The sequence below is a fragment of the Parvibaculum sp. genome, from assembly GCF_046297875.1.
Lineage (GTDB): Bacteria > Pseudomonadota > Alphaproteobacteria > Parvibaculales > Parvibaculaceae > Parvibaculum.
On the sequence record NZ_JBKBHD010000001.1, the window covers coordinates 617,178 to 730,087 of the forward strand.

General features: G+C 63.2%; 110 protein-coding genes and 2 tRNA genes (1 of these 112 only partly in view). 60 read left to right on the forward strand and 52 right to left on the reverse strand.

Annotated elements, in window-relative coordinates; translation table 11 throughout:
• A protein-coding gene (locus tag ACK4FH_RS03045) for a hypothetical protein (RefSeq protein WP_409811112.1) crosses the window boundary here: on the forward strand, nt 1-34 show its 3' portion. The gene continues 263 nt to the left of window position 1, outside the view; only the last 34 of its 297 coding nucleotides appear in the window; its start codon lies beyond the left edge, outside the window; it ends in the stop codon at nt 32-34.
• Between the two features lie 76 nt (nt 35-110).
• On the opposite strand, the gene lepA is transcribed toward ACK4FH_RS03045, so the two are convergent.
• The 7 genes from lepA to rpmI all read right to left on the reverse strand — a co-directional run bounded on the left by lepA (nt 111) and on the right by rpmI (nt 7,526).
• The gene (gene lepA, locus ACK4FH_RS03050; protein WP_409811115.1) at nt 111-1,913 is read right to left on the reverse strand and encodes a translation elongation factor 4; all 1,803 of its coding nucleotides are present in this window, start codon (nt 1,911-1,913) and stop codon (nt 111-113) included.
• An 84-nt stretch (nt 1,914-1,997) separates the two neighbouring features.
• Entirely contained in the window at nt 1,998-2,822 is an 825-nt protein-coding gene (locus ACK4FH_RS03055) for an enoyl-CoA hydratase-related protein (protein ID WP_409811117.1), read from the reverse strand.
• A gap of 20 nt (nt 2,823-2,842) precedes the next feature.
• Nucleotides 2,843-3,187 (reverse strand): MmcQ/YjbR family DNA-binding protein, encoded by a 345-nt coding sequence (locus ACK4FH_RS03060; protein WP_409811119.1) that lies wholly within the window; start codon nt 3,185-3,187, stop codon nt 2,843-2,845.
• A gap of 10 nt (nt 3,188-3,197) precedes the next feature.
• A complete protein-coding gene (gene pheT, locus ACK4FH_RS03065) occupies nt 3,198-5,633 on the reverse strand; it encodes a phenylalanine--tRNA ligase subunit beta (protein ID WP_409811121.1) in 2,436 nt (811 codons plus the stop codon).
• Nucleotides 5,630-6,721 carry a phenylalanine--tRNA ligase subunit alpha gene (gene pheS / locus ACK4FH_RS03070; protein WP_409811123.1) on the reverse strand — a complete coding sequence of 364 codons (1,092 nt, stop codon included), beginning with the start codon at nt 6,719-6,721 and terminating at the stop codon, nt 5,630-5,632. Before pheS ends, pheT begins: the two co-directional genes overlap by 4 nt.
• A gap of 214 nt (nt 6,722-6,935) precedes the next feature.
• A complete protein-coding gene (rplT, locus tag ACK4FH_RS03075; RefSeq protein ID WP_409811125.1) occupies nt 6,936-7,292 on the reverse strand; it encodes a 50S ribosomal protein L20 in 357 nt (118 codons plus the stop codon).
• Between the two features lie 27 nt (nt 7,293-7,319).
• Nucleotides 7,320-7,526: a 50S ribosomal protein L35 gene (gene rpmI, locus ACK4FH_RS03080; RefSeq protein WP_293212873.1), complete on the reverse strand. Its 207-nt coding sequence runs from the start codon at nt 7,524-7,526 to the stop codon at nt 7,320-7,322.
• A gap of 230 nt (nt 7,527-7,756) precedes the next feature.
• On the opposite strand from rpmI, the gene ACK4FH_RS03085 reads away from it, so the two are divergent.
• The 4 genes from ACK4FH_RS03085 (at nt 7,757) to ACK4FH_RS03100 (ending at nt 10,277) form a co-directional block, all read left to right on the forward strand.
• A complete protein-coding gene (locus ACK4FH_RS03085; protein ID WP_409811127.1) occupies nt 7,757-7,978 on the forward strand; it encodes a type II toxin-antitoxin system CcdA family antitoxin in 222 nt (73 codons plus the stop codon).
• Nucleotides 7,978-8,295, forward strand: coding sequence for a CcdB family protein (locus tag ACK4FH_RS03090; protein ID WP_409811129.1), 318 nt, complete (start codon nt 7,978-7,980; stop codon nt 8,293-8,295). Before ACK4FH_RS03085 ends, ACK4FH_RS03090 begins: the two co-directional genes overlap by 1 nt.
• A gap of 10 nt (nt 8,296-8,305) precedes the next feature.
• Entirely contained in the window at nt 8,306-8,833 is a 528-nt protein-coding gene (locus ACK4FH_RS03095) for a VOC family protein (protein ID WP_409811131.1), read from the forward strand.
• Nucleotides 8,834-8,915: 82 nt separating this feature from the next.
• The gene (locus tag ACK4FH_RS03100; RefSeq protein ID WP_409811133.1) at nt 8,916-10,277 is read left to right on the forward strand and encodes an epoxyqueuosine reductase; all 1,362 of its coding nucleotides are present in this window, start codon (nt 8,916-8,918) and stop codon (nt 10,275-10,277) included.
• A 6-nt stretch (nt 10,278-10,283) separates the two neighbouring features.
• Here the strand turns inward: ACK4FH_RS03100 and ACK4FH_RS03105 are convergent, their stop codons facing one another.
• From ACK4FH_RS03105 to ACK4FH_RS03120, 4 genes are all read right to left on the reverse strand, one after another.
• Nucleotides 10,284-10,733 carry a MarR family winged helix-turn-helix transcriptional regulator gene (locus tag ACK4FH_RS03105; RefSeq protein ID WP_409811135.1) on the reverse strand — a complete coding sequence of 150 codons (450 nt, stop codon included), beginning with the start codon at nt 10,731-10,733 and terminating at the stop codon, nt 10,284-10,286.
• Nucleotides 10,734-10,789: 56 nt separating this feature from the next.
• Complete coding sequence (locus ACK4FH_RS03110; protein WP_409811136.1) at nt 10,790-11,173, reverse strand: I78 family peptidase inhibitor; 384 nt, start codon at nt 11,171-11,173, stop codon at nt 10,790-10,792.
• A 10-nt stretch (nt 11,174-11,183) separates the two neighbouring features.
• Nucleotides 11,184-12,434, reverse strand: a complete 1,251-nt coding sequence (locus tag ACK4FH_RS03115; RefSeq protein ID WP_409811138.1) for an LLM class flavin-dependent oxidoreductase — start codon at nt 12,432-12,434, stop codon at nt 11,184-11,186.
• A gap of 147 nt (nt 12,435-12,581) precedes the next feature.
• Complete coding sequence (locus ACK4FH_RS03120; RefSeq protein WP_409811140.1) at nt 12,582-12,839, reverse strand: hypothetical protein; 258 nt, start codon at nt 12,837-12,839, stop codon at nt 12,582-12,584.
• A 314-nt stretch (nt 12,840-13,153) separates the two neighbouring features.
• Between ACK4FH_RS03120 and ACK4FH_RS03125 the strand changes: the two genes are divergently transcribed.
• Complete coding sequence (locus tag ACK4FH_RS03125) at nt 13,154-14,110, forward strand: glycerophosphodiester phosphodiesterase family protein (RefSeq protein ID WP_409811142.1); 957 nt, start codon at nt 13,154-13,156, stop codon at nt 14,108-14,110.
• 53 nt (nt 14,111-14,163) lie between these two features.
• On the opposite strand, the gene infC is transcribed toward ACK4FH_RS03125, so the two are convergent.
• From infC to ACK4FH_RS03140, 3 genes are all read right to left on the reverse strand, one after another.
• Nucleotides 14,164-14,685, reverse strand: coding sequence for a translation initiation factor IF-3 (infC, locus tag ACK4FH_RS03130; RefSeq protein ID WP_409811144.1), 522 nt, complete (start codon nt 14,683-14,685; stop codon nt 14,164-14,166).
• Between the two features lie 190 nt (nt 14,686-14,875).
• The gene (locus tag ACK4FH_RS03135; protein ID WP_409811146.1) at nt 14,876-15,235 is read right to left on the reverse strand and encodes a hypothetical protein; all 360 of its coding nucleotides are present in this window, start codon (nt 15,233-15,235) and stop codon (nt 14,876-14,878) included.
• Nucleotides 15,232-16,419, reverse strand: coding sequence for a glycosyltransferase family 4 protein (locus ACK4FH_RS03140; RefSeq protein WP_409811148.1), 1,188 nt, complete (start codon nt 16,417-16,419; stop codon nt 15,232-15,234). The genes ACK4FH_RS03135 and ACK4FH_RS03140 overlap by 4 nt, the downstream gene beginning before the upstream one ends.
• A gap of 49 nt (nt 16,420-16,468) precedes the next feature.
• Between ACK4FH_RS03140 and ACK4FH_RS03145 the strand changes: the two genes are divergently transcribed.
• Nucleotides 16,469-17,263, forward strand: a complete 795-nt coding sequence (locus ACK4FH_RS03145) for an alpha/beta hydrolase (protein ID WP_409811149.1) — start codon at nt 16,469-16,471, stop codon at nt 17,261-17,263.
• 3 nt (nt 17,264-17,266) lie between these two features.
• On the opposite strand, the gene ACK4FH_RS03150 is transcribed toward ACK4FH_RS03145, so the two are convergent.
• Together ACK4FH_RS03150 and ACK4FH_RS03155 are read right to left on the reverse strand one after the other, a co-directional pair.
• Entirely contained in the window at nt 17,267-17,665 is a 399-nt protein-coding gene (locus tag ACK4FH_RS03150; RefSeq protein WP_409811150.1) for a hypothetical protein, read from the reverse strand.
• A gap of 71 nt (nt 17,666-17,736) precedes the next feature.
• Nucleotides 17,737-18,615, reverse strand: a complete 879-nt coding sequence (locus ACK4FH_RS03155) for an SDR family oxidoreductase (protein ID WP_409811151.1) — start codon at nt 18,613-18,615, stop codon at nt 17,737-17,739.
• 56 nt (nt 18,616-18,671) lie between these two features.
• Here ACK4FH_RS03155 and ACK4FH_RS03160 point away from each other — a divergent pair, with 56 nt between their 5' ends.
• Nucleotides 18,672-19,430 (forward strand): hypothetical protein, encoded by a 759-nt coding sequence (locus ACK4FH_RS03160; RefSeq protein WP_409811152.1) that lies wholly within the window; start codon nt 18,672-18,674, stop codon nt 19,428-19,430.
• Here ACK4FH_RS03160 and queG read toward each other — a convergent pair.
• The 4 genes from queG to ACK4FH_RS03180 are packed head-to-tail and all read right to left on the reverse strand — an operon-like array spanning nt 19,415 to nt 22,669.
• Nucleotides 19,415-20,566, reverse strand: coding sequence for a tRNA epoxyqueuosine(34) reductase QueG (queG, locus tag ACK4FH_RS03165; RefSeq protein WP_409811153.1), 1,152 nt, complete (start codon nt 20,564-20,566; stop codon nt 19,415-19,417). The genes ACK4FH_RS03160 and queG overlap by 16 nt on opposite strands.
• Complete coding sequence (locus tag ACK4FH_RS03170) at nt 20,547-21,227, reverse strand: glutathione S-transferase family protein (RefSeq protein ID WP_409811154.1); 681 nt, start codon at nt 21,225-21,227, stop codon at nt 20,547-20,549. The genes queG and ACK4FH_RS03170 overlap by 20 nt, the downstream gene beginning before the upstream one ends.
• Nucleotides 21,228-21,239: 12 nt before the next feature.
• The gene (cueR, locus tag ACK4FH_RS03175; protein WP_409811155.1) at nt 21,240-21,653 is read right to left on the reverse strand and encodes a Cu(I)-responsive transcriptional regulator; all 414 of its coding nucleotides are present in this window, start codon (nt 21,651-21,653) and stop codon (nt 21,240-21,242) included.
• A gap of 11 nt (nt 21,654-21,664) precedes the next feature.
• The gene (locus ACK4FH_RS03180; RefSeq protein WP_409811156.1) at nt 21,665-22,669 is read right to left on the reverse strand and encodes a complex I NDUFA9 subunit family protein; all 1,005 of its coding nucleotides are present in this window, start codon (nt 22,667-22,669) and stop codon (nt 21,665-21,667) included.
• A 194-nt stretch (nt 22,670-22,863) separates the two neighbouring features.
• Here ACK4FH_RS03180 and ACK4FH_RS03185 point away from each other — a divergent pair.
• From ACK4FH_RS03185 to ptsN, 8 genes are all read left to right on the forward strand, one after another.
• A tRNA-Leu gene (locus ACK4FH_RS03185) sits at nt 22,864-22,950 on the forward strand.
• A 41-nt stretch (nt 22,951-22,991) separates the two neighbouring features.
• Nucleotides 22,992-23,603 carry a ribonuclease D gene (locus ACK4FH_RS03190; protein WP_409811157.1) on the forward strand — a complete coding sequence of 204 codons (612 nt, stop codon included), beginning with the start codon at nt 22,992-22,994 and terminating at the stop codon, nt 23,601-23,603.
• Between the two features lie 121 nt (nt 23,604-23,724).
• The gene (lptC, locus tag ACK4FH_RS03195; protein ID WP_409811158.1) at nt 23,725-24,429 is read left to right on the forward strand and encodes an LPS export ABC transporter periplasmic protein LptC; all 705 of its coding nucleotides are present in this window, start codon (nt 23,725-23,727) and stop codon (nt 24,427-24,429) included.
• Nucleotide 24,430: 1 nt separating this feature from the next.
• A complete protein-coding gene (gene lptA / locus ACK4FH_RS03200) occupies nt 24,431-24,967 on the forward strand; it encodes a lipopolysaccharide transport periplasmic protein LptA (RefSeq protein WP_409811159.1) in 537 nt (178 codons plus the stop codon).
• A 95-nt stretch (nt 24,968-25,062) separates the two neighbouring features.
• Nucleotides 25,063-25,866 (forward strand): LPS export ABC transporter ATP-binding protein, encoded by an 804-nt coding sequence (lptB, locus tag ACK4FH_RS03205; RefSeq protein ID WP_409811160.1) that lies wholly within the window; start codon nt 25,063-25,065, stop codon nt 25,864-25,866.
• Between the two features lie 25 nt (nt 25,867-25,891).
• Complete coding sequence (gene rpoN / locus ACK4FH_RS03210; RefSeq protein ID WP_409811161.1) at nt 25,892-27,421, forward strand: RNA polymerase factor sigma-54; 1,530 nt, start codon at nt 25,892-25,894, stop codon at nt 27,419-27,421.
• 321 nt (nt 27,422-27,742) lie between these two features.
• A complete protein-coding gene (gene hpf / locus ACK4FH_RS03215) occupies nt 27,743-28,324 on the forward strand; it encodes a ribosome hibernation-promoting factor, HPF/YfiA family (RefSeq protein WP_409811162.1) in 582 nt (193 codons plus the stop codon).
• A 118-nt stretch (nt 28,325-28,442) separates the two neighbouring features.
• Complete coding sequence (ptsN, locus tag ACK4FH_RS03220) at nt 28,443-28,907, forward strand: PTS IIA-like nitrogen regulatory protein PtsN (protein ID WP_409811163.1); 465 nt, start codon at nt 28,443-28,445, stop codon at nt 28,905-28,907.
• A gap of 77 nt (nt 28,908-28,984) precedes the next feature.
• On the opposite strand, the gene ACK4FH_RS03225 is transcribed toward ptsN, so the two are convergent.
• Both ACK4FH_RS03225 and ACK4FH_RS03230 read right to left on the reverse strand, forming a co-directional pair.
• Nucleotides 28,985-29,278: a DUF1150 family protein gene (locus tag ACK4FH_RS03225; RefSeq protein ID WP_409811164.1), complete on the reverse strand. Its 294-nt coding sequence runs from the start codon at nt 29,276-29,278 to the stop codon at nt 28,985-28,987.
• 63 nt (nt 29,279-29,341) lie between these two features.
• The gene (locus ACK4FH_RS03230; protein WP_409811165.1) at nt 29,342-29,812 is read right to left on the reverse strand and encodes an Hsp20 family protein; all 471 of its coding nucleotides are present in this window, start codon (nt 29,810-29,812) and stop codon (nt 29,342-29,344) included.
• Between the two features lie 216 nt (nt 29,813-30,028).
• On the opposite strand from ACK4FH_RS03230, the gene ACK4FH_RS03235 reads away from it, so the two are divergent.
• The 8 genes from ACK4FH_RS03235 to ACK4FH_RS03270 all read left to right on the forward strand — a co-directional run bounded on the left by ACK4FH_RS03235 (nt 30,029) and on the right by ACK4FH_RS03270 (nt 37,939).
• Nucleotides 30,029-30,646, forward strand: coding sequence for a superoxide dismutase (locus ACK4FH_RS03235; protein ID WP_409811166.1), 618 nt, complete (start codon nt 30,029-30,031; stop codon nt 30,644-30,646).
• Nucleotides 30,647-30,804: 158 nt separating this feature from the next.
• Nucleotides 30,805-30,975, forward strand: coding sequence for a hemin uptake protein HemP (gene hemP / locus ACK4FH_RS03240; RefSeq protein ID WP_409811167.1), 171 nt, complete (start codon nt 30,805-30,807; stop codon nt 30,973-30,975).
• 119 nt (nt 30,976-31,094) lie between these two features.
• Entirely contained in the window at nt 31,095-33,329 is a 2,235-nt protein-coding gene (locus tag ACK4FH_RS03245; protein WP_409811168.1) for a TonB-dependent hemoglobin/transferrin/lactoferrin family receptor, read from the forward strand.
• A gap of 9 nt (nt 33,330-33,338) precedes the next feature.
• Nucleotides 33,339-34,130, forward strand: a complete 792-nt coding sequence (locus ACK4FH_RS03250; protein ID WP_409811169.1) for a TonB family protein — start codon at nt 33,339-33,341, stop codon at nt 34,128-34,130.
• A 26-nt stretch (nt 34,131-34,156) separates the two neighbouring features.
• Nucleotides 34,157-35,212, forward strand: coding sequence for a hemin-degrading factor (locus ACK4FH_RS03255; protein WP_409811170.1), 1,056 nt, complete (start codon nt 34,157-34,159; stop codon nt 35,210-35,212).
• 2 nt (nt 35,213-35,214) lie between these two features.
• Nucleotides 35,215-36,108 carry a hemin ABC transporter substrate-binding protein gene (locus ACK4FH_RS03260; RefSeq protein WP_409811171.1) on the forward strand — a complete coding sequence of 298 codons (894 nt, stop codon included), beginning with the start codon at nt 35,215-35,217 and terminating at the stop codon, nt 36,106-36,108.
• Nucleotides 36,105-37,160, forward strand: coding sequence for a FecCD family ABC transporter permease (locus tag ACK4FH_RS03265; protein WP_409811172.1), 1,056 nt, complete (start codon nt 36,105-36,107; stop codon nt 37,158-37,160). The genes ACK4FH_RS03260 and ACK4FH_RS03265 overlap by 4 nt, the downstream gene beginning before the upstream one ends.
• Nucleotides 37,157-37,939, forward strand: coding sequence for a heme ABC transporter ATP-binding protein (locus ACK4FH_RS03270; protein WP_409811173.1), 783 nt, complete (start codon nt 37,157-37,159; stop codon nt 37,937-37,939). Before ACK4FH_RS03265 ends, ACK4FH_RS03270 begins: the two co-directional genes overlap by 4 nt.
• Before the next feature lie 87 nt (nt 37,940-38,026).
• Here ACK4FH_RS03270 and ACK4FH_RS03275 read toward each other — a convergent pair whose 3' ends face one another.
• Entirely contained in the window at nt 38,027-39,052 is a 1,026-nt protein-coding gene (locus ACK4FH_RS03275) for a Fe(3+) ABC transporter substrate-binding protein (RefSeq protein WP_409811174.1), read from the reverse strand.
• A 94-nt stretch (nt 39,053-39,146) separates the two neighbouring features.
• Complete coding sequence (locus tag ACK4FH_RS03280; RefSeq protein WP_409811175.1) at nt 39,147-40,187, reverse strand: ABC transporter ATP-binding protein; 1,041 nt, start codon at nt 40,185-40,187, stop codon at nt 39,147-39,149.
• Between the two features lie 95 nt (nt 40,188-40,282).
• Here ACK4FH_RS03280 and ACK4FH_RS03285 point away from each other — a divergent pair, with 95 nt between their 5' ends.
• The 7 genes from ACK4FH_RS03285 to ACK4FH_RS03315 all read left to right on the forward strand — a co-directional run bounded on the left by ACK4FH_RS03285 (nt 40,283) and on the right by ACK4FH_RS03315 (nt 53,343).
• The gene (locus ACK4FH_RS03285) at nt 40,283-41,998 is read left to right on the forward strand and encodes an ABC transporter permease (protein WP_409811176.1); all 1,716 of its coding nucleotides are present in this window, start codon (nt 40,283-40,285) and stop codon (nt 41,996-41,998) included.
• Between the two features lie 151 nt (nt 41,999-42,149).
• Entirely contained in the window at nt 42,150-43,205 is a 1,056-nt protein-coding gene (locus tag ACK4FH_RS03290; RefSeq protein WP_409811177.1) for an efflux RND transporter periplasmic adaptor subunit, read from the forward strand.
• Between the two features lie 9 nt (nt 43,206-43,214).
• Nucleotides 43,215-46,355, forward strand: coding sequence for an efflux RND transporter permease subunit (locus ACK4FH_RS03295; RefSeq protein WP_409811178.1), 3,141 nt, complete (start codon nt 43,215-43,217; stop codon nt 46,353-46,355).
• Between the two features lie 57 nt (nt 46,356-46,412).
• Nucleotides 46,413-48,293 (forward strand): acetyl-CoA hydrolase/transferase C-terminal domain-containing protein, encoded by a 1,881-nt coding sequence (locus ACK4FH_RS03300; protein WP_409811179.1) that lies wholly within the window; start codon nt 46,413-46,415, stop codon nt 48,291-48,293.
• Nucleotides 48,294-48,483: 190 nt separating this feature from the next.
• Entirely contained in the window at nt 48,484-49,017 is a 534-nt protein-coding gene (locus ACK4FH_RS03305) for a PadR family transcriptional regulator (protein ID WP_409811180.1), read from the forward strand.
• On the forward strand, nt 49,010-50,143 hold the full coding sequence (locus ACK4FH_RS03310) for an efflux RND transporter periplasmic adaptor subunit (RefSeq protein ID WP_409811181.1): 1,134 nt from the start codon (nt 49,010-49,012) through the stop codon (nt 50,141-50,143). Before ACK4FH_RS03305 ends, ACK4FH_RS03310 begins: the two co-directional genes overlap by 8 nt.
• Nucleotides 50,140-53,343: an efflux RND transporter permease subunit gene (locus tag ACK4FH_RS03315; protein WP_409811182.1), complete on the forward strand. Its 3,204-nt coding sequence runs from the start codon at nt 50,140-50,142 to the stop codon at nt 53,341-53,343. The genes ACK4FH_RS03310 and ACK4FH_RS03315 overlap by 4 nt, the downstream gene beginning before the upstream one ends.
• A gap of 6 nt (nt 53,344-53,349) precedes the next feature.
• On the opposite strand, the gene ACK4FH_RS03320 is transcribed toward ACK4FH_RS03315, so the two are convergent.
• The gene (locus ACK4FH_RS03320; RefSeq protein WP_409811183.1) at nt 53,350-54,207 is read right to left on the reverse strand and encodes a fumarylacetoacetate hydrolase family protein; all 858 of its coding nucleotides are present in this window, start codon (nt 54,205-54,207) and stop codon (nt 53,350-53,352) included.
• Nucleotides 54,208-54,329: 122 nt separating this feature from the next.
• Here ACK4FH_RS03320 and ACK4FH_RS03325 point away from each other — a divergent pair, with 122 nt between their 5' ends.
• The 6 genes from ACK4FH_RS03325 to ACK4FH_RS03350 all read left to right on the forward strand — a co-directional run bounded on the left by ACK4FH_RS03325 (nt 54,330) and on the right by ACK4FH_RS03350 (nt 61,120).
• Nucleotides 54,330-55,949: a flavin-containing monooxygenase gene (locus ACK4FH_RS03325; protein ID WP_409811184.1), complete on the forward strand. Its 1,620-nt coding sequence runs from the start codon at nt 54,330-54,332 to the stop codon at nt 55,947-55,949.
• Nucleotides 55,950-56,031: 82 nt separating this feature from the next.
• Nucleotides 56,032-59,301, forward strand: a complete 3,270-nt coding sequence (locus tag ACK4FH_RS03330; protein ID WP_409811185.1) for a carboxyl transferase domain-containing protein — start codon at nt 56,032-56,034, stop codon at nt 59,299-59,301.
• Between the two features lie 73 nt (nt 59,302-59,374).
• Entirely contained in the window at nt 59,375-60,103 is a 729-nt protein-coding gene (locus ACK4FH_RS03335) for an SDR family oxidoreductase (RefSeq protein WP_409811186.1), read from the forward strand.
• Complete coding sequence (locus ACK4FH_RS03340) at nt 60,097-60,480, forward strand: thiol-disulfide oxidoreductase DCC family protein (protein ID WP_409811187.1); 384 nt, start codon at nt 60,097-60,099, stop codon at nt 60,478-60,480. Before ACK4FH_RS03335 ends, ACK4FH_RS03340 begins: the two co-directional genes overlap by 7 nt.
• 4 nt (nt 60,481-60,484) lie before the next feature.
• Complete coding sequence (locus ACK4FH_RS03345; protein WP_409811188.1) at nt 60,485-60,646, forward strand: DUF2256 domain-containing protein; 162 nt, start codon at nt 60,485-60,487, stop codon at nt 60,644-60,646.
• A 3-nt stretch (nt 60,647-60,649) separates the two neighbouring features.
• Nucleotides 60,650-61,120, forward strand: a complete 471-nt coding sequence (locus tag ACK4FH_RS03350; protein WP_409811189.1) for a cryptochrome/photolyase family protein — start codon at nt 60,650-60,652, stop codon at nt 61,118-61,120.
• Here the strand turns inward: ACK4FH_RS03350 and ACK4FH_RS03355 are convergent.
• Genes ACK4FH_RS03355 through ACK4FH_RS03385 form a run of 7 tightly spaced genes read right to left on the reverse strand, consistent with a single transcriptional unit; the run spans nt 61,101 to nt 69,090 of the window.
• Nucleotides 61,101-62,228, reverse strand: coding sequence for an NADH:flavin oxidoreductase (locus ACK4FH_RS03355; protein WP_409811190.1), 1,128 nt, complete (start codon nt 62,226-62,228; stop codon nt 61,101-61,103). The genes ACK4FH_RS03350 and ACK4FH_RS03355 overlap by 20 nt on opposite strands.
• A gap of 16 nt (nt 62,229-62,244) precedes the next feature.
• On the reverse strand, nt 62,245-63,441 hold the full coding sequence (locus ACK4FH_RS03360; protein ID WP_409811191.1) for an ABC transporter substrate-binding protein: 1,197 nt from the start codon (nt 63,439-63,441) through the stop codon (nt 62,245-62,247).
• Complete coding sequence (locus ACK4FH_RS03365; protein ID WP_409811192.1) at nt 63,438-65,279, reverse strand: AMP-dependent synthetase/ligase; 1,842 nt, start codon at nt 65,277-65,279, stop codon at nt 63,438-63,440. Before ACK4FH_RS03365 ends, ACK4FH_RS03360 begins: the two co-directional genes overlap by 4 nt.
• 11 nt (nt 65,280-65,290) lie before the next feature.
• Nucleotides 65,291-66,076: an ABC transporter ATP-binding protein gene (locus tag ACK4FH_RS03370; RefSeq protein ID WP_409811193.1), complete on the reverse strand. Its 786-nt coding sequence runs from the start codon at nt 66,074-66,076 to the stop codon at nt 65,291-65,293.
• Nucleotides 66,073-66,849, reverse strand: a complete 777-nt coding sequence (locus ACK4FH_RS03375; protein WP_409811194.1) for an ABC transporter ATP-binding protein — start codon at nt 66,847-66,849, stop codon at nt 66,073-66,075. Before ACK4FH_RS03375 ends, ACK4FH_RS03370 begins: the two co-directional genes overlap by 4 nt.
• Nucleotides 66,846-68,093 (reverse strand): branched-chain amino acid ABC transporter permease, encoded by a 1,248-nt coding sequence (locus ACK4FH_RS03380; protein WP_409811195.1) that lies wholly within the window; start codon nt 68,091-68,093, stop codon nt 66,846-66,848. Before ACK4FH_RS03380 ends, ACK4FH_RS03375 begins: the two co-directional genes overlap by 4 nt.
• A 7-nt stretch (nt 68,094-68,100) precedes the next feature.
• Nucleotides 68,101-69,090: a branched-chain amino acid ABC transporter permease gene (locus ACK4FH_RS03385; protein WP_409811196.1), complete on the reverse strand. Its 990-nt coding sequence runs from the start codon at nt 69,088-69,090 to the stop codon at nt 68,101-68,103.
• 288 nt (nt 69,091-69,378) lie between these two features.
• Between ACK4FH_RS03385 and ACK4FH_RS03390 the strand changes: the two genes are divergently transcribed.
• Together ACK4FH_RS03390 and pyrC are read left to right on the forward strand one after the other, a co-directional pair.
• Nucleotides 69,379-70,194, forward strand: coding sequence for a crotonase/enoyl-CoA hydratase family protein (locus tag ACK4FH_RS03390; protein WP_409811197.1), 816 nt, complete (start codon nt 69,379-69,381; stop codon nt 70,192-70,194).
• A gap of 68 nt (nt 70,195-70,262) precedes the next feature.
• Nucleotides 70,263-71,354 (forward strand): dihydroorotase, encoded by a 1,092-nt coding sequence (gene pyrC, locus ACK4FH_RS03395; RefSeq protein ID WP_409811198.1) that lies wholly within the window; start codon nt 70,263-70,265, stop codon nt 71,352-71,354.
• Nucleotides 71,355-71,411: 57 nt separating this feature from the next.
• On the opposite strand, the gene ACK4FH_RS03400 is transcribed toward pyrC, so the two are convergent.
• Both ACK4FH_RS03400 and ACK4FH_RS03405 read right to left on the reverse strand, forming a co-directional pair.
• A tRNA-Ala gene (locus ACK4FH_RS03400) sits at nt 71,412-71,487 on the reverse strand.
• Nucleotides 71,488-71,605: 118 nt separating this feature from the next.
• Nucleotides 71,606-71,995: a TIGR02300 family protein gene (locus ACK4FH_RS03405; protein WP_409811199.1), complete on the reverse strand. Its 390-nt coding sequence runs from the start codon at nt 71,993-71,995 to the stop codon at nt 71,606-71,608.
• A gap of 208 nt (nt 71,996-72,203) precedes the next feature.
• On the opposite strand from ACK4FH_RS03405, the gene aroA reads away from it, so the two are divergent.
• The 12 genes from aroA to ACK4FH_RS03465 all read left to right on the forward strand — a co-directional run bounded on the left by aroA (nt 72,204) and on the right by ACK4FH_RS03465 (nt 83,726).
• The gene (aroA, locus tag ACK4FH_RS03410; protein ID WP_409811200.1) at nt 72,204-73,556 is read left to right on the forward strand and encodes a 3-phosphoshikimate 1-carboxyvinyltransferase; all 1,353 of its coding nucleotides are present in this window, start codon (nt 72,204-72,206) and stop codon (nt 73,554-73,556) included.
• Nucleotides 73,557-73,564: 8 nt separating this feature from the next.
• Nucleotides 73,565-74,200 (forward strand): (d)CMP kinase, encoded by a 636-nt coding sequence (gene cmk, locus ACK4FH_RS03415; RefSeq protein ID WP_409815130.1) that lies wholly within the window; start codon nt 73,565-73,567, stop codon nt 74,198-74,200.
• 192 nt (nt 74,201-74,392) lie between these two features.
• A complete protein-coding gene (rpsA, locus tag ACK4FH_RS03420; protein ID WP_409811201.1) occupies nt 74,393-76,102 on the forward strand; it encodes a 30S ribosomal protein S1 in 1,710 nt (569 codons plus the stop codon).
• A gap of 151 nt (nt 76,103-76,253) precedes the next feature.
• Nucleotides 76,254-77,198: a signal peptide peptidase SppA gene (gene sppA, locus ACK4FH_RS03425; RefSeq protein WP_409811202.1), complete on the forward strand. Its 945-nt coding sequence runs from the start codon at nt 76,254-76,256 to the stop codon at nt 77,196-77,198.
• 73 nt (nt 77,199-77,271) lie between these two features.
• On the forward strand, nt 77,272-77,607 hold the full coding sequence (locus tag ACK4FH_RS03430) for an integration host factor subunit beta (RefSeq protein ID WP_409669357.1): 336 nt from the start codon (nt 77,272-77,274) through the stop codon (nt 77,605-77,607).
• A gap of 50 nt (nt 77,608-77,657) precedes the next feature.
• A complete protein-coding gene (locus ACK4FH_RS03435) occupies nt 77,658-77,945 on the forward strand; it encodes a lipopolysaccharide assembly protein LapA domain-containing protein (protein WP_409811203.1) in 288 nt (95 codons plus the stop codon).
• Nucleotides 77,946-78,031: 86 nt separating this feature from the next.
• Nucleotides 78,032-78,733 carry an orotidine-5'-phosphate decarboxylase gene (pyrF, locus tag ACK4FH_RS03440; RefSeq protein ID WP_409811204.1) on the forward strand — a complete coding sequence of 234 codons (702 nt, stop codon included), beginning with the start codon at nt 78,032-78,034 and terminating at the stop codon, nt 78,731-78,733.
• 6 nt (nt 78,734-78,739) lie between these two features.
• Nucleotides 78,740-79,387: a phosphoribosylanthranilate isomerase gene (locus tag ACK4FH_RS03445; protein ID WP_409811205.1), complete on the forward strand. Its 648-nt coding sequence runs from the start codon at nt 78,740-78,742 to the stop codon at nt 79,385-79,387.
• A gap of 27 nt (nt 79,388-79,414) precedes the next feature.
• Entirely contained in the window at nt 79,415-80,632 is a 1,218-nt protein-coding gene (trpB, locus tag ACK4FH_RS03450) for a tryptophan synthase subunit beta (RefSeq protein WP_409811206.1), read from the forward strand.
• A complete protein-coding gene (gene trpA, locus ACK4FH_RS03455) occupies nt 80,629-81,468 on the forward strand; it encodes a tryptophan synthase subunit alpha (protein ID WP_409811207.1) in 840 nt (279 codons plus the stop codon). Before trpB ends, trpA begins: the two co-directional genes overlap by 4 nt.
• A gap of 12 nt (nt 81,469-81,480) precedes the next feature.
• Complete coding sequence (gene accD / locus ACK4FH_RS03460) at nt 81,481-82,395, forward strand: acetyl-CoA carboxylase, carboxyltransferase subunit beta (protein WP_409811208.1); 915 nt, start codon at nt 81,481-81,483, stop codon at nt 82,393-82,395.
• The gene (locus ACK4FH_RS03465; RefSeq protein WP_409811209.1) at nt 82,392-83,726 is read left to right on the forward strand and encodes a bifunctional folylpolyglutamate synthase/dihydrofolate synthase; all 1,335 of its coding nucleotides are present in this window, start codon (nt 82,392-82,394) and stop codon (nt 83,724-83,726) included. The genes accD and ACK4FH_RS03465 overlap by 4 nt, the downstream gene beginning before the upstream one ends.
• 53 nt (nt 83,727-83,779) lie before the next feature.
• Here the strand turns inward: ACK4FH_RS03465 and trxA are convergent, their stop codons facing one another.
• From trxA to tsaE, 6 genes are all read right to left on the reverse strand, one after another.
• Nucleotides 83,780-84,100, reverse strand: coding sequence for a thioredoxin TrxA (gene trxA / locus ACK4FH_RS03470; protein ID WP_409811210.1), 321 nt, complete (start codon nt 84,098-84,100; stop codon nt 83,780-83,782).
• Nucleotides 84,101-84,239: 139 nt separating this feature from the next.
• Entirely contained in the window at nt 84,240-87,677 is a 3,438-nt protein-coding gene (gene addA / locus ACK4FH_RS03475) for a double-strand break repair helicase AddA (protein ID WP_409811211.1), read from the reverse strand.
• Nucleotides 87,674-90,706, reverse strand: coding sequence for a double-strand break repair protein AddB (gene addB, locus ACK4FH_RS03480; RefSeq protein ID WP_409811212.1), 3,033 nt, complete (start codon nt 90,704-90,706; stop codon nt 87,674-87,676). The genes addA and addB overlap by 4 nt, the downstream gene beginning before the upstream one ends.
• 25 nt (nt 90,707-90,731) lie before the next feature.
• The gene (locus ACK4FH_RS03485; RefSeq protein WP_409811213.1) at nt 90,732-91,445 is read right to left on the reverse strand and encodes a nucleotidyltransferase family protein; all 714 of its coding nucleotides are present in this window, start codon (nt 91,443-91,445) and stop codon (nt 90,732-90,734) included.
• A 1-nt stretch (nt 91,446) separates the two neighbouring features.
• The gene (locus tag ACK4FH_RS03490; RefSeq protein WP_409811214.1) at nt 91,447-92,529 is read right to left on the reverse strand and encodes an aminoglycoside phosphotransferase family protein; all 1,083 of its coding nucleotides are present in this window, start codon (nt 92,527-92,529) and stop codon (nt 91,447-91,449) included.
• Nucleotides 92,526-93,020, reverse strand: coding sequence for a tRNA (adenosine(37)-N6)-threonylcarbamoyltransferase complex ATPase subunit type 1 TsaE (gene tsaE / locus ACK4FH_RS03495; RefSeq protein ID WP_409811215.1), 495 nt, complete (start codon nt 93,018-93,020; stop codon nt 92,526-92,528). The genes ACK4FH_RS03490 and tsaE overlap by 4 nt, the downstream gene beginning before the upstream one ends.
• A gap of 240 nt (nt 93,021-93,260) precedes the next feature.
• On the opposite strand from tsaE, the gene ACK4FH_RS03500 reads away from it, so the two are divergent.
• Both ACK4FH_RS03500 and ACK4FH_RS03505 read left to right on the forward strand, forming a co-directional pair.
• Nucleotides 93,261-94,481 carry an NAD(P)/FAD-dependent oxidoreductase gene (locus tag ACK4FH_RS03500; protein ID WP_409811216.1) on the forward strand — a complete coding sequence of 407 codons (1,221 nt, stop codon included), beginning with the start codon at nt 93,261-93,263 and terminating at the stop codon, nt 94,479-94,481.
• A gap of 61 nt (nt 94,482-94,542) precedes the next feature.
• Nucleotides 94,543-94,863 carry a 2Fe-2S iron-sulfur cluster-binding protein gene (locus ACK4FH_RS03505; protein ID WP_409811217.1) on the forward strand — a complete coding sequence of 107 codons (321 nt, stop codon included), beginning with the start codon at nt 94,543-94,545 and terminating at the stop codon, nt 94,861-94,863.
• Between the two features lie 21 nt (nt 94,864-94,884).
• Here ACK4FH_RS03505 and ACK4FH_RS03510 read toward each other — a convergent pair whose 3' ends face one another.
• Nucleotides 94,885-95,754, reverse strand: coding sequence for a universal stress protein (locus ACK4FH_RS03510; protein ID WP_409811218.1), 870 nt, complete (start codon nt 95,752-95,754; stop codon nt 94,885-94,887).
• Nucleotides 95,755-95,876: 122 nt separating this feature from the next.
• Here ACK4FH_RS03510 and ACK4FH_RS03515 point away from each other — a divergent pair, with 122 nt between their 5' ends.
• The 3 genes from ACK4FH_RS03515 to ACK4FH_RS03525 are packed head-to-tail and all read left to right on the forward strand — an operon-like array spanning nt 95,877 to nt 97,718.
• Nucleotides 95,877-96,611, forward strand: coding sequence for a DUF1538 family protein (locus tag ACK4FH_RS03515; protein WP_409811219.1), 735 nt, complete (start codon nt 95,877-95,879; stop codon nt 96,609-96,611).
• Nucleotides 96,608-97,381 (forward strand): DUF1538 family protein, encoded by a 774-nt coding sequence (locus tag ACK4FH_RS03520; protein WP_409811220.1) that lies wholly within the window; start codon nt 96,608-96,610, stop codon nt 97,379-97,381. The genes ACK4FH_RS03515 and ACK4FH_RS03520 overlap by 4 nt, the downstream gene beginning before the upstream one ends.
• A complete protein-coding gene (locus tag ACK4FH_RS03525) occupies nt 97,368-97,718 on the forward strand; it encodes a P-II family nitrogen regulator (RefSeq protein ID WP_409811221.1) in 351 nt (116 codons plus the stop codon). The genes ACK4FH_RS03520 and ACK4FH_RS03525 overlap by 14 nt, the downstream gene beginning before the upstream one ends.
• A gap of 27 nt (nt 97,719-97,745) precedes the next feature.
• Here the strand turns inward: ACK4FH_RS03525 and ACK4FH_RS03530 are convergent, their stop codons facing one another.
• The 5 genes from ACK4FH_RS03530 to ACK4FH_RS03550 form a co-directional block, all read right to left on the reverse strand.
• Nucleotides 97,746-98,183, reverse strand: coding sequence for a YqaA family protein (locus ACK4FH_RS03530; protein WP_409815132.1), 438 nt, complete (start codon nt 98,181-98,183; stop codon nt 97,746-97,748).
• Nucleotides 98,184-98,849: an NADPH-dependent FMN reductase gene (locus tag ACK4FH_RS03535; RefSeq protein WP_409811222.1), complete on the reverse strand. Its 666-nt coding sequence runs from the start codon at nt 98,847-98,849 to the stop codon at nt 98,184-98,186. It abuts the gene before it with no gap.
• Nucleotides 98,850-98,920: 71 nt separating this feature from the next.
• Nucleotides 98,921-99,940: an SDR family oxidoreductase gene (locus ACK4FH_RS03540; protein ID WP_409811223.1), complete on the reverse strand. Its 1,020-nt coding sequence runs from the start codon at nt 99,938-99,940 to the stop codon at nt 98,921-98,923.
• Between the two features lie 105 nt (nt 99,941-100,045).
• Entirely contained in the window at nt 100,046-102,310 is a 2,265-nt protein-coding gene (locus tag ACK4FH_RS03545; protein ID WP_409811224.1) for a molybdopterin cofactor-binding domain-containing protein, read from the reverse strand.
• Between the two features lie 14 nt (nt 102,311-102,324).
• Nucleotides 102,325-102,792, reverse strand: a complete 468-nt coding sequence (locus tag ACK4FH_RS03550) for a (2Fe-2S)-binding protein (RefSeq protein ID WP_409811225.1) — start codon at nt 102,790-102,792, stop codon at nt 102,325-102,327.
• Between the two features lie 190 nt (nt 102,793-102,982).
• Between ACK4FH_RS03550 and ACK4FH_RS03555 the strand changes: the two genes are divergently transcribed.
• From ACK4FH_RS03555 to ACK4FH_RS03565, 3 genes are all read left to right on the forward strand, one after another.
• A complete protein-coding gene (locus ACK4FH_RS03555) occupies nt 102,983-103,543 on the forward strand; it encodes a superoxide dismutase family protein (protein WP_409811226.1) in 561 nt (186 codons plus the stop codon).
• Between the two features lie 164 nt (nt 103,544-103,707).
• Nucleotides 103,708-104,103, forward strand: coding sequence for a hypothetical protein (locus tag ACK4FH_RS03560; RefSeq protein ID WP_409811227.1), 396 nt, complete (start codon nt 103,708-103,710; stop codon nt 104,101-104,103).
• Nucleotides 104,100-104,411: a ribbon-helix-helix protein, CopG family gene (locus ACK4FH_RS03565; protein ID WP_409811228.1), complete on the forward strand. Its 312-nt coding sequence runs from the start codon at nt 104,100-104,102 to the stop codon at nt 104,409-104,411. The genes ACK4FH_RS03560 and ACK4FH_RS03565 overlap by 4 nt, the downstream gene beginning before the upstream one ends.
• A gap of 1 nt (nt 104,412) precedes the next feature.
• On the opposite strand, the gene ACK4FH_RS03570 is transcribed toward ACK4FH_RS03565, so the two are convergent.
• Both ACK4FH_RS03570 and ahcY read right to left on the reverse strand, forming a co-directional pair.
• Nucleotides 104,413-106,959 (reverse strand): ATP-binding protein, encoded by a 2,547-nt coding sequence (locus tag ACK4FH_RS03570; protein ID WP_409811229.1) that lies wholly within the window; start codon nt 106,957-106,959, stop codon nt 104,413-104,415.
• Nucleotides 106,960-107,163: 204 nt separating this feature from the next.
• Complete coding sequence (ahcY, locus tag ACK4FH_RS03575) at nt 107,164-108,582, reverse strand: adenosylhomocysteinase (RefSeq protein ID WP_409811230.1); 1,419 nt, start codon at nt 108,580-108,582, stop codon at nt 107,164-107,166.
• Between the two features lie 305 nt (nt 108,583-108,887).
• On the opposite strand from ahcY, the gene ACK4FH_RS03580 reads away from it, so the two are divergent.
• Nucleotides 108,888-109,700: an acyl-CoA thioesterase gene (locus ACK4FH_RS03580; protein WP_409811231.1), complete on the forward strand. Its 813-nt coding sequence runs from the start codon at nt 108,888-108,890 to the stop codon at nt 109,698-109,700.
• A gap of 2 nt (nt 109,701-109,702) precedes the next feature.
• Here the strand turns inward: ACK4FH_RS03580 and ACK4FH_RS03585 are convergent, their stop codons facing one another.
• From ACK4FH_RS03585 to ACK4FH_RS03600, 4 genes are all read right to left on the reverse strand, one after another.
• Nucleotides 109,703-110,005, reverse strand: coding sequence for an HPr family phosphocarrier protein (locus ACK4FH_RS03585; protein ID WP_409811232.1), 303 nt, complete (start codon nt 110,003-110,005; stop codon nt 109,703-109,705).
• Between the two features lie 4 nt (nt 110,006-110,009).
• Complete coding sequence (locus ACK4FH_RS03590; RefSeq protein ID WP_409811233.1) at nt 110,010-110,417, reverse strand: PTS sugar transporter subunit IIA; 408 nt, start codon at nt 110,415-110,417, stop codon at nt 110,010-110,012.
• 182 nt (nt 110,418-110,599) lie between these two features.
• Nucleotides 110,600-111,082, reverse strand: coding sequence for an HPr kinase/phosphorylase (locus tag ACK4FH_RS03595; protein ID WP_409811234.1), 483 nt, complete (start codon nt 111,080-111,082; stop codon nt 110,600-110,602).
• A complete protein-coding gene (locus ACK4FH_RS03600; RefSeq protein WP_409811235.1) occupies nt 111,079-112,896 on the reverse strand; it encodes a sensor histidine kinase in 1,818 nt (605 codons plus the stop codon). Before ACK4FH_RS03600 ends, ACK4FH_RS03595 begins: the two co-directional genes overlap by 4 nt.
• Between the last annotated feature and the right edge of the window lie 14 nt (nt 112,897-112,910).

Here is a 112,910-nt window from a genome sequence, read left to right on the forward strand (position 1 = left end):
CGGGCTTGCCGCGCTGCTGCGCCGCGCCGACTGAGCAGGGACTGACGCAATGAAAAGGCCGCCCGGGGAGGGGCGGCCTTTTTATTCGTCTCGCGGGCCAAACCGCGCGCTCAGTTCTCGTCCATCTTGAGGGCGGAGATGAAGGCGTCCTGCGGAATCTCGACGCGGCCGAACTGCCGCATCTTCTTCTTGCCTTCCTTCTGCTTCTCCAGAAGCTTGCGCTTGCGGGTGATGTCGCCGCCATAGCACTTCGCCGTCACGTCCTTGCGCATCGCGGAAATCGTTTCGCGCGCGATGACGCGGCCGCCGATCGCGGCCTGGATCGGGATCTTGAAGAGGTGCTTCGGGATCAGTTCCTTCAGCTTCTCGCACATGACGCGGCCGCGCTGCTCGGCGCGCGAGCGATGCACTATGGTCGCGAGCGCATCCACCGGCTCCTCATTGACGAGGATCGACATTTTCACGAGATCGCCGTGTTCGTAGCCTTCGATCTGATAGTCGAAGCTCGCATAGCCGCGGCTCACCGATTTCAGACGATCGTAGAAATCGAGCACGACCTCGTTCAAGGGCAGGCGATAGACGAGCATGGCGCGCGAGCCGGCATAGGTGAGGTCGAGCTGAGAACCGCGCCTGTCTTCGCAGAGCTTCAGCACGGCGCCGAGATATTCGTCCGGCACGAGGATCGTCGCGCGGATCCACGGCTCCTCGATGTGGTCGATGCGGGTCGGGTCCGGCATGTCGGCCGGGTTGTGCATTTCCTTCACCGAACCGTCGACCATGTGAAGCTGGTAGATGACCGAAGGCGCGGTGGTGATGAGATCGATATTGAATTCGCGCTCAAGCCGCTCGCGGATGATTTCGAGATGAAGGAGACCCAGAAATCCGCAGCGGAAGCCGAAGCCAAGCGCAGCAGAGGTTTCCATCTCGTATTCGAAGCTCGCATCGTTGAGACGGAGCTTGCCCATCGCATCGCGCAGATCCTCGAACTCGGCCGCATCGACGGGGAAAAGGCCGCAGAAGACGACGGGCTGCGCCGGCTTGAAGCCCGGCAGCGCCTCTGCGCAGGGTCGCTTTTCTTCCGTCACCGTGTCGCCGACGCGCGTGTCGGCCACTTCCTTGATGGAGGCGGTGAAGAAACCGATTTCGCCGGGCGTAAGGCTTGCGACCGTTTCCTTTTTCGGACGGAAGATGCCGACCTGATCGAGCGTATAGGTGCCGCCGGTCCCCATCATCTTCACGCGCTGGCCCTTTTTCAGCTCGCCATCGATGACGCGCACCAGCACCACGACGCCGAGATAGGCGTCATACCAGCTGTCGACCAGCATCGCCTTCAAGGGCGCCTTGGCATCGCCCTTGGGCGCCGGCAGGCGCTTAACGATCGCTTCCAGTACATCGGGGATGCCGATGCCGCTCTTGGCTGAAATCTCGACCGCCTCCGAAGCATCGAGGCCGATCACATCCTCGATCTGCTGGCGCGTCCGGTCGGGATCGGCGGCCGGCAGGTCGATCTTGTTCAAGACCGGCACGATCTCGTGGTTCACATCGAGCGCGTGATAGACGTTGGCGAGCGTCTGCGCTTCGACACCCTGGCTCGCATCGACGACAAGGAGCGAGCCCTCGCAGGCGGCGAGCGAGCGGTTCACCTCATAGGCGAAGTCGACATGGCCGGGCGTGTCGATGAGGTTCAGCTCATACATCTCGCCATTGGCGGCCTTGTAGTCGAGGCGCACGGTCTGCGCCTTGATGGTGATGCCGCGCTCGCGCTCGATATCCATGCTGTCGAGCACCTGCTCCTTCATCTCGCGCTGGGACAGGCCCCCGCAAAGCTGAATGAGACGGTCGGCAAGGGTCGACTTGCCGTGGTCGATATGGGCGATGATCGAGAAATTGCGGATATGGGAGAGGTCGGTCATGGGGCCTGCACTTTCGGTCGGCGCCCATATAGCATTGGCGGGAGGCCAAGCCAAATCGGGGGGCTTGAGGGCTTTCCGGCCGTCTCAGCCCCGCCAGTCGGCCTTGCGCTTTTCCATCCAGGCTTTCACCCCTTCCTTGTAGTCGGGGTGTCTGATCATCTCCTCAAGCAGCCGCTCGGCCGCCGTGACGGCGGTGGCGGCGTCGCGGTGGAGGTCGGTGTAAATCTGCCGTTTCGCCTCGCGGAGCGAGCCGGGAGAGACGCCATCGGCGAGCTTCCTCGCATAGTCCATGACATGGGGCATGAGCTCGTCCGGCGGCAGCAGCCTGTTCAGAAAGCCCATGCTCATGGCCTCGTCGGATGTGAAGACGCGGCTTGAGAGCAGTATGTCGTTGGCATGGGTCAGGCCCACGATCCGGGGCAGCACCCAGGAGAGGCCAAACTCCGCCGGGAAATTGAAGCGGCCATGGGCGGCAGTGAATTTCGCGCCGGGCACGGCGAAGCGGAGATCGGCAAAGGCCGCGAGAACGAGACCCACGCCCGCCGCCGCGCCATTGATTGCCGCGATGACGGGTTTTGTGAGGCCGAAATGATAGGCGAAGGTCGCATCGAATTCCGGCGCGACGCCGAAGCCGGGCCGCGCGATGTCCTCCGTGGTGCCGCTGTCATAGCGGCCCTTTTCGGAATGGCCTTCAAGGGCCGCCATGTCGGCGCCGGCGCAGAAGGCTCCGCCCTCCGGGTCGCCCGTCACCACGATGACGCGAACGGCGGGGTCCTTATCCGCCTCAGCCAGCATATGGCGGTATTCCATATGCATGCGGCCCGTCCAGGCATTGCGGCGCTTCGGGCGCGAGAGCATGACCGTGGCAATGCCATCTGCAATCTCGTAGCGGATGGTCTTCAGTTCCATCGATGCCCTTCCCCTGAGCGTTAGCCCGCGTCGAAAGCCTTTACCAGCGTTTTCGGTGCGACATTGCGCCAGCCGCGCGTCATCGCTTCCCGGAGGATAGCAGCATTTGCCGCTGCGAGATTCACATGGGTCCAGCCCTTCTGGCCCCAGCCGCCGGGCACGGGCGCAAAGACCTTCGGATCGCTTTCGACAAGCATGGCCTGTTCTTCCGGGCCGAGCTTCACCACCACGCGTTTCTCCGCCGCATGCAGCGAGGCGAATATCTTCTTGCGGACGCGAAAGTCAGGCTGGTCGAAATGGCTCATCTCCACCGCTTCGGGGAGCGAGAGCGCGATCTTCCTTGCCTGATCCGCCGTCACGGGCATGGGCCGGTCCCTAGCTTCTGAGCGTGCCGCCTGTCGCCTTCTCGACCGCCGCGACGATCGTCTTCGACACCACTTCGATTTCCTCATCCGTCAGCGTCTTCTCGACGGGCTGGAGCGTGACTTCGATGGCAAGCGACTTCCGGCCCTCGCCAAGCGCCCCGCCCTCGAAAAGATCGAAGAGCGAGACATCGGCGATGAGCTTCTTGTCGGCGCCTCGCGCGGCACGGATAAGCTGATCGGCACTCACCTTTTCATCGACCACGAAAGCGAAGTCGCGGCGGAGCGGCTGCAGATCGGAAAGCGCAAGCGGCGGTTTCGCGCGCGTCGCCTTGCGCTTCGGTTCGGGGACTGCATCGGAGAAAATCTCGAAACCGACGACGGGGCCCGCCACATCCATCGCATCGAGGACGCGCGGATGCAGCTCGCCGAAATAGCCGATGACATTTTTCGGGCCGAGGCGGATCACGCCGGAGCGGCCAGGGTGATACCAGGACGGTGCGTCCGCCGAAATCTGGAAGCTCTGGATGGGCGCACCGAGGGCGGAAAGAAGCGCAATCGCATCTTCCTTCGCATCCATCGCCTCGACGGAGCCAGCTTTTCCCTGCCAGTGGCGGCCCGCGCCCAGCGGCCGAGCCGTGCCGCGGCGGATGCCGCTTGCGGCAAGCACCTGGCCCGAGGGCTCGTCGCTTTCGAACTGCTGACCGACCTCGAACATCGCAATGTCGGCAATTCCGCGCGCCATGTTGCGGCCCGCCGCTGCGATGAGGCCGGCGAGAAGGCTCGGCCGCATATGGCTCATTTCGGCGGAGATCGGATTTGCGAGTTTGAGCGCAGGGATCACATTGCCACCGCCGAAAAGCACGGCTTCCGCTTCCGAGATGAAGGACCAGTTGACGGCCTCCACCATGCCGCGTCCGGCAAGCACGCGGCGCGCAAGCCTGTCGCGGCGCTGGCGCGGCGAGAGAACGGGCTTTGCCACCGCATGAATGCGCGGGAGCGCCACCGACTTCACTTCATTGAGGCCATGAACGCGGACGACTTCTTCCACGAGATCGGCGGGGCCTTCGACATCCGGCCGCCAGGACGGCACGGTGACGGAGAGATTGCCGCCCGCATCGGTCACGCCGAAGCCGAGCGCCGAAAGGATGTTCGCCGCTTCCGCCTTGCCGAGCTTGAGGCCCGTCAGCCTTTCGATGCGCGCCGCATCGAAGGAAATGTCCTTCCTCGTGTCCGGCACCTTGCCCGCAACGACGACACTCGACGGTTCGCCGCCGCAAAGGTCGAGGATCATCTGCGTTGCAAGTTCGAGCCCCGGCACGACGAAAGCCGGATCGACGCCGCGCTCGAAGCGGTAGCGCGCATCCGACACGATGCCGGTGTCACGGCCCGTGCGCGCGGTGCGGTAGGGATCGAACCAGGCGCTCTCGACGAAGACATCGACGGTTTCCTCCGTCGAACCGGACGCCTCGCCGCCCATCACGCCGCCAAAGCCAAGCACCGCCGCATCGTCTGCGATGACGCAATAATGCGGTTCCACATCATAGGTCTTGCCGTCGAGCGCGATGAGCTTTTCGCCCTTGCGGCCGAGGCGGGCGCGGATATTGCCCTTTAGCTTCGCCGCGTCATAGACATGGAGCGGGCGGGCGCGGTCGAGCGAGATGAAGTTCGTGATGTCGACCAGCGCATTGATCGGGCGGAGCCCCACCGACTTCAGGAGCTTCTGCAGCCATTCGGGCGAAGGCCCGTTCTTCACGCCGCGAATGAGACGGCCCGCGAAGACCGGGCAAACATGTTCCTCACCCGCCGGGAAGTCGAGTTCGATACCAATGGGGCTTTCGAATTTGCCCGCGACCGGCGCCACCGCGCCATCGCGCAAGCGGCCAAGGCCTGCGGCAGCAAGATCGCGCGCGACACCGTGAACGCCGAGGCAGTCCGGCCGGTTCGGCGTGATCGCGATTTCGATGACGGGATCGTTTGCGCCCAGCACTTCGGCAGCCGGCGTGCCGACCTTCCAATCGCCCTGCAGGTCGATGATGCCGACATGATCGTCCGAGAGTTCCAGTTCGCGCTCCGAACACATCATGCCGTTCGATTCGACGCCGCGGATTTTCGTCGGCTTCAGCACCATGCCGTTGACGGGGATGGTGGCGCCGGGCGGGGCGAAGATGCCGGTGAGGCCCGCACGCGCATTGGGCGCGCCGCAAACGACCTGCAACTGCTTCACTTCGCCTTCGACAAGCGCCTCGACCTTCAGAACCTGCAACTTGTCCGCATCGGGATGGGGACCGGCTTCCAGTACTTTCGTAACGGAGAAGATGGCGAGCTTCTTCGCCGGGTCTTCCACGCCCTCGACCTCGAGGCCGAGCATGGTGAGGCGCTCGGCGATGGCGTCGAGCGATGCGTCCGTGTCGAGCTGCCGTTTCAGCCAGGAGAGTGTGAACTTCACGACGAGAGCCCTCCCGCGAGCGTCGGCACATCGAGCGCGGCAAAGCCGTAATGCCGGAGCCAGCGCAGATCCGATTCGAAGAAGGCACGCAGATCCGGGATGCCGTATTTCAGCATGGTGATGCGGTCGAGCCCCATGCCGAAAGCGAAGCCCTGATATTTCTCCGGATCGATGCCGGCAGCGCGCAGAACATTCGGATGGACCATGCCGCAGCCGAGAATTTCCAGCCAGTCGTCGCCTTCACCGATGCGGATTTCATTGCCGAGACGCGCGCAGCGCACATCGACTTCCATCGAAGGCTCGGTGAAAGGGAAGAAGGAGGGGCGCATGCGCAGCTCGACGCCGTCCACCTCGAAGAAGGCGCGCAGGAATTCCTCCAGCGTCCATTTCAGATGGCCGAGATGCGTCACTTCGTCGATGACGAGGCCTTCGATCTGGTGGAACTGCGGCGTGTGGGTCTGGTCGCTGTCGCAGCGATAGGTGCGGCCGGGACAGATGAAGCGGAAAGGCGGCTTGCCCGCTTCCATGGTGCGGACCTGCACTGGGCTCGTATGGGTGCGCAGCAGCTTCCGCGCGCCGGAGGCATCGGGCTCGAAATAGAAGGTGTCGTGCATTTCCCGCGCGGGATGGCCTTCAGGGAAATTGAGCGCACCGAAATTGTAGTGATCGGTTTCGATGTCGGGGCCCTGCTCCACGGCAAAGCCCATATCGGCGAAGATCGCGGTCACTTCGTCCCATACCTGCGACAGCGGATGGATGCGGCCCGTCTCAAGCGCTGTGGCGCGGACGGGCAGCGTCACGTCGATGCGCTCGCTCGCAAGCCGGCCTTCCAGCGCCGCCTCATGCAGCATGTCCTTGCGGGCGGCGAGCGCCTCCGTCAGCCGGTCCTTGAGGCCGTTCAGCTTCGGCCCCATCTCCTTGCGTTCCTCCGGCGACATGGCGCCGAGGCCCTTCATCAATTCGGAGACGCGGCCCTTCTTGCCGAGCGCGGCGACGCGCACGGCTTCGAGCGTGTCGATATCCATCGCATCGGCAATAGCCGTGGCGAATTCCGCTTCGAGTTTTTCGAGATCGGGACTGTCGGTCATTGTCTTCACCGGCTTCTGATCGTTTCGCGCATGAGAATTCGCTCAAACCGCCCGGACCTGCCTTTCGGCGGGCTCTCGGGCGATATGAGGGAAACGGCGTGCGAACGAAGTCATCGACCGGCGATCCGCCTCACCCCCGAGAATGGCCCGCATGTATCCCCATGCGGGTCCCGGACGGGTGACCGGCTCTGGCTGCGATGGACGCGCCTTCAGTTTACTGAAGAGCGGCCTGCGCCTGGTTCACCAGAGCCTTGAAGGCCTCGGGCTCATGGATGGCGAGATCGGAGAGAACCTTGCGGTCCACTTCGATGCCAGCCTTGGCGAGGCCGTCGATAAATCGCGAATAGGTCAGGCCGTGCTCGCGGACGCCGGCGTTGATGCGCTGGATCCAGAGCGCGCGGAAGTTGCGCTTCCTGTTGCGGCGATCGCGATAGGCATATTGGCCAGCCTTCTCCACCGCCTGATTGGCGACGCGGAAGACATTCTTGCGGCGGCCATAATAACCCTTCGCCTTCTTGATAACCTTGCGGTGCCGGGCATGGGCGGTAACGCCCCTTTTGACGCGCGACATGAAACTTCTCCTTGAGAAATGGGGACCTTATTTCAGGCCGTAAGGCGCGAAAATCTTCACAATCCGCTTGGTGTCCGGCTCGGCAACGAGAGTCGTGCCGCGCAGGTTGCGGATCTGCTTGTTGGTCCGTTTGATCATGCCGTGACGCTTGCCGGTCTGGCCGCGCTTCACCTTGCCGGTGGCGGTGAAGCTGAAACGCTTCTTCACACCACTCTTGGTCTTCAGCTTGGGCATTTTGCTCTCCGTGTTTTGGGACCGCATTGAAGACCTTGAATTCATTGAAGAATTCGGCAGGTTGCGGGTCCGGGTCTTGGCATTACGGGCGGTCACGGCATGCCCTACAGGCCGGGCCGCCCCGAAGCCGCGGATTTATAAGGGAAAAGCCCCGCGCGTCAAGCGCCGGGCGGCTGATTCAGCCTATACGCATTCTTGATGCGCATGATTTATGCGCATAGATTATGCGCATGGCAAAGAAAGCGGTCAATCTCTCCATCGATGCGGAACTCCTCGCCAAGGCAAAGGCGGCGCGTCTGAACCTGTCCGCGCTTCTTGAAAATGCGCTCTCCGAGCGGGTGCGGGCCGAGCAGGAAAGGCGCTGGCGGCAGGAGAACAAGGCCGTCATCGACGCGGCCAACGGCTTCGCGGAAGAGCATGGCGTCTTCGGCGAGGATTTCCGGTCTTTCTGATGGCGGCGCTCGACATCCACGCCAATCCCGAGCCGCGAACGCGCGGCGCGATGCCCTTTGTCATCGAGATTCAGGCAAATCTCCTGACCGATCTCAACACGCGGCTTGTGGCCCCGCTCGCGCCGGCGCGGCTTTACCGGGGCGCGATACCGCGCCTCAACCCCGTGATCGAAATTGCGGGCGAGCCGCATGTACTCATCACGCATCAGATGGCGGCGCTCCCCGCCCGGCTTCTGGCGGCGCCGCCCGTTGCCAATGCGGAGGCGCATAGCTACGACATCATCGCCGCTGTCGATTTCCTCGTCACCGGCATTTGAAAGGAAAGCCATGAGCCGTTTTTTCGGGAAGGTCTGCCAGAACGGTTATGTGGTGCGCGACATTGAAGCCGCACTGAAGCACTGGACGGAAGTTCTGGGCGTCGGACCGTTCTTCTATATCGACCGCGTGAAATGCGACTGGTTCACCTACAAGGGCAGGCCCTCGCCCGTCGAAATGAGCATCGCGCTCGGCAATACGGGCGATCTCCAGATCGAACTCATCCAGCAGCGCAACGACGCGCCTTCCATGTATCTCGATTTCCTGAATGCAGGAAATGAAGGGCTGCAGCATATGTCCTACTGGACCACGAACTATCAGGCGGATTACGACCGCGCCCTTGCGGCAGGCTACAAGGTCGGCCATGAGGGACAGATCGGCGGGGAGCAGGGCCGCTTCGTCTATTTCGATACGCAGACGCATCCCGGCACGGTAGTCGAGATGTCGGACATCTCGGGCGGCAAGGGCAAGTTCTTCGAACATATCCGCAAGGCCGCGATCGGCTGGGACGGCAGCGAGCCGGTGAGAGCCGTCCGCTAGCACGGCACGGCTTGCCTGCGCTTGCGACTTGAACTGCGCCGATTATAGTGTATATACACTTTTTACCAATGAGGAGGCGCAAATGGCCCATGATCTCGAAACGTCTCATGGCGGCGAACACCCCGACATTGCCCGCTGGCGCGAAGCTGCACAGCAAGACGATTTCGCAAGACTCGACCGGGAGGGGCTCCGCGCGCTCATGCTCGATTGCGGCGCCGATGATTGCGGCTTTGTCGATGTGTCGGACCCTGCCATTGCCGATCAGCGAGCCTGGATCGCGGCGCTACTGCCGGGCGCAAGAACGCTGGTCAGTTTCGTCTGCCGGATGAACCGCGACACGGTGCGCACTTCGGTCCGCTCCGTCGCCAACGAGGAATTCCACCAGACCTATGACGATGTGAACCACGTCGCGCGGCGTGCGGTGCGGCGGCTTGAGGACATGGGCATCGGCGCGGTGAACCCCGCAGCCGCTTTCCCGATGGAAGCGCAGGCCTATCCCGCCGGTATGCGCGTCATCTCGCACAAGCCGATCGCCGAAGCCGCCGGCCTCGGCAAGATGGGGCTCCACCGCAATGTGATCCACCCCCGGTTCGGCAGCTTCATCCTGCTTGGCACTATCGTCATCGACTGCGGGATCGAGAGCTATTCGAGCCCGCTCGACTATTCGCCCTGTCTCGACTGCAAGCTCTGCGTCGCGGCCTGCCCAGTGGAAGCGATCGGCGCGGACGGGACGTTCAATTTTTCCGCCTGCTACACACATAACTACCGCGAATTCATGGGCGGCTTCGTGGACTGGGTGCATGAGGTGGTGGAAGCGGAGGATGCGGACGACTACGACGCCCGCGTGAGCCCCGGCGAAAGCGTTTCGATGTGGCAGAGCCTTTCCTTCAAGCCGGGCTACAAGGCGGCCTATTGCCTGAGCGTCTGCCCGGCGGGTTCCGATGTGCTCGGTCCTTATGTCGAGGACAAGATCGACTACCGCAAGCGGTTTCTCGATCCGCTTCTTGCAAAGCCTGAAACGGTCTATGTGCTGAAGAATTCGGATGCAGAAGAGAGCATTCCGCAGCGCCTCAAAAGCAAGACGGTCAAGGTCGTCGACTACAATATACCCTCCGGCGACCCCTTCTCCTTCCTGTTCGGCCTGACGCTCACCTTCCAGCGGCGCAAGGCGCGTGGGCTCGATGCGGTACTCGCTCTCACCATCCCCGATCACGGGCCGATGCAGGCAACGATCCGCGTCAGAAAATCGCGCATCGAAATCGGCCTTGCCGTACCGGAATGCCCGGATGCGAGCCTGACCGCCGAATGGCCGCTGCTCCATCGCATCTTCCGCGACGCGCTCTCGATGGAAGACGCCGTGAAGGCAGGCGCGGAATTGTCGGGCGACGTCGAAAAGGCGCAGGCGATCCGCAACTGCTTCCCAGTCTACAGGCCGCGCGGCTGAGCGCGATCAGACTTTTGCAATCAGCTGATGCAGAGATTTCTTCACGCCGGGCCAGTTCGGCCCGAGCGAGGTTTCCACTTCACTCTGCGCTTCGCGCCAGAGGGGGAGCGCCTGTGTGAGTTTCTTCCGGCCTGCCTTTGTGAGCCGAAGGCCGAGCGAACGCCCCTCGCCGCTCGGCGCGCTTTCGATGAGGCCATCGTCTTCCAGCAGTTTCACATTTCGCACGAGGCTCGACCGTTCGAGCGCGAGGAGATCGGCAAGGGCGGTCAGCGACCTCACCTTGCCTTCGGCAACGGCGATCAGCAGCGTGAACTGCGTGATCTTGAGGCCCGCCGGGCGAAGAGCCTTGTCATAATGACGGGTGAGCTTACGCGCTGCCATGCGGGCGCGCAGCGCGGCACAATTTTCCCGGACTTCAGCTTCGAGCAGTTCGATTGAATGGGCAGTGCCGGGCATGAGCGCGATCCTTGTTGCAGATACACGCTAATGCCCGCTACCGCCGCAGGCAAGTATCAGCCGCAGAAGATGCGGACAATGTTGCGGCCTTCGCCAAGCTCGACATTGAGCCTGTCAGCACGGAAATCCATGGTCACGGCATCGCCCGGCCCAAAGACGCGGATCGTCGCCACCCCTTCGCCCGCGCGCACCGTTTCCTCGGCATCCGCCCAGGACTTGCCCACCCAGACGGCGAGCGCATCGGCCGCCGCCTTGCAGCTTGCCTCGGCCGCTTCCATCGCGGCGCCCATATCGGCGGCATCGCCTTCCAGGGCCGCGTCCTCGCCGGCTATATTTTCTTCGACATCAGGCGTATCCGCCGCCTGCTCATCAGCGGACTGATCGCAAGCCATCAGCGTCACCGCCGCAACGGCGAGAAGCCCCATCGTCACTTTCTTCATCTCGTTCTTCCTATTCCGCTGCCGTTGAACCCTGATTGACCTGTGCCTTCTTGACGGACGCCTGCACCACCGGGATTTCGTGATCCTCGAGCGGCTTCATCCAGTTCTTCCGCTTCAGCGCCGCCTCGATATATGGCGCAAGCGCGGCCTGTTTCTTCGCTTCGCGCGTGGCGGCTTCCGCCTTGAACTCGGGCATGACTTCCTTCGCAAAAAGCTCGAGCGACTCGCAGATATGCTCATGCTTGTTGCGGCCCGCCTGCTGCATGAAGATCACCTGATCGACGCCTGCATTCTGGAAGGCTCGGAGATGCGCGCGCATGTCGTCCGGCGTGCCGATGCCGGTGGCGATCGCTTCGGCGCGCTTCGCAGCGTCGATCACTTCCTGCGTGCGGTTGCCGCGCGCGCGGATGTAATCGCCCCACATGTCGGTGCGGCCCGGCACCGTGTCATGCGCGACAAGCGCATTGAGCGCATAGCCGAAGAATTCGAAGCCCTCATGGCCGCGGCGGATCGCTTCCTCTCGGTCGTGATGCAGCGAGAAGTTCGACACCATGGCAATGTTCGCATTCACGCCATGGCCGATGGGGCGGCATTCCTCGGACTTGATGATGCCGTAATAGATTTCCGACCAGTGATGCGCTTCTTCTGGATCGAGGAAGGAGAAGGCGAGCGCGCCGACACCGAGCGAGGCGGCCACCTTGATCGTGTCGCGATTGGTGCAGGCCATCCACATGGGCGGATGCGGGCGCTGCACCGGCTTCGGCAGCACATTGCGGCAGGGCATGGAAAAATATTTTCCCTCGAAGCCCGGATAGGGATCGAGGACCATCATATTCGCGATCTGCTCGCCCGCCTCGATCGCCATGGCGCGCTTTTCCTTGGCCGGAATGTTGAAGCCGCCAAGCTCGAGCCGCGTGGCACCCTCGCCGATGCCGAATTCGACGCGGCCATTCGACATGATGTCGAGGGTGGCGAGGCCTTCGGCCGTGCGGGCGGGATGATTGTAGTTCGGGATCACCTGACGGATGCCGTGGCCGAGGCGAATGTTCTTCGTGACCGACGCCGCTGCCGCGAGAAAGACCTCCGGCGCCGAGGAATGGGAATATTCGTCGAGGAAGTGATGCTCGACTTCCCAGGCATGATCAAAGCCGAGCCTGTCGGCCAGCACGATCTGCTCCAGCGCTTCATGGAAAAGCCGTGCCTCGTCGCCCTCGTTCCAGGGCTTCGGCAATTGCAGTTCGTAGAACACTCCGAATTTCATGGATCGTATCTCCCGATCGCCGCACGCCTCGGGAGAGCCCGGGCATGTCTGTTTTCGTTATCCCGGGAGAAAGTCTAGACGGCAAAACCGGGAACCGCGAGCGCGGAAGCGCCAGCCCGCTTTCCCTAGCGTCCGGCTCGGTCTCTGCTAATGGAGATCGCTGGGCCGCTCGGCCGGCAAAGCCTGCCGGTGGGCCGCGCGGAGCGCAAGCTCCCTTTCGGCAGCCTCACGGCGCAACCTGCTGCCGCTCCTGGCGATGGCCTGCAGTTCAGCGTCCGGGAAGAGCCGCATGTCGACCGGCCCTGCGGACTGGACCGCATGCCGCATCACATCCTGCGATTCATAGAAGGTCTTCTTGCGTGGCGGCTTGCGTGTCAGGCGCCGCAAGATCGTCGATATGGACATGTCATCACCGGCCTTTGTCTCGAATCCAAACGTCTTCGAATGGCGGCGCTTCGCCCCGGAGCGGGAATGCACGGAAAACCGGCCTTTGCCGGGTATGTTCCGCGAATTTTCTTGATCGAGTGAAATCTACACCTGTATTCCGAACAATGCCAGATCATGCTGACAGGAATATTACAGCGCCTCGTCTGCGCAGCCTTCGATAGACGCATGTGAGCGCGCCTGTGTAGCATTCCGTCCAGCATTCCGGGGCGGTTCAACCCGGATGGCTTCCTGCCAAACGTCAGACATTCCGCCGGATTCTGGAGAGATCATACATGGGCAATCCCCTTCAAATCGCTCATCGCGGCGGCGCCGGCCTTTGGCCGGAAAACACGATGGCGGCATTTCGCCGCGCCATTGCGGCGGGTACGGACGGTATCGAGCTCGACGTGCATCTGACGAAGGACGGTCAGCTTGTCGTGCATCACGACGAAAGCCTGAAACCCGCCATTGCGCGCGGCGCAAATGGCGAATGGCTGACGCGCCCCACGCCGCTTCTGAAGGCGCTCACCTATGATGAACTGCGCGCCTATGATGTGGGGCGGCTCAGGCCGGGTGCGGGCTACAGCACGCGCTATCCCGAACAGACCGGCTTCGATGGCGAGCGCGTGCCGCTGCTTGCCGATGTCTATAGATTGGTCAAGGAGCAGACGAAGCCCGGCTTCCGGCTCTATGTCGAACTGAAAACTGCGCTGCTCGATCTGACGCAGTCCGCCGATCCTGTAACACTCGCCGATGCCGCCGTTGCGCTCACCCGCGAACACGGGCTTGAGGAGACCGTCACCTTCGTTTCCTTCGACTGGCGCGCACTCAAGCGGGCAAAGGAGCAGGCGCCCGACATTCTCAACGCCTTCACAACGCTGCCCTTCTTCCAGATCGACCCGGAAGATGCGTCTGCGGCACGCGACAAGCCGGGGTCGGAAGACGAAACAATTCGCAAGGCGTCCGCCGCCGGTGCGCTCTGGGCGGCGGGCTATGACTGGCGCGAGCAGAAGGGCGCGACATTTGCCGAGCGGATGCTGCTCGCCATTGCGTCAGGCCCCGCGGATGGCTGGTTTTCCTGGCATGGCGATGTGACGGCGGAGACGGCGCCGCTTGCGGAGGAACTCGGCCTTGCCGTTTCCTGCTGGACGGTCGACGAGGAGACCGAGATGAAACGGCTTGCCGCGCTCGGCGTCGAAGCGATCCTCACCGACAGGCCGGACCGGCTCGCCCGCGTGCTCGCGGCATGAAAAAGGCCCGGTCGCGCGACCGGGCCTTTCATTTCAAGTGCGGTGCGGCTGCATTACTTCGGCGCCAGCACCATGATCATCTGCCTGCCTTCGAGGCGGGGGTAGAGTTCGACCTTTGCGATCTCCTCCACCTGCTCCTTCACGCGGTTCAGGAGCTGCATGCCGAGCTCCTGATGCGCCATTTCGCGGCCGCGGAAGCGCAGCGTGACCTTCACCTTGTCGCCTTCCTCGAAGAAGCGGAGCATGGAGCGCATCTTCACGTCGTAGTCATGCGTGTCGATGTTCGGGCGCATCTTGATTTCCTTGACCTCGACGGTCTTCTGCTTCTTGCGCGCCTCGTTGGCCTTTTTCTGGGCCTGATATTTGAATTTCCCGTAGTCGAGAAGCTTGCACACGGGAGGCTTCGCGTTGGGCGATACCTCAACCAGATCCAGTCCGGCCTCTTCGGCCATGCGGATCGCTTCGTCGGTGGGAATGACGCCGCGCTTTTCGCCTTCGGCGTCAATGAGCAACACGGTCGGCTCATCGATCATGTCGTTTATGCGCGGGCCATCTTTCGTGGGCGGCGCCTGCATCGGTCTGCGAGCTATGAACGCTTCTCCTTCTGTCTATTGGTCCGGCCGCCTGATTGCGCTCGGGAACAGGGCTTCGACACATAAAGACGCCCGAATGGCGATTTTGGTTCCGGCCTTTCCCGATAGCGTCCAACACGGACGCCCCGGACATTGCTGCACAGCTATAGATTTGAAGGACGCCGCCTGCAAGTCAAGAAAGGGGCGGCGATCTGCGCGATTCCGGGTAGCGTGCCTCCCTGACGCGCCATTGTGGCCGCGGCCACACACAGAAACGGAGAAAGCGCGTCATCGGGCTCCCTTCGAGATCATGGATATGGGAGGGCGAGGCCCAGGAAAGCCGCCGCGCCCGCGCAAGAAAGCCCGAAGCACCCCGTGCGGCAGCGTCTTCCCAGCATATATCTGCGATTTCGCCTGCTTCCCTGCGGCCCTGCGGCGTCGTCAGCAGAATGAGGCGGCTGCCGGGATGTTCGGCCCGGATTGCCGCCAGCGCCGCCCTGGCATGGGCGGAACCGCCCGCGCCAAGCCAGATCGCAATGACCGTTCCGCTCACGGCTTGCCGGCCGGGGCCCGGTTTTGCCCGATCAGCCGGGCATAGATCGAAAGTGTCGCGCCGCACATTGCGCCGACCGAATAATGCGTAGCGGCGTTGTCGTGGCCCGCCGCACCCATCGCCGCGCGGGTGGCCGCGTCCATGCCCGCGACCCGGGCCATCGCATCGGCAAGCGCCGCCGGATCGCCGGGCGGCACGCGGAAGCCTGTCTTGCCCTCGATCACTGTTTCCTGCTGGCCGCCCGAATCCGACACCACAACCGGGCGGGACGCCGCCTGCGCCTCGACCGCCGTGCGGCCGAAGGGCTCCGCCTCGATCGAAGGCGAGAGCACGCAATGGCTGAGCGCATAGGCGGCGGCCATGTCGTCGCAATGCCCAACGAGCCTCACACGGGCCCCCAGCTCCGCTGCCGTTATCGCCTGCCGCAATTCGCCTTCATAGGCGTCGCGGCCCTGCGCATCGCCCGCGAGAAGGAGTGTGAAATCGCCGATCCCCCTTTGCTTCAGAAGCTGCGCCGCCGCGATGGAGATGACCTGCCCCTTCCATCGGGTGAGGCGTGCCGGATGGAGAAAGATCGTGCCTGCATCATCGCCGATGCCCCAGCGCGATTTGAGCGCTGCGACGCGCTCCGGCGCGGGCGAGGCAAAGGCCGCAATGTCGATGCCACGCGGCACGGTGAAGATGCGTGCCTCTTCCGGCTTGTGGACGGCGCGGATATTGGCCGCCGTCCATTGTGAATTCGCGATCACTGCATCGCCGCGCACCATTACCGAATTGTAGAAAACCTTGAGGCGCGGCTTTTCATGGACGCGCGAATGATAGGTGGTGACGAAGGGAACCTTGGCGCGGCGCGCGGCGGCAAGTGCGCTCCAGCCCGGCGCGCGCGAACGGGCATGAACGAGATCGACGCCTTCGCGCTCGATCAGCCGCGCCAGACGCTCGACATTGAGGCCCATCACCACCGGGTTCTTGGAATGGACCGCCATTTCGGCATGGGTAGCACCCGCCGCAATCAACTCCTCCACCATGCGGCCGCCGCGGCTCGCCACGATGGCGCGGCCGCCCGCCGCGACGATCGCGCGCGCCATGTCGACGGTTGTGCGCTCGGCACCGCCTGTTTCAAGCGCGGGTACGACCTGCAGGATCGCGGGGCGTGGATCGAATGCCGCGAAAGGGTTGGACAAGAGACGGAATCCCTGTTGGATGGCGCAAAACAAATGGATGCGAATGACAATGACCGACACGGCCACGCCCCGCAAGCTTGCCCGCCCGCCGCATGACGGAAGTGCGGGCGAGGAGCTTGCCTGCCTGATCGACGCGCCGGGAATGCCCGCCGGTCCAACCGGCCTCACCTGGCTTGGCGGCTTCAAGTCCGACATGACGGGGACGAAGGCCGAGGCCCTTGCCGCCTGGGCGCGCGGCGCGGGGCGGCATCTTCTTCGCTTCGACTACTACGCGCATGGCCACTCGAGCGGCGACTTCCGCAAGGCCACCATCGGCCGCTGGCGGGAAGATGCGCTGGCGGCAATCGACGCACTCGCCGAAGGCCCGCAAATTCTCGTCGGCTCCAGCATGGGCGGCTGGATGGCACTGCTGGCCGCACTTGCCCGGCCCGAGCGCGTGAAAGGTCTCGTCCTCATCGCGCCTGCACCGGACTTCACCGAAGAGCTGATGTGGAAGGGTTTTTCCGAGGAAATAAGGCAGACGCTCACGCGCGACGGCATCTACCGCGAACCGTCCGGCTATTCGGACGAGCCCTACGAGATCACCATGAAGCTGATCGAGGAAGGCCGGAACCATCTGATCCTGGGCAAGCCCATTCCGCTCATCTGCCCTGTGCGCGTCCTGCAGGGCATGACAGACCCGGATGTTCCGTGGGGCCACGCGATGCGCCTTGCCGATGCGCTGGCGAGCGAGGACGTCACGATCAACCTGTCGAAATCGGGCGACCACCGGCTTTCGACGCCGGAAGACATTGCCCGGCTTGTGCACACAGTTGAGACGCTGCTCGGTGAGATCGAAGCCTGAGGCTCAATCCACCAGCGGCAACATGCGGTCGGCCTTCCTGAAATAGGCGCGGGCGAAATTCAGCAACTCGCCGTTCGAGGGGTGATCGACCGTCTCGATGCCGATGACGTGTTCGGCAATCGCGGCATGCTTCGCCTGAAGACGCTTCAGGAATCCGAGCTTGGCATTGGCGGGGCCGACGATCAGGATTTCCCCGATACCATCGAGTTTACCGGCCACTTCATCGAAGAAGGCTGCATCTTCGGACTCGCGCCAGCTTGCCTTGCCGGTTCTCGCCGACTGCTTGCGGGTTGCGGCGTGCTTCTGCGTCACCTTGTCGGCATTTGCTCCATCTGCGTTGAAGTCGAGAATGCGGGCTTCGTGATGATCGATCCAGACAACGCCATGATAGTGATGCGACATGGGGGCCTCCCTTGGTTGCCTGATATCCTATCTTAAATGTGCGGTCCGGCGCTGCGGCAGAATGGCCTGCGTCAGAGCGTCCCGAGCAGGGATTTCAGCCCCTCACGATAGGTCGGAAAGGAGAGCGTCACACCAAGCTCTTCGTGGATGCGGCGGTTCGAGACGCGCCGGGACGACATGTAGAAGCTGCGGCCCATGGGCGACAGCTCCGCTTCCTCGAAGGGAATTTCGGGCGGCGGTGTGCGGCCGAGAAGTTCCGCCGCATAGGCGACGACATCGGAGGCGGGTGCCGGCTCGTCGTCGCAGACATTATAGATCGCGCCCGGATTTGGCCGTGCCATGGAGGCATCAAGCACATTCGCAATATCCTCCACATGGATACGCGAGAAGATCTGCCCTTCCTTGACGATTCGGCGTGCGGTGCCGTCAAGCACACCGATAAGCTGGTTGCGGCCCGGCCCATAGATGCCCGCGAGACGGAAGATGTGCAGCGGCAATCCGTTCGATTTCGCAAATTCCGTCCATGCCGCTTCCGCCTTCACGCGCCGGTCACTGCGTGTCACCGCCGGTTCGAGCGGCGTGGCCTCATCCACCCAGCCGCCCTGCCTGTCGCCATAAACGCCGGTGGTGGATAGATAGCCCGCCCATTCGATGCCGGGCGCGATCCGCCGCAGATCCTCTGCATGGGCGGCAAGCACGGGGTCTCCCCTTTCGCCGGGCGGCGTGGAAACCAGCAGATGCGTCGTGCTGGAAAGTGCTGCCGCCGGGTCGGCGAGGGGCAATCCGTCGCTGAAGAGAAACGGCACGATGCCGGAACCTGCAAGCCCCGCCGCCTTGTCCGCCGTGCGGCAGGTGCCGGCAACGCTGCCGCCGCTTGCCCGGAAGCGGGCCGCAAAGACGCGCGCGCTATAGCCGCAACCGAAACAGAAGAGCCGCTTTCCTGCCGCCATGAGGGTTTCCATTCTTTCACTTGCAAGAGGGCGAAGGCTGGACAAGTCTCATCGCCATGAAACAGCTTGTCCTTGCCTTCTCCTTTCTTCTCTTCGCATCCGGCGGCGCCCCGGCGCAAGTGGGCGCCCTTGGCGGGGAGCCGGACTATGATGCCTGCCTTGCGTTTGTGGAGCGCGATGCGGGTGCCGCGCTCGACATGGCGCAATCACTGAAGCTCAATCGCGGCGAGGATGCGGCGGGCGGCCTTCACTGCGAGGCGCTGGCGCTGATGAAGCTCAACCGGCCCGCCGATGCCGGACGCACCTTTTTCGAACTGGCCGAACGCCTCACCCGTGCCGACGATGCAATGCGCGCCGAAATCTACGGTCAGGCAGGCGATGCCTTCGCCATTGCAGGCGAGGCGCAAAGCGCTATCCGCGCCTATGACAATGCCATTGCCCGCATGCCGGACGAAGCCGGTTATTTCGCGGGGCGTGCACGCGTCAAAGCCATTGCGGGCAACTGGGAAGGCACGCGCGACGATGCGGCCGAAGCCCTCGCTATCGACCCCTTTTCCATCGACGCGCTGTTGCTGCGTGCGGCGGCCAATCGCACGCTCGGCTATCCGCGCGCCGCGCTTGTCGATGCAAACCGCGCCGTCGAGATGCGGCCCCGCGATCTCGATGCGCTTCTTGAGCGCGGCCTCGTTCACCGGGCTCTGGGCGACAAGGCGAGCGCCTATGCAGATTGGTCGAACGTGTTGAAATACGCGAAGGAAACCGGCCGCGGGGACAGTGCCGCCGCCACTGCCGCGCAGGACTATCTCAGCAGATAGCGCCACTCTTCGCGCACATCCTCGACGGCTTCTCTTTCAATTGCAGCGGCGGCGCTTTCGCGCAGTTCATCCGCCGTGCCAAGTTCGCCAAGCGCCCATATGGCGGCGGCGCGCACCAGCGGCGACAAATCCCCGGCAAGTCTCCATGCAACATCCCGCAGGCCCGCCTCGCCCGAATTTCCGATTGCTATTGCGACATTCCGCAGGAACCGGTCGCGGCCGATCCGCTTGATGGGTGAACCGGAGAAGAAGTAGCGGAAACCCGCATCGTCCAGTGCTGCGAGTTCTTCAAGCAGTGGCGCTTCGAGTTCCTCGCGTGAATGGAACGCATCCTCGCGCGCACGGCTTGCAAACTTGTTCCACGGGCAGACGGCAAGACAATCATCGCAGCCATAGATGCGGTTGCCCATCGGTTTGCGAAACTCGCGCGGGATGTGTCCCTTGTGCTCGATGGTGAGATAGGAAATGCAGCGACGCGCATCGAGTTCGTAAGGCGCGGGGAAAGCCTCTGTCGGGCAGATGTCGAGACAGCGGCGGCATTCGCCGCAACGGTCGTCATGTCGCTCATCCGCATCGAAAGAATGCGTGGTGAAGATCGCACCGAGAAAGAACCACGAGCCGAGCTTGCGGGAAACGAGATTGGTGTGCTTGCCCTGCCAGCCAAGACCGGCAGCTTCCGCGAAGGGCTTCTCCATAACCGGTGCGGTGTCGACAAAAACCTTCACCTCCGCGCCGCTCTCCTCTGCCAGCCAGCGCGCCACCTGTTTCAGGCGCTTCTTGACGAAGTCGTGATAATCGCGATTGCGCGCGTAGACGGAAATTGCCGCGCGGTCGCGCCGCTCCAGCAGGTCGAGCGGATCGCTCTCCGGCCCGTAATTCATCGCTAGCATGATGACGGATTTCGCTTCCGGCCAGAGCGCCAGCGGATCGGCGCGGCGCGGCGCCGTCTCTTCCATCCAGCCCATCTGCCCGTGCCGGCCCAGCGCCAGCCAGTGATTCAGTTTTTCGGGAAGGTCCGGCCGCGCATCGGCGCGGGCGATGCCGATATCGTCAAAGCCAGCCTCTTTCGCGCGGGCGGCAAGCGCCTCGCGCAAAGCCTCGTTCTTCGTGCCGATTTCAGAAGTCGAGATTGGCATAGAGTTTCGGCGGCGGCATGCCGGGCACATGATCGGCGAGAAGCCCGCGGAAGGCCGGTCGCGACTTGAGCCTCACATACCAGTCCTTCGCGCCCTGATACTGGGCCCAGGGCACGTCGCCCACATAATCGAGACATGAGAGATGCGCGGCGGCTGTAAGATCTGCAATCGTGAGCTGTTCGCCCGCCAGCCAGTTCCGCTCCTCCATCAGGTAGCAGATGTAATCGAGGTGATAGCGCAGATTGTGGAGCGCCGCGCGCACCACCACCATGTCCGGCGCACCACCGCCTTCGTTGGCGCCCAGAAAGCGCCGCGTCACTTTCTCGAAAATGAGGCCGTCTGAGACTTCCGCAGCAAACTTGCGGTCGAACCAGTCGACGAGGCGGCGCATTTCGGCGCGCTCACGCGGATCTTCCGGCATGAGCTTCACCTCGGTCAGCGTTTCCTCGAGATATTCGGTGATCGCGATGGCGCCGGAAATCGGCTCGCCCTCATCTTCCACCAGTACCGGCACTTCGCCCGCCGGATTCATCATGAGGAATTCGCGGCGCCGCTCCCAGTCGCGCTCTTCCACAAGCTCGAACTCGACATTCTTCTCCGCAAGCGCAAGACGCACCTTTCGGCAGGCAGGCGAAATCGGCAGGTGATAGAGCTGGCGCATCTGTTGGAGTTTCTAGTTTGTATTTGCGTTTGCAGCTTTCGGTGCGGCGAGTTCCTCGATGATCGGACAATCGGGCCTTTCATCGCCGTGGCATTTGCGCGTGAGAAGCGCGAGCGTTTCGCGCATGGCCTTGAGCCCCGCAATCTTTTCGTCAATTTCGTTCATGTGGCTTTCGGCAATCGCCTTCACATCGGCGCTTGAACGATCGCGGTCGCGGTAGAGCGCGAGAAGATCGCGGCACTGCGCGACGGTGAAGCCGAGCGAGCGGGCGCGCGCGATGAAGCGCAACGTATGCACATCGTCTTCCGAATATGCGCGATAGCCATTCGCGTTGCGATCCGCGCTATCGATCAGCGCGATATCCTCATAGTAGCGAATGGTCTTGGCGGGTACGCCGGAGCGAGCCGCCGCCTCTCCGATGTTCATGGGCTGTGCTCTCAGCTCGCTTTGGCGCGCTCGAACTGTCCGGTCTTGCGGAACCTGTAGAGATAGGTCGGCAGGACAACTTCAAGAATGGTCGGTGCGATACCGAGGCCTTCAAGTGTCCGGCCTTCGGCGCGCGCGGCATCGCTGACCACATTGTCGCTGCCGAGCAGGCGAACCTGATCCGGCGTCAGCGGCGGATTGGGAATGAACTGCGTCACCTGGGACATGAGCCTCGCAAGCGGCACGGGCAGCGGCACAAGAATGCGCTTGCGGCCCGTCACGCGCAGCATGTCTTCCAGCAGCGCGCGGAAGCTCTTCACTTCCGGTCCGCCGAATTCCCATGTCGCGCCGGTGAGACCGCGTTCGAGAAGGCGGGCGATGCCTTCGGCCACGTCCTTCACATAGACGGGCTGAAATAGCGTCTTGCCGCCGCCGACCAGCGGCAGCGCCGGCGAAAGCCGCGCCATTGCGGCGAAGCGGTTGAAGAAATCGTCTTCCGGTCCGAAGACGATGGAAGGGCGGACGATCGTGGCGCCGGGAATGGCCTCGCGCACCGCCGATTCGCCCGCCGACTTGCTGCGGGCATAGGCAGAAGGGCTGTCGGCATCCGCACCGATCGCCGAGACATGGATGAAGCGGGTGATCCCTGCTTTCTTCGCGGCGCGCGCGATGCGGCCCGCACCGTCGGCCTGCACAGACTCGAAGGTCTGATGGCCGGTTTCGTAGAGAATGCCGACCAGGTTCACCACCGCGTCCGCGCCCTCAATGGCGGCGCGCACCGAGGCATCGTCGCGGATATTTGCCTGAACCGGCTCGACCTGGCCGACCACACCCATCGGCCGCAGGAACTGGGCATCGTTCGGGCGGCGTACCGCCACGCGCACCCGATAGCCGCGCCGCGCCAGGGTATGCACGATATGGCGGCCGAGAAAGCCCGATCCGCCGAAAACCGTCACCAGGCTGCCCGCCGGGAGCACATTCTTGATCCTGTCCCGGTCCGCGCTGTCCACGCCCATCTCTTCTTGCCTTTCGCTGTCGTTCCGGCGCAGCGGCTCACTGGCCTCGATTGCCGCCTCGCGCCCCGTTGCCCCCCCTTGATAGCCTAAGCGGGCGGCGCGGCAAAGGGCGGCAAAATGCGCTTCCGCCACGATCCGAAATTCGCCCGGTCCATTGACATTGTGCCGGGCCCTATTTAAGCAACGCCTCACGTGCCCAGGTGGCGGAATTGGTAGACGCACCAGCTTCAGGTGCTGGCGCTCGCAAGGGCGTGGAAGTTCGAGTCTTCTCCTGGGCACCATTCCTTTCTCTCCCCTCTCCGGGGCCAAACGGAGCCGGTAGATGGCGGTCACGCTGCACAAGGGCGATCTTCCGGGCGGGCTCGACTTCGGCGCGAGCGTCGCGGTCGATACCGAAACGATGGGGCTCAATCCCGAGCGCGACCAGCTTTGCGTCGTCCAGCTCTCGGCGGGCGACGGCAATGCCCATATCGTGCAGCTCGACCGGGGCAGCTATAACGCGCCCAACCTGCGCGCGCTGATGGCGAACCCGGACGTCCTCAAGATTTTCCATTTCGCCCGTTTCGACGTTGCCATGCTGCAGCGCTATCTCGGCGTCGTCACCGCGCCTGTCTATTGCACCAAGATCGCCTCGAAGCTTGTGCGCACCTATACCGACCGCCACGGGCTCAAGGATCTCGTCCGCGAGCTTGCGAATGTCGATCTGTCGAAGCAGCAGCAAAGTTCGGACTGGGGCGCGCGCGAGCTCACCGAGGCCCAGCTTGCCTATGCGGCTTCCGACGTTCTCCACCTGCATGAGGTGAAGGCCATACTGGACGGGATGCTTGCCCGCGAGGGGCGGGTGGAGCTGGCGCGGGCCTGCTTCGCCTTCCTGCCGGTGCGCGCCGCGCTCGATCTGGCGGGCTGGCCCGAGGAAGACATTTTCGCCCACTGATCCCCTTCCGGCCGGAATGGCCGTTTCGTTGACGCATTACGGCGCTTCCGCGCATACTGGCGCCTGTTCGGGGGCGCATCGCGGGCGGAATCTTGCCCGGGGTGAAGTGGAGCAGCAAGGCATGAGCGAAGGAACCGGCGACGAGCGATCCGGCGCCGGCACGGCGAGGCGGGTGCGAAGCGGCGCGCCCATCGAGCGCCGCGTAGCGCCGCCGCGCCCGGTACAGAGTCGCTACAGCCGCTTCGTTTCCGCGATGAAAGTCGCCCTGCCGCTGGGCGCTGTGGTGCTTTTCGTCGTCATCCTCTTCTATTCCGGCGCCTTCGATCGCAAGGACGATCTCGACATCGCCTTCCGCGAGATCGACCGCCAGCCGGGCGACCTTCGCATGGTGAGCCCGCGCGTCGCCGGCATGACATCGGACGGCAATCCCTATCTCGTGACCGCGGACAATGCGACGCAGGACATAACGCGGCCCAATTTTGTGAGATTCGAGAACATCCATGCCGATGTGAAGCTCAATGAGGAGCAGGACTGGATGTCTCTGACCGCGCGGAGCGGGCTCTATGATTCCGAGTTGCAGACGCTCGAACTCGAACAGCAGATCGATATCTTCACCACCTGGGGATATGAAATGCACGGGCAGAGCGCGACAATCGATTTCGAACGGGGCGAACTCAGAAGTGAAACCGGGGTGCAGGGCCATGGCCCGCTCGGTACGCTGCAGGCCGACCGGATGACGGCCGACCGGGCATCGCAGGTTCTGCGTTTCGACGGCAATGTGCGTATGCTGATCCTTCCCGGTCAGCGGGGCGAAGGGGGCGAATGAAATGAGCTGGAATCAAGATTTTTCGGGCCGGGGGGCCGCCATGCTCCTTGCCTTGACGCTTCTCCTGCCCGGGGCCGCATTCGCCCAGCAGGGCTTCCGCTCCGACCCGGACAAGCCGATCGAGATCGAAGCCGATGCGCTTGAGGTCGAGGACGCGAAGCAGACGGCGACCTTTTCCGGCAATGTCCGCGTGGTTCAAGGTGACATCCGCATGAAATCGGACCGGGTGACTGTCCATTACGATGGCAGCGGTCAGGGCGGCGGATCGCGCATCTCGCGCATTTCCGCCACTGGCAACGTCCTCGTCTCCTCACCCGACCAGCAGACGGCGAGCGGCGAATGGGCGACCTATACGGTCCGCTCCCGTCAGATTGAAATGGGTAATTCAGTCGTGCTGAGGCAGGGTGAAAATGTTATCCGCGGATCGCGCCTGACGGTCGATCTGGCCAGCGGCCAGGCCCGCGTGACCGGCGGTTCAGGCGGCGAAACTGGCGGAACTACGAGGGTTCGGGGCCTGTTTCAGCCCGGAGGCAACTGATCCAGGCCAAAGAAGGCTTGGTTAATCGCTTCACTTCATACAATTTTAATGCCAAGTGACGTTTGATGGCATTGTTAATGAAGTGGGGCCGCCGAATGACTGGCGATATGGGGACAATGGGGCAGGACGGTCAGAGCCATACCGGCAGGGATGGCGCGCCGCATCTTGTTGCCGACAATCCGGGTCTCGTCGTCGAGAAGATCGGCAAGAGCTTCAAGGGCCGCCCCGTGGTGCGCGGCGTAAGCTTCCATGTCCAGCGCGGCGAAGCTGTCGGCTTGCTCGGGCCCAATGGCGCCGGCAAGACCACCGTCTTCTACATGATTACCGGGCTGATCCCGCCCGACTACGGTTCGATCTTCCTCGACGGCGAGGATGTGACGGGCCTGCCGATGTATCGCCGCGCGCGCCGCGGCGTCGGCTATCTGCCGCAGGAAGCCTCGATCTTCCGCGGCATGACGGTCGAACAGAACATCCGCGCGGTGCTCGAACTTATCGAACCCGACCGCGACCGCCGCGAGGCCGAACTCGACGACCTTCTTGCCGAATTCTCGATCACGCATCTCAGGCGCACACCCTCGATCGCGCTGTCGGGCGGCGAGCGGCGGCGCGTCGAAATCGCGCGCGCGCTGGCGACGCAGCCCTCCTTCATGCTGCTCGACGAGCCCTTCGCCGGCATCGACCCTATTGCCATCGGCGACATTCGGGATCTCGTCTCGCATCTGAAGGATCGCGGCATCGGCGTTCTCATCACCGATCACAATGTGCGCGAGACGCTGGAACTCATCGACCATGCCGTCATCATTCATGGCGGCACGGTGCTGATGGAAGGCTCTCCCTCCGAGATCGTCGGCAATGAAGATGTGCGCCGGCTCTATCTCGGCGAACGGTTCAGTCTGTAGCGGGATGCAGGGGGTCTGAACCGGCATGGCACTCGCACCGAGACTCGAGCTTCGTCAGGGACAATCCCTTGTCATGACGCCGCAGCTGCAGCAGGCAATCAAGCTGCTGCAGCTTTCGAATCTCGAACTTGCCGAATATGTCGAACAGGAGCTCGAGCGCAATCCGCTGCTTGAGGCCGCAACCGGCGACCCGGCGGATCGCATCGGCACGGAGGAAGACCGCAGCGAGCGCGAACCCGTCGTCACCTCCGAAACATCGCTTTCGCTTTCCGAAGACGGTCCGCCGCCTGGCCGCGATGGCGACCTCGATACCGATTACGACAATGTCTATGCGGATGAAAGCCGCTCCGACACGCAGAACGATGCCGCCGCGGCGCAAGGCCCGACATCTTCCGACTGGCAGAACGTCAAGAGCGGCAGCGGCGGCAGCGGCGATGGCGAGTTCAGTTTCGAGGCGACGCTGACACGTGAAGCGACACTTGCCGAACATCTGACCGACCAGATGAACATGGCGCTGAAGACGCCGGGCGACCGGATGATCGGCGCCTATCTGATCGACCAGGTAAATGAGACGGGCTACATCACGGCCGATCTTGCCGATGTCGCCGAGCGGCTCGGCACCGACATCGAGGATGTCGAAGCCGTATTGCAGGTGCTGCAGACTTTCGAGCCGACCGGCATCTGCGCGCGCAATCTGAAAGAGTGCCTTGCGCTGCAGCTTGCCGAGCGCAACAGGCTCGACCCCACGATGCGGATTTTCCTCGATCATCTCGAACTGTTCGCGAAACGCGATTTCGAGCAGCTGATGAAACTGACCGGCGCCGACCGGGAGGACATCGCCTCGATGGTAGACGACATTCGCATGTGCAATCCCAAGCCCGGGCTTGCCTTTGGCGGCGAACCGGTTGTGCCTGTGGTGCCGGATGTCTTCGTGCGCGCCCGTGCGGATGGCAGCTGGACCGTCGAAATCAACTCCGAAACGCTGCCGCGCGTTCTCGTGAACCAGCAATATTACACCGAGGTCACGAAACTTTCCGGCGATGCAACTGCCAAGGCCTATATTTCGGAATGCCTCAACAATGCGAACTGGCTGGTAAAGAGCCTCGATCAGCGTGCGCGCACGATCCTGAAGGTCTCCTCGGAAATCGTGCGCCAGCAGGACGCTTTCCTGGTCTATGGCATCCAGCATCTCAAGCCGCTCAATCTCAAGACCATCGCCGAAGCGATCTCGATGCATGAGTCGACGGTTTCGCGCGTGACGGCGAACAAGTATATCGCGACGCCCCGCGGCATATTCGAGATGAAGTATTTCTTCACCTCCGCCATCGCCTCGTCCGAAGGCGGCGCCGCGCATTCTGCAGAGTCCGTACGCCATCGCATCAAGGAACTCATCGATGTGGAGCGGGCAGATGCCGTTCTCTCCGACGACAATATTGTCGACATTCTGAAAAGTCAGGGCGTCGACATCGCGCGGCGAACCGTCGCCAAGTACCGGGAAGCACTCAACATTCCCTCGTCGGTGCAGCGCCGCCGCGAGAAAAAGGCATATGCCTGAAGCCGGCGCAAAGTCTTGCAAGCGCCCCATATCTATTTGAAACTCAAGGCTTTTAACGCTCTTTCCGGGTCGCGGTTGACACCCTTGGTGCTGCCAACTAGTTTCCACGCGCCCAAACGGCCCCGGCGGGAAAACGCAGGGTTATTTGGTGGGTCGGGCCGCAATGTGCGGCAGAGGCAACGGCAGGTTCAAACGCCCTCGGCCGATGAGAGAATCGGCTACACTTTGGAAAGTGGGCGAAGGGTTTTCCGGTAGGACGTGCTGCCGCGATTTTCGGCATGCATCGTTTCAAATGGCGTAGTGACCCCAGGAAGGTCTTTCATGCAAGTTCAGGTCAGCGGTCATCATCTCGATGTTGGAGATGCGCTCCGCACCCACGCGACCGAGCGGCTCCAGGCGGCGGTAACCAAGTATTTCGACAGGCCTGTCGATGGTCAGGTGACCTTCTCCAAGCAGGGTCACGAGTTCCGTGCCGACTGTTCGGCTCATCTGAGTTCCGGTTTGCGCGTGAACGCGCAGGGTGCCGCGAACGAGGTCTACGCCTCTTTCGACGTGGCGCTGGAGCGTCTTGAAAAGCGGCTTCGCCGCTACAAGCGCAAACTCAAGAATCACAATCACTCCAACAAGGCGGAACTGCCTGCGGAATCCTATCCTTCCTTCATCATTGAGGCCTCGGCCGAGCATGAGGAAGTGGCGGAAGACGCGCAGCCCGTCATCATAGCCGAAGGCACGACCGCCATTCCCGTCCTCAGCGTCGGCGATGCGGTGATGCAGATGGATCTGAGCGATGCCGCTTTCGTCGTTTTCCGCAGTGGCGCGAAGGGCGGGCTCAATCTCGTCTATCGCCGCGGGGACGGAAATATCGGCTGGATCGATACGAGCCGCGATGTTCAGAAGGCGTGAAATTTTGAGGGCGAAATCCGCCTATGCGGCCTCCGGGCACGCATCGGCCGGCACCGTACATTCGGACATGGCGGGAAAGATCCCGCATGCTCCGGCTGGGCAAAACAGGAACCGGATTATGGAGCTTGAAGATCTGGTGCGGCCAGAGGGCGTCATTGCCCATCTGAAGGTCACCAGCAAAAAGCAGGCGCTTCAGGCACTTTCCGAACGCGCTGCAAAACTGACCGGACTGTCGGAGCGCGCCGTTTTCGAGACGCTGCTCGAGCGCGAACGCCTCGGCTCGACCGGGGTCGGACAGGGCATCGCCATTCCGCATGGCAAACTCGCCGAGATCGACCGGCTGCATGGTCTGTTTGCGCGGCTCGATACGCCGATCGATTTCGAGTCGGTGGACGATCAGCCCGTCGACCTGATCTTCCTTCTGCTGGCGCCGGAAGGCGCGGGCGCCGACCATCTGAAGGCGCTGGCGCGCATCTCCCGCCTGCTGCGCAATCCTGCCGTGGTCGAAAAGCTTCGTGCGTCGGAGGACTCGGCTGCGCTTTTCGCTATCCTCACCGAACCGGCGGCGACCAACGCAGCCTGATTTTCCCGCAGTCAAAAAAAGCCCCGCGCTTCACCTGCAAGCGCGGGGCTTTTCATTTCTGCAGTGCGCGGGCGGCGTCAGTGGACGCTGACCGGCTCCAGGTCATACTGGCGCGCACCGGCAAAAGCGGCATCGCGATTGTCGAGCACGGCCATGCGCTGGCCATTCGCTGCGTGAACGGCATAGAGCCTAGTGTCGGCCGGCACACCAAGTTCCGAGCCGAGTTCGCTCTCGACCTCGCCCGCGAGTACCTCGCGCACATAGACGATATTGGGCATGCCGATGGTGGCGAAGCTTTCCGGCGTCAGCTTGCGGAAGTCGCTGACACCCCAGCCATTGGCGCGGGATTCGGAATCGATTTCATTCTGCATCTTACTGCTCCTTTCCGTCCCTTCCCTTCAACGCAGGCAAAGGGACCGATCCGTCGCTCGGGCTCAGACCACGTCGCGCTCGACGTGGCGCGCAGCCGGTTTCCCATCGGCCTTGCCGGTCGCTTGCACAATCTCGATCCGTCGCAGCTTGTGTTCCGGTTCGGGCTTGAGAAGGTCGATGGTCAACAGGCCGTTTTCAAGGCGGGCGGACATTGCTTCCATGCCATCGGCCAGCACGAAGGAGCGCTGGAACTGCCGCGCGGCAATGCCGCGATGGAGATAGGTGCGCGCGCTGTCCTCTTCCTGGCGGCCGCGAATGACGAGCTGATTGTTCTCGACCGTGACCGACAGTTCCTCACGGGAGAATCCGGCGACTGCCAGCGTAATGCGCAGAGCATCACCCTTTTCGGCGGGCACCTGTTCGACATTGTAGGGCGGATACCCGTCGGAGGCTTTCGCCGCCCGGTCGAGCAACCGTTCCATCTCGTCGAAGCCCAGCAGAAAGGGGCTGTTGAATTGCAGCACACGTGTCATGTCCCAAAGTCCCGTTCTCGAGCGACTTTGCCATTTGCGGCCCGCGAGGCGGCACCGCTTCCATAATGATGTGGTGATTCCGCGGCGCGGTTGCAAGCAGCGGGAAAGCGCCCGTTTTCAGGCGCTCGTGCAACCTTTTCCGGGACTCGATGGTTGAACCGGATTTGGGACGCACCAGATTGAGGTCGGGGCTGCCCGAAAGGAAGGACTGCATCCATGTTTGAACTGCCGCCGCTGCCTTACGCCGAAGATGCGCTTGAGCCGCATATTTCCGCGCGCACCCTCTCCTTCCACCACGGGAAGCATCACAAGGCCTATGTCGACAAGACGAACGAGCTGATCGAGGGCACCGCGCTCGAGAAGCTTTCGCTCATCGACCTCATCCGCGAGGTGGCGAAGGACAAGGGCAAGCAGGTTCTGTTCAACAATGCGGCGCAGATCTGGAACCATGATTTCTACTGGCACTCCATGTCGCCGAAGGGCGGCGGCGCGCCGAAAGACCCTCTCGCACAGCAGATCGAGCGGGATTTCGGCTCCGTCGAAAAGTTCAAGGAAGCCTTCAAGGCGAAAGCCATCGGGCAATTCGGCTCCGGCTATTGCTGGCTCGTGCTCGGGGCCAACGGCAAGCTCGCCGTCACCACCACCGCCAATGCCGAAACGCCGATCGTGGATACGAATCAGGCGCCCCTTCTCACCACCGATGTCTGGGAACACAGCTACTATCTCGACTACCAGAACAAGCGGCCGGCCTATCTCGATGCCTTTCTCGATCACCTTGTAAACTGGGAGTTTGCCGCGGCGAATTTCGAGGCGGCGCGGGCGGAAGCCGCCTGACAGGCCTTCGGAACCGGCGAGTTGCAGGTGTTCGCGGCGGATATGTCACGCCGCAATACCCATAACGATATTGTGGAGAAATAGCGGTTGCAGGCGTCAGTTGCGTATGATATTGCGAGTCATTCTCATTTGATAGGGCAAGGGTTGCGGAACAGGAAATGGCGGCTATCGCACCAGAAGGAACGATCCCGTTTTCGAGGGCAGGCACGATGCCCGCTCTCGAAAGCGCCGACCTGTTCCGCGACGGGCGGGAAGTCATCATCCGGCATGGCGGGGAGCAATATCGCCTTCGCCTGACCAGCAGCAACAAGCTGATCCTCATCAAGTGAGAAGGGCCGGGCCGGGGGACCGGGCCGCCATCACGCAAGCAGCCGAGCCAGCCAGACCTGCGAACCATGCGGGGGCCAGCCAGCCAGGAATGCTTTTTCACGCATCACCGGGACTGGTCATGAAAAGTTTTACGGGTCGGCGATCCCTTATCTCGCTCCTTCTCGCGTCGGCATCGCTCGCCGCGATCTCCGCCGCACAGGCACAGGACAGCGCATCTTCCACCGAGGAAGCGGCAAAGCCTCGTGCCACTCAGCTCGACACCGTCACCTCGACCGCCACGCGCAACAAGACCGCGATCAACGATGTCGCGGGGACGGTTTCCGTCATCACGGCGGAAGAGCTCGAACGGCGCAACGCCGTGCGGATGCAGGACATCATCCGCTATGAGCCGGGCATCTCGGTCGGCAATGCGCCCAATCGCGGCGGCGCGACGAACTTCACCATTCGCGGCATTGGCGGTAATCGCGTGCTTGTGCTGGTGGACGGGCTGAACACACCCGACTTTCCGGGCTCCAATATCGGCAGCCCGTCGAGCTACACGCGCGACTTCTTCGATCTCGACAGCATGAAGAAGGTCGAGATCATTCGCGGCCCCTCCTCCGCGCTTTACGGCTCGGACGGACTTGGCGGCATCGTCGCCTATGAGACGAAAGATCCCGCCGACTATCTCGACGGGACGGGCAAGGACTGGTTCGTAAGCGTCAAGGGCGGCTATGCAAGCGCCGGCAAGACCTTCTCCGAAACGCTGACGGGCGCCAAGCGCGCCGGCAATGTCGAAATGCTCGGCCTCTATACGCGCCGCGACGGCGAGGAAGTGGCGCCGAACAGTTCCGCCACGCCGAACCCCTCCGACTGGTGGTCCAACGCCTTCCTCGGCAAGCTCGTCTTCAACGGCTTGTGGGGCAATTCGCTCAAGCTGACCGGCGAGTTCAACGAACGCAAGGAAGAGATCGACCTTCTGACCGATCGCGGCACCTCTTTCGGCACGACGACGCTCTCATCCATTGCCGAAGATGTGACGAAGCGGTCGTCCTTCGCCGCCGCCTTCTCGCAGAACGAGCCCTTCGCCATCGCCGACAGCGCGGCATACAAGCTCTCCTACACCAGGATAGATCGCAACGAGAATACGGTGCAGCTCCGCCAGACCGGCCCGACACAATTCCTGCGGGTTTCGGATTTCGGTTTCCGTCAGGATATCTGGGCGGCCGATTTCCAGTTCAATCTCACGCGCGAGCTGTTCGGGCTGACGCATGATGTCACTTATGGCCTCACCGCCGACTACACCGAAACCTCACGGCCGCGCTACCGCACGCAGACGAACCTCACCACCAACGTCACGACGAATATCATTTCGGGCGAAGTCTATCCGAACAAGAACTTTCCCGACACGAACACGACCAAGATCGGCGCATTCCTCCAGGACAGCATCGGCTTCGGACGTCTCACCGTCACACCTGCGCTGCGCTTCGACTATTACAATCTGAAGCCGAAGCCGGACCAGCTCTTTGCCAATGCAAGTGCCGGTGCATTCGCCGTCCACGAAATGACGGAAACAGAAGTTTCGCCGAAGCTCGGCCTCACTTACGATGTGAGCGAGGAATACACGCTCTTTGCGCAATATGCGCATGGCTTCCGTGCGCCGCCCTATGACAATGCCAATTTCGGCTATGCCAATGCGGCCTCGTTCTACGAGATCATCCCGAACCCGGACCTGAAGCCGGAGACGAGCGACGGTTTCGAGACGGGCCTGCGCGGCAAGTTCCGCGATGGGTCGAGCTTCTCGATCGCCGGTTTCTACAACATGTATGACGACTTCATCGAAAGCGTCACGGTCGCCTCCGCGCCGCCGCCCGGCCTCACCACATTCCAGTATCAGAACGTCTCCGACGTCACGATCTATGGCGCAGAAGCGCGCGGCGAATTCCGCGTCCTGCCGGACTGGGCATTGAAGGGCAGCGTCGCCTATGCCCGCGGCGAGAACGACGCGACGGGTCAGCCGCTCGCTTCTGTCGATCCGTTGAAGCTCGTCGCCGGTCTTGCCTATGAAGGCAATGCATGGAACGCGGAACTCATGACGACGCATGCCACAAAGCATGACCGTGTGCCGTCGACCGTTCTCGTCAATGGCGTCGCGCAACCGGCCTTCATCGCGCCGTCCTATACGGTGGTCGACTTCACCGCCTGGTACGACGTGAGTGACAGCTTCACCGTCAACGCCGGCATCTTCAACATCTTCGACGAGGAATATTACGTCTCGCAGGATGTCGTGGGGCTTGCTGCGAACAATGTGAACCTCGGCAATTATGCCCAGGTTGGCCGGAACTTCGGCGTCAACGCGACGCTGCGCTTCTGAGGCTGCAACATGAGCATGGCCGCCACCGCAAGCATGAGCCGCATGGCAAAAGAAGAGGGTTCCTCGCCTCACCTTCTCTCGCCGCGCGCGCTGCGCCTGCCGGTGGCGGCCTCGCTCGCCATGCATGTTTCGATCACCGCCATTCTTCTCACCTGGTTGCAGGCGAGCGGTGCCAATGCGCCGCAAGGCGAGCTTGACGGGCTGCCGGTCACCTTTGTCGAGCTTGTCGCACCGGCGCCTGCGGAAGCGGTGGCCTCGCTGGCGCCCGCTTCCGCCGCCGCGCCACAACCTGAAATTCTCCCCGAGCCTGCTATGGAAGCAATGCCGCTTCCCGAGCCCGTGTCCATGAAGCCCGAACGCAAGCCAGCGCCGCAGCCTCGCCTCAGCGAAGCGCAGCCGGCTGCAACAAAGACAACAGCGGTATCGCATACAACATCGGCCGCCCTGCCCGATGCGCGTGACGGCGAGGGCGAAGGCATCGCATTCGGCGTGACGCTATCGCCGGGCACCACGGACGATGAAATCATCATCACCGAGCCCCGCTACCGCGCCGCGCCGCGCCCGCCCGTCTATCCGCGCCGCGCGCGCGATCTCGGTCAGGAAGGCATAGCGATGATCCGCGTGAAGCTCGATCTCGCAGGCAACCCTGCGGAAGTCTCGCTGCTCGAAAGTTCCGGCTATGCGCTGCTCGACCATGCCGCGATCCGCGCCGCGCGCGGCTGGCAATTCGAACCCGAACGGCGCGGCGGCAGGCCCGTCGCCGCCTTCGTCCATATCCCCGTCCGCTTCGCCCTCAACTGAACAGAGGCTTCACGAAAGGAACCGTCATGTCCGCAGCATCAACCGGCCAAGACCTCATCAAACGCCGCGCGGCTCTTCTCGCCGCCGAACCCAATCTCCGCGCCCGCGACATCGCCGCACGTCTCGGCATTTCGGAAGCGGAACTCCTCGCGCTCGGCAGCGAGACCACGCGCGTGACGCGGCTCCGCCCAGAATGGACGCAGATCATCGCCGTCGTGCCCGCGCTTGGCCGCGTGATGGCGCTGACGCGCAACGAATCCGTTGTGCATGAGCGCAAGGGAGTCTATGGCGCGCTCGAAGGGGGCGCGCATGTCGGCCTCATCGTCGGCGAAGATATCGATCTGCGCATCTTCTTCACGCAGTGGAAGTCGGGCTTTGGCGTTGCCGAGCAGCTGAAGGATGGCGGCACGCGCCGCAGCTTGCAATTCTTCGATGCGCGGGGCATTGCGATCCACAAGATCTACGAGACCGACAAGTCCGACGCCGCCGCCTTCGATGCGCTGATCGCGCAGTTCGCCACGGAAGTTTCGCCGCTCGAAATTTCGCCGGCGCCGGAAAAGAAGAAGCCGCTGGCCGACAACGAGATCGATGTTGCTGGCTTCCGCGCCGCCTGGGATGCGATGAAGGATACGCATGAGTTCCACGGCCTTATCACGAAGTTCAAGGTGGAGCGGCTGCAGGGATTGCGCCTTGCGGGCGAGACACGTGCCATGCGCGTTCCCGCGCCTTCGCTCCGCGCGACGCTTGAAACGGCGCGCGACCGCGAAGTACCGATCATGGTCTTTGTCGGCAATCCCGGCATGATCCAGATTCACACTGGCCCCGTTTCCAACCTGAAGCCGATGGGCCCCTGGTTCAACGTGCTCGACGAGGCGTTCAACCTGCATCTGCGCGAAGACCATATCGACAGCGCATGGGTCGTCTGGAAGCCGACGGAAGACGGCACCGTCACCTCGCTCGAATTATTCGACAAGGAAGGCGCGCTGATCACAACGCTGTTCGGCAAGCGCAAGCCCGGCCAGCCGGAGGATCTCGCATGGAGAGAGATCGTCAACGGCATGGCGGAAAGGGAAGCGGCGTAATCATGGCGAGACTTTCTTCCCTTGGAGCCGCATGCGTTGCGGTGGTCCTCCTCCTCGCCCCGCCTGCCCATGCCGACGCCAAGCGCATCGTCAGCGTCGGCGGCTCGACGACCGAGATCGTCTATGCGCTGGGCGCGGGCGAGCGGCTTGTTGGCGCGGATACGACGAGCATCTATCCGGCGGCGGCGGATGCACTTCCCGACGTCGGCTATGTGCGGCAGCTTTCGGCTGAGGGCCTGCTGTCGCTCTCGCCCGATCTCATCCTCGCAGGCGGCGAGGCGGGCCCCGACACCGCGCTCGCGCAAACGGAAGCAGCCGGCGTTCGCATCGTGAAGCTGAAGGAAGGTTTCACGCCGGCGGAAGTGCAGGCGCATATTGAAACCGTGGGCGCGGCACTCGGGCGCGAGACGGAAGCGGCCGCTCTCAACGCGGCATTTCGGCAGGACATCGAACGAGTGCTAGCCGATGTCGCGACGCTCGACGGCAGGCCCCGCGTTCTCTTCCTGCTGCAGGCGGGACGCGGTGGCATGCTGGTTGCCGGTGCTCACACGGCCGCCCATGCGATGATCGAACTGGCGGGCGCCGAAAACACCGCCACTGGCTTCACCGGCTACAAGCCATTTTCGCCCGAAGCGGCGACTGCTGCCGCACCCGACGTGCTGCTCGTCACGGATCAGACCGTCGAAATGCTGGGCGGCGCAGACAGGCTTCTGGCCGATCCCGCGCTCGCCGCCACACCGGCGGGCAAGGCGAAGCGCATCGTCAGCATGGATGCGCTTTATCTCGCGGGTTTCGGGCCGCGGCTTGCCCATGCGGTGCGCGATCTTGCCGCCGCGCTTCATCCCGAAGCCGACATAGCGCCGCTTCCCGCGCGGCCCTGGACGGAAGCCCGATGACCGATCTTGCCGCAGCCCCGCCCCGTATGTCGCGCGCGGCGCGGCGGCCCGCCATTCTCGGCGGGCTTGCCATGCTGCTCGCGATCGCTTTCGTGATTGCGCTGGCAACGGGCGCCGTCCCCATCGCCTTCACGGATGTGCTGCGCGCGCTGGCCGGCGTGGAGGTGGGTGAGCGCAGCGCCGCCATCATTCAGTCGATACGGCTGCCGCGGGCTCTTCTCGCCATGCTTGCAGGCATGGCACTTGCGGGTGCGGGCGCGGCCTTTCAGGGCCTCTTCCAAAACCCGCTTGCCGATCCGAGCCTGATCGGCGTGTCGGGCGGCGCGGCGCTCGGCGCGGTCTTCATCATCGTGCTCGGTTCGGTTCTCGTCGGTGCGCTCCCCTTTCTCGCTTCGCCCTGGCTGCTGCCCATCGCCGCTTTTGCGGGCGGGCTTGCCGCCACATTCGCCATTCAGGGCCTCGCGCAATTGCAGGGTCATGCAGCAACGGCGACGCTGCTGCTCGCAGGCATCGCGATCAATGCGCTCACCGGCGCGTTGACCGGCCTTCTCGTCTATATCTCGAACGACACGCAGCTCCGCGACTTCACCTTCTGGAGCATGGGAAGCCTTGCTTCGGGCGGCTGGCACGCCGTCACGGCTGCCGCCATTCCCATCCTTCTCGCCCTCGGCGTCCTTCTGAGCCGCGCCCGCGCGCTCAACGCGATGCTGCTCGGTGAGCGTGAAGCACTTCATCTCGGCGTACCGGTGCAGCGGCTCAAGCATGCCGTCATGGTGGCATCCGCCCTCGCTGTCAGTTCAGCCGTCGCCTTTTGCGGCATCATCGCCTTTGTGGGAATTGTGGTGCCGCATGTCGTGCGCCTCATCGCCGGGCCGGATCACCGCATCGTGCTGCCGGGCTCCATGCTTGCGGGAGCGGCGCTGCTTCTTGTTGCCGACAGTTTTGCGCGCGTCATCGTCGCGCCGGCGGAGCTTCCGATCGGCCTCGTCACGGCGGCGATCGGAAGCCCCTTCTTTCTCTGGCTTCTCATCCGCAAGCGGAGGGGCGCATGATCCGCGCTTCGGGCATTTTGGTTTTCGCGGGCGGCAAGCGCCTGCTCGATCAGGTCGATATTTCGGTGAGGCCCGGCCGCGTCATGGCGCTGATCGGGCCGAATGGCGCGGGCAAGTCGACGCTCATTTCCGTTCTCTCGGGCGAACGCAGGCCGGACAGGGGCGAGGTGTTTCTCGATGATACATTGCTTGCCCGCACCGCGCCTCCAGCACTTGCGCGCCGCCGCGCGGTTCTGCTGCAGCATTCGGCGCTCGATTTTGCCTTTACCGCCGAAGAAGTGATCGAGCTTGGCCGCCTGCCCTTTGCAGGAACGCCCGCGCAGTTCTTCGATACCGAAGCCATCGGCGAAGCGGCGCGTCTCGTGGGCGTCCTCCCCTTGCTCGCGCGCTCCTATCAGACATTGTCCGGCGGCGAGAAGCAGCGGGTGCAGTACGCCCGCGTCATTGCGCAGATATGGCGGCCAAAGGACCGTGACGAAGGCGGGGAGCGTTATCTCATCCTCGACGAGCCGACATCCGCGCTCGATCTGCGTCACCAGCGGCTCGTGCTTGATGTGGCGCGGCGTCTGGCGGATGAAGGTGTGGGCGTTCTCGCCGCCATCCACGATCTCAATCTCGCCAGTGCCTATGCCGACGATGTCACACTTCTGAGGGACGGCAGGCTGCTTGCCTGTGGCGATACCGAAAGCACGCTCACGGCGTCCCGGCTTGGCGCCTGTTTCGATGTCGAGGTGGAAATCTTCACCCGCGCGAACGGGCAGCGCGCGATTCTCGTCTGATATGCATGAAAAAACCGGGGACAGGTTTGTCCCCGGCTTTCGCTGCTCCGCTTTTGCGGTCGCGATGCAGGCCGCCGATGGCAGGATCTATTTCCAGCCGGCCCGGTCGAAGATGCGCACCGCTTCCGCCTGATTGCGGCCAAGCGCGCTCGCGTTCATTTCATCTTCCTTGAAGGCACCCGTGCCGCGCACCGGCGTCTCGTCAGTCACGCCGGGAACGGCCGTATATTCGTGGTTCGTTTGCGAAAGAGTGAGCTGCGCCCAGTCGCCTGTCAGGAACTCGATGAACTTCACCGCGTTGCTGCGGTTCGGCGCATGCTTCATCACGCCCGCACCGGAGAGGTTCACATGCGTGCCGTGGCCTTGCTGATCGGGGAAAACGATCGCGACCTTCTCCGCCGCATCGCGTACCGCCGCATCTTCGGATGCGAGCATACGGCCGACATAATAGGTGTTCACGAGCGAGATGCGGCATTCCCCCGCGGCAACGGCGTTCACATTCGCCGTGTCGTTGCCTTGCGGTTCGCGCTTGAAATTCGCGACCACGCCTTTCGTCCAGGCTTCCGCCTTTTCCGCCCCTTCATGTTCGATGATCGCGGCCAGCAGCGAGACATTGTAGAGGTTCGAGGAGGAGCGCATGCAGATTTCGCCCTTGTGAACCGGGTCCGCGAGATCGGCATAGGTTTCGAGCTTTTCGGGAACGCCTGCCGCCTTGTTATAGATGATGATGCGCGCGCGCTTCGAGATTCCGTACCAGAGCCCGTCCGGGTGACGCAGATGGGCGGGGATGCGCTCCTCAAGCACATCCGAGGTTGCGGGCTGGAAGAGACCTTTTTCTTCCGCTCGCCAGAGGCGGCCCGCATCCACCGTAATCAGAAGATCGGCGGGGCTGTTGCGGCCCTCGCGTTCGATGCGCGCAATGAGCTCATCGCTGTCGCCTTCGATCAGGTTCACCTTGATGCCGGTTTCCTCGGTGAAACGGTCATAAAGCCGGAGGTCGGTGTCATAGTGCCGGGCCGAATAGATGTTCAGTTCGGCGGCATCGGCATTGGCCGCAAGCGCGGTTACGGCGGCCATGGCGGCAAGGGTAAGGGCGGCAAGCAGGCGAAACATGATGGTCCCGGGGCTAATTGCGAACGATTTTCAATCGCACACTATCGCTCCTGCGACACAAGTGCAAGCTGCCCGGCAAGCGCATTTGGTCGCATCAGACCGGGAAAATGAACGTGCCTTCCGGGTCGAAGCGCACCGCCACCGAGGCATTGGGCGCGAGCCCTTCCAGGGCGGGAACGCGGGCACGCAGCGGTTCGAGCGCGCCCGAGGCCTCGTTTGCCAGCAGCACCAGCCAGTCCCGGCCGAGAAAGCGGATATCGCCGATGCGGAAATTGCTCTCCCTTGCACCCGCCGGGGCGAGCGTCACGGCTTCGGGGCGGACGATGACCTCGACATGCGCACCCTCGGTCAGGCCCGGCGCTGGAACCGGGCCATAGGCGGTGATGGCCACCTCGCCGCTGACGATTGCGGGAAAGCGCTGCGCCTCGCCAAAAAGCGAGGCAACGAAAGCACTTGCGGGATTCGCGTAGAGGGTTTCGGGAGCCGCGCATTGGGCGATCCGGCCGCCTTCGAGCACGGCGATCCGGTCGCCGATCTCCATCGCCTCGACGGGGTCATGCGTCACGACGAGAGTGACGACGCGCGCCTCCTTCAGCGCCCGGCGGGCCTCCTCCCTGAGCGCCCGGCGGCGCGTGACATCGACGCTCGCAAAGGGCTCGTCGAGCAGCATGGCAGCGGGCGAGGGCGCAAGCGCGCGGGCAAGCGCCACCCGCTGCTGCTGGCCGCCGGAAAGCGTGTGCGGGTAGCGCGCCTCGAAGCCTGCAAGGCCCACCGAGGCAAGCCGTTCGTCAACGGCCCGGCGGATTTCGTCCTTCGGCTTGCCGGCAAGGCCGAAGGCAATATTCTCTGCGACCGTCAGATGCGGGAACAGCGCATGATCCTGAAAAACCATCCCGAATGAGCGCTTTTCGGGGGCAATGTCACGGCCCGGCGTCGCCAGAACCGCGCCGCCGAGGTCGATGCTGCCTTCCTGAAGCGCCTCGAGACCCGCCGCCAGCCGCAAAAGCGTCGTCTTGCCACTGCCCGAAGCCCCGAGCAGGCAAAGGATTTCGCCCGGCCGCGCCTCAAGCGTCACCCCGGACAGAACCCGGTGGCTGCCATAGCTGTGTCCGACATTGCGGAACGCCAGGGACATGCTGAAGACCTCGCGGCGCGTGAACAAAAGGGGCAAATGCAAATGCGTAGCAAAATTACTTTGCCGCCCCGCCCGGTATTTGTCACAACAGCGCCATGTCAGTCACGGAAAAAGATCGCCTGCCCCTCGATCCGGGCCGTGTGAGCGGGCTCCGCTCGCGGCTCGCCTCCGGCTGGACGCTCGGCGCGCTCGCCGCAGCCTTGCTTGTGCTGCTGCCCTCGCTTGTGGTGCTGGCAAGCCTTGCCGCGCCGCAAAGCGAGAATTGGGCGCATCTGGCTTCCACCGTAATGCCAACCTATGTCTCGAACTCGCTGAAGCTGATGGCGCTGGTCGCGATCATGACCGGGATTGCCGGTGTCGGCACGGCATGGCTCACGGTCACGACGCGCTTCCCGCTTCATTCCACTGCCAACTGGGCGCTGGTGCTGCCGCTCGCGACGCCCGCCTATATCGTCGCCTATGTCTATACGGACCTGCTCGCCTTTGCCGGGCCGGTCCAGTCCGCGCTGCGCGATATCACCGGATGGGAAGCGGGCGACTATTATTTCCCGCCGGTCAGATCGCTGCCCGGCGCGGCACTGATGCTCAGCCTCGTGCTCTACCCTTACGTCTATCTGCTTGCCCGCGTTTCCTTTCAGCGCCAATCGGCGGCGCTGTTCGATGCGGCCCGCAATCTTGGCGCGCGGCCCTGGCGTGCCTTCACGCGCGTGGCGCTGCCCTGCGCACGGCCCGCGATTGCCGGCGGTATCGCTCTTGCCCTCATGGAGACGATCTCCGATTTCGGCGTTGTCGATTATTTCGCCGTGCCGACACTCACCACCGGCATTTTCCGCACATGGTTCAGCCTTGGCGATCCTGTGTCCGCCGCGCAAATTTCCGCATGGCTTTTCGTCTTTGCCATGGCACTCGTCTTTCTGGAAATGGCAGGCCGGCGCGGGCGCGTTGCCAATCCGCTTTCGCGCGATATGGCTTCGCAGCCGAAGCGGCTGACGGGTATTGCCGCGGCAGCGGCCCTTGTCGCCTGCGCCTTGCCGGTGCTTCTCGGTTTCATCGTGCCCGCCGCGGTGCTGATCCGCTACGCGCTGATCGAGGGCGACCCCCTGCTTGGCCGCAATTTCCTCGATTTCGCGTGGAACAGCTTATTCGTCGCCACCATCGCCGCAGCGATCGCCACCACGCTCGCCTTGCTGCTGAGCTATGGCGAGCGGCTGCATCCGACGCGCTTCAACCGCCTGTCGATCCGGTTTGCGACACTCGGCTATGCGCTGCCGGGAGCAATGATCGCTATCGGCATTCTTACCTTGTCGACAAGCATCGACCGCGCCTTTGGCAATTTTGCCGAAACGCAGTTCGGTTTTTCGCCGGGGCTCATTCTCACAGGCTCGATTGCAGGGCTTGTCTTTGCCTATGTCGCCCGGTTCCTTACCGCCGCCTACAACGCGACGCATAGCGGGCTAGAAAAAGTGCATCCGACGCTCGACGCAGCCGCGCGCATTCTCGGCGCCGGGCCCCGCCGTGTGCTTGCCGCCATCCATGTGCCGCTGATGCGCGGGGCGCTGGCAAGCGCGGCACTGATCGTCTTCATCGATGTGCTGAAGGAGCTGCCCGCAACGCTGCTGCTCAGACCCTTCAATTTCGAAACGCTGGCAACGCGGACCTATCGCCTCGCATCGGATGAGCGTCTGGCGGAAGCAAGCACGGCGGCCCTGATGATCGTTGCGCTCGGCCTTCTCCCCGCGATCCTGCTCAGTTTTTCGATATCGAGGGGCAGTACGCCGCCACAGCTAGCCGTGCCGCCGACGGAAAAGTGATCGCCGGCAGCCAATAAAACGTCCGTCTTACTGGAAATCGGCGGACTGCGGCCCAAGTTGACGGTAATGTCATAATTTGAACGGATTGCGGGTGGCACTATACGCAATTGCCTTCGCCCTTCCGGTAAACCGGCCCAGTTCTGGAGTGTGCATGCGACTTTTGCCTGTTGCCCTTGCCGCAAGCCTCTTTCTCCCGGTCCCCGTTCTCGCCGAGAACGTGCAGAAAGTGATCGTTGCCCCGGCCATCACGGATCGCTTTGTCGACCAGGTGGAAGCGCTTGGCACAAGCTTTTCCAATGAAAGCGTCGTGATAACGGCGAATGTCGCCGAGCGGGTGACGGAGATCCTGTTCGAAGACGGGCAGACGGTCGAGGAAGGGCAGTTGCTCGTCGCGATGCGGCGGGACGAACAGAAGGCGGCGCTCGCCGCCGCAGAAGCTGTCCTCACCGAACGCCGCACGGCCTATGAGCGGGCGCGCGAACTCGAACGGCGGCAATTCACCGCGACAGCACAGGTCGAAGAAAGGCTGGCCGCCCTTCGAGAGGCCGAAGCCAATCGCGATGGCGCGGCGGCGAGACTCGCCGACCGCGAGATTCGTGCGCCCTTCAGCGGCATCGTCGGCTTGCGCAATATCAGCCTCGGTACGCGGGTTTCGCCGGGCGATCGCATCACGACACTCGACGATCTCGACCCCATCAAGCTCGACTTCACCGTTCCTGCCGCCTATCTGTCGTCAATCACGCCCGGACTCGAAATCGTCGCCACGACAACCGCCCTGCCGGAGCGGGAATTTCGCGGCGAGATTCACAGCGTCTCGACACAGGTCGACCGTGTGACGCGCTCCATCACCGCCCGTGCGCTGATCGGCAATGCCGATCACGCGCTGAAGCCCGGCCTCTTGATGACGGTTCAGCTTCTCAAGAATCCGCGCCGAGCGGTCGTTATCCCCGAGGAAGCGCTCGTTCCCGTCGGAACGAGAAATTTCGTTTTCGTGGTGGAGGACGACACGGCCTTCCGGCGCGAAGTGCAGACCGGCGCGCGCCGGCCCGGCGAAGTCGAAATTCTGGGCGGATTGCGCGATGGCGAGCGCGTCGTCACGCATGGCACGATGCGTCTTCGCGATGGACAGAAAGTGAAGATCATCGAGGAACAGAGGCAGGGTCAGGCGATCGGCGTACTCATGGACGACGCCACGACCGTGCAGTAGGAGACGGCCATGAAACTATCTGACGTCTCCGTTACAAGGCCGGTATTCGCCGCGGTGATGAGCCTGCTGCTCGTCGCCTTTGGCCTTGTTGCCTTCGACCGGCTTCCCCTTCGCGAATATCCCGACATCGACCCGCCGATCGTTTCGATTACCACCGACTACCGCGGTGCGGCGGCAGCCGTCGTCGAAACGCGCATTACCGAGCGGATTGAGGAACGCATCGCCGGTGTCGAGGGCATTTCCTATGTGCAGTCGGCGAGCCAGGACGGGCGCTCGCGTATTACCATCGAGTTCCGGCCCGGCCGCGACATAGACGCGGCCGCCAACGATATTCGCGACCGCGTGTCGGGCATTCTCGACGATCTGCCGCCCGAGGCCGATCCGCCGGACATCCAGAAAGTCGATTCCAGCGACGACGTCATCATGTGGCTCAATCTCGAGAGCCCGAACATGAATGTGCTGGAACTGACCGACTATGCGGAGCGCTATATCGTCGACCGGTTTTCGACGCTCGATGGCGTGGCCCGCGTGCGGCTCAGCGGCGCCCGCAGCTATGCCATGCGCATCTGGCTCGACCGCTCCGCCCTCGCCGCAAGGCAGCTCACTGTCGGCGATGTCGAGCAGGCGCTGCTTGCAGAAAATGTCGAGCTTCCGGCCGGCAGCATCGAATCCACGCAACGCCAGTTCTCCGCCCGTATCGAGCGCAGCTACCGCTCGCCGGAAGATTTCCGCCAGCTCGTGTTGCGGCAGGGCGAGGACGGCTATCTGGTGCGGCTTGGCGATGTGGCGCGCGTCGAGCGGGCGGCGGCCGAGGACCGTACCTTCTTCCGCGGCAACCAGGTGCAGATGATCGGCATCGGCATCATCAAGCAATCGACGGCAAATACACTGACCGTGACGAATGGCGCAAAGGCGGAAGCAGAACGCATCGCTCCGACGCTGCCGGACGGCATGGAATTCCGGCAGAGCTACGATAGCAGTGTCTTCATCGAGGGCGCCGTCAACGAGGTCTACAAGACGCTCGGGATCGCGATCTGCCTTGTCGTGCTGACGATTTTCGTCTTCCTGGGGAGCACGAGAGCGACACTCGTTCCCGCCATCACCGTGCCGGTCTCTCTCATCGCGACTTTTCTTGTTCTCTACATGGCGGGTTTTTCCGTCAATCTGCTGACGCTTCTCGCGCTGGTGCTCGCCATCGGCCTTGTCGTCGACGACACGATTGTCGTTCTCGAGAATATCTACCGGCGGATGGAAGAGGGAGAGACGCCGCTCGTTGCCGCCTATCGAGGCGCAAGGCAGGTGGGCTTTGCCGTCATTGCCACGACCATCGTACTGATGGCGGTGTTCGTGCCGCTTGCCTTTGTCGAGGGTGCCGTCGGCCGGCTTTTCTCCGAATTCGCAATCACCATGGCCGCGGCGGTCGGCTTTTCGAGCTTCGTCGCGCTCAGTCTGTCGCCGATGCTTTCATCGAAAGTCCTCAAGCCCGCAAGCGGCCCGACACGCTTCACGCAGACGATAGACCGCTTCTTCAACCGGATGCGTGGGCGCTACACGCAGATACTGCAGAAAACGCTGGCGCGGCCGCTGCCGGTTTTTGGCATCTTCGGAGCGATGATCCTGATTGCGTGGGGTCTTTTCACGCTCACACCGTCCGAATATTCGCCGCGCGAGGACCGGGGCACCTTCTTCGTGATGGTGAATGCACCGGAAGGCGCGTCCTACGAGTACACTGCCGCCTATATGACCGAAATCGAGACGAGGCTCATGCCGCTTGTCGATAGCGGCGAAATCAACCGTCTGCTCGTCCGGGCGCCGCGCTCCTTCGGCAATACAGCAACATTCAATGACGGCATCGCCGTTGTGGTGCTGAACGACTGGTCCAAGCGCCGTTCCGCCTGGGACATCATGGCGGAGATCCGCGAAATCACCAGCGACCTGCCCGGCGTGACGATCTCGCCCGTGATGCGCTCGGGCTTCGGCGGCGGCACACGCAAACCCGTACAATTCGTCATCGGAGGCGGCACTTACGATCAGCTTCGGGAGTGGCGCGACATACTTCTCGCCGCCATCGACGAAAACAATCCCGGCCTCATCAATATCGATCACGACTACAAGGAAACGAAGCCGCAGCTTCGCGTGGAGATCGACCGCAACAGTGCGGGCGATCTGGGCGTGACAGTCGCCAATGTGGGCCGGACGCTCGAGACGATTTTCGGTTCGCGCCTCGTCACCCGGTATGTCGAGGATGGCGAAGAATATGACGTGATCCTCGAAGGCGAGCGATCTACGCAGCGGACACCGAGCGACATGAGCAACCTCTTCGTGCGCTCCGACCGCACGGGCGAGCTTATTCCCATCGCCAATCTCGTCAGCATTTCCGAATCCGCGGGGCCTGCGAGCCTCAACCGCTATAACCGCGTGCGCGCCATCACCATCGAAGCCGACCTTGCCGATGGCTATGCGCTCGGCCAGGCACTCGACTATCTGGAAGCGCTGGCTCGCGAGCGGCTGCCTCAGGGTGTCACCATCGACTACAAGGGCCAGTCGATGAATTTCAAGGAAGCGGGAGGCGCGCTTGCCTTTGTGTTCATCCTCGGGATTGTCGTCGTCTTCCTCGTGCTCGCGGCGCAATTCGAAAGCTTCGTCCACCCCTTCATCATCATCACCACTGTGCCGCTCGCCGTGACCGGCGGGTTGTTCGGCATCTGGATATCGGGCGGCACGATCAATCTCTATACGCAGATCGGCCTCATCATGCTGGTGGGTCTTGCTGCCAAGAACGGCATCCTGATCGTCGAGTTCGCCAACCAGCTTCGCGACGAGGGCCGGGAGTTCCGCGAGGCGCTGGTGGAAGCGGCCGGCATCCGCCTGCGTCCGATCCTCATGACGGCGATCACCACGGCGGCCGGCGCCATTCCGCTGATCCTGTCCTTCGGCGCGGGCGCGGAAACGCGCGCCGCCATCGGCGTCGTTATCTTTTCGGGCATCATAGCGACGACGGCCTTCACGCTGTTCGTTGTGCCGGTCGCCTACCAGACCTTCGCAAGGGGAACCGGCTCGCCCGGCGACACGCAGCGCAGGCTCGAAGAGGAAATGGAGATGCGGAACCGGCCGGGCCTTAGCCCCAGGCCGATGGAGGGCGCGGAGTAAAAATATTCCGGCGTCTCCCGGCTTCGAAGACTGAGGCGCGGCGCATGGCAGGCTGCTATGATCGCGCGAACCGAAGCGATCAACGAACCGGCAGGGCCAGGCTTGTCTTCCGTGCAAACATTTGACGATCCCGGCAGGCTTGCCGATGCCATCATTGCCCGAACGGGCAAGCGCATCGTGCTGGCGCTGCCGCTCGGCCTCGGCAAGCCGAACCATCTTGCCAATGCGCTGGTCGAGCGCGCGATTGCCGACCCCTCGATTTCGCTTCGCATCTTCACGGCGCTGACGCTTGAGGTGCCGCGCGCCTCGGGCGATCTCGAAAAGCGCTTCATGGGTCCCGTTATCGAGCGCCTGTTCGACGGCTATCCGGAAATGATCTATGCACGCGCGCTTCATGCCGGACGCCTGCCTGCCAATATCGAGGTCAACGAGTTCTTCATGCAGGCGGGCAAGTGGCTTGGCTCGCCGCGCCAGCAGCAGAGCTATATTTCCGCCAACTACACGCATGTGCTGCGCTACATCCTGCAGGCCGGCGTGAATGTGGTGGCGCAGCTCGTCGTGCCGAACGAGGCCGGAACGAAATTCAGCCTGAGCTGCAATCCCGACATCACACCCGACCTGCTGAAAGCCCGTCGCGCAGGCCGGGCCGATTTCATCTATGCAGGCGAGACGAATGGGGGCTTGCCCTATATGGGTGGCGAGGCAGAAATGGCGGCGGGCGAATTCGATTTCCTGCTCGACAATCCGGCGCTTCATTTCCCTCTTTTTGCGCCGCCGCGCGAACCCGTGTCGCTTGCCGACCATGCAATCGGGCTTCATGCGGCAAGCCTCATTCCCGATGGCGGCACATTGCAGATCGGCATCGGCTCCATCGGCGATGCCATCGGCCATGCGCTGGTGCTGCGTCACCGCAACAATGAAGCCTATCGCGCCCTTGCCAAGGCATTGCAGGTGTCCGGAAAGGAGCTGGCGCCGTTCGAGGCGGGCCTTTATGGCGCGAGCGAAATGCTCGTCGAGTGCTTCCTCGATCTCATTGAGGCAGGTGTCGTGAAGCGGGAAGCGGATGGCGTTCTCGTTCATGGCGGATTCTTCCTTGGCTCGCGGGATTTCTACCGCAAGCTCCGGGAAATGAGCGACGAGGCGCGTGCGAAGATCGCAATGGTGCCGGTCAGCTATGTGAACGAACTTTCTTCCGGCGACGAAGTGCGCAAACGTGCGGCGCGGCAGAAGGCGCGCTTCATCAATACGGCGATGATGGCGACGCTGACCGGCGCTGCCGTTTCGGACGGGCTCGAGGACGGGCGCGTGGTGAGCGGCGTCGGCGGACAATACAATTTCGTCGCGCAGGCCTTTGCGCTCGAGGATGCGCGCTCCGTCATCGCGCTCAGGGCAACGCGGAGCAAGGACGGGAAAACGATGTCCAATGTGGTGGGCTCTTATGGCCACATCACCATTCCGCGCCATCTGCGCGACATCGTGGTGACGGAATATGGCATCGCCGATCTGCGCGGGCGGACGGATGGAGAAGTCGTGACGGCGATGCTCAATGTCGCGGATTCGCGCTTTCAGGGCGCGCTTCTCGAGGATGCAAAAAAGGCCGGCAAGATCGCCTCGGATTACCGGATCCCGGAGGCTCACCGCGACAACACGCCGGCAAGGCTCGAGGCGGCGCTGGGCGAGGCGCGACAGCGGGGCCTTCTGCCGCTCTTTCCCTTTGGCAGCGATTTCACGGCGGTGGAGCAGCAGCTCATGCCGGCGCTCGGATTGCTGCGGGGCGCCGGGCGCGGCGGGCTTCTCAAACTTGCTTTACGCGGCGGGCCGGAGACTGCCGAAGCCCGTCAATCTCTCGAGCGGATGGGGCTTCTGCAGCCCCGGACGCTCAAGGATCGCCTCTACCGCCGGCTGCTGCTCGGCGCCATGGCGGGCACCGCGGCCTGAACCCCTCCCCGCCTCAGCGGCCACACAGTGTCGCATCCATGCCGCACTGCAAAAAATAACTGCAATTTTCCGGTAAAAAACTGCCCCTGCCCTTGGAATCTTGACGCAGGGTCACATATATAGCGCCGATATATCGCCCCTATATAGGCGCCAGCCCGGACGGCGGGTTTGACGCAGGGAAAGCCTACCGATGCACGTCACCACGCTCTGTCTGGGCGCCCTGGTTTTCGGGGATGCCACGGGCTATGAAATCAACAAGATGTTCGAGGACGGGCCATTCAGCCACTTCCTCGACGCGAGCTATGGCTCGATCTATCCGGCGCTGACGCGGCTCACGGAAGAGGGCCTCGTGACCTGCAAGGCCGAAGCGCAGGAGCGCCGCCCGGACAAGAAAATCTACTCCCTCACCGATGGGGGGCGGCAGCAGCTCAGCGAGGCGCTCGGCCAGCAGCTCGCGCCCGACAAATTCCGCTCCGAATTCCTATTCACGGTTCTGTTCGCCCATCTCCTGCCGCGGAACCGCGTCCGGGCGCTTGTCGACCAGCGCCTCGCGGCGATGAAGGAAAAGGCGCAGCAACTCTCAGAGCCCGATGAGGACGATACGCCGGGCATGGATTTCGCCCGGCAATACGGACATGCCGTGTTTACGGCATCAATCGACTTCCTGGAACGCAACCGGCACCTGATCGAAGACGCCGCAATCGAAGAAAAAGTACATGTTTGATCGTCAGAAAGAAATCATCGCCAAGGCGACCGGCGGCCGTCTCCAGCGCTCGCACTACATCGCCATCGGCATTGCGGGCGCGATCCTGCTCTGGTTCGCGACAGGCATTTTCGGCTCGGGCGGAAACGGGAACGGACTTACGGCCGCCGAAGAAGAGGCGGCCAATGCCGTGACGCCGCGCGTTCGCGTGACGGAATCGCAGGCGACGATGCGCCAGAGCTTCATCACGGTGCGCGGCCGCACGGAGGCGAAGCGCGCGGTGCATGTGCGCGCCGAGACGCAAGGCCGCGTGGTCGAACTGCCGGTCGAAAAGGGCCAGCCGGTGAAGACGGGCGACGTGCTGTGCCGTTTGCAGGTCGATGCGCGCGACGCGCAGCTCGCGGAGGCGCGCGCGCTCGTGCAGCAGCGCAAACTCGAATATGACGCCGCGCGTCAGCTTGCCGAAAAAGGCCACCGCGCGCCGACAGCCGTTGCCGGCAACAAGGCTGCGTTCGATGCGGCGCAGGCCCGTCTTAAGCAGATGGAAATCGAATTGAGCCAGACGAAAATCGTCGCTCCCTTCGACGGTATTTTCGACGACCGGCCTGTCGATGTCGGCGACTACATGCGGTCGGGCGATGTCTGCGGCCTTGTCGTGGAGCTCAATCCCCTGCTTGTCGCAGGCCAGGTATCCGAAGACCGGGTCGGCGCGATGCGGATCGGCACCTCCGGTACGGCCCGTCTCGTCACCGGCGAAACGGTCGGCGGCCATATTCATTTCGTCGCCAAGACGGCGGATCCGGCGACACGCACCTTCCGGGTCGAACTTGAAGTGCCCAATCCCGATTTCAGGATGCGCTCCGGCATCACCGCCGAAATCATCGTTCCCGGTCAGGAAGTGCTGGCACACCGGATTCCGAGCAGCATCATCACGCTGAGCGACAATGGCACGGTCGGCATACGTACCGTCACCAGTGAAGGCCGCGTGGCCTTCCAGCCGATCCAGCTGATCGACGATACGCCGGAAGGCATCTGGATCTCCGGCCTTCCCGACAAGGTGACCATCATCACGGTCGGCCAGGACTATGTGATCGAAGGACAGAAGGTCGAGGCCATTCCCGCAACCCAGGTTGGAGCGGCACTGTGAATTCCGTTATCGACGCCATATTGGGGCGGACCCGAACCGTTCTGACCACGATGGTTCTCCTCGTGGCTGCGGGGATCATCTCGTTCATCTCGATCCCGAAGGAAGCGGACCCGGACATTCCGATACCGATTTTCTATATCTCGATCGTCCATCACGGCATTTCGCCCGAGGATTCCGAACGCCTCCTCATCAGGCCGATGGAAACCGAATTGCGCTCGCTCGAAGGTCTCAAGGAACTGAGGGCGATCGCCTCGCAGGGCCATGCCGGCATCGTGCTCGAGTTCGACGTCAATTTCGACAAGGACGGCGCGCTTCAGGACGTACGCGAGAAGGTCGACTTGGCCCGGCCGAAGCTGCCGAGCAATACGGAAGAGCCGACGATCACGGAGTTCAACACGTCGCTTTTCCCTGTTCTCGTTGTGACGCTTTCGGGCGAAGTTCCGGAACGTACGCTCTATAACGCCGCGCAGGCGCTGAAGGATGAGATCGAAGCGATCCCGACCGTTCTTCAGGCCGATCTTGTCGGGCATCGCGAAGAGTTGCTGGAAATCGTCATCGATCCGGCAAAGCTCGAATCCTACAATATTTCGCAAAGCGAACTCATCAACGCGGTATCGCTGAACAACCGGCTGGTCGCGGCCGGCAATATCGATACGGGTCAGGGACGCTTCTCGGTCAAGGTTCCGGGGCTTTTCGAAACGCGCAAGGACGTCCTCGAATTGCCTGTCAAGGTGTCGGGCGAAGGCGTGGTGACGCTGTCCGACATTGCCGATATCCGCCGCACATTCAAGGATCCGGATGGCTTTGCGCGGTTCAATGGCCATCAGGCCATCGCTATCGAGATCACCAAGCGCATCGGCACCAACATCATCGACAACAATGTGCAGGTCCGTGAAGTCGTCGACCGCATGACGAAGGACTGGCCGGAAGCGGTCCATGTCGATTACACGATGGATGCATCCGACTGGATCTACCGTTCGCTCGGCTCGCTGCAATCGTCGATCGCAACCGCCATCGTGCTGGTGATGATTGTGGTCGTGGCGGCGCTTGGCCTGCGCTCGGCCATGCTTGTCGGCATCGCCATTCCGACCTCGTTCATGATCGGCTTTTTCTTTCTCTCTTCATCGGGCTACACCGTCAACATGATGGTCATGTTCGGCATGCTTCTGGCCGTCGGCCTTCTCGTCGACGGTGCGATCGTGGTTGTCGAATATGCTGACCGTAAAATGTCGGAAGGGCTTGGCAAGTTCGAGGCCTATGCGCTTGCGTCGAAACGCATGTTCTGGCCGGTGACGTCTTCCACCGCGACGACGCTTGCAGCCTTCCTGCCGATGCTTCTGTGGCCCGGTGTCTCCGGCAAGTTCATGAGCTATCTGCCGATCACGCTCATTGTCGTTCTCACGGCGTCGCTGATTACAGCGCTCATCTTCGTGCCGACGCTCGGTTCCGTGTTCGGCAAGGCCGAGAAGGAGAACGACGAGGTTCTGAAGCAACTCGCGGGCGCCGAGACGGGCGACATTCGCGCCCTTCCGGGCTTCACGGGCTCCTATGTCCGCCTGCTCGACAAGCTCATCTACTATCCCGGCCGCGTTCTTGCCGCGACCGGCGCCGTGATCTTCATCACGATCTTCATTTTCAGTTCGTTCAACAATGGTGTCGAATTCTTTGTCGACACCGAGCCGGAGCGCGCCATCGTGATCGTCAGTGCGCGCGGCAATCTCTCTGCCGCCGATACGCTGACGCTGGCGCAGGATGTCGAGAATATCGTACTGGCGACCGAAGGCGTGCAGACCGTCTTCACGCGCACGTCGCCCGGCCTTGGCGAGCGAGGCGGACGCGGCAACGATGTGCCGAAAGACATGATCGCGCAGCTCCTGATCGAGTTCAAACCATATGAGGAACGCCGAAAGGGCGCGGTCATTCTGGAGGAAATCCGGCAGAAGACGGCCCCGCTTCCAGGCATCAGGGTGGAAGTGCGCAAGCAGGAAGACGGGCCGCCGACCGGCAAGGATATCCAGATCGAGCTGACCTCGCCCGACTATCAGAAGCTGCTTGCAACGACCGCTTTCATTCGCGATCACCTCGACAAGAATGTCGACGGCCTGATCGATATCGAGGATGGACGGCCGTTGCCGGGCATCGAATGGGTGCTGACGGTGGACCGCGAATTGGCGGGCCGCTTCGGCGCGGATGTAACGTCCGTCGGCTCGGTGATCCAGCTCGTGACCAACGGCATTCTGATCGGCGAGTACCGGCCTGACGATGCCCGCGACGAAGTCGATATTCGCGTCCGGTTCCCGGACAATTTCCGGGTACTCGATCAGCTCGACAATCTGCGGGTGCAGACGCCCATGGGCCTCGTGCCGATCAGCAATTTTGTGACGCGCGAAGCGCGGCCGCAGGTGAGTTCCATCGAACGCATCAACGGCGTTCGCCGTATCGTCATAAAGGCGAACACGGCAATCGACCCTGCCACCGGCAGCAAGATCAATGTCGATTCGAAAGTCGGCGAGCTTGCCGAATGGGTATCGCAGCAGCAAATCGACCCGGCAGTGAATGTCCGCTTCCGCGGCGCGAACGAAGAGCAGGCGGAATCGGCGGCCTTCCTCGGCGGCGCGCTGATCGGTGCGCTGTTCCTGATGTTCATCATCCTGCTGACGCAGTTCAACAGCTTCTACCACTCGGTGCTGACGCTCTCGACCGTGGTGCTGTCGACGCTCGGTGCGCTGATCGGCATGGTTGTGACAGGGCAGCCCTTCTCCGTCATCATGACGGGCACGGGCATTGTGGCACTTGCCGGCATCGTCGTGAACAATTCGATCGTTCTGATCGATACGTTCCAGCGGCTGCGCGCGGAAACCGCGGATGTGATCGAGGCGGTGTTACGCACCGCAGGCCAGCGCCTGCGACCGATCATGCTGACGACGATCACGACCATGTTCGGGCTTCTGCCGATGGCAACCCAGCTCAACCTCAATTTTGTGACACGCGAAATCGTGGTTGGCGGTCCGGTTGCGGTCTGGTGGGTGCAGCTCTCGACCGCGATCATTTTCGGTCTCGGCTTCTCGACGCTGCTGACACTGGTACTCGTGCCGGTGCTGCTGGCGGCGCCGGGCGTCATACGCGCAAAGAGGGCGGCGCGGCGGCGCGGCGATGCGGAATGGAATACGCCCCTGGAGGCGCGGCGCGCAGCCGAGTAAGGCCGCTCAAGCCTCGTCGATAACCGGATTTGAAAGCAGGCCGACACCTTCGATCTCGATCTCGATCGTGTCGCCTGCCTTCATCCAGAGGGGCGGCGTCCGCGCAAAGCCGACGCCGGCCGGTGTTCCCATCACCAGCACGTCTCCCGCCTCGAGCGTGAGACATTGCGCAAGCAGCATGATCGTCTCGTCGACCGGGAAGATCATGTCGCGCGTGTTGGCGCTCTGCATGACCTTGCCGTTCAGCCGGGACTCGATATGGAGGCCCGTGGCACCGGGCGGCAGCTCGTCCGCCGTCACAAAGGCGGGGCCAAAGGGTCCGGTCGCATCGAAATTCTTGCCAATGGTCCATTGCGGTGTGCGGCGCTGATAGTCGCGCACCGAGACATCGTTGAAGCAGGCATAACCGGCTACATAAGAAGGCGCATCGGCCCTGGAGACATGGCGCGGTACGCGGCGGCCGATCACGGCGGCGAGCTCCGCTTCGAAATCGAGCTGTTCGGAGACGCGCGGCCGAATGACCGGCGCGTCATGGCCGATCAGCGTGGTCGCGCCGCGCATGAAGAAATTAGGGTAATCGGGCTTTTCCCGGCCGCCTTCCGCGGCGTGCTCGGCATAATTGAGCCCGAGGCAGATGATCTTGCCGGGCCGGGGAAGCACGGGCAGCAGCTTCGTGCCTTCGAGCGGGTGCCGAGGCGCCCCGGCGGCACAGCCCGCGGCTTCCGCAAGGGCACCCTCGCCCGCCTGAAGCAGACCGAGAAGCGAAAGAGCTGCACCCGTTTCCGCCGTGAGATCGGCGATTTCGCCGCCCGTCAGCAAGCCGAGCCGGGCCTCGCCTGCCCGTTCGAACGTCACAAACCGCATTTCGTCCTCCGCATTCCGCCGCGGGACTTTGCGCCGGAAGCGCATTCCTTTCAATCCCGCTTTTTTCTGGCGCGCTTACCGGTCTAGACTTGGGAAAAGAAAAATGAGGGAGGAGAAATATCATGACGCAGGGAAGTTCCGCCGGGCAGCCCGATTTCGATGCAGTGATTGTCGGCGCCGGGTTTGCAGGCATGTACATGCTGCACCGGCTTCGCAAGCTCGGTCTTTCGGTGCGCGTTTTCGAGACGGGCGACGGTGTGGGGGGCACCTGGTACTGGAACCGCTATCCGGGGGCGCGCTGCGACGTGGAAAGCCTCGAGTATCAATACGGCTTTTCCGACGAGATCCAGAAAGGCTGGACCTGGACCGAACGCTATGCCGCGCAGCCGGAAATCCTGCGCTACCAGAATTATGTCGCCGACAAGCTCGACCTCAGGAAGGACATCCAGTTCGAGACGCGGGTGACGGCTGCAAAATACGATGCCCAAAGCGGCCTTTGGACAGTGGAAACCGACAAGGGCGACAGGCTGCGGACCCGTTTCTGCGTCATGGCGACGGGGTGCCTTTCGGCAGCGCGCGTGCCCGACTTCAAGGGCATCGGCGATTTTGCGGGCAAGTGGTATCACACCGGCAACTGGCCGCATGAAGGTGTCGACTTCACGGGCAAGCGCGTTGCCGTGATCGGCACCGGTTCGTCCGGCATCCAGAGCATTCCCGTCATTGCCGACCAAGCGGCGCATCTCACCATCTTCCAGCGCACGGCGAATTTCACCCTGCCGGCAGGCAACAAGCCTCTTTCGCGCGAAGAAGTCGCCAGGACCAAGGAAACGCTGCTCGCCGATCGTGAACGCGCGCGGCAGACGCGGGGCGGGCTTATCTGCTTCGATTACAACGAGGCACTTGCCGAAGAAATGACGCCGGAGGCGCGCGAGAAAGAACTCGCGGCGCGCTGGACGCAAGGCGGCTTCGCCTTTCTCGGCGCCTATGGCGATCTCATGGCGACGAAGGAGGCAAACGACATTGCCGCCGATTTCGCCCGGGCGCAGATGCGGGCGCGCGTCGCGAAGCCAGAGATCGCCGAGAAGCTCATGCCCTATGATCACCCGGTCGGCGTGAAACGGCTTTGCCTCGACACGGGCTATCTCGAAATCTTCAACCAGCCCAATGTCGAACTCGTCGATGTGCGCGAGACGCCGATCGAGCGGATCACGAAAGCGGGCGTGCTGTGCGGCGGTAAGGAGTACGAAGCGGACGCCATCGTTTTCGCGACCGGCTTCGACGCGATGACGGGTGCCATTCTCGGCGTCGATATCACGGGCCGCGATGGCGAGAAGCTCCGCGAGAAATGGGCGGCGGGACCGCGCACCTATCTCGGCCTCGGCTCGGCGGGCTTTCCCAATCTTTTCTTCATCACCGGCCCCGGCAGCCCCTCCGTTCTCAGCAACATGATCGTCTCGATCGAACAGCATGTGGACTGGATCACGGACTGCATCTCGAAGCTCACCAGCGGCAATATCCGCTCCATCGAGGCGACGAAGGATGCCGAAGATGCATGGGTGGCGCATGTGAACGAGCTCGCCGCGGAATCGCTCTATCCGCAAGCGAACTCCTGGTATATGGGCGCGAATATTCCTAGCAAGCCGCAAGTCTTCATGCCTTATCCGGGCGGCGTCGATGTCTATGGGCAGAAGCTCGCAGAGGTCGCCGCCGCGGATTACGAAGGGTTCCTGCTCGGGGCGTGACCGGCAGCCCGCATTTGACAGACGGGCACTGGGTTCTTACTCAGGCTGAAACGCCATTTCCGGGGCGAGGGAGGCCCTTTGCATGAAAAGCCTGTTGATCGCCAATCGCGGCGAGATTGCCGTGCGCATTGCGCGCGCCGGTTCGGAACTCGGACTGCGGACCGTCGCCGTCTATGCAGAAGACGACACGCTGTCGCTTCATGTGCGTGCCGCCGATGACGTCCTGCCGCTGACGGGAACGGGCGCCGCCGCCTATCTCGACATTCGGCAGATCGTGGCGGAAGCAAAGAAGGCAGGCTGCGATGCGATCCATCCGGGCTATGGCTTTCTGAGCGAGAATGCCGCTTTCGCCGAAGCCTGCGCAAAGGAAGGCATCACCTTCATCGGCCCCTCGCCGGAGGCGCTGCGCCTTTTCGGCGACAAGGCCGAAGCCCGCGCGCTTGCGGCGAAGCTCGGCGTGCCGCTCTTCCCCGGCACGAATGGCGCAACGGGCCTTGAGGAGGCGCGCAGCTTCATGGAGACCCATGGCGCCGTCATGCTGAAGGCGCTGGCGGGTGGTGGCGGGCGCGGCATGCGCGCCGTCACCGATCCGAAGGACCTCGCGGAGGCCTATGAGCGCTGCCGCTCGGAAGCGCAGGCCGCTTTCGGCAGCGGCGACATCTATGTCGAGAAGCTCGTTCGCAAGGCGCGTCATATCGAAATCCAGATCGCCGGCGACGGCACGAATATCATCGATCTCGGCGAGCGCGAATGTACGCTGCAGCGGCGCAACCAGAAAGTTGTCGAAATCGCGCCGAGCCCGACGCTCGATACGGGACTTCGCAAACGCCTTGTCGAAGCGGCGCGGACACTTGCAAGTGCTGCCAGCTACAAGGGGCTCGGCACTTTCGAGTTCCTGATCGACATGGAAGCGAAGAAGGCCGAAAGCTCCATCGCCTTCATGGAAGCCAATCCGCGATTGCAGGTAGAGCATACCGTCACCGAAGAAGTGACGGGCATCGACCTCGTAAAGACGCAGCTACGCATTGCGGCGGGCGCGACGCTGAAAGATGTGGGCCTTGCCGACGTGCCTGCCCCGCGCGGCTTCGCGATCCAGCTTCGCGTCAATATGGAGCGGATGAACGAGGTGGGAGAAGCCGTGCCGACGGGCGGCGTGCTCAACGCGTTCACGCCACCTTCCGGCCCCGGCATCCGCGTCGACACATTCGGCTATGCGGGCTACCGCACGAGTCCGAATTACGACTCGCTTCTTGCCAAGCTCATCGCCCATTCGTCTTCGCCGGACTATGCTTCTGCCGTTTCGCGTGTGCGCCGTGCCTTGAGCGAATTCCAGATCGAGGGCGTAATGACGAACCTTTCCTTCCTGCAGGCGCTTCTTGCGCGGGCGGAAGTGCAGGCGAACGAGGTTCACACCGGTTTCATCGCCGAACATGCCGCCGAACTTGTGAAAGTGGAGGCAACGCCTTCACGCTTCTTTGCGGGCGGCAATGGCACGAGTGCCGCCGCCGCCAGGCATGTCGAAGGCCCGGCAGGTACGGCGCCCGTTCCTTCCACCATGCAAGGCAAGGTCATCTCCATCGATGTCGCCGAAGGCGCAACTGTCGCCAAGGGGCAGCAGATTGCCGTGCTCGAAGCGATGAAGATGGAGCACACGATTGCAGCGCCCTTTGGCGGCACGGTGCGCAAGGTGGCTGCTGTCACCAATGCAACGCTCATGGAAGGCGAGCCGATTCTCTTCATCGAGGCGGGTACAGGCGGCGACCAGGCGGCAGTGACGGAAGAAGCGATCGATCCCGACTACATCCGGCCCGACCTGCAGCATGTGATCGACCGCCATGCCGTCGGCCTTGACGAGAACAGACCGGACGCAGTGGCAAGGCGGCGCAAGCGCAACCAGCGCACTGTGCGCGAGAACATCGCCCATCTCTGCGACGAAGGCAGCTTCATCGAATATGGCGCGCTGGCGCTTGCCGCGCAGCGCCGCCGCCGCTCGATGGAGGAGCTCTTGAAGATGAGCCCGGCGGACGGGCTCGTTTCCGGCGTCGGCACGGTGAACGCTTCGCTTTTCGGCGAGGAAAAGGCGCGCGCGCTGGTGATGGGTTATGACTTCACCGTCTTTGCGGGCACGCAGGGCGCGATGAACCACAAGAAGATGGACCGCATGCTCTTTCTCGCGCGGGACCAGAAGCTTCCGGTGGTGCTGCTGGCCGAAGGCGGCGGCGGGCGGCCCGGCGACACGGACACCGCAGGCGTTGCCGGCCTCGACACACCGACCTTCCACACATTCGCGACGCTCTCAGGCAAGGTGCCGCTTGTCGGCATGACGGCGGGGCGTTGCTTTGCAGGCAATGCGGCGCTGCTCGGCTGCTGCGATGTCATCATCGCGACGGCCGATTCCAATATCGGCATGGGCGGCCCGGCGATGATCGAGGGCGGCGGGCTTGGCGTTTATGCGCCGGAGGATGTCGGCCCCGCCGAGGTTCACCGCAAGAACGGCGTCATCGACATTTTCGTGAAGGACGAGGAAGAGGCAATCGAGGCCTGCAAGAAGTATCTCTCCTATTTCCAGGGGCCGGTGGCCGAGTGGGAGGCGAGCGACCAGCGCATGCTGCGCCATCTCATTCCCGAGAACCGGCTCCGCGCCTATGACATCGACAAGGTGATCGAAGCGGTGGCGGACAATGGCTCCGTGCTCGAGCTGCGCGCGGCATTCGGCATCGGCATCAAGACCGCGCTTATCCGCATGGAAGGCCGGCCGATGGGGCTGATGGCGAACAATCCCTACCATCTCGGCGGCGCAATCGACGCGGAAGCCGCCGACAAGGCCGCGCGCTTCATGCAGCTTTGCGATGCGTTCGGTCTGCCGATCCTCTCGCTCTGCGATACACCGGGCTTCATGGTCGGCCCCGAGATCGAGAAGGCAGCGCAGGTGCGCCATGTGAGCCGCATGTTCGTGACGGCGGCAAACATGTCCGTGCCGCTCTTCGCCGTGGTGCTTCGCAAGGGCTATGGCCTCGGCGCGCAGGCGATGACGGCGGGAAGCTTCCACGCGCCCTTCTTCAATATCTCCTGGCCGACCGGCGAGTTCGGCGGCATGGGGCTTGAAGGCGCGGTCCGCCTCGGCTATCGCCGCGAGATGGAAGCGATCGAAGACCTGGAAGAGCGTGACGCCTTCTACCGCAAGATGGTCGACCGCTATTACGAGAACGGCAAGGCGACCAATATGGCCTCCTTCCTCGAAATCGACGCGGTGATCGACCCGGCTGAAACGCGGCACTGGGTCATGCGCGGCATGAAATCCCTGCCGCCTGTGGGCCCGCGCACCACGCGGAGTTTCATCGACACATGGTGAATCCTGCCGGCGAGTGAACCTCTGTCCGGCGAAAGACGTATCCATACGAGATTGCGTCTTTCGCCGGGCTGCCATGAACGAAAATTCAAAATCCGACCTGTCCTCGATCCCCGATGACGGCATTGCCGTCATTGCCGGGGCGGGCGGCGCCATTGGCGGGTCGCTGGCGGACATGGCGGAGGCAAGCGGCCGGTTTCGTGACGTGGTGCGATTGTCGCGCGTTACAACGCCTTCACTGGACCTGCTCGACGAGGCGAGCATCGAAGCGGCGGCAAGCGCCATTGCTGCGAAGAAAGCCCCGATGCGGCTCGTCATCGATGCGACGGGATTTCTCCACAATGAGGATTTTCTGCCTGAGAAGAGCCTCCGCCAGATCACGACCGCTCACATGGTCTATGCATTCACGGTGAACGCCATCGGACCGGCGCTGCTGATGAAGCATTTCCTGCCGCTTCTTCCCGCCCAGGGGAAGTCGGTTTTCGCGACGCTTTCGGCAAAGGTCGGCAGTATCGGCGATAACAGGCTTGGCGGATGGTACAGCTATCGCGCATCAAAGGCCGCGCTCAATCAGCTACTGCACACTGCCGCCATCGAAACAGCGCGTCGGCGGCGCGATGCGGTCTGTCTCGCACTTCATCCCGGCACGGTGGAAAGTCCACTCTCGGCGCCTTTCGGGAAATCGGGGGACGGCATTCGTTCGCCGCAGGAGGCTGCCCGGAACCTCATTGCCGTGATCGAGGATGCAGATTCCGTCGATAGCGGTCTCTTCCTCGACTACAAAGGCGAGGTATTGCCGTGGTAAAGAAGAACGAAGCCGAAAGCTGCGAGGTCTATTTCGATGGGTCGTGCCCGCTTTGCCGCCGCGAGATCGACTTCTACCGCCGCCGCGACGGCGCAGATGCGATCAACTGGGTCGATGTGAGCGCGTCAGACTATGCCGGTGGCGGCGGCGCTCCAGCACCTGATACGGCGATGAAGCGGTTTCACGTGAAACGGGCGGACGGTACGATTGTATCGGGCGGTGCGGCCTTTGCGGAACTATGGGCGGCTATACCGGCGCTTCGGCCCTTCGGGATTCTCTTCCGCCATCCGCCCTTTTCCTGGGCGATCGCACTTGGCTATCGCGCGTTTCTCCCGCTGCGCCCCTGGTTGCAGAAATTCGCCGCGCAGAGGGGATGAACCCATGCCGCGGATGCGCAAGAAGGCAGACCTTCCCGAGAAGATCTGCGAAGCCTGCGGGCGGCCCTTCGTCTGGCGCAAGAAATGGCGCGACGACTGGGACGCCGTGAAGACGTGTTCCGACCGCTGCAAGAGCGACCTCCGCGCCCGCCGCCGGAGCGCATGAGCCGTGGGCACGCTCCGTCTCATTCTTGGCGACCAGCTGACCCGCGACATCTCGGCGCTCGACGAGCTGGACAAGGCGCGGGACGTTGTGCTGTTCGCCGAGGTCCACGAAGAATGCAGCTATGTGCGCCACCACAAGCAGAAGATTGTCTTCATTCTTTCCGCCATGCGCCACTTCGCCAGGGAATTGAGGCGTGAGGGAATCAAGGTCGACCACATCCATCTCGATGATCCGGAGAACACGGGCTCGCTCACAAGTGAACTCGCGCGCGCCCTGAAACGCCACAAGCTTTCGCGCGCCGTTGTGACGCAACCAGAAACTGCCGTCGAAGAATCCACGCCTCACCATGTCCCATCGCACGCTGGGCGGATGGGGCCGCCCCCGGCGAGAGGACATCATGAACGAGGCAGGCGCGATCTTTTTGCGCATGCACAAGGGCGAGTTGTGAGGCGGATCAGGCTGCCTCTTCCGTGACAAAGCCTTTCCATGCCCGCATATAGGTGACGAAGGCGGACCCGAGCCCTTCATCGCGCAGATGCCGCTCCGTCACGGGCAGCGACGGCGACACGTAAGCCGGATCGGCAAGTACACGTCGCGGAAAATCATGCCGCAAGATTGCGGCGCGGCCGATCACCGCGAAGTCGTATCCGGCTTCGATCACTTCGGCCGCATCCTGCGCGCCCATGATCTTTCCCGCTGCGCCGAGCCGCACATTGCCGCGCTTCAGCTCCGTGAAGACGCTCATCAGCGAGCGGCCGTGGAACTCTTCTTCCACCGGCTCCTTCTTCACGTCCCAGAGCGACATGTCGAGATAGTCGATCTTCGCCTGCGTCAGCAACTCCGCCGCCACGTCGCGAATTTCCGCCAGCTTCAGGCCGAAGCGTTCCGGCGAAAGGCGGATGCCGAGCTGGAAGTCCGGTCCGCAAGCGGCGCGGATGCCATCCACGACTTCGAAAGTGAGCCGGGCGCGATTTTCAAGCGAGCCGCCATAGCGCCCGCCGCGCCGGTTGACCTCCGGCGAGAGGAACTGCGCAAGGAGATAGCCATGCGCGCCATGCACTTCTACGCCGTGGAAGCCCGCCTTCTCCGCGCGCTTCGCTGCCGCGATGAAGGCATCGCGCGCCGCCTCCACTTCCGCATCTGTCAGCGCGCGGGCGCCGGTTTCGGAATCATCGGAGGGGCCGACGACATCCTTCACGATCTCCTTCGGCGAGCGGATGCCGGCGTGGTGAAGCTGCACGGAAGACACCGAGCCCTGCCGGTTGATCTCGGCTGCGAGGCGCGTCAGCCCTTCAAGATGCCTGTCATCCCAGATACCGAGCTGACCGGGAAAGCCCTGCCCGCCCGCCTGCACATGGGCGGCACAGGTCATGGTGAGGCCGAAGCCGCCTTCGGCGCGCATGGTGAGCCAGCGGAACTCGTCATCCGACAGGCGGCCATCTTCGTGGCTCTGCGTATTGGTGAGCGGCGCGAGCATGAAACGGTTCTTCATGGCCGGGCCGCGGGCAAGCGAAAGCGGCGTGGCGAGCTTGTCGGTCGTGAGCATCGGTCCCTCGAAATCAGGTTTAATGGCGATGCCCACTATATAGCCGCCCGCGCTAGCTGCCGTCGAGCGACATGGCCTCGGTCAGCGTCACCCAGCGGCCATCCTTGATCTGCGCGAGGAAACCCGACTTCGTCCCAAGATGATCGCCTACCGTGAAATCGATGGGCACACCGCTGAGATCGGGATCGACCCAGGGTTCGAGATCGACGAGCGCCTGCGCGAAGCTTTCCGTTGTCGGCTCGGGGCCCGCCTTCTCCATCGCTTCGGCAAAGAGACGCGCCAGCGTATAGGCGCCCACCGCCTGCACATTCGCGACGAGGTTGAAGCGCTCATTATAGCTCTTAACCCATTCGCGGATTTTCGGGTTCGGATCGTCGGGATAGGGGATCGGTGTTTGCGAGATTGCGTAGACGCCGTTCACCGTGTCGCCGCCAAGGTCGTGGACTTCCGGCGTGTAGCAGGCCTGCGAGCAAATGAAGATCGGGTTCCAGCCGAGCGAGCGGGCAGCCTGCATTGCACCGATCGTCTCGCGTACCACGGTGCCGAGAACGACGAGCTCGACATCCGCCGCACGGAGCCGCGCGATCTGGCTCGAGAAGTCCGTCGCGCCGCGCTTGTAGGTCGTGCTTTCGACGATGGTGAGACCGTGAGCTTCGGCCTCCAGCTCCGCGCCTCGCTTCACATTGAGGCCGAATTCATCGTCCTGATAGAGCAGTCCGATCTTGGTCACGCCTTCGGTCTCGATGAAATAGCGCGTGCCGATCCGCATCGCATGGACATAGGGAATGTTCGAAGCGAACTTCAGCGGATGATAGGGATCGTAGGTCTGGTCAGCCGCCGTGAAAGGAAAGAGAATGGGTACGCCGCGCCGCAGCGCTAGCGGCATGGAGGCGATGACGGTGGGCGAACCGAGCGCCGCGATGATCGCGAAGACGCGGTCGCGATTGATGAGCTTCTGCGTGGCGAGCACGGCGCGGCGCGGATCGTATCCCGTATCCTCCACGACGAGACGGATCTTGCGGCCATGAATGCCACCCGCCTCGTTGATCTCTTCAAAGGCCATGATAAGACCGTTGCGCACCGGCACGCCCCATGAGGTGAGCGGGCCCGACAGATCCTGATGAGTGCCGATGACGATCTCGTTGTCGTGGATGCCCTGCGTGCCGGCGTTCGCAGGCAGCGCCGTGGCTGCAGCAGCCAGAAGAATGCCCGACGCGGCCAGGGCCCTCTTGAAGCGGGTCATTGTCATGCGGCTTCTCCCTTGTACATGCCTTCGATGAGATCGGCGTATTTCTTGTTCACAAGCGAGCGTTTAAGCTTGCCCGTCGCAGTGATCTCGTCATCCTCGGCCATGATCTGGTGTTCGATGACGCGGAATTTCTTGATCGTCTCGACACGGGCGAATTTCTTGTTGGCGCGGTCGATTTCGGCCTGCAGCAGCTCCAGCACTTCCGGCGCGCGGCAAAGGCTGCGGAAATCCGAGAAGGGCACGTTCGCGTCTTGCGCGAATTTCTCGACATTGTCGCGGTCGATCATGATGAGTGCGGAGAGGAATTTCCGCCGGTCGCCGATCACCACCGCATCCTGGATATAGGGCGAGAATTTCAGCTCGTTCTCGATTTCCGAGGGGGTGATGTTCTTGCCGCCCGCCGTAATGATGATGTCTTTCTTGCGGTCGGTAATCCGCACCCAGCCTTCATTGTCGATGACGCCGATATCACCGGTATGGAGCCAGCCATCGACCACCGTTTCGGCGGTCTTTTCCGGCTGGTTCCAGTAACCCATGAAGACATGCGGCCCTTTCATCAGGATCTCGCCGTCTTCTGCAAGGCGCAGTTCCGTATTCGGCACGGGTTTGCCGACAAGGCCGAACTTGTAGGTGCCGAAGGGCTGTGGGATGGTTGCGATGCCGGCATTTTCCGTCTGGCCATAGCCTTCGGCCATGTAGAGGCCGAGCGCGAAATACCAGCGGATGAGCTCGGGTGAGATCGGCGCCGCGCCTGACAGAATGTAGCGGCAGCTGTCGATGCCGAGCATCCGGCGGATGTTGCGCAAAACGAGGAAATCCGCGAGCGCAAAATGCCAGTCAAGCAGACGCGGCACCGGTTCGCCCGCGATGCGGCGGTCAGCCACTTTCTCGCCCACGGAAATCGCCCAGCGGTAGGCAAGCCTCTCAAGGAAGGTCGCATCCTTCAGTGAAATCGAAACGGTCGAATAGAATTTCTCCCAGATTCGCGGCACCGCGAAGAAGGCCGTCGGCTGCACCTCGCGCAGGTTTTCAGGCACGGTTTCGAGGTTCTCGGCGAAATTGACCGTCTGCCCCGTCATCAACTGGTTGAAGGTCGTGAAGGTGCGCTCCGCGATGTGGCAGAGCGGCAAAAAGGCGAGCGAGCGGTCTTCCGGCGTGTGCGGCAGCAGGTTCTGGTTGTTCGCCAACTGGAACATGATGTTGGCATGGCTGATCATGGCGCCCTTGGGCGGGCCGGTCGTGCCGCTCGTATAGACGAGGATCGCCACATTGTCGGGCTCGGTCTTCGCCGCCAGTTCATCGAACCGCTTCGGGTTGTCGCGTGCTTCCTTGCGCCCCAAGTCGATAAAGGCATCGAAACCCATCACCATCGGATCGTGGAAATCGTGGAGACCTTCCATGTCAAACACCACGATGCGCTTCAGCGAGGGCACGCGGTCGCGCACGGTCAGGATCTTGTCGAGCTGTTCTTCATTCTCGGCGAAGTAAAATTCGGCGCCGCAATCGTTCATGATGTATTCGACCTGCGGTGCGGTATCGGTCGGATAGATGCCCATCGAAACACCGCCTGCGCCCATGCAGCCGATATCGACGAAAAGCCATTCGGGGCAGACCTCCGAAACGATCGCGATGCGGCCGCCATCGGAAAGACCGAGCGCCTTGAGGGCGAGGCCCGCCGCGCGCGCCTTGTCGTAATATTCGTTCCAGGTGATCGGCTCCCAGAGCCCGAAATTCTTGTCGCGCATGGCGACGCGGGGGCCCAGTTCCTTCACGCGCTTCACGAAGAGCTTGGGAACGGTGTCGCAGTCCGGGGAAATGACGAGCGGGGAGAGTTTCATCGATATTCTTCCTATCGCCAGACTTTTCGTTTTTTCCAGCGCCGCTTGCCGCGTGCGCCCTGTTCCTTCTGTCCCAAATAGAATTCCCTGATGTCCTCATTCTCCTTCAGGCGCTGGCTGTCGCCTTCCATGACGATGCGGCCCACTTCCAGCACATAGCCGTAATCGGAAAGACCAAGCGCCATGTTCGCATTCTGCTCGACCAGCAGGATCGTCACACCGCGCTCCTCATTGATGCGGCGGATGATGGCGAAGATTTCCTTCACAAGCCGCGGCGAGAGGCCGAGCGAGGGCTCGTCGAGAAGCAGCACGCGCGGCCGCGCCATCAGCGCGCGGGAGATGGCGAGCATCTGCTGCTCGCCTCCCGAAAGCTGCCCGGCCTGCTGATGCATGCGGTCGCGCAGCACCGGAAAATAACCGTAGACCGCTTCCAGGTCTTCGGCGACGCCTTTGCGGTCGCGGCGCAGATAGGCGCCCATGCGAAGATTGTCCGCGATCGAGAGCGTCGGAAAGACTTCGCGCCCTTCCGGCACATGGCTGATGCCGAGCTTGACGATTTCGGAGGGGTCCTTGCCGTCGATTCGCTTGTCGCGATAGGCGATGGTTCCCTTTTGCGGGTCCATGATGCCGGAGATCGTTTTCAGGATCGTCGTCTTGCCGGCACCGTTCGCGCCGAGCACGGTCACGATCTGGCCCTCGCGCATATCGAGCGAGACGCCGCGGATCGCCATGATCGGACCGTAGAAGGTCTCGACATTGCGCAACGACAGAATGACGGGCGCATCGGGATTGTTCATGCGGCCTCCGTATCGTCGCCGCCGAGATAGGCGCGGATGACATCCGGATGCGCCTGAACCTCGGCAGGAGATCCCGTTGCGATGACGCGGCCGTAGTTCAATGCCAGCACGCGGTCCGAAACATCGTTCACAAGGTTCATGTCGTGTTCGACCATGATGACGGTGATGCCGAGCAGATTCTTGATGTCGGAAATCCAGAAGGACATGTCCTCCGTCTCTTCGACATTGAGGCCGGAGGAGGGCTCGTCGAGAAGCAGGATCTTTGGCTCCGCGCAGAGCGCGCGGCCGAGTTCCACCACCTTGCGCACGCCATAGGGCAGGTTGGCGATCATCTGGTCGCGGTAGTGTTGCAGGTCGAGAAAGTCGATCACCTCTTCCACCTTGCGGCGATGGGTGAGTTCCTCGTCGCGCGTGCGGCGGCCGAAGAAGAGATGCTCGAACACGCCGGTGCGGCGATGCGCATGGCGGCCGAGCATCATGTTGTCGAGCACGGTCGCAAGATCGAACAGTTCGATGTTCTGGAAGGTGCGTGCGATGCCGAGCCCCGCCACGCTGTGCGGCGGCAGCGATGTGATGTCGCGCCCCTCGAAACGGATGCGCCCGCTGGTCGGCTCGTAGATGCGGCTGATCAGGTTGAAGATGGTCGATTTACCCGCACCGTTCGGGCCGATGATCGTGAAGATCTCGCCCTTGTCGACGCTGAAGCTCACGCCGTCGACAGCCTTGATGCCGCCGAAATGCACCGCCAGATTTTCGACTTCGAGCAATGTCATCGGTTTCTCTCGCTGACCATGTAGCTCTTCTGGCGCTTGAACGTGCCTTTCTTGTAGAGCGGGAAAAGCTGGAAATAGGTCTTGATCTTCATCCAGCGTCCGTGGATGCCCATTGGCTCGAAAATCACGAAGAGGATGATGATGAGGCCGAAGATTCCTGCTTCGAGGCCAGGCAGTTGCCCGACCACGGACGGCAGGCTGTCCTTGGTGAGCGAAATGGCTTGCGGCAGCACGACAATGAAGGCCGCGCCGAACAGCGCACCATGCATGGAGGCAAGACCGCCGATCACCGCCAGCACAAGCAGATTGATCGAAAGCAGGATCGTGAAGCCTTCCGGGCTGATGAAAAAGAGGAGATGTGCATAGATCGCGCCCGCAAGACCCGCCATGCCGGCGGATATGGCGAAAGCTGTCGTCTTGTAGACGGCGAGATTGACGCCCATCGCTTCCGCAGCCGTTTCGGAGTCGCGGATCGCCATGAAGGCGCGGCCGGTCGACGAACGGCGGATATTGAGCCCTGCGAGCAACGTCAGCACGAAGAGCGCGAGCGCGAGGTAGTACATCTTCGCTTCGGAATCGAACGTGTAGCCGAGGATGGAGGGATCGGAGAGCACGAAGCCCATATTGCCGCCGGTCACATTGTCCCAGCGCGCCAGAATTTCCTCGACGATGAAGGCAAAGGCGTAGGTTGCGAAGGCGAGATAGATGCCCGTCATGCGAAGCGCCGGCAGGCCGATCACGACGCCAAGCGCGGCGGAGAGAAGAACGGCGGCGGGCAGCGTCACCAGAAGATCGAAACCCTGCGCCTGCAAAAGCCCCGCCGTATAGGCGCCGCAGGCCATGAAGGCGGCATGGCCGAGCGAAATCTGCCCGCACATGCCAAGCAGCAGAATGAGGCCGACGCCTGCAATGCCATAGACATAGACGAAAGTGATCTGGCTCGTGAAATAGAGGTCGAGAATGAAAGGCGCCGTGAGCGCGCCAACGCCGAGAAGCCCGTACCAGAAGGCGGCATGTCCGCCCTCACCATCGGCGTTCTGGCGGAGCAGTACGGCGCCGAAAAGCACCGCATAGACAGCGGCAATGCCAAACCAGTGGCCGGGTCCGAGCGGCATGGGCGAGGCATGCGCCAGTCCCGCCACGATCAGCGCATAAAGCGCGAGGCCGAGCCAGAATCGCGCCGTGCCGCCGAAGGGAAAGAGGCGGATGTCCTGCGAGTAATCCGTCTTGAAGATAAAGCGCATTCCGGCCTCACACTTTCTTCGGCGTGACGCGGCCGAAAATGCCTTCCGGCCTCAGCAGCAGCACGACGAGAAGAACAACATAGGCGGCTACGTCCTTGAAGCCTTCCGGCAGATAAAAGCCGGCCAACGCCTCGACGATGCCGATGATGAGCCCGCCGACGATGGCGCCGGGAATGGAACCGAAGCCGCCGAGAATGGCGGCCGGGAAGGCCTTGAAGATGACGCCGAAGCCCATCTGCGTATGGATGAAGGTGATGGGCGCGAGAAGCAGGCCCGCGAAGGCCGCAACACCCGCCGACAGGCCCCAGATCAGCGTGTAGACGCGCTTCACAGGTATGCCCATGTAATAGGCGGCAAGCTGGTTTTCGGACGAGGCTTCCATTGCGACGCCGAGCCGCGTGTAGCGGAAGAAGACGAAGAGGATGCCGCAAAGCACGATCGTGCTGGCGATGATCGCCGCATGGTCCTGGCTCACGACCAGCGCACCGAGGCGCAGATCGGCACCGGAAAAGGGCGTCGCCAAAGCGTAGGTGTCGGTGCCCCAGCCGGGGATCATGCTCACAACGGCGCGCACCACGAAGCCGAAGCCGAGCGTCACCATCACGATCGCGAAAACGGGCTGGCCGACCACAGGCCTGATGATGGCGCGTTCGGTCAGCATGCCGAAAAGAACCGCGCCCGCGACGGCAAATGCGGCGCCGAGCCAGAAGCCCACGCCATACATAGTGATGAAGGTGAAGGCGAGGAAGGCGCCGACCATCATCAGTTCGCCTTGCGCGAAATTGATGGTCTCGGTCGCCTTGTAGATGAGCACGATGCCGAGCGCGACCAGCGCATAGACGCAGCCATTGGCCACGCCGCTCACGACCTGCTGCATATATTGCGTCAGGCCCGCGCCATCCATGACGCCGAAGAGCCACAGAAAAGGCGGCGAAAAGAATGCAATGGTGGCACTTGCTGCAAGCAACCACCAGAGCCGGCCAAGAAGTCTGGTCATCCCCCCTACCGCATCCCCGTAACCTTGCGGGCTGCCGGGACCGGCAGCCTCCTCCCGGTCGAAGCTTAGATAAACTTTGCCGGCACGATCAATTCGAATCGGCCGCGGCGGCGGAAAAACGGTCAATGGCGCTGACGGAAAATCGGCCGGCCACCCTTTCGGGCAGTTCCGCCCCTGCGTAAGCCCGCAAATTGCCGGTTTTGCCTGCCGCAGACGGTCTTGCAATCGGATGGCGGGCTACTATGACTCTTGCCATCGACATTCAGCGCAGCCTAGCGGAGGACAAAAATGGAAGAGCGCGTCAAAATCACGATGAACGACGGCGTCGCCGATGTCCGGCTTGTCCGCACCGACAAGATGAATGCGCTTGACGATGCGATGTTCAACGGCCTGCTCGAGGCAGGCGAGCGGCTGAAGGCGGACAAGTCGGTCCGGGCGGTCGTGCTTTCCGGCGAGGGCCGTGCCTTCTGCGCCGGGCTCGACATGGGCAATTTCGGCCGCATGGCGAGTTCGGAAAAGCCGGCAGGCGGCGAGAGCGCCGTCACCAGCCGCCTTGCGCAGCGCAGTCACGGCATTTCCAATCGCGCGCAATATGCCGCGATGGTCTGGCGCGAGATTCCGGTGCCGGTGATCGCGGCCGTTCACGGCGTTGCCTTTGGCGGCGGCTTCCAGGTGGCGCTCGGCCCCGACATCCGCTATGCGGCGCCGGGCACCCGTTTCTCCGTCATGGAGATCAAATGGGGACTCATCCCCGACATGGCGGGCATGTATCTCATGCGCGGCCTGGCACGGGACGACGTGGTCCGCGAACTCACCTATACGGGCCGCATCTTCGAGGCCGAGGAAGCACTCCAGATGGGCTTCGTCACGCGCATCTGCGCCGACCCGCTTGCTGACGCGCTTGCCACAGCACGAGAGATCGCCGACAAGAGCCCGTCTGCGATCCGCGCCGCCAAGCGCATCTTCAATGCGGCACCGGACACCGATGCCGCAGCGCTCTTGCTGGCGGAATCGGTCGAGCAGGACAAGCTGATCGGCGGCGCACACCAGAAGGAAGCCATCATGGCCAATCTGGAAAAGCGCAAGCCGGTGTTTGCCGCCTGAAGCGAACCGCCGGTCTCATTGGGGCTCGCATCGCAATATAACAGGGCCGATGGCCGAGGACGATTTCAATGCCGGCATCTGATGTCGATACGAGTGCGGTCCGCGCCGGACAGGACAAGACCCGCCTGACGATCCGCCGGCCGGACGACTGGCATGTCCATCTTCGCGATGGCGCAATGCTCGCCTCGGTCGTCAACTATACCGCGCGGCAGTTCGGACGGGCGATCGTCATGCCGAACCTCAATCCGCCGGTCACAACGGTTGCAGCGGCCAAAGCCTATCGCGACCGCATCCTCGCCGCGGTCGAACAGGGCCTTTCCTTCACGCCGCTCATGACCTGCTATCTCACCGATGCGATCGATGCGGGCGAGATCGAGCGGGGATTTGCCGAGGGCGTCTTCACTGCCTGCAAGCTCTATCCCGCCAATGCCACGACCAATTCGGCGCATGGCGTCACGGACATCCGCAATATCTCCGGCGCTCTCGATGTCATGCAGCGCATCGGCATGCCGCTTCTCGTGCATGGCGAGGTGACGGACCGCCACGTCGACATCTTCGACCGGGAAGCCGTTTTCATCGAGCGCATTCTCAAGAAGCTGATATCGGATTTTCCGGCACTCAAGATCGTGTTCGAGCACATCACGACCGCCGACGCCGTGGCTTTCGTCGAGGCGGCGGGGCCCAATATCGCGGCAACGATCACGCCGCACCATCTGGCAATCAATCGCAACGCGATGTTCGAGGGCGGCATCCGGCCGCACTTTTATTGCCTGCCTGTCGCGAAGCGCGAGCCGCACCGGCTTGCCTTGCGCAAGGCCGCGGTATCGGGTTCGGCCAAATTCTTCCTCGGCACCGATTCCGCGCCGCATGCCGCTCATGACAAGGAATCGGCCTGCGGCTGCGCCGGCATCTTCAATGCGCCCTATGCGATCGAAAGCTATGCCACGGTGTTTGAGGAAGAAGGCGCGCTCGACCGGCTCGAGGCCTTTGCGTCGGAGAATGGTCCGAAGTTTTACGGCCTGCCGTTCAATGAAGGCACGGTCACGCTGGAGCGGCGCGAAACCCCGGTCCCGCAGAAGCTCAGGCTTGAAGCAGCGGAACTCGTGCCCTTCCACTCAGGCGAGACCCTGCGCTGGTCTTTTGCGGACACGAGCCAGTAAGGCGCAGCCTGCCCATGCGGGCGAGCGCGGCATCGGTCATTCTGTTTTCAGGAAGATTGGTGGAGCCAGACGGAATCGAACCGACGACCTCTTGCATGCCATGCAAGCGCTCTCCCAACTGAGCTATGGCCCCATATCTTGTCCGGCGCGGATTGGGCTCCGCGCCAACGGTGGCGGAACTTAGTGCCGCTCTTTCCCGCGATCAAGAGAAAGTTGGGCACCCTTCCGCCTGAAATCGCGGCGGACGGCAATCAGTCGTCGTCGCCCTTGCCGCCGCGCACGATGCCGGTCACGTCGTCGTCGCCATCCTCGTCATCGGCGAGGAAGGTGTCGTCATCGGCGTCATCATCGACATCGACATCCACGTCGACATCCACATCGATATCGTCATCGGTATCGGCGGCAAACTCGTCGTCCCGCATGGCGTCGAGCGAGACATTATCCTCGTCCTCGACCACGGCCCGCTTTACCGGCTTTTCCTTCGGCTTTTCAGCCGGCTTGGCGCGTTTTGCCTTCGGACCTGCATCCGGCACATATTCATGCTTGCACTTCGGACAGACGACGGGATTCTTGTTCAGGTCGTAAAACTTTGCGCCGCAGCTCGGGCAATCGCGTTTGGTTCCCAACTCCGGTTTCGACAAGTTCGCACTCCCGCATCAAATTGCGTCTCGAAGCGCACCCTTTCGGGAGCGCGCGGCCCAAGGCCTTGAAGGAAATTCCCATTGCCACGTTAAATTGCTCCTGTCAAAACCTATTCGCGCCCGGCCGGGGCGGGCATCGCTGCCCGATCCGGCGATTGGCCGGAAGACCTCCGGCAAAGCCCGAACCCCGCGCCCGCAGGAACATCAATTGACCTCTTCCCCCTCCTCCCCCCATGCAGGCCTGACCGCCGAACTCTCCCGCGCCCTCGGGGGCACGATCAGGGTGCCCGGCGACAAGTCGATTTCGCACCGGGCGCTGATCTTCGGGGCGCTGGCAGTCGGCGAAACGCGGATCACGGGGCTGCTCGAGGGCGAGGATGTGCTGTCGACCGCCGAGACCATGCGCCGCCTCGGCGCCCGCGTGACGCGGCATGAGGACGGCACCTGGTCGGTCTTTGGCGTGGGTGTCGGCGGTCTCCGCGAACCGGCCGAGCCGCTCGATTTCGGCAATTCGGGCACCGGGGCCCGCCTCGTCATGGGGCTTGTCGCAGGTCATCCGATCACGGCGACCTTTATCGGCGATGCCTCGCTGTCGCGCCGTCCGATGGGCCGGGTCATCAAGCCGCTCAGCGAAATGGGCGCCCATTTCCATGCCCGCGAAGGCGGGAAAATGCCGCTGACGCTGACGGGCGCGCGCCGTGCGCTGCCCATCACCTATCGCTCGCCCGTCGCCTCGGCGCAGGTGAAGTCGGCGATCCTGCTTGCCGGCCTCAATGCGCCTGGCATCACCACGGTGATCGAGCCGGTGCCCACGCGCGACCATACCGAGCGGATGCTCCGCGCCTTCGGCGCCCATATCGGGACGAAGCAGGGGAAGGACGGGCTCGAGATCAGCCTCGCCGGCGAGCCCGAACTCACGCCCTGCCCGATTGCCGTGCCGGGCGATCCCTCGTCTGCGGCCTTCCCGGTCGTTGCGGCGTTGCTGGTGCCGGGGTCCGAGATCGTGGTGCAGGGCATCACGCTCAATCCGCATCGCGCCGGGCTTTATACGACGCTCAAGGAAATGGGCGGCGACATAGAGGTCATGAACCAGCGCGACGAAGGCGGCGAGCCGGTGGCCGATCTGCGTGTGCGCCACAGCCGCCTCAAGGGCATCGACGTGCCACCCGAACGCGCCGCCTCGATGATCGACGAATATCCTGTCCTTGCGGTCGCCGCCGCCTTTGCAGAAGGCGAGACGCGCATGATGGGCATTCACGAGCTGCGCGTGAAGGAGAGCGACCGCATTGCCGCGACCGCATCGGGGCTGCGCGCCAACGGCGTCAAGGTCCATGAGAGCGATGACGGCATGGTGGTCGAAGGCCGCTCGGGCGTGGTCGATGGCGGCGGTCATGTGGTCACCCATATGGATCACCGGATTGCCATGTCCTTCCTCGTCATGGGACTTGCGGCGCAGAAGCCGGTGACGGTAGACGATGCCTCGATGATCGCGACGAGCTTCCCCGGCTTCACGAAGCTGATGCGCGGGCTTGGCGCGAGCCTTGCCGGGCAGGCGCAGTGAGCGGCAGCATCGTCATCGCGGTGGACGGGCCTGCCGCCTCCGGCAAGGGCACGCTTGCACGCAAGCTCGCCGCGCATTACGGCTTTGCCTATCTCGATACGGGCTCGCTCTACCGGGCGGTCGGCCACGCCGTGACCGCCTCAGGCAAAGACCCGGCGGATGACGCGGCAGCACTTGCCGCCGCCACATCCCTTGATCTTTCCAGAATCGACGAGTGCGCGATCCGTACCGCCGAAGCGGGCGCCGCCGCCTCGATCGTGGCGGCAATGCCATCGGTCCGGGCCGCGATCCTCGACCTGCAGCGGAATTTTGCCCATAATCCTCCCTGCGGCCTGCCCGGCGCGGTTCTGGACGGGCGCGACATCGGCACAGTGGTCTGCCCGGACGCCAGGGCAAAACTTTTCGTGACCGCCCGGCCCGAAATCCGTGCCCATCGGCGGTGGCTCGAACTCAACAATTCGGGCTCCAGCGTTGCCGAAGCACAAGTCCTTGAGGACATTCAGGACAGGGATCGCCGGGACGCCGGGCGCGAAGCGAGTCCGATGAAGCCCGCCGATGACGCGCACTTGCTCGATACCTCCGATTTGAGTATAGAAGCGGCGTTCGGCGCAGCCGTCGCGATCATAGATAAAGCATTGGGTTAAGTGCGTTTTCGTCCTCCGGGCGAGCGCGCTTTTTCGCATTTGCCGATGCTGTGGCAGGCAGATGGGCCGGATCTGTCAGCAACCCCTAACCGACTGCCCTATCCACCCGCTCCCTTGCGACCAACGATTTCGGGAGAAGACCCGCGGACCCAACCGCAGGCCGGAAAAAAGCATCGTCAGGAGACTTTTCCATTGGCTAACACTGCAAACGCGCTCAATCCGAGCCGCGAAGATTTCGCCGCCCTGCTCGAACAGTCCTTCATGGACAGCAACATGCAGGAAGGCTCCGTCATCAAAGGGACGGTCGTCGGCGTAGAGAACGATCTCGCCATCATCGATGTGGGCCTCAAGACCGAAGGCCGCGTCCCGCTCAAGGAATTCGCCACGCCCGGCAAGCCCGCCAATATCAATGTGGGCGACACGGTCGAGGTCTATCTCGAGCGCATCGAAAACGCGATGGGCGAAGCGGTGCTGAGCCGCGAGAAAGCCAAGCGCGAGGAAAGCTGGATCCGCCTCGAAGTCGCCTTCGAGAAGCAGGACCGCGTCGACGGCCAGATCTTCGGCCGCGTGAAGGGCGGCTTCACCGTCGATCTCGACGGCGCCGTGGCCTTCCTGCCGGGCTCGCAGGTCGACATCCGCCCCGTGCGCGACGTGACCCCGCTCATGAACATTCCGCAGCCCTTCCAGATCCTCAAGATGGACAAGCGCCGCGGCAACATCGTCGTCTCGCGCCGCGCCGTGCTCGAAGAGACCCGCGCCGAACAGCGCCAGGAACTCGTCGAGAACCTCAAGGAAGGTCAGGTGCTCGAGGGCGTCGTCAAGAACATCACCGATTACGGCGCGTTCGTCGATCTCGGCGGTGTGGACGGCCTGCTGCATGTCACCGACATTGCATGGCGCCGCGTGAACCATCCGACCGAAGTACTCTCGATCGGCCAGACCGTAAAGGTCCAGGTCATCAAGGTGAACCACGACACGCAGCGCATCTCGCTCGGCATGAAGCAGCTCGAAGCCGATCCGTGGGAAGGCGTCGAGGCGAAGTATCCGCTCGAAGTGCGCTTCAAGGGCCGCGTCACGAACATCACCGATTACGGTGCGTTCGTTGAACTCGAACCCGGCGTCGAAGGCCTCGTCCATGTTTCCGAAATGAGCTGGACGAAGAAGAACGTGCATCCGGGCAAGATCGTTTCCACCTCGCAGGAAGTGGAAGTGATGGTGCTGGAAGTCGATCCGGTGAAGCGCCGTATCTCGCTCGGCCTCAAGCACTGCATGGACAACCCCTGGACCACTTTCGCCGAACGCTTCCCGCCCGGCACGAAGGTCGAAGGCGAGATCAAGAACATCACCGAATTCGGTCTCTTCATCGGTCTCGATGCCGATGTCGACGGCATGGTGCACATGTCGGATCTCGACTGGAACCGTCCTGGCGAAGAAGCCATGCAGGACTACCAGAAGGGGCAGATCGTGAAGGCCGTCGTTCTCGACGTCGACACCGAGAAGGAACGCATCTCGCTCGGCATCAAGCAGCTCTCGGGCGATCCGATGGAATCGCTCGGCGAGATGCGCAAGGGCGCCGTCGTCACCTGCACGGTGACGGGCGTGACCGAGAACGGCCTCGAAGTGACGGTTGGCGAAGACAACATGCCGTCCTTCATCCGCCGTGCCGAACTTGCGCGTGACCGTGCCGACCAGCGGCCCGAGCGTTTCGCCGTCGGCGACAAGGTCGATGCGCGCGTGACGCAGTTCGACCGCACCTCCCGCAAGATCCAGCTCTCGATCAAGGCGCTGGAAATCGCGGAAGAAAAGGAAGCGGTTGCACAGTACGGCTCGTCGGACTCGGGCGCCTCGCTCGGCGACATTTTGGGGGCGGCCCTCAACAAGGCCAATACCGACGACAAGTAATCCGGGCTCAGGTCCGGATTCACCCGAACGGGGCGGCTTCGGCCGCCCCGTTTTCATTTCGACCTTCAAATGAAGGCAAGGGAAAGCGTTTACAGTTCCGCCTGCCGGAGTAAGCTTCCCGTCCTGATTGTCCTGCCCGGAGGAAAGCCTCGTGTCACTTGATGCCGACACTCTCGCCGACAGACGGCGCCTCAAGCGCCGCCTGTTTCTCTGGCGCGCCGGCGCGGTGCTCGCGCTGGCAGTCGCGCTGATCGTGGTGTCCGCCGACCGGGGCGTTTCCTTCAGACAGGCTCATATCGCGCGCGTGACGATCGGCGGGATCATCGTCGATGACCGCTACCAGCAGGACATGCTTGAAAAGATTGCGCGCGACCGCAACGTGAAAGCGGTCATTCTTTCCATCGACAGTCCGGGCGGCACGACGACGGGCGCGGAGGCGCTTTACGAGGCGGTGCGGGCGGTCGCGGAAGAAAAGCCCGTTGTCGCCGTGCTCGGCACGGTGGCGGCCTCCGGCGGCTATATCGCGGCCCTTTCCGCCGACCACATCGTGGCCCGTGGCAACACGATTACCGGCTCCATCGGCGTCCTCTACCAATGGGCGCAGCTTGAAGAGCTGCTCGGCAATATCGGCGTCGAGATGAAGGAGGTTAAGTCCTCGCCCCTCAAGGCGGAACCAAGCCCCTTCCACAAGGCCGACCCCCGCGCCATCAAGGCGACGCAGGATATGGTCGATGCGTCCTATGGCTGGTTCCTCCGCCTTGTCGGCGAGCGCCGGGGCATGGAGGAGGCGGCGGCGCGTCAGATCGGCGACGGGCGCGTCTTTACCGGCTGGCAGGCAGTCGAAAACGGGCTGGTGGACGCATTGGGCGGCGAGCAGGTGGCGATTGCCTGGCTTGCCAGCGAACACGGGGTCAATGCGGACCTGCCGGTGACCGACTGGGAGCCGAACTATCCCGGCAGCGGGTTCGCAGGCTTCCTTGGCCGTGCGGCGGGCGAGGCGGCACTCGTCACCATCGACGGGCTGAGCGGAAAAACGCAGCAGGCAAAAAGACTTACACTTGACGGTCTGACTAGCCTTTGGCAACCTGACCACTAATCAAGACAAGGTTCCCGCCACTTCCGGCAGATGACGGGCAACAAGGTGAGGCGCAGCCGGGGGACGCCAGAACATGATCAAATCGGAACTCGTCGCCCGTCTCGCACAAGCCAATCCCCATCTCTATCAGCGCGACGTGGAACGCATCGTCAGCACGATTTTCGACGAGATCAGCGCCGCGCTGGCGCGCGGCGACCGGGTGGAACTGCGCGGTTTCGGGGCCTTTTCGGTGAAAAGCCGCCCGGCGCGCACGGGCCGCAACCCGCGCACGGGTGAGCCCGTTCATGTCGAGGAAAAATCCGTGCCCTTCTTCAAGACGGGCAAGGAACTGCGCGAGCGCCTCAATAACGCCGATATTTCCGACGACAAGCTGATGAACCACGACGACAGCGACGGCGACGACGACTGAGCCGCCCCCCTGCCGTCTCCGCCGGATCATTCTGGACAGGAAGAAGACCGTTGAAACTCCTGCGCTGGATCGTCCTGCCGCCGATTATCATTCTCGTCATGGCGATTGCCGTCGCCAACCGGGGAGCGGTGACCTTCAGCCTCGATCCTTTCGATCAGGCCTCGCCCGCGATCAGTTTCGATCTGCCGCTTTTCCTCGTCATTCTCGCCTCGGTGTTCCTCGGCATCCTTGTGGGCGGCATGGGCGCATGGGCCCAGGCGCGGCGCAAAAAAGCCGCAAAAGCAGTGGAAATTCGGGAGACTGAGGCCAATCTTCCAGCCCTACGGGGCGAAAGCTAGAAACTTGTCCCCGCCCCGGACCGATCTGATATAAGGCGCGGAGACCCCTGTCCGGCCCTTGAGCCCAACCGGGAAGGCGATACGGCATGACCTCCGAAAACCCCATCTTCTGCGCGCTCGATACGACCGAACTCGGCCGGGCGATCGAGCTTGCCCGCGAGCTTGAGGGCAAGGTGGGCGGACTCAAGCTCGGCATGGAATTCTTCAATGCGCTGGGGCCTGCGGGCTATCACGCGGTGGCGGAAGCGGGCCTGCCGATCTTTCTCGACCTGAAGCTCCATGACATTCCGAACACGGTAGCGGGCGGCATTCGCGCCGTGCTGCCGCTGAAGCCCGCCATCGTCAATGTCCACACTGCCGGCGGCAAGGCGATGATGCGCGCTGCCGCCGATGCCGCGAGAGAGGCTGGCGACGACCGGCCGCTGGTGATCGGTGTCACCATGCTGACGAGCCTCGATGCCTCCGACCTTGCCGATACCGGCGTCACGGGCACGCCATCCGACCATGTCCGCCGCCTCGCCGGACTTGCCGCCGAATCGGGCCTCGACGGCGTCGTCTGCTCGGCCCATGAGATCGAAATGCTGAAGCGCGATCTCGGAGCGGACTTCAAGCTGATCGTGCCGGGCATCCGCCCCGCCGGCAGCGCAATCGGCGACCAGAAGCGCGTGATGACACCGGCAGAGGCGCTGGCACTCGGCGCAGATGTGCTCGTCATCGGGCGGCCGATCACCGGCGCGGGCAACCCCCGCCATGCGGCGGAAGAGATCGTCCGCTCGCTCGCGGCATAGGATCCCATGACGACGCGTGTGAAAATCTGCGGATTGTCGACGCCGGAGACGGTGGATGCGTCCGTTTCCGCAGGGGCGGAGTATCTCGGCTTCAACTTCATTTCGAGAAGTCCGCGTTTCGTCAGTATTGAAGCAGCGCCCGAGCTTGCCGCCCGCGTGCCATCGACCGTACTCAAGGTGGCGCTCAGCCTCGACGCGGACGATGCAGCCTTCGACGCCATGGTGAAGGCGATCCGGCCGGACATTCTGCAGCTCCATGGCGCGGAGCCGCCGGCGCGGCTTCTGGCGCTCAAGGCGCGCTACGGCATCCCGCTGATGAAGGCGATCGGCGTGGCCGAACCCGGCGATCCCGAAACCGGCGATATTTACCGAGATTCCGCCGATTTGTTGCTGTTCGATGCCAAACCGCCTAAATCTATGGCGGGCGCCCTGCCCGGCGGGAACGGCCTTGTTTTCGACTGGTCGCTGATCGCCGGACACCGGCCCGATATGCCCTGGATGCTGTCGGGCGGCCTCACCGCGGAGAATGTTGCCGAGGCAATCCGGATCACCGGCGCGGAAGCCGTGGACGTTTCTTCCGGCGTGGAAACCGCACCGGGACGGAAATCGCCCGAACTGATCGAAGTCTTCATCAAGGCGGCGAAGGCCGCCTGACAAGGCTTGCACCGAAAGAGAGATGTCTTGAACGCGACGACTGCAAATACACTGACACATGGCCCCGACGAGCGCGGCCGCTTCGGCATTTTCGGCGGACGCTTTGTCGCCGAGACGCTGATGCCGCTCGTGCTCGATCTCGAAAAGGCCTATGCGGATGCGAAGGCCGATCCTGCCTATCAGGCCGAGATCGACTTCATGCAGCGCGACTATGTCGGCCGTCCGAGCCCGCTCTATCTCGCCGAGCGCCTGACCGAACATTTCAACGGCGCAAAAATCTATCTGAAGCGCGACGAGCTGAACCATACCGGCAGCCACAAGATCAATAATTGCCTCGGCCAGATCCTGCTCGCACGGCGCATGGGCAAGACACGCATCATCGCGGAGACGGGCGCCGGGCAGCATGGCGTGGCGACGGCGACGGTCTGCGCTCGTTTCGGCCTGCCCTGCGTCATCTATATGGGCGCGACCGACATTGAACGGCAGAAGCCCAATGTCTTCCGCATGAAGCTCCTCGGCGCCGAAGTTATCCCCGTCACTTCGGGCACGGGTACACTCAAGGACGCGATGAACGAGGCGCTGCGCGACTGGGTGACGAACGTGGAGAATACCTACTATCTGATCGGCACCGTCGCGGGGCCCCATCCCTATCCGGCGATGGTGCGAGACTTCCAGTCCGTCATCGGCCATGAAACGAAAAAGCAGATGCTCGAACGCGAGGGCCGCCTGCCGGACTCGATCGTCGCCTGCATCGGCGGCGGCTCGAATGCGATGGGCCTGTTCCATCCCTTCCTCGACGACCCGTCGGTGAAAATCTATGGCGTGGAAGCGGCGGGCAAGGGCATCGAGACCGGCGAACATTGCGCCTCGCTCAAAGGCGGCACGCCCGGCGTACTGCATGGCAACCGCACCTACCTGCTGCAGGACGATGACGGGCAGATCAAGGACGGCCATTCGATTTCGGCCGGGCTCGACTATCCGGGCATCGGGCCGGAACATGCCTGGCTCCATGAGACGGGCCGCGCGGAATATGTTTCCGCGACCGACAATGAGGCGCTTGAAGCCTTCCAGCTCTGCTCGAAGCTCGAAGGCATCATTCCCGCACTCGAACCGGCGCATGCCCTCGCCTTCGTTGCGAAGATCGCACCTTCGCTGCCGAAGGATCACCTGATGGTGATGAATATGTGCGGCCGTGGCGACAAGGATGTGTTCTCCGTTGCCGGCTATCTGGGGGTGACGCTGTGACCACGCGGCTCGACAGGCGCTTTGCGGCTCTGAAAGCGGAAGGCCGCGCCGCCTTCGTGACATTCATCACGGGCGGCGATCCCGATTTCGACACTTCGTTCGAAGTGCTGAAGGGCCTGCCCGCGGCGGGCGCCGATGTGATCGAACTCGGCATGCCCTTCACCGACCCGATGGCCGACGGCCCCGCGATCCAGGCCTCGTCGCAGCGCGCTCTGCGCAATGGCGCCAGCATGAAGAAAACGCTCGATCTCGTGCGCCGCTTCCGCGAAAGCGACAATGAAACGCCGATCGTGCTGATGGGCTATTACAATCCGATCTATCACATGGGCGTCGAAACCTTCCTGACGCGGGCCTGCGAAGCGGGCGTCGACGGGCTTATCGTCGTCGACCTGCCGCCGGAAGAAGACGACGAGCTTTGCGAACCTGCGATGCGGGCGGGTTTGAACTTCATTCGCCTCGCGACGCCGACAACAGACGACAGGCGGCTTCCCGCCGTGCTCGCTAATACGTCGGGCTTCGTCTATTACGTCTCGATCACCGGCATCACCGGTTCGGCAAGCCCGGAAGCACGCAATGTCGCTGAAGCCGTAGCGCGCATCAAGCGGCACACGCCGCTCCCCGTCGCCGTCGGCTTCGGCATCAAGACACCGGCGCAGGCCGCCGACATCGCCCGCGCGGCGGATGGCGCGGTCGTCGGCTCGGCGATCGTCGATGCCATTGCGAAGGAACTCGACAGCGAAGGCCGGGCAATGCCCGGCGCTGCGGAGCGCGTCCTCGGCTTCGTGCGCACACTGGCCGATGGCGTCCACAAGGCGCGCGCGGCGGCCGCGGAATAGGGAGATCAGCAGATGAACTGGATCAACAATGTCGTCCGGCCGAAGATCCAGCGGGTCTTCAAGAAGAAGGCCGACACGCCGGACAATCTCTGGAATAAGTGCCCGTCCTGCGGCGAGATGATCTTTCATCGCGATCTCGATGCGGCGCAGCGGGTTTGCCCGAGTTGCGACCATCATCTGCGCATCGGCTCGAAGGAACGGTTCGCCGCGCTGTTCGACAATGGCGAATTTCAGACCGTCGAAGTGGGCAGCGTGGTTGCCGATCCGCTCAAGTTCCGCGACCAGAAGAAGTATCCGGACCGGCTGAAGGAAGCGCGCACGAAAACCGGCGCGGAAGATGCCGTGACGGTTGCGCGCGGTCCGCTTGACGGCGTCGAAACCGTGATCGCGGTCGAGGATTTCGCCTTCATGGGCGGTTCGCTCGGCATGGCAGCTGGCGAGGCGATCATCAAGGGCGCGGAGACGGCGCTCGAAATGAAGGCGCCCTATGTCCTGTTCACGGCGGCGGGCGGCGCGCGCATGCAGGAGGGCATTCTCTCGCTGATGCAGATGCCGCGCACGACGGTCGCACTACAGCTGCTGCGGGAAGCGGGGCTTCCCTTCATCGTGGTGCTGACCGACCCGACAACCGGCGGCGTGCTCGCCTCCTATGCGATGCTCGGCGATGTGCATATCGCTGAACCGAAGGCCCTGATCGGCTTTTCGGGACGGCGCGTGATCGAGCAGACGATCCGCGAAAAGCTGCCTGAGGATTTCCAGTCCGCCGAGTTCCAGTTCGATCATGGCATGATCGACATGATCGTTCACCGGCACAAGCTGAAGGAAACGCTCTCGCGGCTCGTGCGGCTGATGACGCATCGCCCGCGCAGCACCAAGCAGCAAAGCGCCAATGTGCCCGCAACGGTGACGGCGCCGTCCGCATCGTGAGCGAAGAGACGCCTGCGCGCAGCGACGTCATTCTCGAAAGGCTGACGAAGCTTCATCCGAAGCTGATCGACCTTTCGCTTGATCGCACATGGCGGCTGCTTGCCGCACTTGGTCATCCCGAGCGTAACCTGCCGCCGGTCTTTCACGTTGCCGGGACCAATGGCAAAGGTTCCGTTTCGGCGATGATCCGGGCGATGCTCGAAGCGGGCGGCTACGCGGTTCATTCCTATACATCGCCGCACCTCGTTCGCTTTCACGAGCGCATTCGCCTTGCCGGGCGGCCACCGAGTGCCTTCATCGAGGAGGATGAACTCGCGGCATTGCTCGATGAATGCGAGCGCGCGAATGCGGGCGAACCCATCACCTTTTTCGAGATCACCACGGCGGCGGCGCTGCTTGCCTTTTCGCGGCATCCGGCGGATGCCCTCATACTCGAAGTCGGGATGGGAGGACGGCTCGACACGACCAATGTGATTGCGAAACCTGCCATCAGCATCATCACGCCGGTCGATCTCGACCATCAGGCATTTCTCGGCGATACGCTGACGCTGATCGCATCGGAGAAGGCGGGCATTCTGAAGCCAGGCGTGCCGGGCGTGATCGGACCGCAGCACGATGAAGCGCGCATTGCCATCGAAATGGCGGCAGAGCGGACCGGCGCGCCGCTGCTCATTCATGGTCAGGATTTTTCCGCGCATGAAGAGGCGGGCGCGCTCATCTATCAGGACGAGCAGGGACTTCTCGACCTGCCTTTGCCGCGCCTGACCGGACGGCATCAGATCGGCAATGCCAGTATTGCGATTTGCGCGCTGCGCCAGGCTGCCATGCTGCCGCTCGAGCGCGACGCCATCGCCCGCGGCCTTGCCCATGCCGAGTGGCCGGCGCGGATGCAGCGTCTGACGCGCGGACCGCTATTCCGGCATTTGCCAGAGGCTTGCGAAGTGTGGCTCGATGGCGGGCACAATCCGGCGGCGGGCCGCGCCGTCGCCGAAGCCATGGCCGATATTGCGCAGCACGATCCGGCAGCCGCGCCGCGCCCGCTGCTGCTGCTCACGGGCATGCTGGAGACGAAGGACGCGACCGGTTATTTCGCGGCCTTTCGCGGGCTGGCGGCGCATGTTGAAACGGTGACGATACCCGGCGCCGATGCGAGCCTTCCCGCCGGGCGGCTTTGCGAGATGGCGCGCGATGCGGGGCTCAGCGCCAATGCGTCGGGCAGTATCGATGAAGCGCTCGACCGGCTTGCCGTTGCCGCCGGACGCGCGGCGCCGCGCATTCTCATCTGCGGCTCGCTCTATCTCGCCGGGCACATTCTCAAGGAGAATGGCTGAGACAATAAAAAAGGCCGGTCGAGCGACCGGCCTTTCTTCGGGCTCAACTCTTTTCAGAGCGAGCTGTCGATCCATTCGACGATCTTGCCCTTCGGCAGCGCCCCGACTTTCGTCGCCGCAACCTGCCCGTCCTTGAAGATCATCAGGGTCGGGATACCGCGCACACCATATTTGGTCGGCGTGTCCGGATTCTCGTCGATGTTGATCTTGGCGACGGTGAGCTTGCCGCCGTAATCCTTCGCGATTTCCTCAAGCGCCGGGCCGATCTGCTTGCAGGGCCTGCACCATTCCGCCCAGAAATCGACGAGGACCGGGCCGCTCGCATCGAGCACATCGGATTCAAACGATGAATCGGTCACTTTGCTGGTCGTCATTTTGTCATCCTTCAAAAGCCCGGCCGCCGGTTTGCGGGGCAGGGCGCGCGTGAGACGCGCAAACACCTGATGGTTCACGTTAGCTTCAATCTAGGAACGCCCCCCGGCAAGGTCAAGGCTGCCGCATTGCCACAGGTCTTCATGATTTGAGTGCATTTTCCAGCATTTCGGCGGGCAATAGCATGAGATGCGGCGTTTCCGTCCAGAGCAGGGCGCAGCGAATCACACGCTTTGGATAAATCTTCTGGAGGACCGCACGATAAGCCGCCATCTGGGCGACATAGGCGGGCGCCACATCCTGAACTTTCGCTGGCGGCGGGCGATTGGTCTTGTAGTCGACGATCGTCACTTGCCTTTCTTCGATGCAGAGACGGTCGATCTGGCCACCCACGAGAAGCGGCCGCCCGCGAAACTCGATCATGCCCGCGACCGGCACTTCGGCGCGGCTGCCTGGCGCGAAGACGGCGGCAAGCGCCTCGTCTTCCAGCACCCTGAAGACCGCCTGTTCGATTTCACGCTGTGCGCCGTCATCAATTCCGTGAACGGACAATGAGAGGAAGCGGCGCGCGGCCTCCCGGCGGGTTTCCGGCGGCAGGTCCGGCAGGGTTTCGAGGAGGCGGTGGATGAGGCTGCCACGGCGGAAGCGCGAGGCGGCATCATCCGTCACAGGCGAAGAGACCGCGGGTTCCGCCATGCCCTCCGGTGGCAGGCGCGACGGCGCAAGAGGACGCGACGGGGCGGGCTCGGCCGGCGCCTCGCGCATGGCCCAGGCGGGGAGCGGCGGCGCCACGGGGCGCGCCTCCACCTGCGCTGCATCGGGCTCGCGCCGCTGCCTGCCTTCGATGCGCCAGACACGGCGGCCATCATCAAGCGCAATTTCCTCCGATTGCGGAATCAGCGCCTCGCAAATCATTTCATACCAGCAGTCGGGCGACGGCAGGTTGCGTCCCCGGTATCCCGCGACATAGAGCCGGTCGCGGGCGCGCGTCATCGCCACATAGAGGAGACGGCGATATTCGGCCGCCTGCAATTCGCGCAGCCGCTCGCGTGCGGCAGCGCTTACCTCGTCCTCATCCTTCTTGCGTACCGGCCAGAGCAGGAGCTTCGGTCCATCCTCGCCAAGCGAGGGAAGCGACAGAAGCGCGGGGTCATGCGCGCCGCCAAGCGCGGCACAGGTGTCCGGCATGAAAACGATATCGGCCTCAAGGCCCTTGGCGCCATGCACCGTCATGACACGGACTTCATTGCGGCCCTGATCCATGTCGCGCTTGATCTCGGCCGCGCCGCGCTCCAGCCAGTGCAGGAAGGCTTCGAGGGAGGGAGGATGATTGCGCTCAAATTCCAGTGCCAGCGAGAGGAACTCGTCGATCGGGTCCGCGGCATCCGGCCCGAGCCGCGCGAGGAGGCGCTTTCGCCCTTCTTCCCCCGCCAGCAGATGCGCGAAGAACTCATAAGGCGGTTCGAAATCGGCGCGGTCGAGGAGGCGCGTGAGAAGCGCATCCGCCTCCGCATATCGGGGATTTGCGGCGGCATTCTCCTTCAGCGCCTTCCAGAGCGTTCCCTTTCGCGGATAGGCAAGGTCATAGAGCTCGTCTTCCGTGAGGCCGCAGAAGGGGCCTTTCAGCACGGTGGCGAGCGTCAGATCGTCTTCCGGCAGCAGCACGAAACGGCCAAGCGCGATCAGATCCATTACCGCCATCTGCTCTGTCAGCACCATACGGTCTGCGCCGGCCACAGGAACGCCGAGCCGCTTCAGATGACGCACCATTTCACCGACAAAGGCATTGCGGCGGCGCACGAGAATGAGAATGTCTCCCGGCTCAATGGGGCGGCCGCGGCCTGCCAGCATTTCCTTCGTGTCAAGCCAGCCGCGAATGGTCAAGGCGATGCGGGCGGCGAGCCGAGCCATCGGCGCCTCGCCCGTCACATAATCGAGCGGCGCATCCCAGGGATTCGGGTCGCCATCGTCGTCAGGCACTTCCAGCCCCCAGATTTCGACGAGACCCGCATCGAGATCGCGATGGGCGATATGCGGGTCGACATCACCGGATGCAGTGAGACCCACCCTTGCGCGCTCAAGCCCGAAAACGCAATCGACAGCCGAGAGGACTTCCGGCACGGAGCGGAAGGAGCGCGTGAGAGGCACATAGTCCCAGCCGAGCTCGGCCTCCTTCACATGTTTTTCGAAGTAGCGCTTCATGGCGTCGAAGCGCGCGGGGTCCGCACCCTGGAATGAAAAGATCGACTGCTTTTCATCGCCGACAGCGAAGATGGTGCGGACCGCCTCGCGCGCGCCGCTGCCCGCGACAAATTCATCCGCTATGCGGGCGACGACATCCCATTGCTCGGGGCTCGTATCCTGCGCCTCGTCCACCAGAATGTGATCGATGCCGCCATCGAGCTTGTAGAGCACCCAGGGGGCCATGGCACTGCGGGTGAGAAGCTCGCGGCTCTTCTCGATCAGATCGTCATAGTCGAGCAGCGCACGGGCGCGCTTTTCCTCGGAGAAGGCATCGAGGATCTCGACGGCGATGGTGATAATCGCTTCCGTGGCTTCGGCGACACGGATGGCGCGGAGGCGCGAGACGAGCCGATGGACACGCTGCTGTTCCTCATCAAGCGCACGCGCAGCATCGGGGTTTTCCTCGGCGAGCTTCTTCGTGATCAGGCGCGCACGGGGCGTCAGTTCCTTCGTCAGAAAAATCGAAATGTAGTCATCGGCGGCGTCGGCGCGATCCGGCAGGGCAAGAATGCCGGCGAGCGCGGCTGCCCTCTCGACATCGGCCTTGGTACCGCCGCCAAGGATTTTTGCAGCGTGGCGCATCTCGGCGTCCGGGGAGGAAATGATGTCGTTCAGAACAGAATCCGTTCCCTCATTCTCACCCACCGAGAGCGCGGCGCGGATGGCGGCGCAGATCCCAGCCAATCCACCGAACCGGGTGAGCATTTTCTGGAAATTGCCGCGCTGGCCGGTGACTTCCGCAATGAGCTTGCCGAAGGAAAGTTCATCGACGCGCGAGACGACATGCAGCAGCGCCCTGCCGAGCGAGGAAGACGTGTCGGCCATGGCCGCGCGCAGAACCGTGTCGCGCACATCGGCCATCAGTTCCTGTGCGCTGCGCTCATCGAGAATGTCGAATTGCGGCGGCACGCCCGCTTCGAGCGGGAAGCGTCCGAGAAGCCGCTCGCAAAAGGCATGGATCGTCTGGATCTTCAAGCCGCCCGGCGTTTCGACGGCGCGCGCGAAGAGGCGTCGCGCCAGTGCGCGCTTTTCAGCATCGGGCTTGCCGCCTTCGATCTCGGCAATGGCATCGTCAAGCTTTGCGTCTTCCATCGTCGCCCAGGCGCCGAGGCGCAGATAGAGGCGTGAGGACATTTCGGCGGCGGCGGCCTTGGTGAAGGTGAGACAGAGGATGCGCTCGGGCGGCGTACCGGCGAGCAAGAGGCGCGCGACGCGCGTCGTCAGCGCATGGGTCTTGCCGGAACCGGCATTGGCCGACACCCAGACGGAGGTTTCCGGGTGCGAGGCGCGGCGCTGGGCTTCATCGGGCGCCATATGTTTCGCGGGCCCGCTCATTCGCTATCCTCACCGGCGGACGACCATTCCTTCACGCGCGCCAGATGGTCGTAATCGCCGAAGCGGCCCCAGAACATCGGCCGGGGACGCGAGAGATAGGGCGTCTTTTCGCTCTCATACTGGCGCAGCAGATCGACAAGTGCCGCATAGATGCTTTCGGCGAGATCGCCGCCCGGATCGGCGATCACCTGTTCCTCGCCCGCCTTCTCGCCACCACTCAGACGCAGATAGACCATGCGGCTTGTGCGCGATGCGGGGATTTCCGCACCTTTGCCCTTTTTCTCGCGGAAGCCGCCGCGGGCGGCCATCGCCGCTTCGAGAGGCAATTGCGGTGCGAGGCCGATTTTCACCTGCTTCGCGCTTGGCGGCGCACCGGTCTTGTAGTCGACAATGTTGATCGTGCCGTCGTCGCGCAGATCGATGCGGTCCGCCTTGCCCCTCAACGTGACGGGACGCGCGAGCTCGCCGAGCAGGATTTCGCCCTTCGCCTCGGCTATGGAACGGCGCAGGCCCACGCGGTTCTCACGTTCATATTCGACGATCCATCGTGCAATACGCTCGAAGCGCGGCCACCAGAAAGCGGCGACTCCCGGACGGCCGATCGCCGCCGCAAAAACCTCTCGCCCGATTTCGAGCAGGTGCTCAAGAGCATGGTCCGGCAAGGCGTCGGGAAAGGCATCGACAAAACGCTCCAGCGCCTCATGGATAATGGTGCCGCGCTCCGCGGCGGCGATCTCGGCATCGATCGGATCAAGAACGGGAAGGCGCAATATCTTCCTCGCATAGATCGAATATGGATCCCGGATCAGCGTTTCGATCTCCGTCACCGAGAATTTGCCGGGCCGCGCATCGAGCGGGGGCGCGGGGCGCGGACGAACGGGATCGAGCACACGCGCAGGCGCATCGAGTCGCTGCGCCCATTGCCACCATTCGGCGGGCGCCATCTTCTTCTGTCCCAGACCCTGGATGACGCTTTCAAGCCTGAGCCACCAGCGCGAGGCGACAGCAGGCGCGCCATCGACCTTCAGCGCGCGCGTGAGCACCGCTTCGGCCGCAGATGCGCCTTCAGCAAAATCATGTGCGGAAAGACCAATGCGCCGCTCCGGCGGCTCGAGCCCCATGGCGGCGCGCATGGGACGGTTCACCCAGGGATCGATATTCGCTTCGGCGGGCCAAATACCTTCGTTCAATCCGCCGAGGATCATGCGGTCGGCATGTTGCAGGCGGGCTTCGAGCGGGCCCCAGATGAAGAGACGCGGATGAAGACCGAAATGCGGGCGCACCACGCGAGCGGACAGGAGTTCATCGAAGAAATGCGGATAGGATTCCGGCACGATCTCGCCAAGGGCAGGTGCGGATTCGATCAGTTCCCGAATGAAATCCGCTGTGGCGTCGCCGGCTTCACCCGACCAGAGGCGGGCGGCACCGTCATCATGGGGTGTCGCTGCAAGTGCCTCGGCGGCGCCGACATGGGCCATCACGAAATCTTGTGCCGGTGCGGTGCCTTGCATACGCGCAATGAAAGGTGCCAGAGCGGTTTCGATACGATCAAGCAGCTTGCCGATATTTGAAAGCCTTGCGTCTGGCATTTTACCGTCGGGCCGCTCGCGCGAAATCTCCGCCGCGAGCGCGCGCCGCAACCCTTCGATTCCCGGCGCCGGGCGCGGGCCGCGCAGCAGGATTTCCTCAAGCGCCCGGACATTTGCCCGGAATCGCGCAGGCTCGCCGCCCGCGCTTGCGAGCGGATGCTTCAGGCAGGCCAGTAGCGGCACAGGCGCGAAATCTTCCGCCACCATGGCGGCGACCAGACGCAGGAAGGCGGCGGGCGCCGTTTTTCCGAGCGGCTCGCCGCCTGAGTCGTTCACCTCGATATTCCAGCGGCGAAGCTCCATCGCCACGCGGCGCGCGAGCCTGCGATCCGGCGTGACGAGCGCGGCGGTCTTTCCAGGCACTTCCAGCGCCTCGCGCATGAGAAGCGCGATGGCGCCTGCCTCGTCGCGCTCAGACGGCGCCTCGATCAGCGAAAGACCCTGCAATCCTTCCGCGGCCGGTTTCTTCAGGCCGGCGAGGCGGCTGCGCCATTTATCCGTCGTCTCGGCCGGGCGGAGCGCTTCGGAAAGGATGCGCGCGCGTAAAGCGCTTGCGGGCTCTGCCACCGCGCCCGGCCAGAGCGCAACATCCGCGCGCTCCGCCCTCAAGCGGGAGAGGAGTTTCTTCATGCCGTATTGGGGATGAGAGGCCGTGCCCGGACCGCCGATCGTTTCCCAACTCTCTTCATCGAGATCGAAGTCGAGACCTGGCAAGACGACGCCACCGAGCGGCAGATGCGCAACAACATCGAGAAGGTCGGCGGTGGCGGGGATTGAGCCCGTCGAGCCCGCCGCGATGACGGGCGCGGCAGGCGGCACCGCCTTCCAGGCTTCCGCCTGTGCGCTCAAAAGAAGATTGCGGCGCTCCGCCTGCTCCATGAAACCCAAACGCGCAAGCTCTGCCGGCCAGCGCGCAGTCAGCACGTTCAGGAAATCGAGTGTCACCTGCCAATGGCCGGCAAATTCCTGCGGCACAAGCGTCTCAAGCTGCGCGAGGTCCGCCCCCTCGGTCAGGATCATGTCGAGGAAGCGGCCAAGATCGGCGGCGAGGCCAAGCGCGCGGACGTCATCGGCGCCGCCTTCGACGGCGATCAGGCGCGCGAGGCGAAGCTGCCGCTCCATCGCGGGCATGGGTGGCGGCAGCAAAAGCGCCTCGGCGCCAAGGCCCGCTGGATCGAGGATCAGCTCTTCCTCGTCGATATCGCCGAGCGCGCGGATCGAAGGGAGGATGAGCGCGGCGCCATCGCCCGCGCGCAGGAAGGCTCGCCCGAGGGCGCGCACGGCACGGCGCGTAGGGAGGAGGATCGTCAGATCGGCGAGTTCGAAACGCCCGGCAAAGCGTCCGCCAAGCGAGGGGTCGGCGAGCAGGGCCGAGGCCAGCCGTTCGAGAAACGGCACGCCGGGCGGCATGGAGAAGATCGTCGGAGAATCGGCCCTCATGGGCCCCATGCTAGCGCGTTGCGTTTCACAAATCCCGCAGGAAGGCTTCGGCCTCGGCCAGATCGTCCGGCGCGCCGACATGCATCCAGACGCCGCCCATGCGCTGGCCGAAGAGGCGGCCCTGCTCTATCAGCCGGTCCCAGATAAAATTGGTCGAGAAGGGGCCAGCGGGCCCTTCCGCAAAGAGCTGCGGCTTCACGATCTGGACGCCGGCAAACATGTAGGGGACCGTCGTCGCCGGTTCTCGGCGCGAAAGCCGGCCCTCTGCATCGAGGTTGAAATCGCCACGGCCGACATAGCCGATGGTGCGGGACGCATCGGCGATCATCAGGAGCGCATCCATTCGCTCGGGATCCCAGGCGGCGATGAGATTGGTGAGATTGGAGCCGAGACTTTCGATCCAGACGGAATCCGAATTGAAGGTGATGATGGGGTCATGGCCCAGAAGCGGCAGGGCCTTTTTCGTTCCACCGCCCGTGTCGAGAAGTTCGGCGCGTTCGTCCGAGATGACGATGCGAGGCGAATTGCGCGAGGCGAGATGCGCTTCCAGCAAGTCCGCGAGGTAGTGGACATTCACCACGGCTTCTTCGATGCCCGCTTCTGCGAGCCGATCAAGCACATGGTCGATGAGCGGTTTTCCCATGAAGGGCACGAGCGGCTTCGGCATCGTGTCCGTCAGCGGGCGCATGCGCGTACCCTTGCCTGCGGCCATGACCATTGCCTTGCGGACGCGCGCCATCTCAAGCCTTCATTCGGAGATTGGCGTCGAGCCAGCGCTTGAGCTGGTCAAGCGCGGGGTGCGCGAGATTGCGGCGGAGATAGTCCTGCGTGCGGGGCATATGCTCCATGTATTGCGGCTTGCCGTCGCGCTTCAGCAGGCGCGGCCAGAGCCCGATGAGGCGCAGCGCGCGCTCCGCGCCGAGTACGGCATAGGACGCGCGGAAATCCTCTTCGTCGAAATTTTCGAGATCGGATTTTGCGCGTTCGACATAAAGCGCGAGCATCGTCTCTTCGCGCGCTACGGGTACATCGCGGCGCGCATCCTGCAGGAAGGAGACGACGTCATAGGCGCGGCTGCCGATCAGCGCATCCTGATAGTCGATAAGGCCGACGCGGCCGGCATCTTCCCTGCCGCCGAGCCAGATCATGTTGGGCGAATGATAATCGCGCAGGAAAAGCGTTTTAACGCCTGCATCGATCTGCGGGCGAAGCTCCATCCAGAGCCCGTGATAATCCTCGCGCATGGCGGGCGAGGCTACCGTTTCAAGAACGACGGGGAAATACCAGTCGAGCAGCACATCGAGTTCGGCGCGGAAGACGCTGTCGTCGAAATGCGGCACCGCATGCGCCGTGCCATCGCCGACCGGGAGCGATGCAGGCGCGGCAACGGATTGGAGCCGGAGCAGCGTTTCGATGCCCGCGCGGTATAGATCGTCGAGCGGTTCGCCTGCCGGCCCCGCTCCCTTCTCGATCAGCGCGCCATAGACATTGTCGCCGAGATCTTCGAGGAGCAGCAGGCCGCGGGCGAGATCGCTTGCGATGATTTCCGGCGCGGCAAGGCCGAGGCGGCGCAGATGCTCGCCCACCGCGACGAAGGGGCGGACATCTTCTGCGAGATGCGCGATGCGGCTATAGGCGGCGCGGCCCGGCACCACGGGTGCATCGGGGCCGGACGGCCAGTCCATCAGCACGGCGCGGCGGCCCGAAAGCGACAGGCGCTCATAGCGCCGCGAGGAGGCATCGCCCGCGAGCGGGCGGCGCCCGGCCTTTTCCCAGCCCGCCGCTTTCAGGAATTCGCGGATCGTTTCTTCGCGTGGCGTCAAAGCGAAAGCCCTTCGAGACGCGCGGCCCAGCTTCCCCGGCCTTCAAGCCGCGCGCGACGCAAGCCTTCTGGCATGAGAGTGAGCGAGATGTCGAGACTGTCCGGCGAGAGGCGGCGAATTCCGGTTTCGGCGCGCTCCGGCCATTCAACGATGACCGCGCCCTCATCGGCGATTTCGGCAAGGCCCAGTTCGCGCAGCTCCGACACATCCTCGATCCGGTAGAGATCGACATGGGCGATCAGGAGTTCCGGACTCTCATAGGTCTGGACGAGGGTGAATGTGGGGGACGGCACATCCTCCTCGATGCCATGCGCTGCCAGATGGGCCTGGATGATGGCGCGGGCAAGCGCCGTTTTCCCGGCACCGAGATCGCCGCTGAGCAGGACGAGGTCGCCGGGGCGGAGGCGCGCGGCAAGAGCGCGGCCAAGGGCGCGGGTCGCCGCCTCGCTGGCCAGATCGAACGTCAGATGAAGGGAATCGCCGCTGCTCATGTGCGTTTGTAGCCCGGCCCCGAGGCGCCCGCCAAGGACCGGTCCGGCACCCTCACAAAAAAGTTGACGCAAGCGTCATTTTTGGGCGTGATATGCTCCGCGCGCGGCGATCTGCCGCGAGAGAAGGCGAGCCAAATCCCCGAATTTCAGGTATAAAAATGTGGGGTTTGCGTAGTTGAACTCCGCAATAATGGGTGGCAAGGTCCGCGGCGCGGAAACGCGACGGGGCGAGGGAGGAAGATGGCGGACGACATCATCATCATTGGGGCGGGCCAGGCGGCGGCGCAGGCCGTGCAGAGCCTTCGCGCCGAAGGCTTTACCGGACCGATCAAGCTGATCGGCGACGAGCCTTACGCGCCCTATCAGCGCCCGCCGCTCAGCAAGAAGTATCTAGCGGGTGACATCGGCTATGACCGCGTGGAACTGAAGGGACAGGATTTCTACGCGGATTCGGGCGTGGAGACGCTGTGGCAGACGCGCGTGACCGAGATCGACCGCCGCCAGAAGCACATCCTCACCGGCGATGGCCGCGAATTTCCCTATGGCAAGCTTCTCATCGCAACGGGAAGCCGCGTGCGCGAGATCAACGTGCCGGGCTTCGACCTCGAAGGCGTTCATTACCTGCGCAACATCGCCGATGTGGAAGCGATCCAGGCCCATTTCAAACCCGGCGCGAAAATGGTCGTGGTGGGTGGCGGCTATATCGGCCTCGAGGTTGCCGCCGTGGCGGCGAAGCGCGGCATCGATGTGACCGTGCTCGAAACGGCGGACCGCGTCATGGCGCGCGTCGTCGATCCCATCGTCTCGCATTTCTATGAGCGCGTGCACCGCGCCGAAGGCGTGAAGATCGAAACGGGCGTGACGGTTTCGGGCTTCGAGGGCACGGACAAGGTGACGGCCGTGACCTCCGGCGAGGGCAAGAGTTTCCCTTGCGACTTCGTCGTGGTCGGCATCGGCATTCTTCCGAATACGGAGCTTGCGGTGGAAGCGGGCCTCACCGTCGAAAACGGCATCGTGGTGGACGAGTTCTGCCGCACATCGGACCCCGATATCTGCGCGGCGGGCGACTGCACCAGCCATCCGAATGCGGTGTACGGGCGGCGCTTGCGGCTTGAAAGCGTGCATAACGCGATCGAGCAGGGAAAGACGGCGGCGGCGACGCTGGCCGGGAAGGAGAAACCCTATAACCAGGTGCCGTGGTTCTGGTCGGACCAGTATGACCTGAAGCTGCAGATAGTGGGCCTGTCCGCCGGTTACAACCAGGCGGTGGTGCGCGGCGACCCGGAGGCAGGCCGGAGCTTTGCCGTGTTCTACCTGAAAGATGGCGTGCTGATCGCGGTGGACGCGGTGAACCGCGCACCGGAATTCATGATGGCGAAAATACTCACCCAGAAACAGGCGGTGCTCGACCCGAAGCGCATCGCCGACGAGACGATCCCCGTGAAGGAAATCGCCGGCTGACGGCGGAGCGAACGAGACAAACCGAAGGCAACAAACAAGAAAGTAGCGTGGAGGCGCGAGCATGGCGAAGGTGACTTATATCGAGCATGACGGCAAGGAACACACGATCGACGTGGCGAACGGGCTGACGCTGATGGAAGCGGCGGTGAAGAACGCCGTGCCCGGCATCGACGGCGATTGCGGCGGCGCCTGCGCCTGCGCGACCTGCATGGTCTATGTGCCGGAAGAATGGCTTGCGAAACTGCCGGAAGTCGAGACGATGGAAGAAACGATGCTCGATTTCTGCGAGCGCCGCGAAGACAATTCGCGCCTCTCCTGCCAGATCGTCGCGAGCGACGCCATCGACGGCATCAGGCTGCAGATGCCGGAGAGCCAGCACTGAGCGGCGGTACCCTATCCGTCCTCACTTGCCCGATGCCGCTGCGGGCGGGATCACCACTACATCGCAGGTGATTTTTCGCAGCACGGCATCAGCTACACTTCCGATCAGGAGACGTTCGACTGCGTTGAGGCCGCGGGCGCCGATGATCACGAGATCGGCAGATGTGGCCTCGACAGATTGTGCGATTGCGGTGCAGGGATCGGCGTCAATGATCGCAATCCTTTCTGGCTTGCGACCGAGGCGCGCTTCCGGCATCTCGGCGGAGACAGCGCTCATCAGCTTCGATACATCGGTCTCCACCTGTTTCACAATGCTTTCCGAATCGATATTCACAAATTGCATCTGAGCCTTGGCGACGCTGCGATAGCCGTGCACGAGAATGATGGGCAGGTCTTCGATGAGACCCAGCGAGCGGGCGGCATTCACCGCATTGCGCGATCCTTCGGAGAAATCCACACCTATCACCGCGCCCTTGTGCGGACCCGCTGCCGGCGACGAAGCCATGAGTACCGGCCGGCTGCCTGTTCTGATCACTCGCTCGGCCGTCGTTCCGGTGAAGACATCGCGCAGGGTCTGTCTACGATGTGCACCGACCACCACGAGGTCGGCTTGTTCGCGCTCCGCTACACCAGCAATCACCGCGAAGGGATCGCCACGCGCAACAAGCGGGCAGGTGCGCACCCGCACTGGCCGCGGCAGAGCGCGGCACATCGCATCGAGACGTTCCTCGGCGATATTGGCGAAGGTCACGACATCGGACGCCGGCTGATCGTCGTCCACCACGTGCAATAGGACAAGTCCGGCATCGAAGCGGGCGGCCAGCTCCGCAGCCCGCGTCAGCGCGATGTCAGATCGTGTGGAGAAGTCGGTGGCAAATAAAATCGACCGCATCACAACGCGCTGTTCCCAATTTATTCAATTCCCGCCTTATCGGCAAAATTGGATGTAAACTGAATTTCTCCTATAGCGCATCCACGCGCAACCACTCATCTGAGAGGACACCAGACTACCGGATGCGACCCGAACTCACCAATCTTCTCAAGGGAACAGGCAAGGCGCTGCGCGACATATTGCCCATTGCTTCGATCATTGCCGCCTTTCAAGTCTTCGTGATCGGGGAACCGATGGCAGATCTCGGGAGAAAGCTTTTCGGGTTGGGTTTCATGGTCTTCGGTCTTACGCTGCTGCTTCGTGGCATAACCATTGTTCTATTGCCCGCCGGGCGGAATCTGGCAGCGGACCTCGCCAGGAAAGGCAGCCTTGCGTTACTGCTCTCGTTCGCGTTCGCGCTTGGCTTCGGCAGCACGGTAGCGGAGCCGGCCCTTTTCGCCGTTGCAACGGAGGCTGGACGGGTTGCCTCATTCGAGGGCATCGTCGGCGCAGATGCAGCGGCACAATCCGCCTTTGCATCAGCCTTGCGATTCAGCGTCGCAGCAAGCGTCGGCCTTGGCGTTGCCTTCGGCGTTTTGCGCATCGTTCTTGGCTGGCCGGTGACCCCGATCATTCTCGGAGGTTATGGAGTGGCGTCCCTGCTCGCGCTGATCAGCGCGTCGCCCCTTTCCGCGCTGGCGCTTGATGCGGGGACAGCTGCAACATCGGTGCTGAACATTCCGCTCATCATGGCGCTTGGCATCGGCCTCGCTTCAACCATTCGGGGGCGGGCACCCCTGGTCGACGGATTCGGGCTCGTGGCGATTGCGAGCCTGATGCCAATGCTGGTCATCATGGCGAGCGAGCTGGTGCTATGACAACCAATCTTATGACAGACATTCTTGCGTCGATCAGCATGGTCCTTTTCGATCTGATCGCCATCGCGCTGACACTTGGTCTCTATTTTGCATTTTTCAGCCGCCGCCTTCCGGTCTCCTTGGGGCCTCTTGCCTTTGGCTGCCTGTACATCATCGCCGGGCTGGCGCTGCTGAGAACCGGTCTCGATGTTTCGTTGATACCTGCCGGTCTGGAGATCACCTCACATCTTGCGGCCTTGGTGCACAACAGGGCGAGTGGTACCGCATTGCTGCATCTCATGATTTTTGCGGGGCTTTCCGGGTTTGCGGTTGCGCTTATCGAACCTGCACTCACCACCATGGCCCGGCGAGCGGAAACGGTGTCAGGCGGCGCCATTCCCGAGCTACCCTTCCGTCTCGTCGCAGCCTCCGGTGTCGGTACAGGTCTTGCGCTTGGTGTGCTACGTATCCATTTCGGCGTAGCCTTCGACATTTTCTTTGCCGCATTGGTAGCCGTGATCATGCTTCTTTCGTGGGGTGCACCGAAACTGATCCGGCCGATCGCCTATGACAGCGGCGCGGTCGCCACTTCCGTGGTCGTCGTGCCGCTCATCACCGCGATCGGAATCGGCATTGCATCGGCGCTTCCAGATCGATCGCCGCTGGCTGACGGCTTCGGCATGGTAACCGGCGCATTGCTGCTGCCGGTTTGCACCGTTCTTCTTTTTGCGAGAATACAGACATGGCGAGCCGCACACCCGCGTCAAGGAGGAGTTGATGATCGAGTTTAAACTGATCATGGCGATCGTCACCGGCGATCGCTCTGAATGCGTGGTTCAGGCCGCGCGTGACGCCGGTGCAACCGGCGTTACCATCATTTCCGGCGCACGCGGAGAAGGGTTAGTGCCACACAAGACATTTCTGGGCCTCGACCTCCTTGGCCCGTGCGACGCAGTCGTCATCGTTGCTGAACAACATGCCTCGGCGGCGATCATGGAGGCCATCTCCGCGAGAGGGGAGTTCGATACGTCGCCGGGTGCCGGCATCGCCATTCAGCTTCCAATTGAAGCGACAGCTGGGCTGCAGTCGCAGATCAGGGCGCTGCGGAACATGAAAGAGAAAAATTAAGGCGCGTATTGCGATTTCGCACGGCAATCAAACCAGCTGCAGCGTCACCACCGCGAGGATCGCATAGCGGCCGAATTTGGCAATTGTGATGAGGGCGAGGAAGCTCCAGAGGGGTTCACGCATGACGCCGGCGGCGGCGGTGAGGGGATCGCCGATGACGGGCGCCCAGCTGAGCAGCAGCGACCAGCGGCCATAGCGCGCATACCAGGTGCTGGCCCGGGCGAGCGCCGCCGGCGTAAGGGGGAACCAGCGTCTTTCCTGAAAGCGGAGCGCGGCGCGGCCCAGCACATAATTCACCAGTGAGCCCAGCACATTGCCAACACCCGCGACGAAGACAAGCGCGAGTGCCGGGTGATTGCCCGCGACAAGAAGACCGGCGAGCAGGGCTTCGGACTGCGCGGGGAGCAATGTCGCGGCGATGAAGGCCGCGACGAAGAGCGCAACGTAGGCTGACAATCCGCTTATTCACGGCGCGTTGCGCTGGGAGGGATCGCGGGCGAAGGGAGGCGGGAATTCGCTCCCGTGTTCGTCGCGCTGGCGGCGGGCGGCCTCTGCCCACCAGCGGAGCTGCGAGAGCGTGCGGCCGAAATAGCCGGACCAGCGCACGGCATCGACGCTTTCGAGAAAGGTGCCGTCCTCGCCGAGCACTTCCTGCGCTTTCGGCACATGGATCATGGCGGAGACGGGCAGACAACCCATCTCCGACAGGAAGGCGCGCATGGCGACGGCGGCACGCACACCGCCCCACTGGCCTGCCGAATAGGTGACGATGGCGCTCGGCTTGCCCGCGAAGAGCGAGGCACCGAAATGATTGAGGAGATGGGCGAGGGCCGGGCTCAAAGAATGATTATATTCCGGGCTCACCATGACATAACCATCGGCGGCGGCGATCTCCCCTGCGAGATCGTCAAGCGCGCGCGGGGCTGCGCCCTTCGCATAGGAAAAATGCGGTTTGAAGACGCCGGAGAGAACCCCGGCAAGTCCCTCGTCCAGCGGATCGACGAGGCGGACATTTGCCGCCTCGCCAAGCAGCGACGCCGCGCAGCGCGCGACGCGCAGGCCGAGACGGGCCGGGCGCGGCGGCGTGCTGTCGCGCGCGCTGCCGAGGAAAACGAGATAGTCGAGTTTCATGGCCGGGCTCCCTCTGCGCGAAATCGCACAAGGTTAGCACGAGCGGCGGCAGTTGCGGGCGGTACGCGTAATCAGGCGTCGAGTTTCATCAGGCTTTCGGCCGTCTCGACGGCGGATTGTTCCCAGGGGCGGGGGGTCCAGCCGAGGAGGCGCATCGCCTTTTCGCCGGTGGCATGTTTTTCCTTGCCGAGTTCAGGCAGCAGTACCTTCACTTCCGGCATGCGCAGCGCGGCAATGAAGACCAGCCAGTTGGGTAATTGCCGTGTGGGCACCTTTGCCGCCGCCTCGCCAATACGCGATTTCAGCACGAGCGCCACGTCGCGCATCCAGATGATGTCACCCGAGATCGCCAGGAAGCGCTCGCCCTTCGCGGCCGGATCCGTCATCGCGCGCAAATGAAGGTCGGCGACGTCGCGTACATCGACAAGTCCGAAGCCGAGTTTCGGGCAGCCGGGCATGGCGCCATCCATCAAGCCCTTCACGATCATGATCGAGGCCGAATAGTCGGGCCCGAGCACGGGCCCCAGCACGCCGACCGGATTGACAGTCGCGAGCTCAAGGGCGCCACCTTCACGGGCGATGAAATCCCAGGCGGCGCGCTCGGCGATGGCTTTCGATTTGGTGTATGGCGAGAGATCGTCGCCATCGAGATTTGTCCAGTCAGTTTCGTCGAAGGGCTTCTTGCGGACGGGATGGCCGTAGCCGATGGCGGCGAAGGAGGAGGTGAGCACGACACGCTTGACGCCGGCGTTGCGCGCGGCACGAAGTACGCGCAGCGCGCCGTCGCGGGCCGGCACGATAAGCTCGTTCTCGTCTTTCGGCACGCCGGGGGGAATGGGCGAGGCGACATGAAGCGCATAGTCGCAGCCTTGAGCGGCTTCGGCCCAGCCTTCATCCGCCATCAGGTCGGCAACGAAGAAAGAGAGGCGGGAACCAGGTTCTGCGCCGCCCGATTTCAGCATGGCGCGGACTTCCGCTTCGCGGGCGAGATTGCGGACCGTGGTTCGGACGTCGTAGCCCGCCGCCAGAAGTTGCAGGATGCAATAGGCAGCAATGAAGCCGGAGCCGCCGGTGACGAGAACTGTGGACATGGAGTTCCTTTGGTTCTGGATTTGCGGGTGGAGTGTCACTCAACCTCCCTGTCGTCGGCACGCCCCGTCCCTCTCCCCGAAGGGAGAGGGAGAGAAGGGGATCGCTCAGTCGGCCGCCCGGGCGAACTTGTCGGACACCTGTTTCAGATCATGCAGCTTGAAGGGAAGCTGGCGGACGCGGGTGCCGGTGGCGGCAAAGACCGCGTTTGCGACAGCGGCGGAGATGACCGGCGTCGAAGGCTCGCCAAGGCCGCCAAGCGCCTCGCCGCTTTCGATGAAGTGAACGTCGATCCGCGGGGATTCGGCGAGCTTCACCATTTCATAATCGGTGAAGTTCGTCTGGGCGACGCCGCCACCCTCAATGCCGATCTCTCCATAGAGCGCGGCGGTGAGACCATAGATGATGCCGCTTTCGACCTGCTGGGCGGCGGTGTCCGGGTGGATCACCTCGCCGCAATCGACGGCGGCGACGACGCGGTGAACGCGGGGGCTGCCGCTCTCGATCGAGACTTCGGCGACTTCGGCGACGATGGAGCCGAAGCTCTGCTGCACGGCGACCCCGTGGAAATGACCGTTTGGCAGCGGGCGGCCCCAGCCTGCCTTTTCGGCGGCGAGTTTCAGCACGGCGGCGTGGCGCGGCTGGCCGTCCAGCATGGCAAGGCGGAACTCGAGCGGGTCGCGCCCTGCGCGATGCGCAAGCTCGTCAATGAAGCTCTCCGAGAAAAATGTGTGCTGCGTATGAGCGACGGAGCGCCAGGGGCCGCGCGGCACAGGATTTTCGATGTCGATATAACGGATCGACTGATGCGGCACGGCGTAAGGAATATGCGGCGCCTCGCCCGGCTCGTCCTTGTGGATGTAGCGGTTCTCGTAAGCGATGGGGAAACCATCCGCATCGGCCACGGCGCGGATGCGCGCGGTGACGGCGGGACGGTAGGCATCGTGCTGGATGTCGTCCTCGCGGGTGTAGATGAGCTTCACCGGCGCATCGACTTCCTTCGCGATCATCGCCGCCCAGTCGATTTCGCTCGGGAAATCGAAGAAACCTTCGCGGATCGGGATGCGGCGGCCGAAACCGCCGCCGAGAAGGAGCGGATGAAGCGTGACATTGTCGAAAGGGATGCCGGTGATGTCCGCAACGCGGGCGCGCGTGCCGAGCGCATCCTGCGAGCCGACCCAGACATCGGCCTTGCCGTCGCGAATCCAGACCGTGCAGTTCATCGGCTCCATGCAGGCATGCGCCAGATAGGGCACGCGGTACTCGGCGCTGACGATGTCGGCGCCCGGTGCGGCGAAGGCAGAGGCGGCATTGCCGACTTCCTTGTCGGTCTCGCTTTTGCCGGCGTCGAGCGCGGCATCGTGCGCGGCGAAGATTGTATCCGAGCTGATATCGGCCTTTTCACCCGCATCGAATTCGACATCGAGAGCGAGGGCGGCTTCCTTGGCGCGCCAGTAATTGTCCGCAATGACGGCAATGCCGGCCGGGAACTCGACCACTTTCTTCACGCCGCGGCGGGCGAGAATGCCGCTCGCGTCATAAGGCAGGATCTTCGAGCCGAAGACAGGGGCGAGGCGGACCGCCGCATAGAGCATGCCGGGGGCCTGGGCATCGACGCCATAGACGGCGCTGCCATCGACCTTGCCCGGAATGTCGAAGCGGGGGCGCGAGGTGCCGATGATCTTCCGTTCGGATTTCGATTTCAGCGCGGGGCGCGCGGAAGGCGAATAGCTGGCCGCTTCCGCCACAAGCTCGCCATAGGTGGCGGTCTGGCCGGAGGGACCGGTGACCAAGCTCGTCGATGCGGTGCAGTCGGACGGCGACACGCCCCATCGGGACGCTGCCGCCTTTACCAGCATTTCCCTGGCGGCGGCGCCGGTGACGCGCATGCCGTGCTGGCCGGTATAGCGCACCGCCATCGAGCCGCCGGTGATTTGCATGTTCATGAATTTCGCGATCTGATACCAGGCGGCGGCATTCAAGCCCTTCAGCATGGGCGGCACATCCTCGCCGGCAACGAAGCGGTTGCCGAGCGCCTCATTTGCGAAGGCGCGTTCGGCGGGGGCCTGCTCCGCCGTGACGAGCGACCAGTCTGCATCGAGTTCTTCCGCCGCCATCATGGCAAGTGCGGTGATGGTGCCCTGCCCCATGTCGGAATGGGGCACATAGATGGTGACGCGATTGTCCGGTGCGATCTTGAGCCAGGCGGTGACGAAGCGTTCGTCCTCGCCTGCAGCCGCCGCTTCCGCGCGTTCGCGGCGCGACGGGCCGGAGGCCGCGAAGCCAATGCCGAGAAGGAGGCCGCCACCGGCGGCGGCGCCGCCCGCGATGAGGAACTGGCGGCGTGTGGGCTTTTTGATTTCCATTGCCATGATGCTCTCTCCCCTCAAGCCGACGTCACGTCGCGGATGGCGGCGCGTATGCGCGGATAGGTACCGCAGCGGCAGATATTCGTGATCGCGGCATCGATATCTTCATCCGTCGGCTGAGGATTTTCGGCGAGGAGCGCCGAGACGGCCATCAGCATGCCGGACTGGCAGTAGCCGCATTGCGGCACCTGACGGGCGACCCAGGCCACCTGCAGGGCGGAAAGTTCGCCTTCGGCGGCGCCGGAAACGGCAGCAAGGCCTTCAATGGTGGTGATCTCCGCCCTATCCACCATCTCCACCGGCGTGACGCAACTTCGCATCGCCATGCCGTCTACATGAACCGTGCAGGCGCCGCAGGCGGCGACGCCGCAACCGAATTTCGTGCCGGTGAGGCCGAGCTCGTCGCGCAGCGCCCAGAGGAGCGGCATCTCGGGCTCGACATCAAGCTCGTGGCGCTGGCCGTTGACGGTGAAGGAAATGGACATGGGAGGCGACCTCGTCTGGCTTCGGGGCTGGGGCGAAAGTCTGGACTGACCGAAAATATCATTTTGGTCATTTGGTCGCCAGCACGAAATTCCGGCTCACGGCTTCGTGATGCGGCGCCGGGGCTTTTCAGACCTGGCGAATGCTCTAGCTTGCTCTCCATATACGACGGAAATGCAAAGGAGATTCGCCATGAAGCCATCATGTATCGCCCCCCTCGCCTTCGCTCTTGCCGCGTTCGGGGCGCTCCCCGCGGCAGCGGATCATCATGGCGCGAAGGCGGAGCCGGCGCTGGCTGTGGGCGAATTCCGCACCGCGACGAGCGAGAGCGCGGGTATTGCCGACCTGTCGGAGGGACCGAAGGGTGTCGTGATCCGTGTGAATGTCGAAGGGCTTGAGCCCGGCTGGCACGGCATTCACTTCCATGCGGTGGGCGATTGCTCTGATGAGGGTTTTCAGAAATCCGGCAGCCATGCGCATCACGACAGCGAAAAGCCGCCGCACGGGCTGCTCAACCCGGAAGGGCCGGACGATGGCGACCTGCCGAACATTTATGCGAATGAAAACGGCGTGGCACAGGCCGAACTCTATTCGCCTTTCGTGACGCTGGCGGGCGCCGAAGGGCGGGCCATGCTGCTCGACGAAGATGGAGCTGCGCTCGTCATCCACGAAGGGCCGGATGACCATATGAGCCAGCCGATCGGCGGGGCGGGCGCGCGGGTTGCCTGCGCGGTGATCCGCAAGGCCGAGTAGACGGGACATTCAGGGAAGGTTGCGGGGCGGGAAGCGCGGCTTTCCGCCCTTTTCTGATTTTCACTCATTTTAAGATTGATTGATGATGATATTTTGATTATTTAATGCTGCATCAGATGCAACGGCCCGCTCCGCGGGGAGCGGGACCATCCGGAGGACCGGACATGACAGACGAACGGCAAGGCGGAGAGGAGCCCGAAGCGAACCGGGCGGCGCGCTACAAGGTGGGCGTGGGCGAAGATTTTCCCCTGCTCGACGAGGACAAGCGCGGACATATGGATATGCGCGTCGAATGGAATTGCGGGCGCGATGGCGGCTGGCGCAGGGATCGCGACCGCTGGCGCGGGTCATACGGCTATTACCCGCTGCCGCGTCTTGTCTATGTGCTGGCGGCAGTTGCCGGCTTCATTGCGCTGATCTCGCTTGCGGTCAGCTATCCGCTGGCGACGCTTGGTGCGGTTGTCGTGCTGCTGCTGCTTGCGGGCGGACCGAGACGGCGGCGCAGTTTCGGCTATCGCGACTGGGATGGTCCGCGGCGCGGCCGGGGTGATGCAGCATGAGCGCCGAGCGAACGGAAGAAACGGGTGAAGAACCGAGGCGCGGCCGACGTGCATCCCGCCACAGCCGCCGGCATGGCCGCTGCGGTCTGGAGGAGCGCGAGACGACGCGAGTACAGCTCGAACTACCGCCACAGGCGATGGAGCGGCTGCAGCAGCTCAAGGAAAAGACGGAGGCCGCTTCCTACGCCGAAGTCATCCGCAATGCGCTCAGGCTCTATGAAGCGCTGATAGCGGAGGCGGAACGCGGCGCGGAATTCCAGGTGAAGGAGCCGGACGGCACCGCGGTGCCCTACAGGATATTCCTCTAGGTCAGCCGACTTCGAGCTTGGTCACATTGGCGAGGTCGCCCTGCTGGCCGCGCGACGGCGGAGCGGCGCGGACAGGAAGGTGGCAGGTGACCCGGGTGCCGATACCGGGTGCGCTTTCAAGCGTCACCCAGCCGCCATGCAGTTCCACGAAGGAGCGCACCAGCGAGAGGCCGAGGCCCGCGCCGCGATGGCGCTCCGAGCCGCCATGCGCCTCGAAGCGGTCGAAGACATTACCCTGAAATTCCGGCTTGATGCCGATGCCCGTATCTTCGACATAAAGTTCGACCGATGCCTCGCGCCGCGCGGCGCCGATGACGATGGCATCGCCCGGCGATGTGAAGGCAAGCGCATTCGAGAGCAGGTTGATCATGATCTGCTTGATGCGCTTTTCATCGGCGCGAACGATGCCGATTTCCCGCGGACATTCGACCCGGAGCGTCACCTTGTTCTTCTGGGCCGGGCGCTGCGCAAACTCTTCTGCGGCATAGATCACTTCCGACAATTCGACATCGGAAAGATCGAGCGTCATGGCGCCTGCCTCAATCACAGCCAGATCGAGAATGTCGTTCACGACATCGATCAGCGTTTCCGAGCTTTCGAGAATGCCCTGCATATATTCATGCTGGCGCTGATTGAGCGGACCGAACATCTCCGTCTCAAGGATTTCGCCGAAGCCGAGAATGTTCGTGAGCGGCGTGCGCAACTGATAGGAGACGTGGCTGATGAATTCGGACTTCAAGCGGTCCGCCGTTTCCAGCGCATCGTTCCTGTCGCGCAGCGCCTGTTCCATGCGCGTCGAATCCGTGACATCGACATAGGTCATCAGCGTCGCACCGTCGGGCAGCGGCACCATCGCGTAGTCGACCACGGAACTATCGGGCCGGTAGAGACGGCCGGTCTGCTGCGCGCGCGTGCCGGACATGGCGGTGACGCCGTTCTTCAGCACTTCCCATTCGCTTTCATCGTCCATGAGCGGACGGCACAGCGCGATCAGATCGTTCACATGCGGCTCGCCTTCGAGCTTGTCCGCATCGAGCGCCCAGATATTCGCATAGGCCGGATTGAAGAGCTTGAGCCGGCCATCGGAGCCGAACACGGCAACGCCTTCATATAGATGATCGATCGTCTCACGCTGCACGCGCGCCAGCGTGTTGTAGGAGCTTTCGAGATTGAGCCGCTCGGTGACGTTTTCATAAAGATAGATGACGCCGCCGAAAGGATGCGCCTGGGCAAGCACTTTCACGGTGCGCCCGTCCGGCAGGTGCCAGTATTCCTCAAGCGGTTCGGTGGAGGTGTATATTTCCATGCGCGCCTGCTTCCACGCCTGAAAATTCGCCTGCTCGGGAAGGCGGCGGCGCGCACGCAACTCATCCAGGATTTCGCCATCCGCCGGCCCCTGATCGAGCCATTGCGGATCGAGGCTCCAGAGCGCGTCATAGGCCCGGTTGTGGAAGGCGAGGCGCTTGTCCGGTCCGCAGATCGCAACCGCGGTCGTGACCCGGTCGAGCGTTGCGGCATGGCTTTCGATATGACGGCGAAGTTCGGCTTCCGCCTGATCGAGATCGGAGACGTCGATCGCGATGCCGGCGACACCATCGGACAGACGCTGCTCGACGACATCGAGCGCGCGGCGCTCGCCTTCCATGATGGCATGGCTGCGCTCACGGGCGCGGGTACTGTCGAACAGCGCGCGGCGAAGCGCGCCCTGCACCTCCTCGCCCAGAAGTTCGATGCCCCGCTTGACGGCATCTTCCGGCGTCCCGGCATCGACCGCGCGGGCATAGGCCGCATTCACCCAGACAAGATTGCCTTCCCTGTCGCGGCGCCATGCGGGGAATGGCGCTTGCATCAGATGTTCCTCGAAACGGTCGCGCGCCTTTTCGGCCTGACGCAGACGTTCCTTGAGGCGCGATACCTCGGCGCGCTCGCCCGTCACATCGCGCAACCAGAGGACGGCAAGGGCACCGGCCGGGCGGCCCTCCGCCTCAAATGTGCGGCCATCGACAGACTGCACATGAAGCGAGAAGCGCGCGCCGCGCGTGCGCAGGCGCTGGACTGCCGTGTTGAGGCGTCCGGCATTTTCCGGTTCGAGGCGCGACAGGAGATAACTGAAATCGAGATCGCCCGAGGACGGGTCGACCAGCGTTGCCGTCGATCCGACAATGCGGGGCCGCGCCTGAAAGGTACCGGGGGCGGCGCGCAGCGTTTCCGGCGTCCAGATGAAGACCGCATCGGGCTCGGCAGCAAGAATGGCTTCGGCGGCATCGAGCCGGGTTTCGAGGGCGGCGAGGGTTGCCTCGCGCTCCTGCGCCTTGCGGCGGGCAGCGCGGGCGGATCTGAGCCCGGTGATCGCGGCAAGCACCCCGGCAAAGGCAATGCCGATGGAGATGGCGAAGGTAAAGGCGAGCGCGGGTTCGGCGCTTGCTTCCGCGGGAAAGCCGAAACTGGCAAGCGTGTCGATGAGGCCCTTTGGCGTTTCCTGTGCGCTGGCGGAAAGCGGCCTGAGCGCCGCCGCGGCAGTCCCGGCCAGAAGGCGCCTGGCCAGCAAGGCTTTTCCGCCCCGGCCGGGCGCCCTGCCCGCCTTGCCCTGATCTGCCGCCCTCATTGCCCGCACAACCCCTTCGGCCCGCATTCCGCCGGCCGGCAAATCACCTGTTCCGCCGAAATCATACACCACGAGCGAGTCGGTGGTGAAAAATGAAAAGCCCGGCACGAGGCCGGGCTTTCCGTATTTCATGCCGGTCACGGGCACTCAGTAGCGGTAGGTGTCCGGCTTGTAGGGGCCTTCGGCGGCGACGCCGATATAGTCGGCCTGCTTCTTGTTCAGCTTTTCGAGCTTCACGCCGATCTTTTCGAGATGGAGGCGGGCGACCTTCTCGTCCAGCGACTTCGGCAGGACATAGACCTTCTTGTCGTACTCGCCCGGCTTCGTCCACAGCTCGATCTGCGCGAGCGTCTGGTTGGTGAAGGAGGCAGACATGACAAAGCTCGGATGGCCGGTGCCGCAACCGAGATTCACGAGACGCCCCTCGGCAAGCAGGATGATACGCTTGCCATCCTGGAACTCGATCTCGTCGACCTGCGGCTTCACATTGTGCCACTTGAGATTGCGCAGACCGCCGATCTGGATCTCGCTGTCGAAGTGGCCGATGTTGCAGACGATGGCCCGGTGTTTCATCTTGCGCATGTGATCGACAGTGATGACGTCGACATTGCCCGTCGTCGTGACGAAGATGTCGCCGCGCGGCGCGGCTTCATCCATCGTCGTCACTTCATAGCCTTCCATTGCGGCCTGCAATGCGCAGATCGGATCGATCTCGGTGACGATGACGCGGCAGCCTGCCTGACGGAGCGAAGCGGCAGAGCCCTTGCCGACATCGCCGAAGCCTGCCACGACACCGACCTTGCCCGACATCATGACGTCGGTCGCGCGGCGGATGCCGTCGACCAGCGATTCACGGCAGCCATAGAGATTGTCGAATTTGGACTTCGTCACGCTGTCATTGACGTTGATCGCGGGCCAGAGCAGCGTGCCCTTCTTCTGCATTTCATAGAGACGGTGAACGCCGGTGGTGGTTTCCTCCGTCACGCCCTTCACGGACTTCGCAACCTGGTTGTACCAGCCCGGCTTGTGCTTCAGGCGGCGCTTGATCGCGGCGAAGAGGATTTCCTCTTCTTCATTGCCCGGCGTTTCGAGGAACGCCGTATCGCCGTCTTCGGCGCGCTTGCCGAGATGGATGAGGAGCGTCGCGTCGCCGCCATCGTCGAGGATCATGTTCGGCGTGCCGCCATCGGCCCATTCGAAGATGCGGTGGGTATATTCCCAGTAGTCCTCGAGGTTCTCGCCCTTGATGGCAAAAACGGGTATGCCGCGCGAGGCGATTGCAGCCGCGGCATGATCCTGCGTCGAATAGATGTTGCACGAGGCCCAGCGGATATCGGCGCCGAGATCGGCCAGCGTCTCGATCAGCACGGCGGTCTGGATCGTCATGTGGAGCGAGCCCGCGATCCGCGCGCCCTTGAGCGGCTTCTTCGGACCGTATTCCTCGCGCGTCGCCATCAGGCCCGGCATTTCGGTTTCCGCGATGTCGATTTCCTTGCGGCCCCAATCGGCGAGATTGATGTCCTTGATCGCGTAATCGTGAGTGTCTGCTTTTGCGGCCTGGCTCATGGGCTGTCGCGCTCCTGTCATGCTTTCGGAATGGAAGTCGGCCACCCGCAATCGGGGCGGCAGCCGGCGCGCAACGGCAAATTGCGCCAGCCGGCGCTGGCGTCGTGGGGTCTTATAACAAGCGGGGCCGGTGGCGGCAAGGGCGATATAAAGAAATGTTTATATGTTATTGCGGCCAGACGGCGCGGGCTCGGCCGGCGGTTTTCACGGGAATGGCCCCGCCGATCTTACCCGAAAGGTCATGGACGGGGCGGCCTGCGACATGCCATATGCCCCTCATTATCAGTTCTGAAACGAGACCTGCCTTGACCCAGCACCCGCTCGATCTCGCCACGCACCTCACGCCCAAGGGCAATGGCCGGCTTGAGGGCCATACCTCACCCGGCTATTGGAACATGATGGGCCCCTTCGGGGGAACGACCGCGGCGACGCTTCTGCGTGCCGCGCTGGAAGCGCCGCAACGGCTGGGCGACCCGGTGGCGCTGACGGTAAATTTCTGTGCGCCGATCGCGGAAGGCATGTTCGAGATCGAGCTCATCGAGGCGCGGACCAACCGCTCGACGCAGCACTGGATGATCGTCATGCGGCAAGGAGACGATATGGTGGCGACGGCGAGCGCCGTCTTCGCCGTGCGGCGGGAGAGCTGGGCGCACCAGCCCGCCGCCCTGCCGAAACTCCCGCCCGCCGAGACGCTGACACCGATGGACACCGTGGGCCGAAACGCCTGGCTGTCGCGCTACGAATTCCGTTTTGCCGAAGGTGCGATCCGCTTCGAACCGCGGGAAGACGACAAGCCGGACAGCGCCTATTCCTCGCTCTATGTTCGCGATCTGCCGGAGCGGGAGCTCGACTTCACGGCTCTTGCCGCCCTGAGCGATACGTTCCTTGTACGAATTTTTCAGGTGCTCGGAAAATTCCTTCCAGCGGGAACGGTATCGCTCACCACCTATTTCCACACAGATGCAGCGGGCCTTGCGGCGCAAGGCACGAAACCGCTCATCGGCACCGCGGATTCAAAGGTCTTCCGGCAGGGCTATTTCGACCAGACGGCGGAACTGTGGGGTGCGGACGGTCAACTGCTCGCAACCAGCGTGCAGACGGTCTATTACAAGGCGTGAAATCAGTCGCGCTCGCCGAAGCCGTCGGCAACAAGAGCGGCAAGGGCTTCAAGTGCGGCTTCAGCCTCGGCGCCTTCGGTCTCGATATGGATGCAGCAGCCGGGCGCGGCGGCAAGCATCATCAGGCCCATGATGGACGTGCCCGGCACCGTCTGCCCATCGCGCGAGACGCGGATATCGGCATCGAATTTTTCAGCGGTCTGAACGAATTTCGCCGAGGCGCGCGCATGAAGGCCGCGCGTGTTCACAATCTCGACATCACGGACAAAAAGTGCGGCGCGCGGTGTGGCTTCGGCGGAGGACAAGGGTTCAGGCTCCGTCACCGGCCAGCACGCGGCTTGCGATCGAGATATATTTGCGTCCGGATTCCTGCGCCTGATCAACGGCGTCGCTGAGCGAGGCGCTGTCGCGGACTGAGGCAAGCTTGATGAGCATGGGAAGGTTCACACCCGCAATCACCTCGACCTTGGCCTTGTCCATAACCGAGATGGCAAGGTTCGAGGGCGTGCCGCCGAACATGTCGGTCAGGAGGATCACGCCATCGCCGTGGTCGGCGGAGGCGACCGCTTTCAGGATGTCCTTGCGGCGCTGCTCCATGTCGTCGTCCGGCCCGATGCAGATGGCAGCGACCTGAGCCTGCGGCCCGACGACATGCTCCATCGCCGCGACGAACTGGCTGGCCAGCTGACCATGCGTTACGAGTACCAAACCGATCATCCAACGACCTCAATGCCGCAAAATTCCGCAATCCGGCGATACTCCCGACCGCCAGCCGCCCGCGCCCCCGCGAAGGGGCGTATCGTGACCCCAATCGCGCGCATAAAACAAGTGTTGCGATGCAACAATCGGCAGTTCAGTCAAGCAATCGCCCAAAATGAATGCAAGCCGGCGGCCTGCCTTCAGCCGTACCGACCGAAACGGCCATCTTCCCCTGGAAAGCCCGCATCCGGCAGGGTCTCCAGCGCGAGGCGGAGCTTGGCGGTGGCGGTGCCGTCGAAAGCGTGGAGCGATATCACGGGCAGGCGCACGCCGAGAATGGTTTCGTAACGCGGCTCGGCGATACGCGGCACGGAGACACGGGCGACAAGATCGGCGATGAGCGCAAGCGGGGCCTCGGGAACCGACGGCAGCGCCACGAGCCCAAGCCCCCGCAGCTCGACAAGACCGGCCAATGCCGCGGGCGCACTCGCCACAAGGCCGGAAGCGGCCTCACGCAGGGCGACCTGGTCGTCGGCGACAAGGCGCGTTTCGCCGCTTGAATCCTCGCGAACGAGGCGGAAGGCAAGATCGGACTTGCCTGTCCCGGAAGGCCCGCGCAGCAGGACGGCGCGCGTGCCGAGAGCGACGCATGTGCCATGAACATAAAGGGACGGGGCGGTCATCGGCTATCCGTATTCGTCGAAGGCAGTTCGACTGTGAAACAGGCGCCCGCCACGCGCCCGTCGAGGCCCATGCGGTTTCCTGCGCGGATGGTGCCGCCATGCGCCTCGACGATCTGGCGCGAGATGGCAAGGCCGAGGCCCGAATGCTCGCCGAAACTGTCCGGCCGGTCGGTATGAAAGCGGTCGAAGATGCGCTCGAAATTCTCGGGCGCAATGCCCGGCCCTTCATCCTCCACCCGGATGATGATCGTTCCCGGCGCGCGCGTTGCGACGACATTGACAATGCTGCCGGGCGGACTGAACGAGAGGGCATTGTCGATCAGGTTGCGCACCACCTGTCCGAGGCGCGTGTCGAAGCCCTTTACGACCATCCCTTCGCGGCCCGGCGCACCTGCATCGATTTCGAGCTTCACGCGTGCAGAGCCGGCAACGCCGGTTTCGTTGAACAGGTCGCAGACGGTTTCGAGAAGCGTCGCGACATTCACATCCTCACGCTCCGCGCGCGACAGTTCAGCATCGAGACGCGAAGCATTCGAGATGTCGCTGATGAGGCGATCGATGCGGCGCACATCATCCTGGATGATCTGCATGAGGCGTTCCTTTTGCGCATCATCCTTTGCCAGGCTGAAGGTTTCGATGGCGCTGCGCAGCGAAGTCAGCGGATTCTTGAGTTCATGCGCAACGTCGGCGGCGAAACTTTCGATCGCATCAATACGGTTGTAGAGCGCGTTCGTCATGTCGCGGAAGGCGCCCGACAGTTCACCGATCTCGTCGCAGCGTTCGGTGAAATCGGGCAGTTCGGCGCGCGCATTCTTGCCGCGGCGCACAGTTTCGGCCGCTTGGGCAAGACGGCGCACGGGCTCGGCGATGGTGCCTGCAAGCAGAACGGACAGAAGAATGTTGACGCTGAGAGCCACAAGAAAGACCTGCAGAATCGCGATGCGTTCGGCGCGAACGATGCGGTCGATATCGCCGCCGCGCGTGGACAGCATCAGTGCGCCCAGCACCGCACGGTAGCGCTGGATCGGCACGGCGACGGAAATGATCAGTTCGCCCCGGTCATTCACGCGCTCCATGCTCCAGGCCTCGCCACGGAGCGCATGCTCAACTTCTTCATACATCAAGCCGTTCTGGCTGCCCGCTTCGCGGAAGCGTTCGAGATTGCGTCCCGGCAGGATGACGAGTGCCCATTGCGAGAGACGGGCGAAGAAACCCCATTCCTCCGTGCCTTCGGGCGGCGGCAGCTCGAAGGCAACGATCTGCCCCGACGCCGTCAGCTGGCGCGAGTCGAGAACGAGCATGCCTTCCTTGCCATAAAGGCGCGCGCGGGTGCGTGTGGGCAGCACGAGGCGGCGAAGGATGGGTGCTGCAGTAGCGGGATTGATCGGCGTGGCGGCATCGAAACCGGCATCGGGATCGGCGCCGGGCGGCGGGGCGAGAATGGCGCCGGCGGCAAGAGGGTCGATCAGCGGTGCGTCAGGCGACGTGGTCGCGCCTTCCTCGATGGCACCGGCAATGATCTCGGCCTGTGTGAGAAGGCTCTGGCGCCGGGCATCGATCAGACCTTCACGGAACTGATTGAGATAGAGAATACCGGACAGAAGAACAAAAAGAGCGGCGACATTGAAGGCGACGATGCGGCGCGTAAGGCTTGAGAAGCGGCCGCGCGCGAGAAAGCCGCGAAAGGCGGCAAGCGCATGTGCTCCCGCGGCCGACAGACGCGCGGCATTGCCCGGCGGCAAGAATGCACGGCGCCGCGATGCGGCTTTCCTTTCCGCCTCCTCGCGCGCTTCCTCATCCGTCAGGCTTGTCATTCCACTTTCACCGG

Bases quoted from the DNA above. Each gene is read 5' to 3' on its own strand.
- ACK4FH_RS03190 (WP_409811157.1), top strand. From the start codon at position 22,992: ATGGCGGTCACGCTGCACAAGGGCGATCTTCCGGGCGGGCTCGACTTC.
- ACK4FH_RS03145 (WP_409811149.1), top strand. From the start codon at position 16,469: ATGACCGACACGGCCACGCCCCGCAAGCTTGCCCGCCCGCCGCATGAC.
- ACK4FH_RS03180 (WP_409811156.1), bottom strand. From the start codon at position 22,669: ATGGGCGTGGACAGCGCGGACCGGGACAGGATCAAGAATGTGCTCCCG.
- ACK4FH_RS03305 (WP_409811180.1), top strand. From the start codon at position 48,484: ATGCACGTCACCACGCTCTGTCTGGGCGCCCTGGTTTTCGGGGATGCC.
- ACK4FH_RS03170 (WP_409811154.1), bottom strand. From the start codon at position 21,227: ATGCGCCAGCTCTATCACCTGCCGATTTCGCCTGCCTGCCGAAAGGTG.
- infC (WP_409811144.1), bottom strand. From the start codon at position 14,685: ATGCAGGCGCCGCCCACGAAAGATGGCCCGCGCATAAACGACATGATC.
- ACK4FH_RS03300 (WP_409811179.1), top strand. From the start codon at position 46,413: ATGATCGCGCGAACCGAAGCGATCAACGAACCGGCAGGGCCAGGCTTG.
- ACK4FH_RS03265 (WP_409811172.1), top strand. From the start codon at position 36,105: ATGACCGATCTTGCCGCAGCCCCGCCCCGTATGTCGCGCGCGGCGCGG.
- ACK4FH_RS03590 (WP_409811233.1), bottom strand. From the start codon at position 110,417: ATGATCGGTTTGGTACTCGTAACGCATGGTCAGCTGGCCAGCCAGTTC.
- ACK4FH_RS03115 (WP_409811138.1), bottom strand. From the start codon at position 12,434: ATGAAATTCGGAGTGTTCTACGAACTGCAATTGCCGAAGCCCTGGAAC.
- ACK4FH_RS03505 (WP_409811217.1), top strand. From the start codon at position 94,543: ATGGCGAAGGTGACTTATATCGAGCATGACGGCAAGGAACACACGATC.
- ACK4FH_RS03285 (WP_409811176.1), top strand. From the start codon at position 40,283: ATGTCAGTCACGGAAAAAGATCGCCTGCCCCTCGATCCGGGCCGTGTG.
- ACK4FH_RS03320 (WP_409811183.1), bottom strand. From the start codon at position 54,207: ATGCGGTTTGTGACGTTCGAACGGGCAGGCGAGGCCCGGCTCGGCTTG.
- ptsN (WP_409811163.1), top strand. From the start codon at position 28,443: ATGGAGCTTGAAGATCTGGTGCGGCCAGAGGGCGTCATTGCCCATCTG.
- ACK4FH_RS03520 (WP_409811220.1), top strand. From the start codon at position 96,608: ATGACAACCAATCTTATGACAGACATTCTTGCGTCGATCAGCATGGTC.
- ACK4FH_RS03120 (WP_409811140.1), bottom strand. From the start codon at position 12,839: ATGTCCATATCGACGATCTTGCGGCGCCTGACACGCAAGCCGCCACGC.
- ACK4FH_RS03380 (WP_409811195.1), bottom strand. From the start codon at position 68,093: ATGCGCTTTATCTTCAAGACGGATTACTCGCAGGACATCCGCCTCTTT.
- ACK4FH_RS03430 (WP_409669357.1), top strand. From the start codon at position 77,272: ATGATCAAATCGGAACTCGTCGCCCGTCTCGCACAAGCCAATCCCCAT.
- ACK4FH_RS03500 (WP_409811216.1), top strand. From the start codon at position 93,261: ATGGCGGACGACATCATCATCATTGGGGCGGGCCAGGCGGCGGCGCAG.
- accD (WP_409811208.1), top strand. From the start codon at position 81,481: ATGAACTGGATCAACAATGTCGTCCGGCCGAAGATCCAGCGGGTCTTC.
- ACK4FH_RS03540 (WP_409811223.1), bottom strand. From the start codon at position 99,940: ATGTCCACAGTTCTCGTCACCGGCGGCTCCGGCTTCATTGCTGCCTAT.
- ACK4FH_RS03385 (WP_409811196.1), bottom strand. From the start codon at position 69,090: ATGACCAGACTTCTTGGCCGGCTCTGGTGGTTGCTTGCAGCAAGTGCC.
- ACK4FH_RS03360 (WP_409811191.1), bottom strand. From the start codon at position 63,441: ATGACAATGACCCGCTTCAAGAGGGCCCTGGCCGCGTCGGGCATTCTT.
- ACK4FH_RS03150 (WP_409811150.1), bottom strand. From the start codon at position 17,665: ATGTCGCATCACTATCATGGCGTTGTCTGGATCGATCATCACGAAGCC.
- hemP (WP_409811167.1), top strand. From the start codon at position 30,805: ATGGCGGCTATCGCACCAGAAGGAACGATCCCGTTTTCGAGGGCAGGC.
- ACK4FH_RS03510 (WP_409811218.1), bottom strand. From the start codon at position 95,754: ATGCGGTCGATTTTATTTGCCACCGACTTCTCCACACGATCTGACATC.
- ACK4FH_RS03235 (WP_409811166.1), top strand. From the start codon at position 30,029: ATGTTTGAACTGCCGCCGCTGCCTTACGCCGAAGATGCGCTTGAGCCG.
- ACK4FH_RS03335 (WP_409811186.1), top strand. From the start codon at position 59,375: ATGAACGAAAATTCAAAATCCGACCTGTCCTCGATCCCCGATGACGGC.
- ACK4FH_RS03555 (WP_409811226.1), top strand. From the start codon at position 102,983: ATGAAGCCATCATGTATCGCCCCCCTCGCCTTCGCTCTTGCCGCGTTC.
- pheS (WP_409811123.1), bottom strand. From the start codon at position 6,721: ATGACCGACAGTCCCGATCTCGAAAAACTCGAAGCGGAATTCGCCACG.
- ACK4FH_RS03445 (WP_409811205.1), top strand. From the start codon at position 78,740: ATGACGACGCGTGTGAAAATCTGCGGATTGTCGACGCCGGAGACGGTG.
- ACK4FH_RS03260 (WP_409811171.1), top strand. From the start codon at position 35,215: ATGGCGAGACTTTCTTCCCTTGGAGCCGCATGCGTTGCGGTGGTCCTC.
- ACK4FH_RS03550 (WP_409811225.1), bottom strand. From the start codon at position 102,792: ATGTCCATTTCCTTCACCGTCAACGGCCAGCGCCACGAGCTTGATGTC.
- ACK4FH_RS03370 (WP_409811193.1), bottom strand. From the start codon at position 66,076: ATGAACAATCCCGATGCGCCCGTCATTCTGTCGTTGCGCAATGTCGAG.
- pyrF (WP_409811204.1), top strand. From the start codon at position 78,032: ATGACCTCCGAAAACCCCATCTTCTGCGCGCTCGATACGACCGAACTC.
- ACK4FH_RS03060 (WP_409811119.1), bottom strand. From the start codon at position 3,187: ATGCCCGTGACGGCGGATCAGGCAAGGAAGATCGCGCTCTCGCTCCCC.
- ACK4FH_RS03560 (WP_409811227.1), top strand. From the start codon at position 103,708: ATGACAGACGAACGGCAAGGCGGAGAGGAGCCCGAAGCGAACCGGGCG.
- ACK4FH_RS03245 (WP_409811168.1), top strand. From the start codon at position 31,095: ATGAAAAGTTTTACGGGTCGGCGATCCCTTATCTCGCTCCTTCTCGCG.
- ACK4FH_RS03270 (WP_409811173.1), top strand. From the start codon at position 37,157: ATGATCCGCGCTTCGGGCATTTTGGTTTTCGCGGGCGGCAAGCGCCTG.
- ACK4FH_RS03275 (WP_409811174.1), bottom strand. From the start codon at position 39,052: ATGTTTCGCCTGCTTGCCGCCCTTACCCTTGCCGCCATGGCCGCCGTA.
- pyrC (WP_409811198.1), top strand. From the start codon at position 70,263: ATGCCGGCATCTGATGTCGATACGAGTGCGGTCCGCGCCGGACAGGAC.
- ACK4FH_RS03535 (WP_409811222.1), bottom strand. From the start codon at position 98,849: ATGAAACTCGACTATCTCGTTTTCCTCGGCAGCGCGCGCGACAGCACG.
- ACK4FH_RS03310 (WP_409811181.1), top strand. From the start codon at position 49,010: ATGTTTGATCGTCAGAAAGAAATCATCGCCAAGGCGACCGGCGGCCGT.
- lptC (WP_409811158.1), top strand. From the start codon at position 23,725: ATGAGCGAAGGAACCGGCGACGAGCGATCCGGCGCCGGCACGGCGAGG.
- ACK4FH_RS03365 (WP_409811192.1), bottom strand. From the start codon at position 65,279: ATGAAACTCTCCCCGCTCGTCATTTCCCCGGACTGCGACACCGTTCCC.
- ACK4FH_RS03095 (WP_409811131.1), top strand. From the start codon at position 8,306: ATGAGCCGTTTTTTCGGGAAGGTCTGCCAGAACGGTTATGTGGTGCGC.
- ACK4FH_RS03600 (WP_409811235.1), bottom strand. From the start codon at position 112,896: ATGACAAGCCTGACGGATGAGGAAGCGCGCGAGGAGGCGGAAAGGAAA.
- ACK4FH_RS03515 (WP_409811219.1), top strand. From the start codon at position 95,877: ATGCGACCCGAACTCACCAATCTTCTCAAGGGAACAGGCAAGGCGCTG.
- ACK4FH_RS03390 (WP_409811197.1), top strand. From the start codon at position 69,379: ATGGAAGAGCGCGTCAAAATCACGATGAACGACGGCGTCGCCGATGTC.
- ACK4FH_RS03525 (WP_409811221.1), top strand. From the start codon at position 97,368: ATGATCGAGTTTAAACTGATCATGGCGATCGTCACCGGCGATCGCTCT.
- rplT (WP_409811125.1), bottom strand. From the start codon at position 7,292: ATGTCGCGCGTCAAAAGGGGCGTTACCGCCCATGCCCGGCACCGCAAG.
- ACK4FH_RS03485 (WP_409811213.1), bottom strand. From the start codon at position 91,445: ATGGCGCGCGTCCGCAAGGCAATGGTCATGGCCGCAGGCAAGGGTACG.
- ACK4FH_RS03375 (WP_409811194.1), bottom strand. From the start codon at position 66,849: ATGACATTGCTCGAAGTCGAAAATCTGGCGGTGCATTTCGGCGGCATC.
- ACK4FH_RS03295 (WP_409811178.1), top strand. From the start codon at position 43,215: ATGAAACTATCTGACGTCTCCGTTACAAGGCCGGTATTCGCCGCGGTG.
- ACK4FH_RS03330 (WP_409811185.1), top strand. From the start codon at position 56,032: ATGAAAAGCCTGTTGATCGCCAATCGCGGCGAGATTGCCGTGCGCATT.
- ACK4FH_RS03280 (WP_409811175.1), bottom strand. From the start codon at position 40,187: ATGTCCCTGGCGTTCCGCAATGTCGGACACAGCTATGGCAGCCACCGG.
- ACK4FH_RS03105 (WP_409811135.1), bottom strand. From the start codon at position 10,733: ATGCCCGGCACTGCCCATTCAATCGAACTGCTCGAAGCTGAAGTCCGG.
- tsaE (WP_409811215.1), bottom strand. From the start codon at position 93,020: ATGAGCAGCGGCGATTCCCTTCATCTGACGTTCGATCTGGCCAGCGAG.
- ACK4FH_RS03255 (WP_409811170.1), top strand. From the start codon at position 34,157: ATGTCCGCAGCATCAACCGGCCAAGACCTCATCAAACGCCGCGCGGCT.
- ACK4FH_RS03290 (WP_409811177.1), top strand. From the start codon at position 42,150: ATGCGACTTTTGCCTGTTGCCCTTGCCGCAAGCCTCTTTCTCCCGGTC.
- ACK4FH_RS03595 (WP_409811234.1), bottom strand. From the start codon at position 111,082: ATGACCGCCCCGTCCCTTTATGTTCATGGCACATGCGTCGCTCTCGGC.
- trxA (WP_409811210.1), bottom strand. From the start codon at position 84,100: ATGACGACCAGCAAAGTGACCGATTCATCGTTTGAATCCGATGTGCTC.
- ACK4FH_RS03230 (WP_409811165.1), bottom strand. From the start codon at position 29,812: ATGACACGTGTGCTGCAATTCAACAGCCCCTTTCTGCTGGGCTTCGAC.
- ACK4FH_RS03545 (WP_409811224.1), bottom strand. From the start codon at position 102,310: ATGGCAATGGAAATCAAAAAGCCCACACGCCGCCAGTTCCTCATCGCG.
- ACK4FH_RS03155 (WP_409811151.1), bottom strand. From the start codon at position 18,615: ATGGCGGCAGGAAAGCGGCTCTTCTGTTTCGGTTGCGGCTATAGCGCG.
- ACK4FH_RS03565 (WP_409811228.1), top strand. From the start codon at position 104,100: ATGAGCGCCGAGCGAACGGAAGAAACGGGTGAAGAACCGAGGCGCGGC.
- ACK4FH_RS03325 (WP_409811184.1), top strand. From the start codon at position 54,330: ATGACGCAGGGAAGTTCCGCCGGGCAGCCCGATTTCGATGCAGTGATT.
- rpoN (WP_409811161.1), top strand. From the start codon at position 25,892: ATGGCACTCGCACCGAGACTCGAGCTTCGTCAGGGACAATCCCTTGTC.
- addA (WP_409811211.1), bottom strand. From the start codon at position 87,677: ATGAGCGGGCCCGCGAAACATATGGCGCCCGATGAAGCCCAGCGCCGC.
- lptB (WP_409811160.1), top strand. From the start codon at position 25,063: ATGACTGGCGATATGGGGACAATGGGGCAGGACGGTCAGAGCCATACC.
- addB (WP_409811212.1), bottom strand. From the start codon at position 90,706: ATGAGGGCCGATTCTCCGACGATCTTCTCCATGCCGCCCGGCGTGCCG.
- rpmI (WP_293212873.1), bottom strand. From the start codon at position 7,526: ATGCCCAAGCTGAAGACCAAGAGTGGTGTGAAGAAGCGTTTCAGCTTC.
- ACK4FH_RS03345 (WP_409811188.1), top strand. From the start codon at position 60,485: ATGCCGCGGATGCGCAAGAAGGCAGACCTTCCCGAGAAGATCTGCGAA.
- ACK4FH_RS03125 (WP_409811142.1), top strand. From the start codon at position 13,154: ATGGGCAATCCCCTTCAAATCGCTCATCGCGGCGGCGCCGGCCTTTGG.
- lepA (WP_409811115.1), bottom strand. From the start codon at position 1,913: ATGACCGACCTCTCCCATATCCGCAATTTCTCGATCATCGCCCATATC.
- cueR (WP_409811155.1), bottom strand. From the start codon at position 21,653: ATGAACATCGGAGAGGCGGCGGCTCGCTCCGGCGTACCCGCCAAGACC.
- ACK4FH_RS03090 (WP_409811129.1), top strand. From the start codon at position 7,978: ATGGCGGCGCTCGACATCCACGCCAATCCCGAGCCGCGAACGCGCGGC.
- ACK4FH_RS03250 (WP_409811169.1), top strand. From the start codon at position 33,339: ATGAGCATGGCCGCCACCGCAAGCATGAGCCGCATGGCAAAAGAAGAG.
- ahcY (WP_409811230.1), bottom strand. From the start codon at position 108,582: ATGAGCCAGGCCGCAAAAGCAGACACTCACGATTACGCGATCAAGGAC.
- ACK4FH_RS03100 (WP_409811133.1), top strand. From the start codon at position 8,916: ATGGCCCATGATCTCGAAACGTCTCATGGCGGCGAACACCCCGACATT.
- ACK4FH_RS03160 (WP_409811152.1), top strand. From the start codon at position 18,672: ATGAAACAGCTTGTCCTTGCCTTCTCCTTTCTTCTCTTCGCATCCGGC.
- ACK4FH_RS03085 (WP_409811127.1), top strand. From the start codon at position 7,757: ATGGCAAAGAAAGCGGTCAATCTCTCCATCGATGCGGAACTCCTCGCC.
- lptA (WP_409811159.1), top strand. From the start codon at position 24,431: ATGAGCTGGAATCAAGATTTTTCGGGCCGGGGGGCCGCCATGCTCCTT.
- queG (WP_409811153.1), bottom strand. From the start codon at position 20,566: ATGCCAATCTCGACTTCTGAAATCGGCACGAAGAACGAGGCTTTGCGC.
- hpf (WP_409811162.1), top strand. From the start codon at position 27,743: ATGCAAGTTCAGGTCAGCGGTCATCATCTCGATGTTGGAGATGCGCTC.
- ACK4FH_RS03225 (WP_409811164.1), bottom strand. From the start codon at position 29,278: ATGCAGAATGAAATCGATTCCGAATCCCGCGCCAATGGCTGGGGTGTC.
- ACK4FH_RS03055 (WP_409811117.1), bottom strand. From the start codon at position 2,822: ATGGAACTGAAGACCATCCGCTACGAGATTGCAGATGGCATTGCCACG.
- ACK4FH_RS03110 (WP_409811136.1), bottom strand. From the start codon at position 11,173: ATGAAGAAAGTGACGATGGGGCTTCTCGCCGTTGCGGCGGTGACGCTG.